Below are 115,343 nucleotides of genomic sequence, written 5' to 3'. Positions count from 1 at the left end.
ACGTCCCGCTGATCGTCGTGCTGGGGCACGACAGCTGCGGCGCGGTCGCCGCGACCATCGATGCGCTGGACGGCGGCAACGTTCCCGGCGGTTTCATCCGCGACCTGGTCGAGAAGGTCACCCCGTCCGTGCTGCTCGGCCGCCGTGAGGGCCTGACCAGCGTCGACGAACTCGAGGCACGGCACGTGGTGGAGACCGGACGGCTGCTCATGCAGCGGTCGATGACGATCTCCAACCGCGTGGCCACCGGCGAATGCGCGATCGCCTGCGTCACCTACAAGCTCGAGGACGGCCGCGCGCAGTTGCGCCGCTCGATCGGCAATATCGGCGAAACCGTCTGAATCGGCGAGCCCCGCGCCGCCACGCGCATGCCGCACCCAGGTGTGGCGAGTCCGCGCAATGTACCGCACACCATAGTTCACACATACCGACACGCCGCGGCCGTGAGCCGGGCGTACCCGATCGTGCCCTTACCGTTGTGGTGTGCTGGAACCGAATGGACCACTGCCACCGGAGATCTATTGGCGTCGCCGCGCACTCGCCATCGGGGCGATCGTCGTCGCGCTCGCCCTGGTGATCTGGCTGGCGATCATGCTGCTACACAGTGGCGGCGGTAAGGCCGCGTCCAAGGCCGCCGCCACCTTGTCGTCCGCATCCACAACCCCGAGCGCGTCCGCCACCAGCTCGGCGGCCGCCACGCCCTCCGGGACCGCGGCCGCGGGGACATCGACGCCGTCCGGTTCGGTCAACGCCACCGCGGCCGGGACGCCCGCGCCCTGCCCCGATCAGTCGCTGGCGGTGAAGGTCACGGTCGGCCAGCCCACGTACAAGGCCGGTCAGCAGCCGGTATTCGGCATCGTCATCACCAACATCTCGACCGCGGCCTGCTCCCGCGACATGGGTTCGGGCCTGCAACAGGTCTCGGTGCAGTCGCTGGACGGGCAACGACGCCTGTGGACGAGCACCGACTGTGATTCCGGCGGCGCGCCCGACGTGCGCACCCTCAACGGCGGCCAGCAGGCGGCATTCACCCTGACCTGGTCGGGCACCACCTCCCAGGCGGCCTGCGCGGGCGAGCGGGTGCCGGTGCCGGCGGGGGCCTACGCTGTCAGCGCACAGTTCGGATCGATCCACAGCGCGCCCGAGCCGTTCAATATCGGGTAGCTACGCCCCCGCCCGATTCGGCCATGCGGGACAACCCCTCCCGGATCTGGCGCGCGAGCTGCGGGTCGATACCGTCGAGGGCCGCGAGCTCCTCGGCGGTGGCCGACAGCAGGCTGGACAGCGAACCATACACCTCGACAACCGATTCCACGCGAGACAGCGACAGCCGCGGAATCTCGGCGAGCAGCCGGTACCCGCGCGGGCCGACCGCGGTGTCCAGCGCCTCGAGCGTGGCCGGAAAGCCCAGCGCGGGAGCAAGATTCACCAGGTCGAGCAGGTCCACCTCGACCAGCGCGTCCAGCTCCGCGAGGGCGGCGTCGAGTTCGGCCTCACCCACCGGATGCGCCCGCAGATAGTCGCGCAGGATGAGCCGCCGCAGCGTATCGGTCTCGCCGATCACCTCGGCCAGCTGCAGCGCCAGCTGACGGCCGTCGACACCGAGTTCGCCGACATCGGAATCGATCTCGCGACCGATGCGGCGCACCAGCTCGAGACAGTGCGCGACGGACAGCACATCGCGCAGCGTCGTGAAGTCCTCCAGTTCGACGACCGACAGCTGCCGCGTGGCCTCGTCCAGCCGCGAGCGGTAGCGCTCCAGCGTCCCCATCGCCTGGTTGGCGCGGGACAAAATCGCCGAGGAGGGCTGGACGAGATGCCGGAAGCCGTTGAGGTACACCGTGACGATCCCGGTCGAGCGGCTCACCGACACGACGGGATGACCGGTCTGGGCCGCGGTGCGCTCGGCGGCCTTGTGCCGGGTACCCGACTCCACCGTGGGCAGCGCCGGATCCGGGACCAGATGCACATTGGCCCGCCGGATGTACTTGCCGTCGGTCGAAAGCACCACGGCCCCATCCATTTTCGACAACTCCCGCAGCCGCGTCGGGGAGAATTCGACATCGAGCTCGAAGCCTCCGTCGCAGATTCGCTCGATCGCCTCGTCGTGTCCCAGCACGATCAGCGCACCGGTCCCCGCCAGCAGGATGCGATCGACGCCGTCACGCAGCTCGGTGCCCGGCACCAGCCGCGACACCACCTCGCGCAGCCTGACGCCGGCGGCCTGCGCTGCGGCCGAACTCCCCCGTGTCCCGGCGCCCGGACCGGGCTTGCCGAGCAGACTGCTGACCCAACGGCCAGGATTCATTCGGCGGCCTCCGCACGCTTGCCTCGTTGTCTCTTCAGACCGCTCAATGCAACTGCCGCATCGACATCGGTCACTTCACGCACCTTCATGGCGAGCCCGGAGCAGTCCACCCCCGGCGGTACCAGCGCCTGTGTGAAACCTAGTCGTTCGGCCTCCGCGAGGCGACGCCCGATTCCTGTGACGCGCCGCACCTCACCGGCCAGGCCGACCTCGCCCAGGATCACCATTCCGCTGGGGAGCGCCGTTTCCCGCACCGCACTCGTAATAGCAAGGGCGATGGCCAGATCCGCGCCCGGCTCGGTCAGCCGCATGCCGCCGACGGTGGCCGCGTAGACGTCGTGCTTGCCCAGCGACACCCCGCACCGGCTCTGCAACACCGCCAAAATCATCGAGACCCGGTTGTAGTCCAGGCCGCTGACCGCGCGGCGGGGCGCGGGCACCGCGGTGCCGACGGCGAGCCCCTGCACCTCGCCGAGCAGCGGGCGCTTACCGTCCATCGCCACGGTGATCGCCGTGCCCGGCACCGATTCCGAGCGGTGGTGCAGGAACAGCCCGGACGGGTCGGGCACGCCGGCGATGCCGTCCTCGTGTAGTTCGAAGCAGCCCACCTCGTCGGCGCTGCCGAAGCGATTCTTCAGCCCGCGCACCATGCGCAGCGTGGAATGCCTGTCGCCCTCGAACTGCAGCACCACGTCCACCAGATGCTCGAGGGTGCGCGGTCCGGCCACACTGCCGTCCTTGGTGACGTGCCCGACCAGCAGCACCGCGATTCCGCTCGCCTTGGCCAGCGAGGTCAGCGCGGCGGTGACCGCGCGCACCTGGGTCACGCCGCCGATCACCCCGTCCGCGTCCGCGACCAGCATGGTCTGCACCGAGTCGACCACGACCAGCGAGGGCCGCACCTGCTCGACATGCCCGAGGATGGTGGCCAGATCCGATTCGGCGGCGAGATAGACCCGCTCGTGCACCGCGCCGGTCCGGTCGGCGCGCAACCGCACCTGCCCGGCGGACTCCTCGGCGGTCACGTACAGCGCCCGTTCGTCGCGCTGCCGCGCCCAGCGGTGGGCCACCTCGAGCAGCAGCGTCGACTTACCGACCCCGGGCTCCCCGGACAGCAGCACCACCGAGCCGGGCACGACGCCGCCGCCCAGGACCCGATCCAGCTCGCTCACCCCCGTCGGGCGCGCGCGGGTGGTCTGGGAGTCGATGGTGGAGATCGGCGCCGCCGCCGTCGAGGGCAGCAGCGCGCGCCGCCCGGCCGACACGCCCGAGGGTGCGGCCGCCATCTCGCCGATCGAACCCCACTCGCCGCAGCCCGGGCAGCGGCCCACCCACTTGGCGACCTCGTGCGAGCACGCGGAGCAGCGATACAGCGATTTCACCTTGACCACGTGGGCAGCCTAAGGATCGCCTCCGACAGAATTCGCATGCTTCGCCGGAGCCTGCCGTTCAGGGGTGTTGACAGCCGCTGTTCAGCCCTGTTTGCGAGGCGTGGTGCCCGCGTCGACCGGGATGTTGACCAGCACCGTGCCGGCTTCCTTGAAGTTGAAGGTCACCGGGTAGGTCAGGCCGGGGGTGATGTCCTTGCTCAGGCCGTCGATCTCGACCACGATCGGCGTGGACGCCCCGGCGGACGGCTTCTGCGCCGAGGTGGTGGCCGCGGCCTGCGGGGTGGCGCTGCCGGTCGGCGCAGCGGTGCTGGTGGCGGCGGCAGTGCTGGTGGCGGCGGCGGAACCGCTCGTCGGGGTGGCGCTGCTGGTCGGCGCGGCGCTGGTCGAGGCGCTCTGCGGCATGGCCTTCGGCGCACCGGCGACCAGGACCCGGCCCGGGGCCAGCGCGGCATCGGCCGGGGTGATGTTCACGGTGCCCAGATCGGTGGTGATGCTGCTGAGCTCGTCGGTCTTGTCCGGTGCGGAGTTGACCGCGCTGAAGGCCAGCAGCGCCTTGCCGCCCTTGGTGTTGGTGTAATCCGCGGACTGCGGCAGCAGGATCCGCACATCGCGCAGGGCGACGGCGCCGACATTGGCGGTGTTGCCGTTCACCGCCGAAACCTGCTCGGCGGTCTGCGAGATCTGACCGGCGCCGCACCCCGACAGCACGAGCGCCGAGCCCGCGGCGAGCGCGGCAACTGCAACAGCACTGCGCCGCACGGCGCGACGGGGCGCCTTGGACGCGGTGTTGGCTTTCAGGGCAGTCACGGGTTGTCCCTCCATGTCGACCGGGCTCACTCCACGATGCAGAGTAGTAGTACGGAGCGTAATAGTTGGCCGGGCGCGCGGATCCGCAGGCCCCCTCCGGGTACCCGTGTCGCACCCGGCCCGCGATCGCCCGGCCGTAACTCCTTCTGGCACAACAGGATGCACACGAGTTTCGTTCTGTCAACCCCCACCGTGCGGCTGTTGTGGCCCTGACCTGCGTCGTTGATCGCGCCGTTACCGAGTCGCATGTTAAACTGTGAGCATCGAAAGGGGCACGGGACACATGATTTTTAAGGTCGGAGACACCGTCGTTTACCCCCACCACGGAGCGGCGCTGATCGAAGCTATCGAGACACGCACCATCAAGGGCGTGCAGAAGGAGTATCTGGTCCTGAAGGTTGCCCAGGGCGACCTGACCGTACGGGTTCCCGCCGAGAATGCCGAGTATGTCGGCGTCCGCGACGTTGTCGGTCAGGAGGGCCTCGATCGGGTCTTCCAGGTGCTGCGCGCGCCGCACACCGAGGAGCCGACGAACTGGTCCCGCCGTTACAAGGCCAACCTGGAGAAGCTCGCCTCGGGCGATGTGAACAAGGTGGCCGAGGTCGTGCGTGATCTCTGGCGGCGCGAACAGGACCGCGGCCTGTCCGCCGGCGAGAAGCGCATGCTCGCCAAGGCCCGCCAGATTCTCGTCGGTGAGCTCGCCCTCGCCGAGGGCACCGACGATGTGAAGGCCGAGACCCTGCTCGACGAGGTTCTCGCAGCAGCCTCCTGACCGTGAAGAATCGGCACGACGTCAGTCGTGTTGTGGCGCTGGTGCCTGCCGCCGGCCAAGGCGTACGCCTGGGTGAGTCCATGCCCAAGGCCTTCGTCCCGGTCGGCGGCAGCCCCATGCTCACACTCGCAATAGACGGACTGATCGCGTCCGGGGTCGTGGACCATATCGTGATCATGACGCCCGCCGAACTCGTCGGCGAGGCGCAAGGCCTGCTCGCGGGCCACCTCGGATCGGCATGCCCCGTGCCGGTCGGCGTGGTCCCCGGCGGCACCGAGCGCACCGATTCGGTGCGCGCCGGAATTGCCGCCGCACCGCAGGCCTCCCATTTCCTCGTGCACGACGCGGCGCGCGCCCTGACGCCGCCGACCCTGATCGCCCGGGTAGTGGCCGAGCTGCGCGCCGGTCACTCCGCCGTGGTGCCCGGCCTCCCGGTGACCGACACGATCAAGTCGGTCGACGCGCAGGGCGATGTCACCGGCACCCCCGACCGCGCCGGATTGCGCGCGATCCAGACCCCCCAGGGCTTCGAGGCGGATCTGCTGCGCCGGGCGTACGCCGCCGGGCTGCAGGCGACCGACGACGCCGCCCTGGTCGAGGCGTTCGGCGCCCGGGTGCGAGTGATTCCCGGCGAACCGATGGCCTTCAAGATCACCACCCCGCTGGACCTGCACCTGGCCCGCACCCTGCTGGCCGAACGGGATGAACCGGGACAGGCACTGAGCACCGGAGCGATGCGGTGACCGATCCCGCCACCATGCGGGTGGGCATCGGCAGCGACGTGCACCCCATCGAACCCGGGCGGCCCTGCTGGATGGCCGGGCTGCTGTTCGAGGGCGAGAGCGGATGCGCCGGTCACTCCGATGGCGACGTCGCCGCGCACGCGCTGTGCGACGCGCTGTTGTCCGCGGCCGGACTGGGCGACGTCGGCGCGGTCTTCGGCACCGGACGCCCCGAATGGGCGGGCGTATCCGGCGCGGCCATGCTGACCGAGGTCCGGCGTCTGCTCGACGACGCCGGCTTCGCGGTGGCCAACGCCGCGGTCCAGGTCATCGGGAATCGGCCGAAGATCGGGCCGCGGCGTAGCGAGGCGCAGCGGGTACTGGGAGAATTACTCGGTGCGCCGGTTTCGGTATCCGGCACGACCACCGACGGTCTGGGTCTCACCGGCCGCGGCGAAGGTATTGCGGCGGTCGCCACCGCGCTGCTGTGTTGTCGGTAGCCGATCCAACGCCCCGACCGATTTCTGAGCTGCCGGATACCGTTCGCTTCCCGGCACCCGCCCGTACCTTCCGCAATCGCACTGACAGTAGGATGGCTGGTCGTGACTCTGCGCCTGTTCGACACCGCGACGCGGACCCTGCGTGATTTCACGCCGCTGGTCCCCGGCCGAGCGTCGATATACCTGTGTGGCGCCACCGTGCAGGGTGAGCCCCACATCGGACACGTCCGCAGCGGAGTCGCGTTCGACGTCCTGCGCCGATGGCTGCTCGCGGGCGGATACGACGTGGCCTTCGTCCGGAACGTCACCGATATCGACGACAAGATCCTGAACAAGGCCGCCGCCGCGGGCCGCCCGTGGTGGGAATGGGCCACCACGCACGAGCGCGCCTTCGATCGCGCCTACGCCGCGCTCGGCGTGCTGCCGCCCTCGGTGGAGCCGCGCGCGACCGGGCACATCACCCAGATGGTCGAGATGATGCAGCGGCTCATCGATCGGGGCCACGCGTACGCCTCGTGCGGGAACGTCTACTTCGACGTGCGCAGCTACCCCGAATACGGCGCCCTGTCGGGACACAAGCTCGACGACGTGCACCAGGGCGAGAGCGCCGGGGAGGGCAAGCACGACCCGCGCGATTTCACGCTGTGGAAGGCCGCAAAGCCCGGCGAGCCGACCTGGCCCTCGCCGTGGGGTCCCGGCCGCCCCGGCTGGCACCTGGAGTGCTCGGCCATGGCCGGGTACTATCTCGGCCCCGAATTCGACATCCATTGCGGCGGTATGGATCTGGTGTTCCCGCACCACGAGAACGAGATCGCCCAATCCCGTGCCGCCGGTGACGGTTTCGCGCGCTACTGGCTGCACAACGGCTGGGTGACCCTGGGCGGGGAGAAGATGTCCAAGTCGCTCGGCAACACGCTGGCCGTGCCGAATGTGCTCGAACACGTTCGCGCCGTGGAACTTCGGTTCTATCTGGGCAGCGCACACTACAGCTCGATGCTGGAGTACTCCGATCAGGCCCTGCGCGACGCCGCGGCGACCTATCAGCGGCTCGAGGCGTTCGTCCGGCGGGCGACCGAGCGACTCGGCGAGATCCCGGTCGGCAAATGGACCGACGCCTTCGCCGAGGCACTGGACGACAATCTCGGAATTCCCAAGGCGCTGGCCGAAATTCACAGCGTCGTGCACGAGGGCAACAAGGCGCTGGAGTCCGGCTCGGGCGATACCGCGCGCGAGCTGGCCGGTCAGGTGCGTGCGATGCTCGGCATCCTCGGCGTGGATCCCCTCGATCCGCACTGGGCCGGCGCCCAGGACTCCTCCGCGGCCGACGGCGCGCTCGAGGTGCTGGTCGGGGCCGAGCTCGACCGCCGCCAACAGGCCCGCGCGGCGAAGAACTGGGCCGAGGCCGACGCGGTGCGCGACCGGCTGCAGGCCGCCGGCGTAGAGGTCACCGACACACCCGACGGCCCCGAATGGTCGCTGGTGTCACCACAGACACGGAGGGCCGACTAATGGCAGGAAACTCGCAGCGCCGCGGCGCGATTCGCAAGGGCAGCAGCAAGAAGGGCCAGACGGTCGGCTCCGGCGGTCAGCGCCGCCGCGGGCTCGAGGGCCGCGGCGCGACCCCCAAGGCGGAGGACCGCAGTTACCATCCCGCGCACAAGCGGGCGGTCGCGGCGGCCAAGGCCGCGGCGAAGGGCGGGGGCCGCGCGCCCGCGGGCCGGACCGCCGGACGCCGCAACGAGGACTCCCCCGAGCTGGTGCTCGGCCGCAATCCCGTGGTGGAGTGCCTGCGCGCCGGGGTCCCGGCGACCGCGCTGTACGTCGCGGTGGGCGCCGAGAACGACGAGCGCCTGACCGAGTCGGTGAAGATCGCCGCCGACACCGGCATCTCCATCCTCGAGGTGCCGCGTACGGATCTGGATCGGCTGAGCTCCAACGGATTACATCAGGGCATGGCGCTGCAGGTGCCGCCCTACCGCTATGCGCATCCCGACGATCTGCTCGTGGCCGCCCGCGGCTCGGCCGAACCCGCGCTGCTGGTGGCGCTGGACAACATCACCGATCCGCGCAACCTCGGCGCGGTGATCCGCTCGGTCGCCGCGTTCGGCGGCCACGGCGTGGTCATCCCGCAGCGCCGCAGCGCCAGCGTCACCGCGGTGGCCTGGCGCACCAGCGCCGGCGCGGCGGCCCGGCTGCCCGTGGCGCGCGCCACCAATCTGACTCGCACGCTGAAGGATTGGGCGAGTACCGGGGTGCAGGTCATCGGCCTGGACGCGGGCGGCGACACCACCCTCGACGAATTCGACGGCACCACACCGACAGTCGTGGTGGTCGGTTCGGAGGGCAAGGGACTGTCCCGGCTCGTACGCGAGAACTGCGATCAGATCCTGAGCATTCCGATGGCCGGCCCGGTCGAATCGCTGAACGCCTCGGTGGCCGCGGGCGTCGTGCTCGCCGACATCGCCCGCCAGCGCCGGGCGTAAAGGCCTGCGCGTCAACACGCTTTCCTCCGGCAACCCCCGTAGACTCATGGGGTGGCCATGTGGAACCAGGGTCCCTACTACGGGGATCTGCCCGACCAACCGATCGGGCAGCCGATCGAGCACCCGCACGCGACGACCGTGCTGCTGCTCGGTGCCCTGAGCGTGTTCTGTTGCGGCGCACTGGGTCCCGTCGCGTGGGCGATGGGTAAGCGGGCCCTGGATCAGATCGAGCGTTCCGGCGGCGCCTTCGGTGGACGCACGCAGGTACTGGTCGGATACATCCTCGGTGTCGTCGGGACCGTACTCATGTGCGTCGTCGCGGTGATCTACCTGATGATCCTCGTCGGCGGACGCGCATAGCGTCAGTCCAGGCTGGGCCGCTCCGGTTCGGCCCCTACCTCCCAGGCGGGCCATTCCTCGTTGACGCTGCCGGTCCACCGGGGCTGGCGACGGTCCTTGAACGCCGCCATGCCCTCGCCGCCGTCGATGCTCTTGGCGACAAAGGAGTTCAACTCGGTTTCCAGCTGGCCGACCGCCTCGGGGGCCATCCCCAGTCCCTCCCATAGGAGTCGCTTGGACAGCCCGGCGGGTAGCGGCGCCGAACCGCCCGCGATGTCGTGAGCGACGGCCATGGCCGTCGGTAGCACCTCACCGGCGTGCAGGCTGTCGTTGGCCAGGCCCATGGCCTTGGCCTCCTCGCCGTCGAAGGTGCGGCCGGTGAGCATGATGTCGGCCGCATTGGCCATCCCGACCAGCCGCGGCAGCGTCCAGTGCGCGTAACCGTCGGCCATCACGGCCCGGCGCACCTGGTTGAGTCCGTAGACCGCGTCGCGGGCCATATAGCGCAGGTCGCACTGCAGGGCCAGCGCCAGCCCGATGCCCACGGCGTGGCCGTTGACCGCCGCGATGACGGGCTTGCGCACCCGCCACGGCGGGGGATCGATGGTGCCGCTGACCTCTCCGACCCGATGGGACAGGTCGGCGCCGGCGCAGAATGCGGGCGGCGTGCCGGTGATGACCACCGCCCGGACGGCGTCCTCGACATCGCACCGGCGCAGCGCGGCACTCAGTTCCGCGGCCATCGCCGGGGTGAACGCGTTCTGCTGGGCGGGACGGTTGAGCGTGAGCACCGCAACACCGGCGGAGACATCGACGTGCAATTCCGAACTCATGCTGTTGTCTCCGGGCCGAGCCTACTCATGCGAGAACATCCTAGGCGATGGACAGTGGCCAGGTTTGCCGAGCCACGGCGTGGGTACCGGCGGCCGGGCCGTATGGTCGGGGCGATGGTGATCGACGAGGGTGGCGCCGGTGCGCCGATTCTGCTGTTGCACGGCCTGATGGGCAGCGCCCGGACCTGGCGCGGGCAGCTGGATTGGCTGCGTGAGTTCGGGCAGCTCTACACCTTCGACGCCGCCGGGCACGGCCGCCCCGCCCCGCCCGAGCTGACCACCGAGGCGTTCGTGGCGGATCTGGCCGCGGCCACCGCCGCGATCACCGGGCCGATGGTGGTGATCGGCCACTCCATGGGCGGGCTGCACGGCTGGATGTTCGCCGCACGCCATCCGGAGCGGGTGCGCGCGCTGGTAGTGGAGGACATGGCGCCGGACTTCCGCGGGCGGACAGCACGGGACTGGGCGGAGATGATCGCCGGGTGGCCGCAGCCCTTCCCGGACGACGACGCGGTGCTGGAGTTCTTCGGTCCCGTGGCCGGGCGCTACTTCCTCGACTCGTTCACCCGCGGCCCGGACGGTTACCGGCTGCACGGCGAGGTGTCGACCTTCCGCGATATCTCCGAGGAGTGGGGCACCCGCGATTTCTGGACCGAATGGAAGTCGCTGCGGGTGCCCGCGCTGCTGCTGGAGGGCGAGCACACGATCACGCCGCCCGGCCAGATGCGGCGGATGGCCGAGATGAATCCGAACGCCCGGCACGTGCTGGTCCCCGACGCCGGGCACCTCGTCCACGACGATCAGCCGCTGGCCTACCGCACCGAGGTGTCGGCGTTCCTGCGGTCGGTCCTCGGCTGATACCGCGACGGGCCGGATTCCGGGGCATTTGAGGTCGGGTGCCTTCAGTCTGACCCGGGGTGCATCGTATGCTCGGCTGTGCCCGCCGAGCAGGGACCGAGCCGACCCGCTCACGACTATGCCTCGCTAGCGCTCGGCTCCGTCGTGCGCGGGGGCGCGCTGTGTCCATGGTTTGCTCGCGAGCTCGCAAACGCCGTGTTTCACGAACGAAGGTGACCCCACCGATGATCGACTTCTCGATTCCCGACGACCTCGCCGCCGAACGCGATCGGGTGCGCCGGTTCGTCATCGACAAGATCGTTCCCTACGAGCGCGATCCGCGGCTGACCTCCCACGGTCCCAGCGACGAACTGCGGCAGGAACTGGTGGAGCTGGCGCGGGCGGAGCAGCTGCTGACCGTGCAGGCCCCGGTGGAGCTGGGCGGGCGCGGCCTGTCCCATCTCGAGCAGGCCGTGCTGTACGAGGCCGCGGGGTGGTCGACCCTCGGCCCGGTCGCGATGAACTGCGCCGCGCCCGACGAGGGCAACATGTTCCTGCTGTCCAAGGTGGCCGACGCCGCGCAGATCGATCGCTACCTGATGCCGGTGATCAACGGGCAGCAGCGCTCGGTCTTCGCGATGACCGAACCCGACGGGGCCGGATCCGACCCGGGCCAGCTGGCCACCACCGCGACCTTCGACGGCGAGAAATTCACCATCAACGGCCGAAAGTGGCTCATCACCGGCGCGGACGGCGCCAAGACCTGGATCATCATGGCCCGGCTCGAGGCCAACCCGCATCTCCCGGAGGGCCCGACGCTGTTCCTCACCGAGGGCGGGGATCCGGGCATCGTCATCGAGCGCACCATGAACACCATGGACCGCAACTACGTCGGCGGGCACGGCGTGGTGAGCTTCGAAAACCTCACACTGCCAAGGGAATCCGTCCTCGGCGAGACCGGTCAGGCGCTGCGGTACGCGCAACTGCGCCTGGCCCCGGCGCGCCTGACCCACTGCATGCGGTGGCTCGGCGCGGCCGAACGGGCGCAGCGCATCGCTGTCGAGCACGCCCGCACCCGCACCGCCTTCGGCAAGCCCATCGGGGAGCACGAGGGCGTCTCGTTCATGTTGGCGGACAACGAGATCGCGCTGCACCAGTGCCGGCTGACCATCTGGCATGCCTGCTGGCTGATGGACAACGGCCACAAGGCCCGGCACGAGAGCTCGATGGCCAAATCCTATGTCTCCGAAGAGCTTTTCAAGGTCGCCGATCGCTGCGTGCAGGTGCTGGGCGGCATCGGCATCAGCGACGAGACGGTCGTGGAGATGATCTTCCGGGACATGCGCGCGTTCCGCCTGTACGACGGGCCCACCGAGGTGCACAAGTGGGCGATCGGGCGGCACGTGCTGCGCGGCTGACGGCTGCGGTCCGGTCGCGGTCGCACGCGGACGACCTCACGCGCTGCCGGCGAACTCACCGACATCGTGCGCGCGATGGTCGGTGATGGCGACCGCGGACGGACCGTCGGTCAGGTGCGACCGTTCGGCCATCGTGCGACGCAGCTTGGCCGGGAGTCCGCGGGCGAACTTGGTGAGATAGGCGTACACCCAGTCCGGATCCCCGACCAGAAAGGGGTAGTCGGTGTTCATCATCTCCCGGACCACCAGCATCGGCAGCGGCGCGTCGAGCGGGCGGAAGTCGCTGTTCCACAGGCCAGGCTGGCCGCATCCGGGATAGAACTGCCCCAGCATGAGCCCGTTGCCGACGAACAGGTCCTTGTGCGCGGCGTGCACGCTGTCCACTCGCCCGACGTCGGCCAACTCCGGGAACACGGTGATCACCACCTGCGGTCCGCGGCGATCCGGGGTCGCCGCAACGAGTTCGGCGTGAATGTCGAAGGCGTCCAGGACGATCGAGCGCATGCGATCCTCGGTGAGCTCGGCCGCTCCCGGCACGAACGCCGCCACCATGCTGCGGTGGGTGATCGCGGGCCGGACGTAGGGGCAGATCGGGCCGCCGCGGCCGAGGTCCTCGTGCGGACGGGTGAGGTAGTCACCGATCCAGTCCGCGAGCACGCGCTCGTGACCGTCCGGACGGATCGGCTCGTCGAACAGGCTGTGCCAGAGGACATCCGAGCGAGTCCCGACGAAGGAACGGGCGGTCACGGGCTAGTCCTCTCGAGCGGGACGCGCACCCGCCAGGGTCTCGGTCAGCACCGCACCGATCCGTGCCAGGGCCGCGTCGGTGGTCATGTGCCAGTGGGTGACCGCGACCGGATGATTACGGATGCCGCCGAGCATCGCGCCGGTCCACGTCGATGCGCCCGCCACTCCGGTCGGATCGTCCTGCGAGGCAGTGAAATAGACCAGATCGCCCGCCACCGGGATCGGATGGTATTCGGCCTCGAGCGAACTCACCGCCGCCTCGAGCACCCGGGAGATCCGGTCGGCGCCGAAGGATGCGAACGGCTCGGGCAAACGGGACAGGTACTCGACCAGCTGCGGCAGGTCGTGGATCTCGGGGGCCGGGGCATCGTCGAACGACCGCCCGAGCAGCCCGCTGAGCAGCTCGATCGGCTCGGGACCGGCGATCGCGCCGGACTCGTGGACCAGGCGGCTGTCCATCATCGCGAGCAGCCCCACCTGCTCGCCCTCGGCCTGCAGCAGGGCCGCGATCGCATGGGCGATCACACCGCCCTGCGACCAGCCCAGCAGATGGTAGGGCCCGGACGGCTGGACCGTCCGCATTTCCCGCAGGTAGCGACGGGCCCAGTCCTCGATGGAGGCGGGCGGCGGCTCGTCCGATGCCAGCGCCGGTGACTGCAGTCCGTAGAGGGGCCGATCGGGGTCCAGGTGCGCCGCCAGGCCGGCGAACGACCAGGCGATACCGCCGATCGGATGGACGCAGAACAGCGGCGCCGACCCGCCACCCGGGCGGATCGGAAGCAGCACCTCGAACGCACCGGCCGCGTCGATCCGGCCGGCCCGCAGCCCCGCGGCCAGGGCCCCGGGTGTCGCGGCGGTGAACAGCGCCGTGACCGGTACCCGGTGTCCCAGTACGGAACTCAGCCGCGCGGCCACCCGGGTGGCAAGCAGCGAACTGCCGCCGCATTCGAAGAAGTTGTCGTCCAGCCCGATTCGATCCGCTCCGAGCACCTCGGCGAAGATCTCACACACCATCCGCTCGTCGGCGGTGACCGGCGGCCGATAGTCCCCCGTCGCGAATACCGGTGCGGGCAGGGCTTTGCGGTCCACCTTGCCCATCGGGGTGAGCGGCACCCGGTCCAGCACCATCAGCGCCGCCGGGATCAGATGCCGGGGCAGGCGGGCGGTGAGATCGGCGCGCACGGCGGCCGGGTCGAGTGGGTGGCCCGGCGCCGCCAGCACAAACGAGACCGGAACGAGCGCACCGGCGCCGTTGCGGCGGCCCACCGTGAGGGCGAAATCGATGCCGGGGAGTGCGCGCAGTGCGGCGTCGATCTCGCCGAGTTCGACGCGGATGCCGCGGATCTTGACCTGAGAGTCCGTGCGCCCCAGGTATTCCAGTTCAGGAGTGCCGGCGGGTCCGGTGGTCCACCGCACGAGATCACCGGTCCGGTACATGCGCCGCCCCGCCGGTCCCCACGGATCGGCGAGGAAGTGCTGCCCGGTGAGGCCGGGCCTGCCGTGATAGCCCCGCGCCAGTCCGACCCCGGACAGGTAGAGCTCGCCGACGACGCCGGGCGGCACGGGCCGCAACCGGGAGTCCAGCACCATCGTGGTGATGCCGTACTTCGGGGTGCCGATCGTGATCTTCCGGCCCGCCACGACGCAGACGCCGGTCGAGCCGACCGTCGCCTCGGTCGGACCGTACGCGTTGACGAACCGACGACCCGGCTGCCATCGAGACACCAGATCCTCGGTCAGCGCGTCGCCGCCGGAAACCACGACCCGCAACTCCGGGAGTCCGCCGGGGTCGACGGTCGCCAGGACCGCCGGAATGCTCATCCAGTGCGTAATCCGTTCGGCGCGAGCCAGTTCCGCGAGGTCTTCGCCGCCGATCAGGTCGGACGGCGCGATGACCAGGGTGGCGCCGGTGCTGAACGTCATCAGCCACTGCTGCACGGTGGGATCGAAACTCGGTGTGGTGTGATCCAGCACGCGATGTCCGGCGTCGACCTGGAGCGCCTCGCGGGCGTACTGGGTCAGCGCCGCGAGCCCCTCGTGCGAGACCACCACGCCCTTGGGCGCCCCCGTCGATCCGGAGGTGTAGATCACATACGCCGGATGCGAAAGCCGCAGCGGCGCAAGTCGATCCGCATCGCCGATCGGATCGCTCGACTGCCCCGCGCATGATGCCTCGGTCGCCGGATCGTCCAGGATCAGCCATGTCGCCCCCACCGGCAGCCGATCGGCGAACGCGGCGATGCTCACGCCGAGCACGGCGCCGGAATCGGCCAGCATGTACCGCACCCGATCCTCGGGATACGTCGGATCCACCGGAACGTACGCACCACCGGCCTTGGCCACCGCCCAGACCGCGGCGACCATCTCGTACGAGCGCGGCAAGGCCAGGGCGACAACATGTTCGGGTCCCACACCGCGTTCGATCAGGACCCGGGCCAGCCGGGAGGAGTACGCGTCGAGTTCGCCGTAGCCGACCGATACCCCGCGATGGCGGATCGCGGTGCGGTCGCGCCCGAGGGCAACCCCGCGCGTCAGCAGGTCGGGCATGCGACCGGACAGCGTCGGCGCGCCACCGGACGCCGTGGTCAGCCGATCCCGTTCGGCCGCGTCGACCAGGTCGATTCCGGCCAGCCGCAGGCCCGGGCGCCGGGCGAACTCGTCCAGCACGCGCAGCAGCCGATCGGCCAGACCCAGGACCGATTCCTCGCTGAAAATGTCACTGCGGTAAGGAAATTGGATTCGAATCTGCGCATCCACGGTGACCACCACGGTCAGCGGGTAGTGACCGTAGTCGGCCTCCCGGATGTCGGCGATCACGAGACCGTCGACATCGCCTGCCGCGCTGCGCAATCCAGCGGCATCGACCGGGAAAGACTCGAAGGCCACCAGGGTATCGAACAACTCGTCGGCGCCTGCGGCTCGTTGCATCTCGGGCAGTCCGAGGTGGTGGTGGTCCAGCAGCGCGGCCTGCTCGCGCTGCAGCCGGGCCAGCAGTTCGGTCACGGTCTCGTGCGGATCGATGCGCACCCGCACGGGGATGGTGTTGACGAACATGCCGACCATTTCGTCGACACCCGCCAGGGAGGCGGGCCGCCCCGAGACGACGGCGCCGAACACCACGTCGGCGTGACCGGTGGTGGCCGACAGCACCAGCCCCCAGGCCGCCTGGACCAGGGTGTTCACCGTTACCTCGGCCGCCGCGGCGGCGGCAACCAGCGCCGCCGTGTGCGGGGTGGGCACCACGACCTCGTGACAGCGAAATCCCGTGACCGGCGTGCCGGGACGCTCGAGTGCGGCGGTGAGCGCGGTGGGCGTCGCACCGGTCAGCGCCGTGGCCCACACACGGCGCGCGGCAGCGCTGTCCCGAGCGGCCAGCCATCGCAGATAGTCACGGTAGGGGCGTGGGCGGGGCAGCGCGGCCGCCGCACCGTGCGCGGCGTACAGCGCCAGCAGATCCCGTACCAGCAGCGGTATCGACCAGCCGTCGATCAGGATGTGGTGCGCGGTGATCGCGAGGTAGGTGCGTCCGGACTCCGTGCGGCACAGGGTGAATCGCGCCAGGGGCGGCCGCGCCGGATCCAGGCGCTGCGCGGCGGTCAGCAGTGCGGGCAGGTCGGCATCGCGGACGCCCTCGTGCTGCTGCCACGGCAGGTCGATGGGGTCGATGACTAGCTGTACCGGAGTCCCATCGGCGGTGCGCGCGAACGCGACCCGCAGATTGTCGTGCCGATCGAACAGGGCCCGAACCGCCAGGCGCAGCCGGTCCGCGTCGACGACGCCGGACAGTTCCAGCACGAACTGGCCGAGGTAGTCGTCGACCGTCCCGGCCGCGAGTTCCAGATGGAACAGCAGACCGGCCTGCATCGGTGCGAGCGGCAGGACCTCCGAGATGTGTTCGTATCGCTGTCGCCAGGCCGCCAGGTCCTCGTCCGGCACCTGGACCAGCGGCGTATCCGAGGAGGCGGTGTCAGCCTCGGGCTCGACACGGACCGCGATCCGTGCGAGCGCCGCCACCGTCCGGTGCTCGAACACGTCGGCGGGACCGAACGCCAGCCCCGCCGCCCGGGCTCGCGACACCAGCCGCAGCGACATGATGCTGTCGCCGCCGAGCGCGAGAAACGAGTCGTCGGCCCCGACCGTGGGTACTCCGAGCAACTCGGTGAACAGCGTTGCGAGGGTCCGCTCGTCGGTGGTCTCCGGCGCGCGGTACGGGCGAGCGAAGACGGGTTCGGGCAGCGCCGCCCGGTCGATCTTGCCGACAGGCGTCAGCGGCAACTCGTCCAGGACCGTGATCAGCACGGGCACAAGGTGATCCGGTAGCCGACTCGCGGCAAAAGTGACCAGTTCCCCTGCATCCGGGGCGGTTCCGGCAAGCCCTACGATGTAGGAAACCAATCCAGTTGCACCCGACGGTAATTCAGATCCGATCGTCAACGCGACATCCACGTCCGGGTGATCGGACAGCACCTCGTCGACCTCGCTGGGCTCGACGCGAATTCCGCGGATCTTCACCTGGAAGTCCGCGCGGCCGACGAACTCCAGTTCCCCGTGGTCACGCCGTCGTACCAGGTCACCGGTGCGGTACATCGTGGAACCCGCAGTCCCGGCGTACCCCGGCGCGGCCACGAAACGCTGCGCCGTCAGGCCTGGCCGACCGAGATAGCCTCGCGCCTGCGCCGGACCCGACAGGTACAGCTCACCGACCACCCCGAAGGGCACAGGCTCGAGCCGCGAATCCAGCACCCACGCACCGACTTCCGGAAAGGGGGCGCCGATCGTGATCGGCTCGCCGGGCCGGATCGCGGCGCTGCCGGTCGCCAGGATCGTCGCCTCGGTCGGCCCGTATCCGTTGTGGAAGGCCCGTGCACCGCTCCAGCGATTCGCGAGCTCCGGGCCGAATCGGTCTCCCGCAACCACCACGACCCGCAGGTCCGGCAGGTCGGTGGCGTCCACCGATTCCAGCGCGGCGGGCGTGATGAGCAGGTGGGAGATCCGTTCTCGCCGTAGGAGATCCGCGAGATCGGCGCCACCGACCACACCGGGCGGCGCCACCACCAGAGTCGCACCCGAAGCGAACGCCAACAGCAGCTCGAGCACCGACACATCGAAGCTGAGCGAGCAGAGCTGCAGCACCCGCGACGCGGCGTCCACCCCGTATCTCCGCTGCGCCGCGGCGACCAGCGGGCCGAGGCCGGAATGCGTGACCACGACCCCCTTGGGCCGTCCCGTGGAGCCCGAGGTGTAGATGACATACGCCGGATGCTGGTCGTGAATCCTGCGCACCCGATCCAGGTAGGTCACCGGGTCCGCCGGACGCCCGGCAATCGCCCCGGCCTGTTCCGGCTCGTCCAGCTCGATCCAGGGGATACCCGCGCCAAGTGCTCCGCGATGCCGGGTCAGCGTCACCCCGAACGCCGCTCCGGAGTCGGCGAGGATGTGGCCGATACGTTCCGCAGGGAAGGCCGGGTCCACCGGGAGGTACGCCGCGCCCGTTTTCGCGACCGCCCACACCGACACCACCGACTCGACGCCGCGGCCCAGGGCGACGGCCACCACGTCCCCCGCGCCGGCACCGCGATCGATCAGCTCCCGCGCCAGCCGCGTGGAGGCCCCGTCCAGGTCCGCGTAGGTGATGTCGCGGTGGTCGTCCGGCTCCCCGGTGGGATCGAACCGGATCGCCACCGCGTCGGGGCGATGGTCCACGGCGGCGGTCAGTAACTGCCCGAAGTGCGGGACACGCGGGCGGCGACGATCGCGCAGCGCCCGACGACCCTCGAATTGCACCGTCATGACCGCATCGCGCTCCCTGCTTCTCCGCCCGAGCGCGGAAACCTGCTCCGCGTCGGCACGATGGAGTATCGGGAGTGCGGTGGAGGATCCGCAATCGCGGGACCGTTCACTGCCGGGAACGTTAGGTGGCCCGCGGACTTATCGCACAGGCGCCGGCGATCTCGTTCACCTGGAGTTTGCTGAACGGTGCCGGGCCGCCTCGAGGGCTACTCGGTCCACCGCGTCATCCACCAGGCGGTAGGGGCGCCCGCGTCGGCCCGACGCTAGCCTGGTTCGCATGGCTGTCGTAAAGATCAATGCAATCGAGGTGCCCGAGGGCGCGGGACCCGAGCTGGAGAAGCGGTTCGCCCATCGCGCCCACGCGGTGGAGAACTCGCCGGGCTTCCTCGGGTTCCAGCTGCTTCGCCCGGTCGCCGGTGACAACCGGTATTTCGTTGTCACGCAGTGGGATTCGGAGGAGTCCTTCGCCGCGTGGCGGGACGGCCCGGCCAAGGAGGCCCATGCGGGCGACCCGAGCCGCAAGCCGGTGGCCACCGGGGCCTCGCTGCTCGAGTTCGAGGTTGTGCTCGACGTGACGAGCAAGACGAACTGACCCTCGTTGCCCGGCCGCCTGACCTCACGGTGCTCGTGGCCGGGACCGGACAAACGATCCGGCCACGAGCGCGCCGGGCAGACTGGACTCTGCGAACCGGTGAAGGCGGCCGCGGCCCCTTCATCAGGTTCGCAGAGTGCAGTGGTCCGCGTGACGCGTCAGGCCTCGAGCGCGGCGTCCAGCTCGATGGTGTCGACCCCGGCGAGCGCCTTGCTGACCGGGCACCCGGCCTTGGCCGCTGCCGCAGCGGTCTGGAATGCCGCCGCGTCGATACCGGTGACTCGGCCGCGGACGGTCAGCTTGATTCCGCTGATGCGAAACCCGCCCGCCGGATCCGGCCCCAGGGTCACATCGGCGTTGACGTCCAGGCTCTGCACGGTGCCGCCGGCATTGCCGATCTCCGCCGACAGCGCCATCGCATAGCACGAGGAGTGCGCGGCCGCGATCAGCTCCTCCGGGCTGGTCGTGCCGTCGGCGTTGTCGGCCGCGCGCTTGGGGAACGACACGTCGTACTTGCCGACGCCGGAGCTGACCAGCTCGACCTGTCCGGAACCGTCCTGCAGGCCCCCGCTCCATGCGGTGCGCGCGCTACGTGTTGGCATCACTGTCCTTTCGCAGTTGGAATAGAACGCCGTCCGACCACGAACCTACCCGTTCGCCACGACCGATCACCATGCTCGAGCCGCAAACGATCTACCAACCCCTGGTGCGCTCATCGAGCTGTTCGAGCACCATCGGCCAGGCCTGGCTGTGCCGGTCGCGGGCGGCCTCGCCGGCGAATCCGCGGTGGTTCAGCGTCAGGTGGGTGCCCTCCTCGGCCGGGGCGAGCTCGACGGTGACGACGGTCTCGGCGCCCTCGGTGCCCCCCGCACCCGTCACCCACGTCAGCTCGACCAGCCGCGCGGGCTCGAGCCGCAGGAAGCGGCCGTAGTGCGGATGCCGGGCCCCATCGCCCTCGGCCTGGAAGAAGAAGGGCGCGTTCACCGCGGCCCGCATGAGCACCGAATCCGGTGCGGCGAACCAGTCGCCGAACCGCTCGGTCCAGGCGCTGTACAGCGCCTGCGGAGATGCGGCCATCGTCCGCTCGGCGGTGAGATCGAACGGGCGCGCCGACAGATCGGGTACGCCAATCGGCTCATCACTCATGCCCGGACGATACCGCGGGGGCCCGACACATCCGGCCCACGTGAGCCGGTTTCGGCCGACGCCGTTCCGGGGCGCACTCGTCCGAAACGCTCAGGCCATGTCGCGACGACGCACCAACCACACGGTCCCCACGGCGAAAACTACGATGTAGATTCCGAGCACCACGAACGAGGCCGGGCGGGACAGAATGTCCAGCACCCCGGGCGTCGCGGCGCCCTTGACCGTGCGCATCGCGCCCGCGAGCGATCCCGCCGCCGTGCCGGGGAGATGATCGGTGATCGAGCGGATCGGCGAGAAGATGGACGCCACGCCGCGCAGCAGATTCTCCACCACCAGCACGTAGACCAGCCCCAGCCCCACGGCCAGCGCCGGACCCCGGGCCAGCACACCGATCAGCGCGCCCGCCAGCGTCCACATCGCGAGAATGACTGTGCCCGTGACGATTCCGAGCACGATCCGCCCGAATCCGGGCAGCGCCAGCGCCTGATGCTGGACCGCGCCGATCAGCGCGGCGACCCCGGTGTCGACGACGAAGGCGGTCAGCACCAGCCCCACCACGACGCCCACCAGCGCGATCACCGTCCCGCCGATCACCCGCACGCGCGACGGCCCCTGGGTGAGAACGGTTTTCCAACTGCCCCAACCATATCCGCTACCGGTCACCAGCGCGCCGAGCACCAACATCAACGCCCCGCCGAACATCGCCATGCCCTGGGTGAACACCTCCGGCACCGCCGCGGGCAGCATGAGCTGCAACAGGATCGCGCGCGGCTGGCCGTCGGACATCCGCGTGTTCGAACCTGTCGTGTAGGCAAGATAATTGAACAGATACGCGAAGACGAGATTGAGCACGATCCAGGCGCCGAGAATTGTCCAGAACGCGGGCCATTTTCGCAGCCGCGTGAATTCCGCTCGCGTGCAATCCAATAGATCTCTCATAGCGCGTTGTCCCGGTCGCACTTCCCGGACAGTCGACAATGATTCGGTCATGACGCGTCCTCCGTCTTCGTCATTTCGAAAAAGACCTCCTCCAAGGACTTTTCATCGGTGCGCAGTTCCAGCAGGTCCGCGCCCGCCTCGATCACCGCACGCGCCACCTTCGGCGCCGTTGCCGTACCCGCATCGACTCTGATGCCGGCGGCGGTCAGCAGTGCGGATCGCTCACCCACCACCGCGCGCACCGCGGGGAAGGCGAGTTCGGCGGGCTCGGCCCGCAGGAAAAGGGTTGCCGCGCCACGCAATTCACTCACCGTGGACTGCGCGAGCAGGCGCCCTCGGGAGATCACACCGACGCGGTCGCAGATCTCCTGCACCTCGCTGAGCAGGTGGGAGGACAGCACGACGGTGTGCCCGTCGGCGGCCAGATCGATGATCAGCTCCCGCATCTCGGCCATTCCGGCCGGATCCAGGCCGTTGGTGGGTTCGTCCAGAATCAGCAGGTCCGGGCGGCCCAGCAGGGCCGCGGCCACGCCGAGGCGCTGCTTCATCCCGAGGGAGTAGGCGCGGAAGCGGTCGTTGCCGCGTTCGGACAGGCCCACGCGCCGCAGCACGTCCTCCACGTCGTCGCGGGTGCTGCCCCGGTACCTGGCGAGCACGCGCAGATTGTCGCGGCCGGACAGGTACGGATAGAAGCCCGGACCCTCGATCAGCACCCCCGTGCGACGCAACACCCGCGGATCGCCCGGACGGTGGCCCAGCACGGTCGCCGTGCCCGACGTCGGGCGGATCAACCCGACCAGCATGCGCAGCGTGGTGGTCTTACCGGCGCCGTTGGGGCCCAGGAAGCCGTAGATCTCGCCGCGATGCACCGTCATGTCGACCGCGTCTACGGCGACCTGATCGCCGTAGCGCTTGGTCAGGGCCTCGGTGTGCACGACCGCGGCGGCCGAGTCGGGTCCGGTAGGCGCCTGCGCAACCACTGTCCCGCCGGTGGATTCCGAATCGTTCATGCCTTCGAGAATCCGCGCGATGCCCGCGCGATACATCCGCCGCCCGGCGCGATCGGCCGTACGTATCCGGACGTAATTCGCGGTGCGCAGGACCCAATTCCGCCGCAGCGACGCTACCGTTCGAGAGTGGACTCACGCACACCTCCGCCTCGCCGGCGCTCGGCTCCGCCGTGCGCGAGGCGTGCGGTGTCCACGATTCGCCCGCCTCGCTCCGGCACGCGCCCCGGCGGCGGAACCGTGCTGCTGGTGTTGATCGTGGCCTGCGTCCAGCTGGGCGCCGGCCATGCGGCGAACCTGCACTGGCACAACCACGGCTCGCACGCGCTGAACGCGTTCGGCTACGCGCTGCTGGTGGCCGGTCCGCTGCTGCTGCTGGCGCGACGGCGCTTCCCGTTGCCGGTGCTGCTGGGCACGCTGGCCATCACGCTGACCTACCTGCTCGCGGGCTTCGGCTTCGGTCCGGTCTTCATCGCCCTGGCCATCGCGTTCCTGTCGGCCGCCACGCGCGGCTCGCGCTGGTACACCTATCCGGTCGTGCCGCTGGGGTTCTTGTTGATGGTGTGGCCCGCGCCGGGGATTCCCGGGCGCCCGGACAACGACTGGGCGATCCTCGGTCTGCTGGCCTGGCTCTCGGTGCTGGTCGCGCTGGCCGAGGGCGCGCGGCAGCGGCGGGTGGTACATCAGGCCCGGCGCCAGCGCGCCGAATCCGCCCGCCGCAACCGGCAGGCCGAACAGGCCCGGGAGGCGGCGCAGCGCGAGCAGCGGGCGACCCAGGAGCGCCTGGCGATCGCCCGCGAACTGCACGACGTGCTCGCGCACAGCCTCTCGCTGATCAATGTGCAATCCTCGGTGGCGCTGGAACTGCTGGACCGCCGGCCCGAGCAGGCGGCGACCGCACTGGCGGCGATCAAATCGGCCAGCCGCGACGCGCTCGGCGAGGTGCACGCACTGCTGCAGTCGATTCGCGCGGGCACCGAACCCGTTGCGGCGCCGACGAGTCCGACGGTGCGGGTCAGCGAGCTGGATGCACTGCTGGAACCGGCCCGGGCCGCGGGCCTGGTGGTGCGGGCCGAGGTCAACGGCACCCCGGGACGCCTGCCCGCAGTGCTGGACGTGGCCGCGGCCCGCATCGTGCAGGAATCGCTGACCAACGTGCTGCGCCACGCCCCGGGCTCCGAAGCGATTGTCGGCGTGAACTATTCCCCCGGCGAGCTGCTGCTGTCGGTCGAAAACACCGCGCCGCCGAACGCTCCACAACCATCCACAACCCCGGGCGGCAACGGCATCACCGGAATGGTCGAGCGCGCACACGCCCTGGGTGGCGACCTGTCCGCCGTCCCGCTGCGCACCGGCGGGTTCCGCGTCACCGCCCACCTCCCGATCCCCGAGGAGAGCTGATGAACATTCGAGTCGTGGTTGCCGACGATCAGGCGCTGGTGCGGGGCGGGTTCGCGGCGCTGCTGGACGCGCAGGAGGGGATCGAGGTGGCCGGGGAGGCTGCCGACGGGGAGCAGGCGGTGCGGCTGTGCCGGGAGTTGGTGCCGGACGTGGTGCTCATGGACATCCGGATGCCGGTGCTGGATGGGCTGGCCGCCACCCGGCAGATCGCCGCGGATCCCGCGCTGGCCGAGGTCCGGGTGGTGGTGCTGACCACCTTCGAGCTCGACGAGTACGTCTTCGAGGCGATGCGTTCGGGCGCAACGGGATTCCTGGTCAAGCACACCGAGCCCGCGGACCTGGTGAAGGCGGTGCGGGTGGTGGCCGGGGGCGATGCGCTGCTGTCCCCCAGCGTCACTCGCCGCCTGGTCGCGGAATTCGCCTCGCGCGCAAAGCCCGCGCCCGCGGCCGAGCTGACCGAGCTGACCGATCGCGAGCGCGAAGTGATGACGCTCGTCGCGGAGGGCCTGACCAATGCCGAGATCGCAGAGCGGCTGTTCCTGAGCCCGGCCACCGCCCGCACCCATGTGAGCCGAATCCTGTTGAAGCTCAACGCCCGCGACCGGACGCAGCTCGTGGTAATGGCGTACGAATCAGGACTCGTTCGCCCCGGCTGGCAGTGAGTCACCACCGCTCCACGCACGCGCTCGCCAGTGAAATCCCGTGGGGCACACCCGGGTCGGCTTGCTCGCGCTCAACGCCCCGGATCGGCTTGCTCGCGTTCGGAGTCCGTGAAACCCCGAGACGCGCCGGCCGGATCGGGAACCTGCAAACGCTCGGAATAAGCGGCCGCAGCGCGGAATACCCCCGCAACGGCCTCCGGCGCGGCGGCGTACGTAATCGAATCCTGCCTGCGGAATCCCATCCGGCTACCGGTCTCGACCGCGTCCATATTCGCGCCCAGGAAGAGGAAATTCCAGCTGTACAGCTCCTGCTGCTGGGTGATCAGCGCCCGGACCGCCTCGTGCGTCCATTCCCGGCTCGAATTCTCGTGCCCGTCGGTGAGCACGACGACGATCACCGTTCCCGGCCGCTCGTTTTCCGGGCGCCCCGCCAGTTCCGCGCCGACATCGGTGATCAGCCGCCCGACCGCGTCGTACAGGGCCGTCATCCCGCGCGGCTGCAAATCCAGTGGCGGCACCTGCGCGATCGGCCGATTCGCGTAGATCGGCTCGTATTCGGTATCGAACCGGGCCAGCGTGACCTCGATTCGTTTCGGCACCCCGCGCTGCTGCTCGATATACGCGTCGAATCCGCCCTCGGTATCGGATTTGATCGATTGCATCGACCCGGAACGATCGAGTAGCGCGGCAATCAATGTCAGGTCGGCATCGGTCATGGGAATACCCCCGGTCGAATCTCGTGTACCCGTAACCCACGGTACGCGCGGCCATCCACCAGACGAGACCCCATTTTCCCCTGCACTCCCGCCCTTTTTCTCCCCCGGCCGCACCCGGCTGCGAGTTCAGCCGGTCGCCGTACCGAGTCCGAGCCGGATCGCCCGCTCCAGCGGCGAGTACGCGCCGTCCGGCCGGTCGAGCACACACGGCTCGCGCAGGGTCAGCGGCGGCTGCGCCATGAATTTCGGCCGCCCCGTCCGGTTCGGCTGCGCCGCATGGACGAGAAAGGGATGACACAGGTACACGTCCCCGGCCCGTCCGGTGGCCAGCGCCTCCGGCAGGTCGGCCGTGGCCGCGTAGGTGTCCAGCAGTTCGAGCAATGTCCGGCCCGCTTCCCCGGCCGACGCCAGCACCGACGGCAACCGCAGATGTGAACCGACCCTGATCCGGGTGGGCGCATCATCGGCGTCCACGTCGGAGAACAGAAAGAGCATCAACAGCGCGCGGCCCTGGGACCACAGGTTGACCCTCCAATTCAGGTAGTCCGTCCCCTCCCCGAAACTGGCGTCCACATGCCAGCCGTCGTCACCCGGTGCCACGGCGCTCGGAAACCGAATCGGCCAGCTTCCCAGGCTGTCTCGGGGCGCCCACCGTCCCGCCCCGACAAGTTGATCGAATGCCTCGCGCAACGCCGGGGCATTCGCGGCGGTCCGGAACGGTTCCTGCGCCATGTCCCCCAGCCGGACCACCGGCTGGGTCCACGTCGACGCGTCGTCCGGATCGCAACCCGTTGCCCGCCACAGGATTTCCCGCCCCGCAGCGGCGGTCTCGCGCGAAAACGCCTGCTCCACCTTCACGAAGCCGTCGGTGATGAAGGTATCGATCCGAGTCTCGGTCAGCATGGGGTTCCCTTCGCCGCACATCGTCAATGACCATGAACGACGGCTTACGGTTCCGCCACCGAATTTCTCCCGAATCGTTGCCCGGAGAATGCCGACGGCCCCCTCTCGCGAGTGCGAGAGGGGGCCGTGCGGTGAAACCTTCCGGACTACTCCCCGGACGCCGCGGTCTCGCCCGCGAGCGCCGCGACCGGCTTCTCCTCGGTGTCGACCGGGGCGACCGGCTTGGGCCGGCCGACGAAGGTGAACTTCGCGTCCTCGCCGGTGCCCTCGCCGTCCCAGCCCTCGACGTCGACCGCGACGATCTGACCGGGGCCGACCTCGCCGAAGAGGATCTTCTCCGACAGCTGATCCTCGATCTCGCGCTGGATGGTCCGGCGCAGCGGGCGGGCGCCCAGCACCGGATCGAAGCCGCGCTTGGCCAGCAGGCTCTTGGCCTGGTCGGACAGCTCCATCTCCATGTCCTTGTTCCGCAGCTGGTTGCCGACCCGGTTGATCATCAGGTCCACCATCTCCACGATCTGATCGGTCGTGAGCTGGTGGAAGACGATCACGTCGTCGATGCGGTTGAGGAACTCGGGGCGGAAGTGCTTCTTCAGCTCGTCGTTGACCTTGAGCTTCATCCGCTCGTAGTTCGAGCCCTCGGCGTTGCTCTGGCTGAAGCCGAGGCCGACGGCCTTCGAGATGTCCGAGGTGCCCAGGTTCGAGGTGAAGATCAGCACGGTGTTCTTGAAGTCGACCGTGCGACCCTGGCCGTCGGTGAGGCGGCCATCCTCGAGGACCTGCAACAGGGTGTTGTAGATCTCCTGGTGGGCCTTCTCGATCTCGTCGAACAGCACGACCGAGAACGGCTTGCGGCGCACCTTCTCGGTGAGCTGGCCGCCCTCCTCGTAGCCGACGTAGCCCGGAGGGGCACCGAACAGGCGCGAGGCGGTGAAGCGGTCGTGGAACTCGCCCATGTCGATCTGGATGAGCGCGTCGTCGTCGCCGAACAGGAAGTTCGCCAGCGCCTTGGACAGCTCGGTCTTACCGACACCGGACGGACCGGCGAAGATGAACGAGCCCGACGGACGCTTGGGATCCTTCAGACCGGCGCGAGTGCGGCGGATGGCCTTGGAGACGGCCTTGACCGCGTCCTCCTGGCCGATGATCCGCTTGTGCAGCTCGTCTTCCATGCGGAGCAGACGGGTGGTCTCCTCCTCGGTCAGCTTGAACACCGGGATGCCGGTCCAGTTGGCCAGCACCTCCGCGATCTGCTCGTCGTCGACCTCGGCCACGACGTCCAGATCGCCGGAGCGCCACTGCTTTTCGCGGTCGGCACGCTTGGCGACGAGCTGCTTCTCCTTGTCGCGCAGGCGCGCGGCCTTCTCGAAGTCCTGCGCGTCGATCGCGCTTTCCTTCTCCCGGCGCGCGTCGGCGATCTTGTCGTCGAACTCGCGCAGGTCCGGCGGCGCGGTCATCCGGCGAATGCGCATGCGCGCGCCCGCCTCGTCGATCAGGTCGATCGCCTTGTCCGGCAGGAACCGGTCGTTGATGTAGCGGTCGGCCAGCGTGGCCGCCGCGACCAGCGCGGAATCGGTGATCGAGACGCGGTGATGCGCCTCGTACCGGTCGCGCAGGCCCTTGAGGATGTTGATGGTGTGCTCAACGGTCGGCTCGCCGACCTGCACCGGCTGGAACCGGCGCTCGAGGGCGGCGTCCTTCTCGATGTACTTGCGGTACTCGTCGAGGGTGGTCGCGCCGATGGTCTGCAGCTCGCCGCGGGCCAGCTTGGGCTTGAGGATCGAGGCCGCGTCGATGGCGCCCTCGGCCGCGCCCGCACCGACCAGCGTGTGCAGCTCGTCAATGAACAGGATGATGTCGCCGCGGGTGTTGATCTCCTTGAGCACCTTCTTCAGGCGCTCCTCGAAATCACCGCGGTAGCGGCTGCCCGCGACCAGGGAACCCAGGTCGAGGGTGTACAGCTGCTTGTCCTTCAGCGTCTCGGGCACCTCGCCGTTGACGATGGCCTGGGCCAAGCCCTCCACGACGGCGGTCTTACCGACGCCGGGCTCGCCGATCAGCACCGGGTTGTTCTTGGTGCGGCGCGAGAGCACCTGCATGACGCGCTCGATCTCTTTCGCGCGTCCGATGACCGGGTCGAGCTTGCCCTCGAGCGCGGCCTGGGTCAGGTTTCGGCCGAACTGGTCGAGCACCAGCGAGGTGGACGGGGTGCCCGACTCGCCACGCGAGCCCGACTCCACCGGCTCCTTGCCCTGGTAGCCCGACAGCAGCTGGATGACCTGCTGACGCACGCGGTTGAGATCGGCGCCCAGCTTGACCAGCACCTGGGCGGCCACGCCCTCGCCCTCGCGGATCAGACCGAGCAGGATGTGCTCGGTACCGATGTAGTTGTGGCCGAGCTGCAGCGCCTCGCGCAGGCTCAGCTCCAGCACCTTCTTGGCGCGCGGGGTGAACGGGATGTGCCCGGACGGGGCCTGCTGGCCCTGGCCGATGATCTCCTCCACCTGGCTGCGTACGCCCTCCAGCGAGATGCCGAGTGACTCCAGCGACTTGGCCGCGACGCCCTCACCCTCGTGAATCAGCCCCAGCAGGATGTGCTCGGTGCCGATGTAGTTGTGGTTGAGCATCCGGGCCTCTTCCTGGGCCAGGACAACGACACGCCTCGCGCGGTCGGTGAACCTCTCGAACATCGCTCCCTCACTCTCCTGCTCCGACATTCCGGCATCCGGCGCTCAGTCGACTGAGAGCAAGCCTGCCATGAAGCCTTGGGGTTGCATCCCCCGCCTCCACTCTAGTTGGCGAGGGTCGCGGTCGCCCTCCATCCACCCTAGGCGAACAGATCACAACCCGACTTATTCATGCACAACGTGCCCCTGGTCGTAATCGTTTCCACCCCGACTATGCCGAGAGCGAACAATCCGCTTCCCAGCCGCGGCGGTCACCTCTACCCCCCCGCGAGCGGGGAGACGAAGTGACACGGCACCGGGACCGGGTGCGCCGGGTCCAGGGCGTTGAGGGCGTAGGCGGCCGCGCGGGAGTCCCCTGCCAGCCCCGCGTGCTCGGAGTAGTCGGCCTGGCAACCGTCCTGGACCAGGATGTTGGTGACGCCCGGGCCCGGGGTCAGGCCGACCGTATAGGGGACGATCGCCTCGTCGTAGCGGGTCTCGATAGTGGTGTAGGTGACATGCGGGTCGTAGATGCCGTCCGCGTTCAGGGCGCGCATGAACTCCGACTGCCCGGCCATCTGGCCGCACGGGATGCACATGCCGGCCGAGAGCAGCGCGTCCACGGCGGGTTCGGCGCCCAGCTGCCGGGCGAACATCCGCACCGGATCCGCCACCGGACCGAACGTGCCCACCCACGGCGCGGCCAGGCCGACGAACCGATGGACCTCGCTGTCCCCGCCGAGCCGCTTGATGAAGTAGTTGCCGACCGTATTGCCCTGGGAATGGGCGATCAGATCGACCCGCGCCGCCCCGGTCCCCGCCAGCACCCGATGCACGAACGCGGCGAGCTGCGCCGCGCTGTCCTGGATGGGCCGCATGCCGCCGATCGCCGAGACGGGCCAGGGCAGATTGTCGTAGGCCCCATAGGTCAGCGAGTAGACGCAGTACCCGGCATCGGCCAGCAACGGCACGTAGGTGCCCCAATTGGTTTGCGCCCCACCGCCGGTGCCGTGCACCAGGACCACCGGATCCGGATGCGCGGCGGTGGGCCGACAGGAGAAATCGTTGGATCCCGGCAGCGATCCGCCCGGATGCTCGAGCTCGTTCGGGATGCCCGAGAAGAAGTTGTAAACGATCGGATAATCCGCCGCGGCGGTTCCGACGGCACCGGTAAGCAGGGCCATCAGAACGGCCATGACCAGCAATGATCCGGGCAATCCGCGCCGCAAAAGCTTCCGCATGGACCCTCCCAAGTTAGTACACGTTCCGGGAAGGCTAGTTGGAACACGTTTCATTCGGAGCGGAATCGGCGAACGCCGTCGCGGAACCGGCTACAGATCGCGGTCGGCGATGATCCCGCTCTGCATCGCCAGGCCCGCCAGCCGCACCCGCTTCTGGTTCTGCGGCAGATCCTCCACCCCGAACTTCGAGAACAGCGTGCGCAGATGGGTCTTGATGGCGTCCACGCTCAGGAACAGCTCGTCGGCGATCTGCTGATTCGAGGCGGGCGTGGCGAATCCGGCATTGTTCTTGTACGGGCGGCACAGCGCGATCAGCACCGAGCGCTGGGTCTCGGTGAGCGAGCGCAGCGTGGGAAACGAACCGGAGGAGATACGGGTCGCATCGTCGGCGACGCCGCCGAAGTCGTGGAACGACACCATCGAGCTGCCCATCCGGATCCGGTCGCCCGGGGCCAGCCGCCGACGGCCCACCAGCCGCTCACCATTGACGAAGGTGCCGTTGCGCGAGAGGCCGTCGTCGATGATCGTCCATTGCGCACCCAGGTATTCCACCGCGGCGTGCAGCCGCGAGACCTCGGCGTCCCAGGACAGACTCAGATCCGCCTGCGACGACCGCCCGATGGTGATGCGCTGCACGTCCGGGGTAAGCATCAGTTCCTGCTGCCGGCCGGTGTCGTCGGCGAAGCGCAGGAACGATCCGTGAAATCCCGTCACCGCGCCGACACCCCTGTGGTCCGCTCGACCAGCGACGTATATTGCACGGTTTCTATGGTGCCGCGCCACGCAGCGCCTAGCAAGATCGGTAACCGCTATCGGCGCACAACACCCGTCACTGGTTATATCTAATACGCATGAAAACGCCGCAGCTGTCCGGGTGTCGCACGATTTCTCCGGACGGCTGCGGCAAATGGAACAACCGGTCGTTCTTCACCATCGACCGGTGACCGCGCCGGTACTAGTTGGCGCGCCCGACTTCCTTGTTGTACGCCTCGGTAATATCCGCGGAGATGCGGCCGCGGGCGGAGACCTTGTGACCCTTGCGGCGCGCCCATTCCCGAATTGCGGCGCTCTGCTCGCGATCCATCGACACGCGGCTCTTGGGCGCGCCGGCGCTCGGGCTGGTGGCCTTGCCAGTGCGGCGGCGGCCGCTCACCCGGCGCGCGCTGGCGACCCAGGTTTCCAGACCGTCCCGCAGCTTTGCCGCGTTTGTCGTGGACAAGTCGATCTCGTATGAAACACCGTCGATCGCAAACTCGATGGTCTCCTCCGCGATGGACTCACCGTCGACATCGTCGATCAGGCTAACGGTGACCTTCTTTGCCATGAGATGAACGTCCTCTCGAAATCGTGCGACCCGCATACTAGGCCGATACCCGAGTCGAGAATACCTCTATTTTCGAAATTTCCAAGCCGGAGGTTCGAGAATGAATCCGAACTGCACTCAACGAGACGCGGGACGCACAATTGGGAACAGTATCGTTTCCCGGATTCCATGCCCCGTCAGTGCCATCAGCAACCGATCGATTCCCATACCCGTACCGGTAGTCGGCGGCATGCCGTGTTCCATCGCGGCCAGGAAGTCCTCGTCCAGCCGCATCGCCTCGTCGTCACCCGCCGCGGCCAATCGAGCCTGATCGACGAACCGCTCCCGCTGAATCACCGGATCCACGAGTTCCGAATAGCCCGTTGCCAACTCGAAGCCGCGCACGTAGAGATCCCACTTCTCGGTCACGCCCGCCTTGCTGCGATGCTGCCGCGTCAGTGGCGAGGTCTCCACGGGGAAGTCGCGCACGAAAGTCGGTGCGTAGAGCTTGTCGCCGTAGACGTGCTCCCACAGTTCCTCGACCAGTTTGCCGTGTCCATAGCCCTTGTCCTGCGGAATTTCCAGACCGACGCGATCCGCGAGAGCCAGCAATTCCGGCACCGTCGTTTCCGGAGTGACCTGCACACCCAGCGAGTCCGACAGCGAGGGGTACATCTCGACGGTGTTCCACTCGCCGCTCAGGTCGTATTCTGTACCGTCGGCCAGCGTCACCACCTGGGTGCCGAAGACCTCCTGCGCGACCTCCTGGATCAATTCCCGCATCATCCGCGCGGAATCGTCGTAGGTGCCGTACGCCTCGTAGGTTTCCAGCATCGCGAACTCGGGCGAATGCGTGGAATCGGCGCCCTCGTTGCGGAAGTTGCGGTTGACCTCGAAGACCTTCTCGATGCCACCGACCACGCAGCGCTTGAGGAACAGCTCCGGCGCGATGCGCAGGTATAGGTCCATATCCAGGGCATTGGAATGGGTGATGAACGGACGCGCCGCGGCGCCGCCGTGCAGGGTCTGCAGCATCGGGGTCTCCACCTCGAGGAAACCCCTGCGCTCCAACGCATTTCGCAGCGCGAGCACCGCCTTCACCCGGGTGCGCGCCATTTCCCGCGCCTGCGGGCGCACGATCAGATCGACATACCGCTGCCGGACCCGGGCCTCCTCGCCCATCTCCTTGTGCGCGACCGGCAGCGGGCGCAGCGACTTGGCGGCCATGGACCAGGAATCGGCCATGACGCTCAATTCCCCCGTACGCGAGGAGATCACCTCACCGTGCACGAATACGAAGTCTCCGAGGTCGACATCGGACTTCCAGGCGGCCAGCGCATCGGCACCGACGCCGTTCAGGCTGATCATCGCCTGCAACTGCGTGCCGTCGCCCTCCTGCAACCGCGCAAAACACAGCTTGCCGGTATTGCGCACAAATATGACACGTCCCGCGATACCGACCGTCAGGCCGGTCGAGGTATCAGGTTCGAGCTCGGGATAGGCCTCACGAATTTCCGCGAGCGTATGTGTGCGCGGCACCACAACGGGATACGGTTCCACACCGCCGGCGAGCAGGCGCTCGCGCTTCTCCCGGCGAATCCGCATCTGCTCCGGGACGTCGACTTCCGCTGCGGCAGGACGGGTTTGCCCCGTGGGATTGCCGCCCGCGGAGCTACCGGTGGAAGGGTTGTTCGGGGTGCTCACACGCATACCCTATCGTGCGCGGAGAAATGGTTTTACTCCGCCCGAGCAGTGCCCCGCGGCGCCGAATCGGCCGCAATTAGGCGCACCCGCTCGACCGGCCTTCCACCCCACACCGAATCCCGCCCGTAAATGCCGTAAACCGGGCAGATTTGCGAAATCGGCTGTGCCGCGCGGTCATTCACGACCGTGCGGCGGCAATTACGCCGAGACGAGCGCGCCGACCTCGCGCACGAAGTGAGGTGCGCCACTGGCCACCGACAGCAACCCCGCCGCCTTGAGGGCCTGATATCCGCCGACCAGATCGGTGGCCCGAGGCAATCCGAGCTGCTGCAGGGACGCCGCGGCCAGGCTCGAGGTATATCCCTCGGAGCAGACGACGATCCATTCCACATCGGGTCCGGAGGCCAGGGCGAGGCGGGCGGAACTGGTCGGATCCAGGCGCCATTCCAGCACATTGCGCTCGATGACCAGCGCACCCGGCAGGGTGCCCTCCTTCACCCGCTGCGCCTGCGGCCGAATATCGACCAGCAGCGCGCCGCGGGCGATCGCGTCGGGCAATTCGAATGCGTAGATGCGCCGCAGCCGGGCGCGGGCCTCGTCCAGCATGCGATCGATCGTCGACTGGGTCATTTGACATCGCCTTCCGGCTGATCGGTCAGGACGGTCCGGTTGCGGCGCAGGGTGCCGTGGCCGGTGACCTCGTAATAGGACATGGCGGTGAGCGGTGGTGAATAGGCATGCACGGACAGTGTCGGATCCAGCGGGCCGGGCACCGCGTTCTCGGGTGCGCGCACCACGTCGTGCACCCAGCCGAGCGGGAACGAAGCCTGATCGCCCGCCGACAGCGTGCGTTCGCGCAATTCCCTGCCGTTCCAACGGAATTCCGACAGCGCACCACTGAGCACGGTGAGCGCGCCTAGCGATCCGGCATGATCGTGCAGTTCGGTCGAGCGGTCCGGCACCCAGCTGATCAGCCAGACGTCGACCTCTTCGTCGGCGGACAGCCTTGTGGCCCAACGCTCTTCGCGGGGCCAGGCACCACCGGGTGGCAGGAGATGGTCGTACCGGCCCGCCAGCACGTCCTCGGCGCCCTCATCGGTCAGGCGCAGCAGATCCGCCGGGCGGAGGCGAGTGGGCAGGGCCGAGGCGATCGCGCGATCAGTGACGTCGGCGGACAGGCGGGAGGTCGCGGGCACGTGCGAGGACAGCGCGCGAGGGGAAAGGGTGAGTGCAGAGGAACGCATGAGCGAGGCTCCAGGGGAAGTGTGCTGACCGGGGGGCGGATACGAAGCCCCGACATCAGCCGAGGCGAATCAGCCTCGACAACACTCCTGGATGCTCACGCGGTACGACACGTCGGCGAGTCTAGCAGGCGAACCGGCCGATGCAAGAACTCGGCCGCCGCACCGGGCCGGCTACAGGTCCGGAATCGGTAGGCGTGCGGCGTTCACCTGCGCCGCTGTTGATTCCGCTCGTACACCACACGAAGGCCCTCGTGGGTCAGATGCGGTTCGAAATGGTCGATGGTCTCGGACTCCGGCACGATCAGCGCCGCGCTCGCGCCGGTTGCGACCACCGCGACGTCGTTGCCCGCGAACGCGTCCATCTCGTCGCGGATGCGATCGATCAGGCCGTCCACCAGGCCCGCGAAGCCGAAGATAGCCCCGGACTGCATGCACTCCGCGCTGTTCTTGCCGACCACCGAGCGCGGGCGCGCCAGCTCCGCGCGGCGCAGCGCGGTCCGTGCGACCAGCGCCTCCATGGAGATCTCCACGCCGGGGGCGATGGCGCCGCCGAGGAACTCGCCCTTGGCCGACACCAGATCCACGCAGATGGCGCTGCTGCCGAAATCGACCACGATCGCCGCCGTGCCGTACCGCTGGAAGGCCGACAGGCAGTTCACGATGCGGTCCGCGCCGACCTCCTTGGGGTTGTCGACCAGCAGCGGAATGCCCGTGCGCACCCCCGGCTCGACCAGGACGTGCGGCACGTGGGCCCAATACCGGCCCAGCATGTCGCGCAGCTCCCGCAGCACCGGCGGCACGGTCGAGAGCGCGGACACCCCGACCACCTGCTCGATCCGGTCCCCGATCAGCCCGCGCACCTGCATCGCGAATTCATCGGCCGTCAGCAGCGGATTGGTGTGGGTACGCCAGGTCTGCACCAGCTTCGAATGCTCGCCGCTGCCGGAGAACAACCCGATCTCGATACTGGTGTTACGGACATCGATGGTCAGCAGCATCGGATGCGCCGATTCCTTTCACGCGTGGTTGGTGCGCCGCGACCGACGCTCACGCCGGGGTGAGCGAGCGCGGGGAGGTGAGCCCGGACCCCTCGGGCGCGTGCGCCGGATCGCTGCCGAGATCCACCTGACGGTTCTTCTCGTCGACGAACACCACCCGCGGCGCATACTCGCGCAGTTCGGTCTCGTCCATCATGCCGTAGGCGATCAGGATCACCAGATCGCCCGGGTGAACCAGATGCGCTGCGGCGCCGTTGATTCCGATCACACCCGAGCCGCGCTCGCCCGCGATGACGTAGGTCTCGAGGCGCGCGCCGTTGTCGATGTCGACGATGCAGACCTGCTCGCCCTCGAGCAGATCCGCGGCGTCCATCAGATCGGGGTCCACGGTCACCGAGCCGACGTAGTGCAGATCGGCGTGGGTCACGGTGGCGCGGTGGATCTTCGACTTCATCATGGTGCGCAACATCGGTGTACTTCCTAACTACGGCAGTGTGCCTGCGATGCCGGTGGGGTGGGTAAGTTCAACGCGCCGAAGCGCTTTCGGGGATCGCGGGGTGGCCGTCCATCGATACACCGACGGTGAGCGGCATGTTGTCGATCAGCCGGGTGCTGCCGACGCGGGCCGCGACCAGCAGGCGCGCGTTGCTGCTCCAGGGCGTCTCGCCGCCGCCCTCGGCGTCCTGCCCTGCGCCCTGCGCCCGCGCGACCAGCGCCGCGGCATCGGGCAGCACCAGCGGACCCAGATTCGCCGCACGCAATTCCAGATAGTCGACCTCGATGTCCGCGGCGGTGTCGAGCACGGCCCGCGCCGCCGACAACACCGCCTCCGGGCCCAGGCCCGCGGCGTGGCGCCCCGCGGCCAGCGCCGCGGACAGCGTCGTCGCGAGCTCGCGCTGGACCGGATCGAGGTACCGGTTGCGCGAGGACATGGCCAGGCCGTCGGCCTCGCGCACGGTCGCGACCGGGACGATCTTGACCTCGAAGTTCAGGTCCCGCACCAGCTGCCTGATCAGGGTGAGCTGCTGATAGTCCTTCTCGCCGAAGAACGCCTCGTGCGGGCGGGCGATCTGGAGCAGCTTGCTCACGACGGTCAGCACGCCCGCGAAATGCGTTGGGCGACTGGCACCCTCGAGCTCGGCGCCCAGCGGACCCGGCTGCACGCTGGTACGCGGACCGACCGGGTACATCTGCTCGGCGCTGGGCGCGAAGACCAGTTCCACACCCTCATCGCGCAGCAATTCCACGTCCGCGTCGAGGGTGCGCGGGTACGTGCTCAGGTCCTCGTTCGCCCCGAACTGCAGCGGATTGACGAAGATCGAGACGATCACGACCTGATTGGTGCGCCGCGCCTGCCGGACCAGCTCCAGATGGCCCTCGTGCAGCGCGCCCATCGTCGGCACCAGCGCTACCTTGCGGCCAACCGACCGCAGGGCGGTGGACACGGCGGTCACGGTGGCCGGATCGTGCAGGACGGTCAGCTCTCCCGGCCGGTACGCGCCGCGCAGCTTCGGATCGAACATCAGCCGTGCCTTTCTTCCGAACGACCCTGCTCGGTCGAACAGTCATTCTCCAGCAAATCAATGAGGGCGGGGTTGGTCCGCGCCCGCTGGGCCGTACGCAGCGACAGTGCGCGATATCCGGCAGCCAGGCGCGGGTCGGCGGCGGCCAGCGCAGCCAGATGCGCCGACACCGTCTCCGCGTCGCCGCGCGCCACCGGACCGGTCAGTGCGGACTGGCCGCGGCGCAGCGCGTTGTCCAGCGCCGCGGACGCGAGCGGGGCCAGCATCCGCTCGGCCAGGCCGTTGGGCTCGTCGTCGATCGCCTGCTGACCGAGCAGGCCCGGACCGGCCAGCGCGGACCGCAGCGCGGCGACCGCATCGACGATCAGCGTGACCAGGTGATTGCTGCCGTGTGCGAGGGCGGCGTGATACAGCGTGCGGTTTTCCTCGGCCACCCGGACCGGCTCGCCGCCCATCTCGATCACCAGCGACTGTGCGATCGCGTAGCCGATCTCGTCGGCCGCGGTGATGCCGAAACACGCGTTGCCGAGGCGGGCCAGGTCCTCGTCGTGGCCGGTGAAGGTCATCGCCGGATGGATGGCCAGCGGCAGCGCACCCGCGGCGGTGAGCGGCGCCAGCACGGCGATGCCATTCGCACCCGAGGTATGGGCCACGATCGTGCCCGGCCGCACCGCGTTCGCGGCCGCCAGGCCAGCGACCAGCCCCGGCAGTTCGGTATCGGGGACGGCCAGAATCAGCAGCTCACTGCGTTCGGCCACCCGCTCGGGCGGCAGGATCCGCGAATCAGGCAGCCGCGCGGCGGCGCGATGGCGGGACGCATCCGAGATCGCGGAGACGCCGAAGACGATGTGCCCGACCCGTTCCAGCGCCGCGCCCACCGCCGAGCCCACGCGTCCCGCCGAGACGATTCCCACCGTCAGGCGTGCGGGCGCAGGGTCGGCCCCTGCGACAGGCATGTCCGAGGTCACAGCTGCGCCTCGCCGGCGCTCGGCTCCGCTGTGTCCATGGTGCTGTGTCTATGGATCCCCTCGCTGCGCTCGGGCATCGGTGTCCTCTCGAAGTCGTTCCAGTCCCGCGAGTGCGCGGGTACCGGACGTTACGTCCCGAGAATAGGGCCCGGCCCGGGACGCGACCAGAACCGGGCCGGGTGACGTTGCTTACTGGACGTCGGGTCCGCGACTGCCATCCGGCGTGCATGCGGCCGGTATCCGATGGCGTGCGGCGACTCCGGCCGGATCCCGGCCGCAGCCGGGCCGGGGCGGCGGCACCACCGACGCGATCAGCGCGCGCTCTGCTCCGACTTGAGATTGGCCATGATCTCGGCGACGGACAGCTTGCGCCCCGGGTAGTCGTCGTCGGACTCCGCGCGGCGACGGCGGCGTGCGCCCGCGCTGACCGCTGCGGCCGGCTCGGGCGGGGCGTTCGTGGCCGCATTCAGGGTCGTCCCATGGGTATGCGGCCCGGACACCGCCGCATCGACCGTCAGGATCTCCGTGTCGTGCTGCGCGTCGGCGTCGGCCTCCGCGGCGGCCTCGAGATCCTCGCTCGTCACGACCTGCGTCTCGGCGGTGACCGGCTCGTCGAACGGGCTGGCGAAGGCCGGGGGCTCGGAGTGGTCGGGCTCGAAGACCGGGGTCACCGGATAGCGGGCCGCCGGTGAGCTCCAGGCATCCCAGGTGTCCGTTTCCTCCGGGTTATCGTTCGCGGGATTCTCCGGCGCGGCATCCACACTGGGCAGCTCCTGCAACCGAATCGCATCGGCGCGCAGCGCGGGACGGTCGTTGGCCAGATTTCCGTCGAACAACCGCTGCAGGCTCTCGCGTAGCACGGTGAGTTCGGCGCGCAGCGCGGCCATCTCGCCGGCGTCGGCGCCGACCTCCGCGCGGATCCGGGCCTCGGCGGCGAGCTCGAACTCGCGCCGCGCGGACATCTCGCGCTCGAGCTGCAGTTTGTGGACCGCCTGCAGCTCCCGCACCCTCGCCTGGCCGGCCGCGGAATCCCGGCGATATCGGGTGACGGCAACCGCCCCGATGACCGCGGCCCACAGCGCCGCAACCAGGCCGACCCGGACCAATTGCACACTGCTGCTGAATATCAGGAACACGCTGGCAATCAGACCGAGCAGAATCAAACCGCCGATGATCAAATTGCCCGCGTCATCCCGCCGACTGCGGGAGGTACTGCTACGGGCGGGTGACACCATGCCCGCCAGGGTAGCTTGCGCCGTGAGATCTGGCTCGCAGCAGTTTCGGTGATTCGAGCTAACTATTTTGCCACTAGATTGCTGGTTCGTCGGGCGGCTCACTGGGCGCGCGACAGCAATACTCCAGCCACAGTGCCGCCGCCACCAGCAGGGCGCCCGCGATCAGACCCACGATCGCCCCCGGCGTGTCCGAGGCCGCCGCGCGCAGCGTCGAGCGCTGTGGCATCACCCAGATCAGGAACCCGAGCCACACCCCGGCGGCGAGCGAGCCCACCTGCGCCGAGGCCTTGGCCAGCGCCGCGGCCCGCGCGGCGGTGATCGGATGCAGCTGCTTGGGGCCGTCACCGATGCGGCTGTCCCCGACCCGGGCCCGAATCACGAAGGCCAGCACCGCCTCCAGCGCGGCCACCGGATACAGCGAGGCGCCCGCGATCACCGTGATCGGCGGGAAACTCGAATACGCCCAGCGCGTGGCGACCCACGCGACCACCGCGGCGATCAGCACATTCGCGGTCAGGTCCAGGATCTTCGTCGGCTTCATGACATTCATGCCGGTGCCCTCACGATGCCGCCCGTCGCAGCGTCAGCTCGGTCAGCCGAACCCCTTCGCGCTCGGCCGGATCCAGCGCCGCCAGCAGCTCGCGCACCGGGCTCGGGCTCCCCAGCACCTCGAGCACGGCATCCGGCTCGATCTCAGCCCAGGGCAGCAGCACGAAGGCCCGGTTGTGTGCCTGCGGATGCGGCAGCGTCAGCGTCGGGTCGGTGCTGCGGCACACCCGCAGCCCCTCCGGGCGATGCTCGGCGCACCACACCACGTCGACGTCGAGAGTCCTTGCGCCCCAGCGTACCTCGCGAACCCGCCCGGCGGCCTGCTCGAGTTCCTGCCCGCGCCGCAGCCAGTCCCGCGCGTCCGCGGCCGGATCCTCCACCAGCAGTACGGCATTGAGATAGTGCTGCTGGGGCACGCCGCCCCAGGGCGCCGTCGAATACACCGAGGACACGCCGGCCAGCCACGGCGACATCGCATCCACGACGCTGCGCAGATGGGCCAGGCGGTCGCCCAGATTCGATCCGATGGACAACACCGCACGACTCATGCCTCCACCTCGCTGGCGCTCGGCTCCGGCATGCGCCGGGCACACTGGCACATCGATTCGGTCGCAAGCTCCCTCATACCTGCACCTCGCTGGCGCTCGGCTCCGGCATGCGCCGGGCACACCGGCACATCGATTCGGTCGCAAGCTCCCTCATACCTGCACCTCGCGGCTGCGGGTGGCAACCACTCGCACATCGGCGAAAGTGTGCGGAATCGGGGCCGACGGCTTGTGCACGACCACCTCGGCGGCGGCGACCTTCGGATCGGTCATCACCTCGTCGGCGATCTCGGACACCACCGTCTCGATGAGGTTGCGGGGCGGGCCCTGCACGATCGCGACCGCGCGCTCGGCCAGCTCGCCGTAGTGCACGGTGTGCGAAAGATCGTCGGTCGCAGCCGCCTCGGTGAAATCCAGCCAGAGCGTGATGTCCACGACGAACTCCTGGCCGTCGCGGCGCTCGAAATCGAAGCAGCCGTGATACCCGTAGGCCCGCAACCCGCGTAGCTCGATGCGGTGTTGACGGCCCGGCGCCGCACTCGGCGGCCGCATCGCGCCGGATCCGGAAAGGGACTGCTCCGCAACGGAATCGGTCGTCAACTCTGGTCTCCTAACGCGGGCGATTCGGCCACGTCGGTCGGGGTGTCACCTGGTTCGGTTGTGCCGGAACTGTTTTCGTGCTCGCCGGCGCTCTGATACTTCCGGTCCAGCGCCCGCGCGGCGCGACGGCAGGCGTCCACCACCGCGATCGCGTCCAGCGACGAGCGCACATCGTGCACGCGCACCCCCCAGGCGCCGTGCTCGGCGGCCAGCGCCGAGATCGTCGCGGTCGCGACCTCCCGGCCGTCCGGCGGCCGGGGCACGGGGCCGTCCGAACCCGGTTGCGCCAGCAGCGATCCGAGGAAACGCTTGCGGGACGCGCCGATCAGGACCGGGAAGCCCCCCTCGGTCAGCTCGATCAGCCCGGAGAACAACGCACCCAGCAGCTCCCAGTTGTGCCTGGCGTTCTTGGCGAAGCCCAGGCCCGGATCCAGGATCAGCCGGTCGGGTGTGACACCGCCCGCCATCGCCAGATCCACCTGAGCGCCGAGCTCCCGCCACACCTCGGTGGCCACGTCCTCGTAGTGTTCGGCCGCGCCCAGGTGGCGGTAGTCCGCCTCGGCCCGCCAGTGCATGAGAATCCACGGAATCTCCGCCGCGGCAACGACCTTCACCATGTTCGGATCCGAGCGGCCACCGGAAACGTCGTTCACCATCGACACGCCCGCATCGATCGCCGCCTCGGCGACGCTCGCACGCATGGTGTCCACGCTCGTCGGGACTCCGGCCGCGGCCAGCGCGCGAATCACCGGGACGACACGCGCCGCCTCGATCTCCGGATCGATCCGGATCGCACCCGGACGGGTGGACTCCCCGCCCACATCGATAATGTCCGCACCCAGCTCGAATAGTTCGAGCCCGTGGGCGACTGCCAGGCCGGGATCCAGATAACGGCCGCCGTCGGAGAACGAATCGCTGGTGACGTTGACCACGCCCATCACCACGCAGGAACGCCCGTCGCGCGGGCGCACGAACCCGGCGCCCGGACCGGACGCCTGGCCGCCTGCGGACATCTGCGAGCGGTTCACTTGCGCAGTATCAGATCCAAGGCCTCCGCACGCGAGGAGGCACTGGTCTGCAACAGGCCGCGCACCGCCGAGGTCGTGGTGCTGGCGCCGGGTTTGCGGATGCCGCGCATCGCCATGCACAGATGCTCGGCCTCGACCACCACGATCGCGCCACGCGGATCCAGCTTGCGCATCACCGCGTCCGCGACCTGGCTGGTCAGCCGCTCCTGCACCTGGGGCCGCTTGGCGTACAGGTCGACCAGGCGCGCCAGCTTCGACAGGCCGGTCACGCGCCCGTGCGGGCCGGGGATGTAGCCGACGTGCGCTACACCGTGGAACGACACCAGATGATGCTCGCAGGTGGAGTACAGCGGGATGTCGCGCACCAGGACCAGTTCCTGATGGCCCTCCTCGAAGGTGGTGTCCAGCACCCGGTCCGGCTCGGTGTACAGCCCGGCGAACATCTCCCGGTAGGCGCGCGCGACGCGGGAGGGGGTATCGATCAGGCCCGGGCGGTCCGGATCCTCGCCGACCGCCAGCAGCAATTCGCGCACGGCCGCTTCGGCGCGCATCTGATCGAAGCGGCGCCCGGTTTCGAGCGCGACCAGACCGGCGGATGCTCCATCGGGACCCGCTCCGTTGTTGTTGGCCGACACTCGAGAACACCTCCACACATTTGGATCACTCGCGCCCGACGGGCGCGAACGGGGCGCGGATAGATCCCTGCGCCCCGATCGTCGAGCCTAATCACCGCCGGTTAGTGGCGGCCGTTCGGTCCGTCCCACTCGTTACCGTCGCTCTCGGTGGGCGTGCCGAGCTGGCTCCCGCCCTCGGCGTCGTTCGGCTGCTGATGTCCCGATCGGCCGTAGCGCTGGCCACCCGCGGGCGCCCAGCCGCCGTGGTTCTGCGGGCCGCCGTAGCCGGGCTGCTGCGGCTGTTGCGGCTGCTGCTGGGATTCCTCCTGCGGCGGCCAGCCCGGGGCCGACCAACCGGCCGGGGCGCCGTAATCGGGCCGGGAACCATGCGTGCCGCCCTGCTGCGGGTACGCCGGAGCCGCACCGGGCACCGGGTAGCCCGGCTGCGGGGCGCCGTAGCCCGGCTGCGGCTGTGGCTGCCGGTAGGCCTCGGGCGGGTAGCCGTTGGCGACGGGGGCGGCGGCCGGTTCCAGCACCGGTGCGGCCTCCTCCTCCGGCCACGGCTCGCCGCGCTCGGCGGCCAGCTCGCGCGGGGTCTTCACCGGCGGGCGATCCGACGGGACGCGCTCGCCGAAATCATTGAAGGCGGTGATGCGCGGGCGCTTGTCGACGGTGGTGAGCACCTGCTCGAGATCCTTGCGGTGCAGGGTCTCGCGCTCGAGCAGCGCGGTGGCCAGGGAGTCCAGCTCGTCGCGGTACTCGTTGAGGATGGCCCACGCCTCGGTGTGCGCGGCCTCGATGAGGTTGCGCACCTCCTCGTCGATCTCGCGCGCGACCTCGTGCGAGTAGTCCGAGGCCATGCCCATCGACCGGCCCAGGAACGGATCGCCCTGCTCCTGGCCGTAGCGCACCGCGCCCAGCCGCGCACTCATGCCGTACTCGGTGACCATCGCGCGGGCGATCTTGGTGGCCTGGTCGATGTCCGACGACGCGCCCGTGGTCGGCTCGTGGAACACCAGCTCCTCGGCGGCGCGGCCGCCCATCGCCATCACCAGGCGGGCGATCATCTCCGAGCGGGTCATCAGGCCCTTGTCGTCCTCGGGCACAGTCATGGCGTGGCCGCCGGTGCGGCCGCGCGCCAGGATCGTCACCTTGTAGACCGGCTCGATGTCGGGCATCGCCCAGGCCGCCAGGGTGTGGCCGCCCTCGTGGTAGGCGGTGATCTTCTTCTCGTGCTCGCTGATGATGCGGCTCTTGCGCCGCGGGCCACCGATAACGCGGTCCACGGACTCCTCCAGCGAGGCGCCGGTGATCACGTTGCCGTGTTCGCGCGCGGTGAGCAGCGCGGCCTCGTTGATGACGTTGGCCAGATCCGCACCCGACATGCCGACGGTGCGCTTGGCCAGGCCGTCCAGATCGGCCTCCGCCGCGATCGGCTTGCCCGCCGAATGCACCCGCAGGATCGCGCGCCGACCGGCCAGGTCGGGATTGCTCACCGGGATCTGCCGGTCGAAGCGGCCCGGGCGCAGCAGCGCCGGATCCAGGATGTCGGGCCGGTTGGTGGCCGCGATGATGATGACGCCGGTGCGGTCGCCGAAGCCGTCCATCTCGACCAGCAGCTGGTTCAGCGTCTGCTCGCGCTCGTCGTGGCCGCCGCCCAGGCCGGCGCCGCGCTGGCGGCCGACCGCGTCGATCTCGTCGACGAAGATGATGCAGGGGCTGTTCTGCTTGGCCTGATCGAACAGGTCGCGCACGCGCGAGGCGCCGACACCGACGAACATCTCGACGAAGTCCGAGCCGGAGATGGTGAAGAAGGGGACGCCCGCCTCGCCGGCGACGGCGCGCGCGAGCAGGGTCTTACCGGTACCGGGCGGGCCGTACAGCAGCACACCCTTCGGGATCTTGGCGCCCAGGGCCTGGTAGCGAGCCGGATTCTGGAGGAAGTCCTTGATCTCGTAGAGCTCCTCGACCGCCTCGTCGGCGCCGGCCACGTCCGCGAACGTCGTCTTGGGCATGTCCTTGGACAGCTGTTTGGCCTTGGACTTGCCGAAGCCCATCATGCCGCCGCGGCCACCGCCCTGCATGCGGGCCATGACGAAGACGAAAAGCCCCAGCAGCAGCACCATCGGCAGCACGAACAGCAGCACCTGGGTGAGCCAGCTGTCCTGCTTGACGGAGGTGTTGTAGGGCGCGCCCGAGCTCTGGACGTCCTTGAGGACCTCCGCGGACACCTCGCTGCCGCCCGGATACTTCGCGATGATCTGGGTCTGGCCGCTGGTGGCGTCGTTGCCCTTGTTCAGCGTGATGCGGAGCTGCTGCTCCTTGTCATCGATCTGAACCTGCTTGATGTTGGACTTGTCGGCAAGCTGGGTGAGCGCCACCGAGGTATCGACGTTCTTCCAGCCGCGCGTGTCGTTGCTGAAATAGCTGACCAGATAGATCACGAGCAGGATGCCCGCGACTATGGCCAGGTTGCGAAACACTGTCTTGCGGTTCATAGAGCGTCGGCCGGCGGGCCAGTCCTTTCCGGTGATTCCGGGGTGTGCCTACGATGCGATCGGGCGCTGCCCACTTCGGTTCCGCACGCCCCGGTCGGAGCGAACGGATGCGGACAAGCCACGTTACCGCGTACGGTCTATCCGTTACATCGCACAGTTCGGCAGCTAATGCAGTTCAGTACCTAAACGGTCGGAGAACGCAGGTGGTTCCCGTCCCAAGCAGTCACAATCATGGCATGCACCACCTATTGTGAGCGACAACACAACACCGCGGCGTGAGCAATGGGCCCTGGAGCGGTAGCTTGCGTAACCACCCAGGGCCTGGCGAAGCACCGCACACCCGACAGAGCGCAGGGGGTATGGACATAGTCGAGCTACGGACACCCACAGCGATACTGCGCCACGGCGGCGGCCGAGTGCAGGTTCTGCGGCCGGGTGCCGACGGCGAGCGTGTGCTCGACGTTCCGGTCTCCGACCTGCTGAAGGTCAGGCTGAACCGGCGAGCCGACGACGCGGTCGTCATCGAGATATATCTTCGTTATCCCAGCCCGGTGCTGACCGGCGTGCCGGCCGACCGCACCCCACTGCCGGTGCTGATCGCCGAACACGACATGCCGACCGCGATCGTCATCGTGGAGCGGATCAACACCCAGATCCTGGCCACCCAGCGCATCGATATGTCGGTGCCCGATCTCACACCCCCGGCGCCCGCATGGGGCAAGTCCGGACCGACCCGCGCCGATGTGGACCGCGCGGTGCGGCGGATGGCGCCCCGGCGCGAGACCCGGGCGGCAATCGGCGCGTTGCACCGCATGATCGGCCCCGAGGAGTTCGCCCTCGAGACCGCGCTGGCGACCGCCCAGCCGCCCGTCGGGCGCGGGCGCGGCCTGCTCGCGGTCACCACCGAGCGATTACTGTTCTTATCGATCGGCCCGGGCGCCCGACAGGCCTTCGAGGTGCCGGTCGCGGCGCTGCTGTCGGCGCGGTCGTCCGGGGAGGAGTCCCCGCAGCCCGAGGGCGACGAGCCCGGCGCCTACGGCATCAGCGTCTTCGACGGCAGCCAGAGCATGGGTTTCACCGGCGCCGACCGCGCCGACACCGACCGTGTCATCGGCGCGCTCAACTTCGCCATCCAGCGCGAGGCGGCCGACGGCGCCGTCGCACCGCCTGATCCGGGCGTGGCCCAGCTGTATTCGGAGTGGGAGCTGCTGGTGGAGCGGCACTCGCTGGGCATGGTCGACGACTCGCAGTTCCAGCGCTACGGCCGCGGCATCCTGCGCTCGCTGCCGGACTAGCTGTATTTCCGGCCTTCGCTCCGGCGTGCACCGGCACGCCGGATCAGCCGGGCCGCAGAGAGATCGCTCGGGATCATTCGGGCTGCAGGGAGATTCGCCGCCACGGCGAGGTCTGACGCTGCCACAGCCGGATCAGTTCCAGCCGCCGGTCCACGCCGCCGGACTTGAGTTCGGCCAGGTCCTCGCAGGCCTGCCAGTAGGTCCAGCCGGTGAGGTAGGCGTCGCCGAACTGCCGCCAGTTGCGGTAGCGCCGCTGCGCCGGGGTCAGCGCCCGCATGATGTAGTCCCAGGACACGTCGGCATCGAGGTATCCGGCGGTGAACGCCATCCGCGCCACCGCGACCACGCGCGCCAGATCCCACGCCTGGATATCCGAGGGCAGCGGCTGCACCAGATGGTCGACCAGGCCCAGCTTGATCGCCTGGGACCAGATGTCGTAATCGCGCACCAGCGCCTCGGGGTTGTCCATCCCCCGAAACGCGCCGACCTGCCGCAGGAAGGCCCGGTGCCGATCGGCCCGCTCCCCGAAGCGGTCGCGTTCGGGCGAGTTGATCGAGGCCATCACCAGCGGATGCACCATCGCGTACAGCGGGCCGTGCATGCCGTCCAGCAACTGTTCCATCGACGCCATCGCCTCGGCGCCGTCGGTGATTCCCCAGGCGCCCGTCAGCGTGTCGATGGCCAGTTCGCGGCGATCCCCGAGCGGATGCTCGCGCTCGGGGCCCAGCAGCAGCGCGTCGTGGAACGCGTCCCAGCGCGCGGAATAGAACGCACCGAGCGAGAGGGCGCGCAGTTCGTCGTCGGAAACCTGCGCACCGGACCAGTGATCGTCCTCGCGGCGGTCCAGCTCCTCGTAGGGAAATGTGGTCAGCGTCGGCAGGTCGCGGGCAGCCATGCCACCGATTGTGTCCCATCGATCTTGGTCGGGTTCGCTATTCCGCGTAGACCGTGTCGGACAGTCGGTCCGGGCACACGGCGCACATGAGACACACAGTTTTCGATTCTGCCGAATTGTTGCTCTGTCGCGACGCCGCACCCAGGACTAATGTCGGCGCCATGTGTAGGAACATCACCGTCCTGCGTGGGCTCGAGCCAGCTGCCACCGAGCAGGAGATCTACGCGGCCGCACAGCAATACGTGCGGAAGGTCGGTGGACTGACGGGCCTGTCCTCGACGACGAAACCGGCGTTCGACAAGGCGGTCGAGGCCGTGGCCGCGGCGACCACCACTCTGCTGGCGGAGCTACCCGACCGCCGGGTTCCCCCATCGAACGAGCCGCCGCTGCGACGCCTGGCGAGCACCGACTGAGCTATCGGTCGTAAAGCTTGACCGATAGTGCCGACTGCCCGGCGCCGGACTGTGCCACGATCGAATCTCGGTGACTTGATTCACAGTCGCATCGCAGCGCAGGTGGGAGAGCAGATCGTGTCCGATAGTGAACCGAGCAAGTCCGCCCCGAGCATGGCCGCACCCCGTCGAGCGGCGCAGACGCCGGAGCCCGGCCCTTCGACCCCTGCGGAACCGCCGGCGCTCGAGATCGCGGTGCACAACCCCGCGACCGGCGAGGTCGTGGGCAGTGTCGGGGTCGATTCGGCGCACACGGTGGCCGACGCGGTCCGAGAACTGCGGCGGCATCAGCCCGCATGGGAGGCCATCGGCGCGCAGGGCCGCAAGGAGTGGCTGCTGAAGCTGCAGGACTGGATCCTGGACAACACCGACCGGCTCGCCGACGTATTGCAGTCCGAGACCAGCAAACCGCGGGCCGACGCCCTCATCGATCCCAGCTATGCCGCGGATCTGCTGGGCTACTACGCCCGCCGCGCCGAGAAATTTCTCGCCGACGACCATCCGTCCCCACACAGTCCGCTGGCTCGGGTCAAGCGCCTGACCACCGTCTACCGGCCCTATCCGGTGGTCGGGGTGATCACGCCGTGGAACTTCCCGCTCGCCATGCCCGCGATGGATGTGATTCCCGCGCTGGCCGCCGGGGCCGCGGTGCTGTTGAAGCCCTCCGAGGTGACACCGCTCTCGGCCGTCGAGCTCGCGCGCGGATGGGCCGAGATCGGCGCGCCACGGGTGTTCACGGTCATCACCGGGGCCGCGGAAACCGGTGCGGCCGTGGTGAACAACGTCGACTTCGTCCAGTTCACCGGCTCCACCGCGACCGGCAGGCGGATCGCGACGGCCTGTGCCGCACGACTCATTCCCTACAGCCTGGAGCTGGGCGGCAAGGATCCGGCCATCGTGCTCGCCGACGCCGATATCGACCGTGCCGCATACGGAATCGCGTTCGGCGGGCTGTTCAACGCCGGTCAGGTGTGCGTCTCGGTGGAGCGGGTCTACGTCGAGGCGCCGGTGTACGAGGAGTTCGTCGGCAAGCTCACCGCGCACGTGCGCGAGCTGCGCCAGGGCCTGGACGGGCGCAGGTTCGAGCACGATCTGGGCGCGCTGGCCAACGCCGCGCAGCAGGCCATTGTCACCCGGCACGTCGAGGAGGCGATCGCCAAGGGCGCCAAGGCATTGACCGGCGGACAGGCGACCGGGGTCGGCACGTTCTTCGAGCCCACCGTGCTGGTCGACGTCGATCACACCATGACGTGCATGACCGAGGAGACCTTCGGGCCCACGCTGCCGGTGATGAAGGTGGCCGACGAGGCCGAAGCCGTCGCGCTGGCGAACGACTCGGAATACGGACTGTCCGCGACGGTGTGGACCGGCGACAAGGCGCGCGGGGAACGCGTTGCGCGGCAATTGAATGCGGGCGCGGTCAATGTCAACGACGTCTTCTCCAATATCTTCAACTTCGCGCTGCCCATGGGCGGCTGGGGGCAGTCGGGCATCGGCACCCGTCTGGGCGGTCCCGAGGGCCTGCGCAAGTACTGCCGCAAGCAGGCGCTCACCGTCCCGATGCTCCCCACCCAGCAGAAGGAGATGTTCTGGTTCCCGTACAGCGCGGCCAAACTCGGCATCGCCCTGACCACGATGCGGGCCGCCGGAGCGCGCGGCATGCGGCGCCTGGGCATCCTGGACGTGATCAATACCGTTGGAGGTAAGGGCAAATGACCGACACCGGCACCATCCGCGGCAAGGTCGTGGTGATCACCGGCGGCGCGCGCGGCATCGGCCTGGCCACCGCCACCGCGCTGCACCGGCTGGGCGCGGTCGTCGCCATCGGGGACGTGGACGAGTCGGCGGTCAAGAATTCCGGCGCCGCAGGCGATTTCGAGCATTACGGTCGCCTCGACGTCACCGATCAGCAGTCCTTCGCGAGTTTCCTGGACGAGGTCGAGCGGCAGCTGGGGCCGATCGACGTGCTGATCAACAATGCGGGAATCATGCCCACCGGCCGGGTGGTCGACGAGCCCGACGCGATCACCCGGCGCATCCTGGACATCAACGTGTACGGCGTCGTGCTGGGCTCCAAGCTGGCGCTGGCCCGGATGCTGCCGCGGCGCAGCGGCCACATCATCAACATCGCCTCGCTCGCCGGCGAGACCCACCTGCCCGGCCTGGCCACCTACAACGCCAGTAAGCACGCCGTACTCGGCTTCACCGACACACTGCGGGAGGAGTACCGCGGCAGCGGCGTCTCGGCGTCCTCGGTGCTGCCGACGCTCACCAACACCGAACTGGGTTCGGGCGTGAACGCACCCAAGTTGCTGCGCGCGGCCGAACCGGAGGAGATCGCGGCCGCGGTGGTCAAGCTGCTCCTCGCGCCCCGGGCGAAGGTGCGCGTGACCACGACGGCCGGGGTGATCTCGCAGGTGGTCGGGATGCTCCCGCAGAGCTGGGGCGATGCCATCGGCCGCGCGCTCGGCTCCCAGCGGGCGTTCCTCGACGATGTCGACGCCGCGGCGCGCAAGGCGTACGAGGACCGGGTGCGCGAATAGCCCGCGCGGCGTCGTCCCGGGCGCGGCCGGCCCGGGCCCGGCTAAGGTCGAGCGCATGGCAACAGCGGTCTTCGTCGGGCTGTCCACACTCGATATCGCTTACACGGTGGCGAGCTATCCACAGGAGGACACGAAAACCCAGGCGCAAGACCAGTTCCTCGGCGCGGGCGGCCCCGCGGCCAACGCGGCGGTCGCCTACGCGGCCCTGTCGGGGCGCACGCCGACCCTGATCACCGCGCTCGGGGAACATCAGCTGGCGCACGTCATCCGGCACGACCTGGACGAGTACGGCGTCGCGCCGCTGGACGCGACGCCCGGCGCCCGGCATCGCCCGCCGATATCCTCGATCGTCGTGGCGACCGCGGCGGGCACGCGCACGATCGTCTCGCTCGACGGGTCCACCATCGCCGCACCCTTCGACTCGACGCATCTGGGACCGCTCAACGACGCCGAGGTGGTCCTGGTGGACGGGCACTATCCGGAGCTGGCCTTCGGCTTCGCGTCGGCCGCCCGCGCGCGCGGCGTACCCGTGGTCCTGGACGCGGGGCGCTGGCGCGATTCGCATGCGGCACTGCTGCGCCTGGTCGACATCGCCATCTGCTCCGCGGCCTTCGCGCCGCCGCATGCCGAGCCGGGGACCGAGGGGCTGTTCGACTATCTGCACGAGCGGGGCGTGACGTCGGCCGCGATCACCCACGGCGCCGGACCGATTCCGTATTCGACGACGGGCGAGCGCGGCACGATCGAGGTCATCGCGTGCCCCGTGGTCGACACGCTCGGCGCCGGGGACATCATGCACGGCGCATTCTGCCACTATCACGTTGCGGGACAAGCTTTTCCGGAGGCACTGCGCAGCGCGGCCGGGATCGCCTCGCTGGCCTGTGGCTCCCTGGGCACCCGCACCTGGATCTCGCAGCTGCCGGATACCGATCATCCGACATCGGCCTGAATCGATCGGCTCCGACAGGAATCACCCGCGCCGGACCGGACCGGCCGACCTGGCGAATCGGCTCATCCGGACCGATCAGATCACGGCGAACTTCCGGCCCTCGGCGCGCAGCACGAGGTCCGCGCTGTCACGGGTCCCAGCGACCAGTTCAGCATTGCGCAGATCGCTCTGCGCCACCTTGGTTTCGGCCGTCGCGACGCTCTTACCGCCGCGGATGTGCCTGCGCAGCAGCCGTTTATGCAGCACGGTCACCGGAACATCCAGGTACCAGGCCTCATCCAGATACTGACGCACCTGCGACCAGCCACCCGCCCCGACGTCGAGCAGTAGATAGTTCCCCTCGGTGATGACGATCCGCTGCCCGTCGAACACCACGCCCCCGGGCACCGGCTCGTGCCGTACGCGGTCGTATACCGGCCACGAAACCGGCTGTCCGAGCGGGGTTTCCCGCAGCCTGCGGAGCGCGGCGAGGTATCCCCGAACATCGAAGGTATCCGGTTCCCCCTTGCGCGCCAGCGCACCCGCGGCCCGCAGTTCGGCGTTGCTCAGGTGGAACCCGTCCATCGGCGCCACCTCCGCCACGCCCGCCTCGAGGGTGTCCCGCAAAGCCGCTGCGAGAGTGGATTTCCCGGCGCCGGGCGGCCCGGCGATCCCCAGCACGAATCGTCCGCCGTGGCCGCTCGCATGCTCCCGTACCCGCTCGGCAAGCATATCCAGCGACATCCCAGCATCATTGCGGATCATCCCGCCGACCTTACCGGCGACGGCGCCGCCGATCGGCAGGATCGGATTCATCGCCCCCTCGCGTCCGCCCGCAATTACCGCATACGCGGATCGGTCACTCGCACCAGCGCCTTCAGGTCGTCCTCGAGCGATCTGAACATCGCGTACACCCCGGCGAACCCGATGATGCAGCCCAGGCTCAGGAACCGCACCGGGACGATGACGCTGGATATCTCCGAGATCGGAATGAAGGTGACCGTCGCGATGGTCAGCAGGGGCACCGCCGCCGTGATGGCCACGGACAGGCTGGCGTGCCGATTCAACCGGCGCAGCCAGACCACGTCCTCCTCGCTCACATGCCCGCGGTGCAGGAACATCGGGTAGATGCATCGCACCCCGTAGAAGGTGATGAGGAAGAACGGGTACGCCATCGCGATCGCCCCGCACAGCACGTGGGAGGCGATCAGATGCATCACGGACCAGGCCGGAATGCCGCCGGCGGTGAGCCACAGCCCCACGACGAATGCGGTCCCCGAGAGGATCCAGAGCGAAAAGGCCATGAACACCGCCCACTCACCGACCCGCAGCAGGTCCCTGCGTGCGCGCCGGAGAGTATCGGCGTCATATGCGCGCCCGGTCTCCAATCCGCGCAGGACCGTGATCACGCGCCGGCACAGATACACGAGTATCACCGTGCCCAGCGGAAACAGGGTGGCGTTGACCAGAGTGGTGATCACCGCGAACTGATGACGCGGACGGTCCGGCAGCAGGTTGATCACCTGCATCTCGTTGTAGTAGATGTTGTAGAGCGAGGCCAGCACATTGGGAACGATGATCGCGAGCGCGACGATGACGATCCGCCACGGCCGGAGCCGGCGCCGCCAGCTGTGCTCGGGAGGATCCACCAGATCGCGGGCGATCGGATCCAGGCACAGCTCGAATTGCTTGGCCAGCACGGCCCCGTCGCTCCACCGGCGCTCGGGCTCCGATTCCAGGCACATCAGCAGGACCCGGCGCAGGGCGGCGGGGCAGTCCGGCGGCAGCCGCCGCAGCGCATCGGCGCCCACGCCCTGCTCGCGGGCGTCCAGCATCGCCTGCAGCATCTGTCCCTCGCTCCGGCCCGTTTCGGCGGCCGGGGGATCGTCGAACGGCTTCTCGCCGGTGAGCAACTCCCACAGCACCACCGCGAGCGAATAGATGTCGGAGCGGGTATCCAGATCGGCCGCGCTGCGGCCATATTCGGGATGACAGGCCGCGAGCTGTTCGGGCGACATGTACGACAGCGATCCGCCGAAGTAGCTGGTGGGGCTGGAGTCCTCCTGATCGCGGTTGTAGCTGATATTGAAGTCGGCGAACTTGGGCACCGCCTCGGCGGTCAGGAGAATATTGGCGGGTTTGACGTCGCGATGCAGCACACCGTTGGCGTTGGCGTATCCCAGCGCCTCGGCGAGCCGGCGACCCAGCCAGGCCACGGTCTCCGGCCAGCTCAGCGCCGAAATCTCGTCACGCACACTGGAATCGGTCAGCCGGATCTCGCCCTTCTCCTCCATCGCCGCGTCGACCGCGTCCAGCAGCAGCTGCCCGGAACGCTCGGCGGGCGGCGTCACCCGCACCCAGCGCAGCACATTCAGCAGGGTGCCGCCCGGTAGAAACTGCATGTACAGCAGGCGCAGGGCGCGGGAGCCGCGTTCGGCCGAGGCGTCGTGCAGCAGCCGCTGGTCGTAGACGCGCACGATGTAGTCATGGTCGAGCTGGGCCAGCGTCTGCGGCTCGCTGCCGCGGTCCGCGGAGATCTTCACCGCCACCAGCCGCCGCATCGAGCGCTGCCGGGCCAGGAACACCCGCGCGAAGGCGCCGCTGCCCAGCTCGGTCAGCAGATCGAAATCGTCTATGTGCTGGCCGATTTCGATCCGCTCCAGGCTGTCCGGGGTGTACGGCGCGGTGAGGTCGGCGGTGGTCCGGGTCGCCTCGCTCAGGGTTCCCGGCGATTCGACGGCGGCCAGGCCGGGCCTGCGGGTGCTCTGGTCCTCGTGGTCGGCATTGAGCAGCCCGCGCAGCTCGGTGGCGTGTCCGGGATACTCGCGCAGGCAGTCCCGGGGGTCCACCCGCTCGCCGCTGTGCCGCCGGATGACGAATTCCTCGTACACGAGGTCCGCGGGCAGAGATTCCGGCGTCAGCTCCGGGAATTCGGAACAGTAGTCGTACAGCCGCTTGGGCGAGGTCGCAGAAACGTTCTGGTCGGTCGCTCTTCGACCTGCGGGGTGGCGCAGCCAGCGATGACGCAGATCCACCCGGATCAGATCGATCAGGGCGCCCAGCCGGAGGGTCTGCGCGTCGGGTAGATAGTCGGCGATTTCCGGAGGATGAGCGGCCATCTCCCAGGCGGCGGCAAATTCGGCAGCGGCGCCGAATTCCGTTCCGTCCGCAGATTGCCCGAACCTGTCGCCCGGGTCGAGACTCTTGCTCATCTGTGCACCTAACACGTGTGCGAGCAGTGCGATTCCGCCACGCCTCCCACCATCATCCCCTAGCCGTTGCCGGAATGATAATTTGCGCACCAGCACCTATTCGGCCCATTTCGACCACGACGCGACGGGGGCTTGACAGTATGCAGAACGAGGGCGCCGCAATCAGTGGCGCATTTTCGACCACATCAGTGTCTCCCGCCGTTCAGGAGGTTCCGGTGAGCGCGAACGACACCCCGGCCGCGGACTCACCGGGCCCGCTCACGGCCGTGGCCATCGCGGCCGCGGTCCGCGACGGCGCCGCCCGGCCCGAAGGGATCGTCGAGGCCGCCCTCGAACGGATCGGGCTCGGGGATCCGAAGATCAATGCTTTCAGTCTCGTTCGCACCGAGCGCGCCCTCGCGGAGGCGCACGCGCTGGCCGACCGTCCCGACCTCGACGCGCTGCCGCTCGCGGGCGTGCCGATCGCGGTGAAGAACAACATCGATGTCGCGGGCGAGGTGACCCGCGGCGGCTCGCTGGCGGGCCCCGACCGTCCCGCCGCCGCGGATCATCCGGTGGTGCGCCGGCTGCGGCAGGCCGGAGCGGTGGTCGTCGGGCTCACCGAACTGACCGAACTCGGCCTGTTCGGCACGACCGACACCCCGGAGCGGATCACCCGGTCCCCCTGGAACATTCGCTACAGCGCCGGTGGCTCCTCGGGCGGGTCCGGGGCGGCGGTCGGGGCCGGACTGGTGCCGGTGGCGCACGGCAACGACGGCCTCGGTTCGATCCGCATTCCCGCCGCGGCCTGCGGGGTCGTCGGCATCAAACCGGGACGGAGCGTGGTGCCCTCGGAGGTCGGCCTCGACTCGTGGGGCGGCATGATCGAGAACGGCGTGCTGGCCACGACCGTCGCCGACGCCGCACTGGTGCTCTCGGTGCTGGCCGATCAGCCCGCACTCGCCGACCTGGAACCGGCCAGCGGATTGCGGATCGCCCTGGCCGCCGGATCGCCGTCGCCGCTGATCCGGGTCGATGGGCAGTGGGCCGGTGCGGCGGCGCTGGCGGCCGCGAGCGCCGCGGCGGCCGGACATACCGTGCGCCAGGCGCCGCTACCCTATGCGGGCGCCACCGTGGCGCTGGCGCTGCGCTGGGTCGCGAATGCCGCGCGCGAGGCGGACGCGACCGCGCATCCGGAACTACTCCAGCGCCGCACCCGCACCCATGTGGCCATCGGCCGTGCGGTACTGCGCGCGGGATTGATACGTCCGGGGCAGGTCGACCGCATCGAGGCCCGACTATTGGACTACTTCGATCAGCACGATGTGGTGATCACACCCACCCTGGCCGGCCCGCCGCCGCGCGCGGTGGCCTGGCACCGCACCGGCTGGCTACCGAATGCCCTTGTGAGCGCGGGATATTCGCCGTTCACGCCGTTGTGGAATCTGGTCGGCTGGCCCGCGATCAGCGTGCCGATGGGGATTCATCCGCGCACCGGCACGCCGTTGGCCGCGCAGCTGGCCGGTCCGCCGCGGAGCGAGTCCACGCTGTTGCGCCTGGCCGCGCAGCTCGAGTCGGCGCGGCCGTGGAGACGCACCGCGCCCTAAGGGACTCCCGCAGCGGTATCAGGCGGCCAACTCGTTGAAGCCGCCGGTGATGACGCGGTTCGCGAAGTCGAGGATGGTGGCCCGATCGTCGTCGGCGCGCCACGCCACGGCCAGCTCGCACGGCGGCAGGCCGGAGACCGCGCGCGCGGACAGGCCGGGCCAGCGATACATGGGCACGTTGCTCTCGGCCAGCAGGCACACGCCCAGGCCGAGGCTTACCGCCTCGAGGCGCTCTTCCGCGGTCGCGGCCTCGCCACCGATCCGGGGCTGACGCCCGCCGCGGGCATCGCCGCCGAGCCAGAACTCGCGCGCCGCACCGGCTTCGGCGGGCATCGCGATGAACGCTTCGTCGGCCAGGTCGGCGAAGTCGATGGTCTCGCGATCGGCCAGCGGATGGCTCTCCGGCAACAGCACCCACCGCGCCTCGGCGCGCAGCACCTGCCAGCGGTAGCGGCCCGAATCCGGGACCGGCAGCCACATCAGCGCCAGATCGGCCTGGCGGCTGGCCAGACCGCTGGAGGGATCGGTCCAGGACGCCGAATGCATCGCGAGCCGATGCCCGCTCGCGCTCTCGAGGTCGGCGATCAGGCCGCGGCCGATCGAGCTCTGAATACCGATGCGCAACACCTCGCCCGCCTCCTGGAGGGCGACGTTGGTGACCTCCCAGAGCTCGAGGATCTTGCGGGCCCCCTCGAGCAGCTCCTTACCGGCAACGGTGAGCGCCACACTGCGCTGATTGCGATCGAACAGCACCACGTCGAGCTGGCGCTCGAGCTGGCGAATCTGCCGGGACAGCGTCGGCTGCGCGATGTGCAGCCGCTGAGCGGCGTTGGTGAAGTGCAGTTCCTCAGCGACGGCGACGAAATACCGCAGGTCGCGCAAATGCGGGTCCATAGCCCCTTGCTATCAGAATCGGTGTTGGAAATCCAGCCGTATCGAGCCCTCAGGTCTTGAATCTAGGTTCGAAACAGCCATGAAGTTTGTTAACGACAGCATATTGCCTTCGCAAATCGGACGCGCACCCACCTCCGCGAACTGCCAGCCATCCCCTCCGCTTGTCAATTCAGCCGCCAAGACGACCGAGCAACCAGCGACAACCGCCACCGCACCCCCTCGGCATCACCAACTCCCCCTCCACCGACCAGCCGATCGCCACCCCCAGCAACAACGACCCCAACGGGACATGCAGCACATCTGATAAAACTGTGAATTTAGTCACATTTTCAGCCAAAGCCGGTTCGACCATCGGCATCAGCCGCAAGTAGACATCGTGGGCCGCGCTCGTTATCTCGGTGATGGCGTCCGCGAGTTGCGCCCAACATTGGACGGTGCCGCCATCCGCATCACCTATTGGCTCTGAGCTCCACCGTCGGCGGCCTGTTCATCTCCCGCCCAGGTAGCGACCAGCGCGGCCAGTAATCGACCGAATGCCCTTGCGGTGGAAGGGATACGAATCCTGTCCCCGGTGCTTACTCGCAGCGGGCAGACTCGCGGTCATGCTCTTGCCTCGTGGCGTCAGGATCAGCTGCTGTACACCTTCGGGTCCAGCGTCCCGATGTACGGCAGGTCCCGGTACCGCTCGGCGTAGTCCAGCCCGTACCCGACGACGAATTCGTCGGGAATGTCGAAGCCGACGTGCGCCACGTCGACGTGGGTGCGCAGGGCGTCGGGTTTGCGTAGGAGGGTGACCACCTCGAGGGAGGCCGGGTTGCGGCTGGAAAGGTTGCGCTTGAGCCAGGACAGGGTCAGGCCCGAGTCGATGATGTCCTCGACGATCAGGACGTTGCGGCCGGCGATGTCCTTGTCGAGGTCCTTGAGGATGCGGACCACGCCCGAGGACGAGGTGGACGAGCCGTAGGAGGAGACGGCCATGAATTCCATCTGGGTGGGTATCGGCAGGGCCTGCGCCAGGTCCGTCATGAAGAAGATCGCGCCCTTGAGCACGCCCACCAGCAGCAGGTCACCCTCCGGTGCGTCCGAGGGATATCTCTTGGCTATCAGTTCGGCGAGCTCGCCGACCTTCGCCTGGATCTGCTCCTCGGTGATCAATACCGACGCGATGTCGTCCCCATACACGTGCGCGGTTCCCTTCGGTGACGATCCGGCGATGATCCCGACCACCGGATCACTGTGGTGTAAACGCCATTGTCAGCTTCCCATGTTCACGCCGGGCAACCAACCTCGTCCCCGGTTTCGCGCCGCCGACGGCGACCCCGCCCTGGCCACGCCAGTCGGTGACGAGCGCATCGATCGCTCGTAAATGCTTGTCTGTCAGCGCTTTTGCACCACCGGCCAGCAACCAGGCCCGGATGGCCCGGCGGCGCAGGGCGGGCACGGCAGTGGCGAGCGTCTCGACAGACAGCGCACTGCCATCAGTTGCGGAGATCAGCAACTTCTCGGCAAGCTCGTCGAGGACCGCGCCGTCCTCGCGCAGCTGCTCCGCGGTGCGGGCCAGCGCCGGGGCGACCGCACCCCCCAGCACCTCCTCGAGCAGCGGCAGCACCTCGGTACGCAGCCGCACCCGGGCGAATTCCGGCGAGACGTTGTGCGGATCCTCATGCGGCCGCAATCCCAGATCCGCACACAGCTCCCGGGTAGCCGTACGCCGCACCCTCAGCAGCGGCCGCCCCCAGGGGTCGGCGAATTCGGCCATCCCACGAATGGACCGGCCGCCGGACCCCCGGGCCAGGCCCAGCAGCACCGTCTCGGCCTGGTCGTCGAGGGTGTGCCCGAGCAGCACCGGCAGCCCCCCGCGCGCGGCCGCCAGGGCCGCATACCGAGCCTCGCGGGCCGCAGCCTCGAGCCCGCCCGCACCACCGACCTCGACGGTCAGCACCCGCGCCGAGCGGCATCCCAACGACCGCGCCGCCGCGGCGGCCGCGACGGCCACCGCGTCCGACCCCGCCTGCAACCCGTGATCCACGATCAGCGCATCGACGACCTCGGCCTCCGCAACGGCCGCCGCGGTCAGCGCCAGCGAATCCGCACCCCCGGACAACCCGACCGCAACCACACCCGTCGGCGCATACCGTGCCATCCAATCCCGCACCGCATGCCGAACCTCCAGTGCCGCTGGCGTTTCGGGCAACCGTGTGGCGAACCCGGCGGCGGACCGCCACACCGGCACGCCGCTCCCTGGCGAGCCTGCCGATTCGGACTCGAGTACCGTGCCATCGTCCGGCGGATCCATCCCGCGCACCGACCCCGGCGGCGGGCCTATCGTCGCGTCGCGACCACTCCCCGGACGATCCGCCCGCGCCCCGCCCGGCGGCCGTCCCATCCTCAGCCCAGCACCCGGTCGACCCACCGCTGCGGGTCGGCGATCTCATCCGTCCGCGGCAGCGTCTCCGCATCGGTCCACACGGTGTTGAACCGCTCCATGCCGACCCGCTCGACCACTCCGTCCACGAACGCCTTGCCCCGGACGTACTGGGCCACCTTGGCATCCACGCCGAGCAGCGCGCGCAGCAACCGCTGAATCGGATTCGCCGGACGACGCCGCCGCCGATCGAATGCGCGCCGGATCTGCTCCACGGTCGGGACGACCGCCGGGCCCACCGCATCCATGACGTGGTCGGCGTGGCCCTCGAGCAGGGTGCCGAGCATCAGCAGCCGGTCCAGCGCCGCGCGCTGCGGCGGGGCCTGGGTGGCGCGCAGCAGGCCCAGTACCCCGCGATTGGCGGGATCGGAGTCGTCGGCGCCCGCGCGACGGCGCTCGCGCACCTCGTCCAGCAGGCGGTTCAGCATCTCGTTGAGCGGCTCGTCGCCCACATCGCCGAGCACCTCGACGTTCTGCTTCATGTACCCGGCCAGCCACGGCGCCGAGGAGAACTGCACCCGGTGGGTCACCTCGTGCAGGCACACCCACAACCGGAAGTCGGCGGGCGAGACGCCCAGGGCGCGCTCCACCATCACGATGTTCGGGGCCACCAGCAGCAGCGTGCCGTCCGGCCCGCTGAACGGGTCGTACTGGCCCAGGATGGCCGTGGACAGGAAGGCCAGCATCGCGCCCGCCTGCACCCCTGCGGGTTTGCCGCGCAGCCGCCCGCCCTCGCCGAGGCCGGTGAGCTGGGACATCGAATCGGCGGCCGCGTGGATCCAGCCGGGCCGGTCCACGATGCGCGCGGCGGGCACCGGCCGGTCGTCCGTGAGCAGACTGACCTCCCGCACCGGCCCCTCGGCTCGCGCGGAGGCCGAAACGAGTTCCGCGACAACCTGTTCGGCCGAATAGCGCGAGATCCGGGGCCCCGCGGGCACCAAGGCCGCGCCGGCGCGGGCGGCGAGCTGCCAGTCGACCGCGCCTGCCAGCGCCGAGCGCCTGGGCCTATCGGCCAGCCCGCCGGTCGCGGCCTCGACCAGCACCTGTTCGTGCCGGTCGGCGGTGTCTTCGGGTCCGGTCATAGGTCATCCACCCGTCAGGAGCATCCACAGTTGCGCAGCGTGGCAGTGACGGCGTCCAGTGCCGCCCGGCTCGCATCCTGCGGCTTGTCGTTCGACATCAGCGCGAAGGTCAGCACCCTGCCGTCCTTGTCCAGGACATACCCTGCCAACGCGTTCGAGACCGACAGAGTTCCGGTCTTGGCCCGCGCCCATCCGGCCGCGACATTGCTCGGGGGCGTGGTGTACCGGAAGGCCAGCGAGCCCGTGCCCGCCGCGACCGGCAGGTAGTCCAGCAGCGGACCGAGCGGATTGCCCGAACTCGGGGAACCGCCGGTGCTGACGACGGTGGCGCTCGGGGTGCCGTTGGCCGAGGCGACGCCCTGCGGCCCGGCGGCGGCCTGGGCGATGATCTTGTCCAGCAGCCGGGACGGGATGCGGTCGTCGGTGGACAGCCCGCTGGTGTCGCGCAGGACCGTCCCGGCGGTGTCGAATCCGGCGGCGTTCAGGGCGGTCAGCACGGCCTGCGCGGCGCCCGCGAAGGACGGCTGGCCGCCGGTGGCCGCCGCGATCTCGCGGCCGATCGCCTCGGCGACGACGTCGTCGGAGTCGGTCATCATCTGGGTCAGGCGCTCCCACAGCGGCGCGGACTGCACCTGCGCGACCGGCGTCGCGTCGGCCGGGGCCTTGCCCGCGTGCACCTTCGCCGGATCGATGCCCAGTGCGAGGGCCAGCCGCCGCCCGGCGTCCAGCGCGGGAGTCGGGGTGCGCGGGGAGTATTCGACCATCGGGTTCAGGCGGCCGCCCTCGAGCATGACCGGTTCGATCGGCGCCCACGACCCGCCCGCGATGTCGGCCGGGTCCCAGCCCGGCGCCTGCGACGGTCCGGCGTAGGCGGAGGTGTCGACCACGACGCTGCCGAAGGTGCGACCGGAGGACTGGATCTGGGACACCAGGTCCGAGAGCTTGGGCCCGTCGGGGTAGTAGCCCTTGCCGTTGGCCTGGGCGGTCAGGGTCGGATCACCGGCGCCGACGAGCACCAGCTCGTTCGAGTCGGGGCTCGACACCGCCTTCGTGGTGATGCGGTGATCGGCGGGCAGTACGAGCAGCGCCGCCGCGCCCGTCAGGACCTTGGTGGTCGAGGCCGGGATGATCGCCTTGTCCGAATCCTTCTTCCACAGCACCGTGCCGGTGGCGGCGTCGGTCACCGAGCCGCTGAACGCGCCCAGGTCCGGGTTCGCGACCACCTGGGCCAGCGCCGAGGCCAGGCCCGTCTGGGACGGTGCGGGTGCGGTCGACGACGCGGCGGACAGCCGCGGCGAGGGTGCCTGCGGTGCGGGTGCGGCCGCGATCTTCAGGCCGCCGTGCCGGAACTCCTCGGTCCATGGCTTGACGATGACCAGCGCCGTCGCGGCCGCGGCCACCACCACGACCAGTCCGGCGCTCACCCCGATCCAGACTTTGCGCCGCCGCCGGGTCGCGAGACCACCGATGTTCTTCCTGCTTCGACCTGCCACCTGACCGTAATCTCCCTAAGCTGCTCGCGCCGCGGCCGTCGTCGGCTGAGACGTGCGAAATCGAGTCCCTGCCGCACCCCAGCGCCCACCGACCACACTATCCTCACTTCGCCAGCGTTCTGCCGAACGAGTTGGCGAGTCGAAGCCTGCCTGCGGTAGTCGAGGGAGGCAGCCGCCAGTTGGATACGAGCATCAGACGAAGGAGATGACGTGGAGTTCGATGTCACCATCGAGATCCCCAAGGGTCAGCGCAACAAGTACGAGGTCGACCACGAGACCGGCCGGGTACGGCTGGATCGTTATCTCTACACCCCGATGGTCTACCCCGCGGATTACGGCTTCGTGGAGAACAGCCTCGGCTCCGACGGCGATCCGCTGGACTGCCTGGTGCTGCTGCCGGAGTCGGTGTTCCCGGGCGTCATCGTCGAGGCCCGCCCGGTCGGCGTGCTGCTGATGAGCGACGAGGCCGGCGGCGACGAGAAAGTCGTGGCCGTGCCCGCGGGCGACAAGCGCTGGAACCACATCCAGGATGTCTCGGACATCCCGGAGTTCGACCGCAAGGCCATCGAGCACTTCTTCGAGCACTACAAGGACCTCGAGCCCGGCAAGTGGGTCAAGGTCGACGGCTGGGGCGATCGCGCCAAGGCCGAGACGCTCGTCGAGGAGGCCTTCGCCCGCCTGAAGGAGCAGGGCGGGCACTGAGTGCCCCCATCGGGCATGCCCGAGACGACATCCGGTCCCCGGACCGGATGTCGTCAGCGTGTCTATTTCCCCTGATAGTTCGGGGGACGCTTCTCGAAGACGGCCTGCAGCGCCTCGGTCAGATCCTCCGAGGGCAGGAAGGCCGCGTTCCACGCCGAGACGTAGCGCAGCCCGTCGGCCACCCGCCCCGCGCGCGGCTGATCGAGCACGTCCTTGATGCCCTGCACCACCAGCGGCGGATTCGCCGCGATCTCGGCGGCCAGCGCGTGCGCGGCCTCGAGCACCGCGTCCTGATCCGGGTAGACGTCGTTGACCAGGCCGATCTTCTCCGCGCGGGCGGCGTCGATGTCCCTGGCGGTCAGGGCGAGCTCGCGCACGTGGCCCTCGCCGATGATGCCGGGCAGCCGGTGCAGCGAGCCGATGTCCGCGACAATGGCAACCTTCGCCTCGCGCAGGCTGAACTTCGCCTCGGCGCTGGCCAGCCGGATGTCCGCGGCGGCAATCAGATCCAGGCCGCCGCCGATGCACCAGCCGCTGACCGCGGCCACGACCGGCTTGCGGCAGTCGGCGACCGCCGTCACCGCGGCCTGCATGCGGCGGACCTCGTCGAGGAAGGCGGTGCGCGGGGCCGCGAGGGCGCGCTCGCCCAGCAGCGGCCCGAACGTCGGGGCCATCGCGGGCAGGTCCAGGCCGTAGGAGAAGTGCTTGCCCGATCCGGTGAGGACCACCGCGCGCACCTCGGGGTCGGCATCGAGCTCGGCGAAGATCAGCGGCAGCTCACGCCAGAAGTCCGGGCCCATGGCGTTGCCCTTGCCCGGGCCGGTCAGTGTGACCCGCGCAACCTGGTCCTTGCGATCGACGATGAAGGCCTTCCAATCACTCATCCGCCCAGCGTAGCGGCACTGTTCGAGGCCACCTCAGCGCGTCGCGAGAGTGTGTGAAGGGTGTGCTGAATATGCTGTGCCGCAGTGTCTTACCCCTGCCCGTCCGGCGCAGGATGAAGATCGTCAGTCCCCGGTTCTCGCCCGGAGCCGGCCGGTTGCCGAACGGAGGCAGGTCATGTTGATGTACAGGGGCATCGGCCTGGAGCGCTTCAACTCGCTCCCCCGCGCCCGAGCCGTCCACGCCCTCTTCGCATGCTGTTCCAGCGTCACCTGGGCGAACAAGCTCGCGGACGAACGGCCCTACGCCGATCGCACGGCCCTGCTCGCCGCGGCCGACCTCGAATTGTCCGCGCTATCGCCGCACGACCTGCAGCGATCCCTCGATTCGGTTGTGCGCGAGCCGGTTTCCGGACGTACCGCCGATGAGCTGGCGCGGATCACCCGGATGCGCATCGACCGGATGCTCGGGCCCACCTTCGGCTATCCGGAATACTGATCCCCCGGCAGTGCGCCGAAATCGGTTCTACCCTGGTGCCATGGCTAGGTCGTTGCCCGCCGTCGCGGCTCGGGTGTCCGATACTCTCATCGCCCGCGGTCACCACGGCGTGATCGTCACTCAGGACGAGCCCACCCACACCGCCGCGCAGGCCGCGCAGGCGCTCGGGGTCGAGGTGGGTGCGATCACCAAGTCGCTGCTGTTCCTGCTCGACGAGGATCCGGTGTTGCTGCTGGTGTCCGGCGAGCACCAGGTCGACCTGGAGCGCACCGGCGAGCGGCTGCAGGGCACGCTCACCCGCGCCCCGGCCGAGGTGGTGCGCGCGGTCACCGGGCAGCCGATCGGCGGGGTCGCGCCCGTCGGGCATCCGACCAACCTGTCGACGTATGTGGACAACGCGCTCTCGCGCCACCGCGAGCTGTGGGCGGCCGGTGGGCATCCCAATACTTTGTTCCGGACCTCGTTTTCCGAGCTCGTGCGGATCACTGCGGGCCTGGCGATCGACGTGGACTGATCGGTGAGTGGCATATGCCGGAATACCCGCCGGGCCCGCGACGTAGGTTGGGACTGTGAGTGAGCTAGATCTGAGCGGTATCACCGCGGCGGAGTTCCGCGCCGCCATGCGGCACTACCCCGCCGGGGTGACGATCGTCACGCTCGAACAGGACGGCCGGCCCATCGGATTCACGGCCACCTCGTTCGCCTCACTCTCGGCCGAGCCCCCGCTGATCTCGTTCAATATCGCCGAGACCTCGTCGAGCATCGAGGCCATGCTGTCCGCCCGGTCGCTGGTCGTGCACTTCCTGGGCGAGCACCAACTGCATCTGGCACAACGGTTTTCGCGCAGCGCGGAGGAACGGTTCAGCGACTCCGCGCTGTGGACGACGCTGGAGACCGGCGAGCCGGTGCTGCACAGCACCCCGCTCTGGGTGCGCGCGTCGGTGCACCAGCTGCTCCCGATCGGCGATCACACCCTGGTCATCGGCCTGGTCACCCGCGTGCACGACAACACCGAAGACGCGCCCATCGCGGCGCCGCTGCTGTACTACAACGGGTCCTATCACCGCCCCCGCGGACTGGAGTGATTCACCCGGCGGACGCGATGGTCCCGATACCGAGTGCCGCCAGTATCCCGGCGCTGATCTGCTCCAGCCGATCTCGTACGCGTGGGCGCCGCAGCAGGGCCACCGCGCCGGCGGCGGCCAGGGCCACGATCACCATTTCCGTTGCGGCGATGCTCGATTCGATCGCACCGAGGGTCAGCGTGCCGGTGAAGGTGACGTGGGTCAGGAACTGCGGGAGCACGGCGAGATAGAACAGGCCCACCTTCGGATTGAAGAGGCAGGAGACCAGCCCTGCGGTGAATGCAGAACGCGCAGAAGCGGTTCCGCGCGCGGAAATCGACTCGGGGGCCGACTCCAACGCCGAATCGGTAAGCAGCTGTTCTGTTTTCCCTGCCCTCGTCCGGCGATGCTCGCGCAATGTCCGAATTCCCAAGTACAGCAGGTAGATTCCTCCGATCACCTTGAGAATTCGGTAGGCCGTCGCGGACTGCTCCAACAGCGTGGCGACCCCGGCGGCGACCACAACCGCCCAGGCGATGCCGCCCAGCGCCGACCCGAGCGACGCCGCGATCGCCGGTCGTCGTCCGGCCATGGCGTAGCGCAGGACCAGGAACGTATCGGGCCCCGGAGTGATGGCCAGCAGCAGGCACAGGCCGACGAAGCCGAGTAGCAGGGAAGGACTCACCGGACTACGCAACCGCAGTTCATGGCGGATGGCAAGGGAATATGACGCGGCCGGGAGTTGACAACGACGGGCGGTGTCTGCCAGTCTCGGGACAGGTCATGAGTACCAGCGTCAAGCCCCGGCTAGCTGGTCGGCAACCCTCCTCCGCGGCGGGGTGCTCCGGGTGACGACCGGGCCGTAGCCCGACCGGGCACGGCAAGCGCGGACTCCGTTCACCTTTCCCGGGGTCCCCTTGGTCCCGAAGGGATTTGTGTGATGACTGCTGTACTCACGTCCAGCTGTGCCCCGATCGCCCGCGTTTCCGGATGCGATCTGCGAGTTCCGTTGGTACAGGGCGGAACTCGCGAATATGCCAACTTCGACTACGCCGCCAGCGCGCCGGCCCTGGCCCAGGTCGCCGACCGGGTGAGCGAGCTGCTGCCGTACTACGCCAGCGTGCACCGCGGCGCCGGATACGCCTCGCGCATCTCCACCGACTGCTACGAGAATTCCCGCACCGCGGTGGCCCGCTTTCTGCACTGCGCCGACGACCAGGTGGTCGTCTTCACCCGCAACACCACCGATTCGCTGAACCTGCTGGCCTCCTGCGTGCCCGGCGACACCGTGGTGCTCGACATCGAACATCACGCCAACTTCCTGCCCTGGACCCGGCACGGCCGCCGCGTCGTCCCGGCCGCGGACACCGTCGAGGAGACCATTCGCCGGGTCGTCGCCGAGCTGTGCACCAAACCCGCTGCGCTGCTTGCCGTTACCGGCGCCTCGAACGTGACCGGCGAGGTGCTGCCGCTGCGCCGGCTGGCCGATATCGCGCACCAGTGCGGCGCACGGATCCTGGTCGACGCCGCGCAGCTGGCGCCGCATCGCCGAATCGACCTGTGCGCCACCGGAATCGACTACCTCGCGTTTTCCGGCCACAAGCTGTACGCGCCGTTCGGCGCGGGCGTGCTGGTGGGCCGGCGCGACTGGCTCGATGCCGCCGACCCGTATCTGGCCGGGGGCGGAGCCGTGCGCGAGGTGACCACGGGCGGCGCCGAATGGGCGCCCGCGCCGCAGCGTCACGAGGCCGGATCGCCGAACGTGCTGGGCGCCGCCGCCCTGGCCGCGGCCTGCGACGCACTCGGCGCGATCGAGGAGCGCACCGCCGTCGAACACGAGCGCGCGCTGGCCGATCGGCTGCGCGCCGGCCTGAATGCCATTGCGGGAGTGAACTTCCTGCGCATCTGGTCCGACAGCGAGGACAGCGTCGGCATCGTCGCGTTCACCCTCGACGGATTCGAGCCCGGACGCGTCGCGGCGTATCTGTCGGCCGAGCACGGGATCGGCGTGCGCGACGGCCGCTTCTGCGCACACCCGCTGCTGGCCCGCCTCGGAGTCGACGGCGCGCTCCGAGCCAGCATCGGCCTGGGCACCTCCGCCGCCGACGTGGACCGCCTGATCGAGGCCGTCGCGACCCTGGTCGAGCAGGGCCCCGCCTGGAACTACGCCTGCACCGAGGGCCAGTGGAACCCGGTACCGGAGACCCGCCCGGGCCTGGCCGCTGCGGCCGCCGCAGGCGCGGCGCCCTGCACCTTCTGACCGCCTGCCAGCGGCGGAACCTGTAGCAGCCCGACGCGATGTAGTCGGCCATGGCACGGTGCGTGTGTCGTCGCCGACCAGCGGCGCGAAGGGGCGATCCGGCTGGCAAAAGCACGCCGATCCTTCCCTTCCGATCGGGCGCGGTCCGCGGGGTTCCGGTCCCGATTGCGCATGCTCGTCGCACCCGGCGGAACAGGCGCGATCCGCGGCGGGTTCCGGTCACGATTGCGATGCTCGCCGCGCCCGGCGGATCGGCGGTGAGCTCCGGTGGGCGCCTCTCCGAGGGCATGAGGTACCTGGCCGCCAGCTCCTCGACCAGTGGGTCGTCCTCGGTGACCGCGTCGAGCGCCTCGAGATCGGACTCGACCGCGAGTTCCGAAGTGCCCGAGCCTGTTACGGCACGAGATACCGGGCGGCCAGTTCCTCCACGAGCGGATCGTCCTCGGTGACCGCGTCGAGCGCCTCGAGATCGGATTCGACCGCGATCTGCCGGGGATCGTCCCACTCGGGATCCGGGGTGCCGTCCTCGGTCAGCTGGCGCAGCAGTTTCTCGCGGATTCGAGCCTTCAGGGAATCGGCCATAGTCCCAGCATGCCGGACCGTGCGGCCGGATCCCACAGCAGCAACCAACCCGTCCTCCTAGACCGGCGCCAGCCAGGCGCCCCAGGGGGTATTGCGCAGCACCGTGAACGCCGCGAGCAGCGTCAGCACGATCGCCAGCGTGGTACGGCTCATCGTGAACGAACGTCCCGGACGACCACGCCAGCGGCGCACCATCCAATCGCCCCACCACAGCGTGAATCCCAGGATCAGCGGCAGCAGAAAGACATTGCTGTGCACCGCGTTCAGGATCCGACCCTCGGTCAGATTGTGCATCGCCCGCAGCCCCCCGCACCCCGGACACCACCACCCGGTCAACGCATAGAACGGGCAGACCCCGTAGGAACCCTGCACATGCGGATCGTGGAAATGCACCAGCACCGCCGCCGCAAACGCGACACCCCCGACCAGCGCCGGCGCGCCGAGTGCCCGCCAGCCGGATGCCTTGTCTACGGCGCCGACCACAGTCGGCGGACCGCCCATCGGCTCGCCCACCCGGTCTCGCCGCGATTCATCCGCCCGAAGTTCACCGGTCTCGGCTACGCGATATGCACTCGGCCCTACCGCAGAATGTCCGCCCGTCCCGGCCGCCCGATGCCCACCCGGTGCGGCCGCGCGTCGGCCGCCCGTCCCGGCCACGCCATGCTCGCCCGCTGAGAGCCGGTTAGGCTCACCAGCCAGAGAATCGCCCGCCCCGCCAACGAACGATCCGCTCGGTCCACCGGCGCGGGGTTCACCCGGCTGCACGATCCGGTGCGCGCCCGGCTTGCCCGCCCAGGTTCCGGCCGGCCCACCGACCGAATGTCCGGCCGGCTCGCTGAACCTGCGGTCGTCCAGTTCGCCGCCGCCCGTCACGTCCGGATGCCCTCCCGAGTTATCCACATTTCTCACGGTAGCGGCCCGCCGCGGCGATTCGCCACGTCAATCCGGCCGTGCGTGAATTCAGCACAGTCGCGTCACATCGAAAATCGCCGACGGCCGCGGTGATTCGACCGCTCACTCCGGCTGGGCGAAGCGGAGCTGGTTGCCGAAGGGGTCGGTGAGGTCGAAGCCCGGGCCGCCGGGGCCGTCCTCGGGCGTGCCCGGGCGGGCGAAGGGGTAGTCCTTCGCGGCGAGTTCGGCCTGCAGGCCGTGGATGTCGCCGACGGCGATCCAGACGACAGAACCGGGGGTGCCGTCGCCGTGGTGTTCGCTGAGGTGGATCACCGTGCAGGAGCGGGACAGCTGCGCGTACAGCGGCAGTGCGGTTTCGAAGCGATGCTCCCAGTCGACGACGAATCCCAAGTAGCCGCAATAGAACTCGTACGCCTTGGCGATGTCGAAGATGCGCAGCACGGGAATCGGGGCGGCGAGGTGGATCGAGTCGGCGGGCATGGGCTCGATGCTGGCACAGTCCGGGGTCGGGATCCGTTATTCAGCGGATAGGGGCGCGTTCGACGGCGGGGGCGGTGAGCAGCCCGGCGAGCATGTCGATGGTCTCCGCCCATGCGGTCACGTCCCCGGCGTCGACGATTCCGTCCTCCACGGCCCGCTCGTGGTCGGCGAGCAGCGCGAACAACGCGGTGGGCAGTCGCCGCAGCCTGCGCACCCGCAACTGCGCGGCGAGTTCGGGCAGGCCACGCTCGAGCCGGTGCATGATCACCCGCACCGACGTGCGGCGTTCACCGTTCAGATTGGCCTCGTCGGTGACCGCCGGATGGGTGCGGATCTGTTCGAGAAACCGCGCGTAGTGGCCGATTCCGTGCCGGGCGACCAGCTCGAACATCGGCACCACCAGCACCTCCAGCAGGGCGTGCACATCCTCGGTCGCGTCCCGGCCCGCGCGCTCGGCGAGCAGCTCCAGCCGCCGCACCTCGAGGGTGGCCATGCGCCGTTCGACCACGGCCTCGATGAGCCCGTCCCGGGAACCGAAGTGGTATTGGACCGCGGAGTTGTTCCGCTGCCCCGCGGCCGCGGCGATATCGCGCAGGGGGACCTGCGGCCCGCGTTCGGCGATCAGCCGCTCCGCCGCGAGCAGGATCCGATCACGTGCCGTTGTCTCTGCCACGGAGTGCACAGTACCAGGCATTAAAGAACAAGCCCTTGACAGTTAAGCACTAATTCTTAAGACTGCTGTGACCCGAACCACTGCATTCACCTACCCGCCGGCGCCGCAATCTCCGCCGGCTCACCATCTGCCGAAAGAGCACCTGATGATCCTGGACATGTTTCGACTCGACGGCCGCGCCGCCGTCGTCACGGGCGCGGGGCGCGGCATCGGCGCGGCCACCGCGCTGGCACTCGCCGAGGCCGGGGCCGACGTCGCGATCGCGGCCCGCACCACCGAGCAGTTGGACGAGGTCGCGGGCAAGATCCGCGCCCTGGGCCGCAAGGCCGTCACCGTTCCCTGCGATCTGTCGGACCTGGCCGCCGTCACCGCCTTCGCCGAGACGGCCGCCTCCGAACTGGGCCGCCTCGACATCGTCGTCAACAATGTCGGCGGCACCATGCCGAACACCTTCATGACCACCACTCCGGACTTCCTGGAGGAGGCCTTCCGCTTCAACGTGTCCACCGCGCACGCGCTCACCCAGGCCGCGGTACCGCACATGCTGCGCAACGACGGCGGCTCGGTGGTCAACATCTCCTCGATGATGGGCCGCACCGCCGGGCGCGGCTTCCTGGCCTACGGCACCGCCAAGGCCGCGCTCGCACACTGGACCCGCCTGGCCGCCACCGACCTGTCGCCGCGGATCCGGGTCAACGGCATCGCGGTCGGCTCGGTGCTCACTTCGGCCCTGGATGTCGTTGCGCAGCAACCGGAAATCAAGAAGAAGATGGAGGACGCGACGCCGCTGCACCGGCTCGGCGAGCCGTGGGAGATCGCCGCGGCCATCGTCTACCTGAGCTCGCGCGCGGGCTCGTACGTCACCGGCAAGGTGCTCGAGGTCGACGGTGGCATCGAACACCCGAATCTCGAACTGGGACTTCCGGATCTGTGAGGAGAAGCCGATGACCTATCGCGTAGTGCAGTGGAGCACAGGCAATGTCGGGCGCTGGTCGCTGCGATCCATCATCGCGCGTCCCGAACTCGAGCTCGTCGGGGTCTGGGTGTCCGGCTCGGCCAAGGCCGGTAAGGACGCGGCCGAACTGGCCGGGCTGGACACCCCGACCGGCGTCCTGGCCAGTACCGACGCCCAGGCGCTGATCGCGCTGCAACCGGACTGCATCGTGCACACGGCCATGGCCGACGACCGGCTGATGGAGGCGGTCGAGGATCTGAAGATGTTCCTGCGCGCCGGCATCAACGTGGTGTCCAGCAGCCCGGTCTTCCTGCAGTTCCCGTACGGCACACTGCCTTCCGAGGCGATCGATCCCATCGTCGAGGCGGCCGAGGCCGGCGGCGCCTCGCTGTGGGTCAACGGCATCGACCCCGGCTGGGCCAACGACTGGCTGCCGCTGCTGCTGACCAGCGGCAGCGAGCGGATCGACCGGGTCGTCTGCTCGGAGCTCATGGACTACTCCACCTACGACAATCCGAAGGTGCTGTTCGAAATCATGGGCTTCGGCAGCGAGCTGGACGAGCTGCCGCTGCTGCTGCAGCCCGGCGTGCTGACCCTGGCCTGGGGCAGCGTCGTCCGTCAGCTGGCGGCCGCGCTCGATGTCGAACTCGACAGCGTGACACAGGATTTCGAGCGGCTCCCGGCCATCGAGCCGCTGGAGGTGGCGGGCCGGAAGATCGCCCCGGGTACCGCCGCGGCGCTGCGCTTCCGGGTCAGCGGAATCCGCTCGGGGCGGGAGGTATTCGCGCTGGAGCACATCACCCGCCTGCACCCGGACCTCGCCCCCGACTGGCCCCAACCGGCCGGAAAGGGTTGCTACCGGGTCGAAGTCGAGGGCGAGCCCGATTACCAGCTGGACCTGCAGCTGTACAGCGGCGGCGACCACGCCCGCGCCGGGCTGGTCGGCACCGCGGCCCGGCTCGTCAGCGCCGTGCCCGCGGTGGTCCGAGCGCGACCGGGGCTGCTCACCGCGGTCGACCTCCCGCTCACGACCGGGCGTGGACTGGTGTCCTGAGCGCCATCAAGCAAATCGCCAGCGACCGAACGATCTTGGTCTGGGCCGCGGCCGGGCGGTGTCGCCGCGTCGGGCGCGGCGTACCGACCGACCGGACGGTCCGTCGATGTTGCTCGTATATCAACGCATTTCGTTAACGTGACTGACACGTCATCAACACCGGGTGGAACCGGTCTTCGTCGGCGACCGGTTTCACCCGGCATTTCTTCCTGAACCGCACGCTGTTTCATTCCGCGCACCAGCAGCCCCGGAGTTCACTTCTCGAGATCCCCGGCGTTCCTGTGAAATTGCGGTACCGTTTACCCGAGGGCCTTTACGGGTTTAGGGCCGGGCAGGAGTGCGCATCGTGAACAACGCCGGAGCGGAGGCGAACCCAGCAGATTTGCCGGCTTCGGCAAGCGCGCGTGTTGGTTCGATCGCCGCGCCCCAGCCGCAGTCGGCCGCGCCCGCTCCGACGGCCGCCGCCCGGAGCGCCCGGACTCGAAGTCCGTTCGCGTCCGCACGCTGACATCATCGGCAGCGCAAGAGGTTTGCTGAACGATGAGTCTCGAGATCCCCCCAGGGTTGCAGTGGTTGTCCTACCTGGCGGGTTCGTCGTGGCCGAAGGGTGATGAGGACAAGCTCTTTGCGCTGAGCAAGGTGTGGGGTGCCTCGGCCACGGATCTGGAGAACATCCTTCCGGCGCTGCACAGCGCGTGTGATACGGCGCTGGCCAATTACACCGGTGGCGGCGCGGATCAGATGAAGTCGCAGTTCGATCAGTTCTTCTCCGGGGACAACTCGATCGAGAACATGGTCAAGGGGTTGCAGCAGATCGAGGGGTCGGTCTACGACTGCGGTACCCAGACCGAGTACGCGAAGCTGCAGATCATCATCACCCTGGCGATCATGGCCGCGGAGATCGCGTATGCGCTGGCCACGTTGTGGGGGGCGTGGGCGGTCGGGGTGATCGAGGCCGAGGGCGCGGGCATCATGCGGATCATCGCTCGCACCCTGGCCGAGAAACTCGCCGCCCAGGCGGCGAAGGTCGCGGAGAAGCCGCTGTGGAAGCTGGCCGCGATCGAGGCGCTCAAGCAGGGCGGCATCGGCATGGCCTCGGACGCGCTGGCCCAGGGCATCCAGCTGAGTAAGGGCCACCGCCACGGCTTCGATCTCAAGCAGATGGCGATCTCCGGCGCGGTCGGCGCGGTCTCCGGTGGCGTGGCCACCCCGATCGGACATATGGGTGGTCAGTACCTGGGCAAGTGGCTGGGCGGGGAAAAGGGGCTGAACTGGTGGAAATCGGGTCTGGTCGCGGTCGGGTCGGGTATCCCCGCCGGCATGGTCGGGGCCGGCGCCGGGAGCCTGACCTACGGAATCCTCACCGGGCAATGGGAATTCGATCCCACCTCGCTGCTCGGCGGTGTGGGTGGCGGCCTGGTCGGCGGTGTCCACGGGGTACTCGGGCACATGACGGGCCACTACAACGCGCAGAACTTCGGCGGGCACGAGGAACCACTACCGGCCTACAGCAACGACCGGCCACCGGCGTACGGCGACGGCACCTCCAAGACCGACCTGAAAAACAACGCCTCGACGTTTCCCGCGTCCTCGAAGGGGCAGGACACCGGCACCGAGAGCCAGACCAACGGCAACGGTCGTAATGGCAACTCGGGCAATGGAAACGAGCGCAGCAGCAGCCCCGTCGAGGGCAACGGCAACTCGGACAACAACGGCAACTCGGGCAACAACGGCAGCGGGCGCAACGGCAGCACGGCGAACGACAACGGCCGCAGCGGAACTCCTGCCAACAACAACGAGCGCAATGCCGGCCAGTCGAACGGCAACGGGTCCAGCAACGCGAATCGCAACTCGACCCCGATGCGAGATCCGGCGAATCGGCAGACCCCCGAAGGCTCGAACCAGACCGGCCCGCGGGCCTCCTCCTCCCCCTCCTCGATCGGCGAACACAACCAGCCCAACCAGATCGCGCAGCACACCGGACAGACGGTCACTCCCGAGCACTCGCCGCTCAGCACCTCCCACAACGACCAGACCACCGCCCCGGAGGCGCACAACCAGGTCGGCGGCAACGGCGAGCACCAATTCGGCGGTAATGGCGAGCACAACCAGACCCGGCCCGAGAACCAGAGTCAGAATCAGCCTGAGACACAGTCGCAATCGAGCACCAACTCGAATCGACCGCCGCAGACGCCCCGCACCCCCGGATCGAACGTCCCGGACGGATCGAGCAACCCGTTCCAGAGCAACACCCCGGAGCAATCCCACACCACACCGGAGGGAAATCTCGGCTCCAACAACCCGTACCGCAACCTCGTCACCGCGGGATCCGACCAGAACCCCGTCACACCGGAATTCAAGTCCAACAACCCCTACCAGGACCTCGTCTCCCATCAGGAGTCGAACGCACCCACCTCGTTCTCCTCGTCCGAGAACCCGTTCGGCCTCGGCTCGAACGACCGAATCAACCAGGACCAGAACGACTTCAATCCCCTCGCACCGCGCGGCGACACCAACCCGTTCCGCCGCGACTCCACCCTGGACAGCGAATTCGGCGACCAGCAGAGCTCCCCGATCACCCCCGGCAGTCCGCGCCCCCCGAGCCGCGATTCCGGTTACAGCAGCGACAACGAGCAGAGCTCGCCGCTCGGACCGAACAGCAAGGACAACAACCCGTTCCGCACCGGGAGTGCCGGACTCGATTCCCGGACAACCAAATCCGAGAACGATCCGTTCTCCAAGCTCACCGCCGAGCGGCAGACCCCGATCGATCGCCCCCAGGCCGGGAACGCGAAGTCGGAGCACACGCAGCTCACCGGGAAATCCGCCCAGAACGATCAATCCCGTACCACGACACCAGAATCCAGCGAGCACCTCACCGGCGGACCGCGAGCGGGCACCCCGCCCAAAGGCATGGAGAAGCTCTTCGAGCACCTGCCGCACAACACCCACCTGAGCACCGAGGAAAACACCGGCAGGACGCTGCTCAACGACTGCGGCCGCCAGTCACTGCAACACCTCGCCGAGGAATTCCCCCACGCCGGAATCCTGCCCCCCAGCGAACCCGTCGGCCTGCACGGCATGGGCGCGGCGGACTTCCAGGCCCGCGCGGGCGGACCACTCCAAAGCTTCAAGGACCCAAGGGAAGTCGGCGCGCACCTGCTGAGGCTCGGCGACGGCGCCGCGGCCACCGTCGTGGTCGCTTACAAGGGCCCCACCGACCACAACAACATCGGCGCCCACGCCTACGTCCTGCACAACCACGACGACCGGATCCACGTCTGGGACCCCACCACCGGCACCGAAGTCCCCTTCGAACAACACAAGATTCCCGACATCGCCAGCACCAGCGCGGTGGTCTACAACCCCGCCACCGGCCACTCCGAGCACATCGAGGACCGCCCGAATACCGGTGTCGCGATCATCGGCGATACTCGCATCGGCCGAATCGCGCCCACCCGTATGCCGGACCTGACCGAGTTCCACACGATGGCGGACGACACGACGCACAACGCGACGAAGCCGCCCGTGCATACGGACACGCCGCAGTCACGTCAACGCGACGACGTACCCGCCGCCGCGGGCGATCAGCGGTTCGGCGGCGCGGCGGGCAAGGCCTGGGAGGACGTCACCGAGCTCGGCAACGATCCGCGTCAGATGTCCAAGGTCGAGTTCGGCAGGGGCTCGCCGGACGCGCACGATGTGGTGGCGCTCGGCGACGAGTCCGGCGCCCGGTACATCTGGTCGAAGTCCGACGGGCTGACCCGCACCGACGGACGACCGCTACGGGACTCGGAGACCCTGGACTCGGTGATGGCCGACCCGAAGACCACCCGGGTCGGGGTTCCCGGCGCGTCCGACCGGCCGCCGGTGCGGCAATCGGGACCGGACGATGTGCGGCCGCACGACGACTCCACCGGCTCGGGTACCGGAACGCGACCGCACGACGACAGCGCCGCGTCCACCAAGTCCGATACCCCCGCCGAGGTCAAGGCTCCGGCGCACGATCCCGAGATCTACCAGCGTCACCTCGAGGCGCAGGAACGCGCCGAGCAGGAGCAGCGGCAGACGAAGGAGACGATCGAGAACTCCAGAAACCACGTCGAGGAGACCAAGCGCGCGCTCGACGAGGCCGAGGCCGCACACGACGACAAGCGAATCGCCGAGGCGCAGGCCGCGCACGACGAGGCGACCGCGCAGCATCGGCAGACCGTCGAGGAGTCCGTCGACAGGCTCATGGACAAGGCCAAGGAGGCGGGCACGGCGACCTGGAAGTCCTTCCAGGACGGGCACATCGGCAAGGACGAGGCCTTCGATCTGGTCCGCAAGGAGCGGGTGACCGCGGCGAGGGCGGCGGCGGATTCGCTGCTGGAGTTCTACGACCTGGAAGCCGGGAAGGATAAGACGGGTCCGCTGGCGAAGCTGAGCAACGAGGATCTGGAGCATCGGATCCTGAACGGTTCGGACAAGGAGTCCCGCACCGCGCAGATCGAGCTGATGCGCCGGGGCACCATGAGCGACGGACTGCCGGGCGGCAAGGTGTTGCGGCACACGCAGGTGACCGCGGAGATCCTGATGCATCACGGACCGGTCGAGATGGACACCGGCGAGGGCAAGGAGCTGACCGCCATCGCGCGCGCGACCCGCGCGGTCATCGAGAAGGGCATCGCGCACGTGATGACCTCCAGCGACCCGCTGGTGGTGCACATGCAGCACGAGTTCGAGAGTCTCGTCGCCGGGGATCACGGCCTGGGCATCGACGTGTACCACCTGGACTCGGACAAGCCGTTCCCGCCGCGGGATCCCAACCGCAAACTGATCGTGGTGGGCACCGCCCAGGACTACGGCTTCCGCGCGGTCAAGGAGGCCCAGGCCGTCGTGGACAAGCTGAAGGAAAACGGCATGCCCGCCGACGAGCTGACACAGCTGCGGGCCTCGCTGGAGAACGCACCCTCCCTGCAGGAATACAAGAAACTCCTCGACGCCGCCGCCGAGAAGCGGGGCATGCCCGATCGATTCGAACCGTTCCCGGGCGGGGACCTGATCATCGACGAGATCGACGCGCAGCTGATCGACGAGCAGACCCACTACGTGCTCTCGCCCGGTTCCGCGGGCAAGGCCGACGAGGGGTTCGCGCAGAACATTCACGACGTCTGGCGAAACCTGCAGGACGCCAAGGAGTCCGGCGTGCTGGGTCCGCATGATTTCGGCAAGGACCCGGACCGGCGCGGGGTGTTCAACTCCCAGCTCACCGGTCCCGGCCGGGCCAAGCTGGAGGACCACCTCGGCAGGACGATCGACGACAAGGAGGCCGAGGAGTTCGCGCACGCGGCCCAGGCCGAATGGGGGCCCGAGCAGAATTCGGACTACCACGTCAGCGACGACGGCAAGATCAAGATCATCGCCTCCCAGACGAACGATCAGGTCATGGACGACCCGGAGAAGCAGAGCTCGTCCCGGTGGAACGGCTTCGCCAAATACCTCGAGGCCAAGCACGGCCTGGACATCACCGCGGATTCGGAACACTCCCTGTCCATCACCGGCAAACAGATCTTCTCCGGCGGGCACTTCGACCACATCACCGGCATGTCGGGCACCCTGCTCACCAGGCCGAAGGCCGACCCCGCGGGTGTCAACCCGGGCGAGAGCGTCAAGAGCGTCGAGAACGTCATGCACGACGAGTTCGGCACCGGACCGATCTCCAAGGTCGACAGGTTCTTCAAATCCCAGCTCGAACGCCCCGACGACCTGCATTTCGAGAACCGCGAGCAGAAGTTCTCGGCCATGGCCAAGGACATCCTGGACACCGCGTTCGTCAAGGACCCCAAGACCGGGGAGTGGGAGCAGAAGGGCTCGCCGCAGCTGGCCATCGCCATGGACAACGCCGACGTCGCCCGCATCGCCGACGCCCTGCACACCGAGGCCGCGGCCCGGAACCTGAAGGTCAAGTTCGACAAGCTCGATGTCGCCTGGGTCGACTCCCACGGCAGCAAGGACAAGGCCAACGACGAACTGCAGAAGGTCATCGCCGACGGCGGCGAGATGGGCCGAATCATCCTGGGCAACAAGATGATGGGCCGCGGCGTCGACATCACCCCGTCCAAGGAGGCCATCAAGGCCGGGGGCCTGAAGGTCAAAATCAGTGGCGGCCCGGCCTATTCGGACCGGGTCAACCACCAGGCCGAGACCCGCGCGGCGCGCAGCGGCGACCCGAAGGGAGACTGGGCGACCGGCGGCACCCCCGGCGAGGCCAAGCACTACATCTCGCCCGAGGACTACCGCAGCAACTCCCCCGACGCCCGCGTCAAGACGTTCATCACCAGATACCAGAAGGCCGCGACCGAGCACCGCGAGGCCACGGAGGCGCTCGCAAACGATCACAGCAAGGACAACGAGACCGCGCTCGAGCAGGCCAAGAACGATCTGGCCGCGGCCGAGAAGGACATGCGCGACCAGGCCACGCCGATGCAGAAGGCCACCATCGAACAGCAGATCCTGAACTCCCGCAGCGCGGGCGAGGACGCCTTCGACGCGCACGCACCCCCGCTGGAGCAGGAGGCCGAGCGACCCGCAGCGCCGCCGCCCAGATCGACCGAGGGTCACGAGATCCCGACCCGCGACGGCCAGGAGACCCCCACTCCCGAAGCATCCACACGCGAGACCCAGGAAACCCCCGAGAGCCGCGCGACGCCGACTCCGGCACAGCGCAATCCCTGGACCGCGCAGGCGGTCACGCCCACGACGACGGCGCCGTCGCACGAGTCGACGACCTCTCGGCCGACCCCCGTCACGGACGGCACCGGCCGCGCCGACGTACAGGAGCCACCGCCGCAGCGGCCCCGCCCACTGCCCGTGTTCGCACCGACCGGCGAGACCCCCGGATCGCACCCGTCCGCATACCAGCCGCAACGCGACATCCCCTCCATAGCAACGGTTCTCGGCACCCAGCGCGCGGCCCCCACCCCCTTGCCCGCGCAGAGCTTCGGCACCCGCCCCGACGCGACCAACCAACCCGCCACCGACGACGGAAGCCACCGGAACACCAGCGGAGATTCGGCGCCCACCGTTCCGACCCGGTCGAACGATCCCGCGACGACCCCGAGCCTCACGCGGCCGACCTCGTCCACGGACACCCCCTCGACTTCGGACACCCGGGGCAACGCACCGCAGGTGCCGGTGCGGCCGGGACAGAACGAGGCCGAACCCTCGACCGCGCCGACCAGTTCCGCGAATCCGTCCGATATCGGGGCCGCTAGGCCGCAGGACGATTCGACCCCGACCGCGCCGCAGGACCGACCGCAGCAGAACCGGCCCGAGCAGAACCGGCCACAGCAGAACCGGCCGCAGACCGAATCGCAGGACCGTCCGCAGACTCAACGGCAGAACCAGCAACAGCCGCTCAGCGACCGTCCGACGGCGGCGTCCCCGACCCAGCGTCGGCAGGGGTCCTGGCTGGGCAGGCTGTTCCAGGGAATCACGCGCGCGACACCCCAGCAGCAGACGCCCGGGCACCAAACTCCCGAACAGCAGACGCCCGGGCACCAAACTCCCGAACAGCAGACGCCCGGACACCAAACCTCCGAACAGCAGACGCCCGGACACCAAACCCCCGAACAGCAGACGCCCGGACACCAAACCCCCGAACAGCAGACATCCGGACACCAAACCCCCGAACAGCAGACGCTCCCGGCCGAGAACTCCCCCGACTACAGCACCGCCCAGCGCGCCGCCGACCTGCTCGCCAACTGCGCCGTCGCATCGCTGAATCTGTTGTCCGCGTTCACCGGTAGGCCCCGCGCACACGTCCCCGAGAACCAGTCCGGCACGGCCGGAATGTCGCCGGCCGTACTCCAGGCCAACGCGGGCGCGCCGCTGCGGAAGTTCCTGAACCACGACGACATCGCGGAGCAGCTCAAGACGATCGGCCCGGGCGCGGTGGCCCTGGTGGTGGACGACTACCGGGACTACACGAACGCCAAGGGCGTTGGCGCGCATGCGTATCTGCTGCGCGTCGGCCCGGACGGCACTTCCGTTCAGGTGCACGACTCGTCCAACCCCAAGAATCATGCCTTCCCGCCCGCCGTCCCGCGCGAGCTGGCGGGCACGCACGCGGTGCTCTACAACGCCGAGGGCGCACCGGCGCACATCGTTCCCGCCCATTCGGACGAGCTGCCCGCGACGACCCTGATCGGCGAGCTTCCGCTGAGCGATCCGGTCAAGAATTTCGGCGCGCACCGGCGCGGCGCCGAGGACCTGATCAACATCAGGCCGATTCCGCAGCGCACCATCGAGTGGCTGCGCCGGCAGGTCGTGCACGCGGTGGAGACCAAGGGCGGCAAATCCGAAGCCGCACAGTGGGTTCAGCAGATACGCGCCGCCGATCCGAAGGTGACCGACGACCAGATCAACACGACGCTGGACGAATTGGGGGTCGACCAGAAATTCAAGGACGACGTCAACCGGATCCTGACCACCGGACCGGTCGCCGCCAAGGTCAACGACCTGGTGGGCAAGAAGCCCGAGGGCGCACCGGATTCCGCGTTCCGCGCCGCGGTCGAGAAGACGCTGACCTCACGCCTCACCACCGCGGAGATGTACCGCCTGCTGAGCGAGTCGGGCATGCCGCTGGGCGTGGAATACCAGGGCAGATCGTATCCGATATTCCTGCGCCTGAAGTTGCGGGCGCGCGACAAGTCGCGTCCGTACACGGGCCCGGCGGTGAGCACCCAGAAGTGGACCTATGGGTCCTCCGAGACCAGCGACTCGGCGGGCAGCCACGATCTGCGCTCGACCGGGCTCAACGGCAGCCACCTGCGGGATGCGTTCAGCACCAAGCTCCTCAACTGGGGCTTCAACTGGCAGCTCAACCTCAACCACAATCAGCTGGCCTCGAACACCTCGATCTTCTCGACGATCCAATCCGTCATCAAGAAGCGCAGCACCGAAGCCGCCGCCGTACCGCACGACTTCGAGATGCAGTGGGAGTACCGTCTCAACGACGACGGCGTGGCTGGTCTGCTGAAGCCGGATCTGCCGACGGCGACCGACTGGACGCCCATCGAGGAGCCGACCCCCGACGATCTGACGGCCTTCTTCCCGAAATACCTGCACGAGAGCCTGGGCCTCCCGACGCCCACGGACGACGCCAGCACCCCCGCGCCCTGGCAACGCCCCCTCAAGCAGGTGCAGCCCGCCGCCGCGACGCCCTCGAGTTCGACGGACCCGAACGCCCCCGCCCCGGCGCCGCAGTACGTCGAGGATGACCAGACCATCTCCCAACAGCAGTTCCCGTTCTACGGGCCGCTGGATTTCCCGCATCACGACCGGCTCTTCGCCGATGTGATGGCCTCGTTCCCCAACCAGACCAGGGGCATCTCGAAGAGCTCCGCGGTCGCACTGCGGGAGTTCTTCGGCGAAAACTTCCGCGGCAACATCCCGATGATGCACGGCGGCGCGGTGCAGTCACCGACCCTGTACACCGCCTCGGGTAAACCGCTCGGGTTCTTCGAGGTGGAGATTCCCGGCTTCCACGGCGGTGACACGCTCACCGGCCCCACCACCACCCCCAACGCCTCCCGGCTGGAATACAACGTGGTGCGGGCGCTGCGCACGCAGGCCAGTTCCACGATCTCCAACATGCTGGGCGGGTCCCTGGCGCTGACCTTCGGACTGGGTAAGGGCAAGTCCGACAAGAAGACCGGCTATTCGCCGATCGGGGCGACCCTCACCCCCCTCAAGGTCGGGGCCTCGCACCAGAACAGTCATTCGCTGAGCTACGGCACCCGGGCCTACACCTCGCGCGCGCTGCGCCTGGTGTCCCATCTGCTGCACACGACACCCGAGATGGAGGTCCGGGTCAGGTTCGTCCGGCCCGACGGCCCGGCGATCGAGCCGCAGAAGGGCACCCCGCTGGCCGCGAAGACCGACGGCGGAACGCCCGGCAAGCGCTATCCGATCAACATGCTGGTGCCGTCGAAGAAGTCGCTCGGCGTTCCGGCCACGAAGGACAACCGCCGGTATCCACGCGCGGACATCCTGCATCTGCAGCAGTTCGGACTCATGACCACCCCGGTCAAGATCGACATCCCCGACGACGTCTTCGATCGGATCGAGACCTTCGTCTCCGATCACGGATTCCTGCCGCCCACGGCGGAGCAGTCGAACTTCCTCGACCAGGATTCGACCAGGAATCAGCGGCTGGAGAACTCCCGCAGGCTCGCGCAGATGAAGGCGCGCATGGGGCTGCTCGGGACCGCGGACGAGATGATCCAGAACGGCTCCCGCACCGTATTCGAGAAGTCCAACGGGCTCGATACCGAGCGCATCACCGTCACCATCAAGGCCGCGCGGGACTACGGCACCGAGGACGGCAAGTACGACCCGAAGGCAGACCCGAACCAGAACGTCACCCACGAATGGGTGATCCCCGACGTCCAGACGATGAACTACACCGGCATCATCCTGTCCTCCGGTGAGCAGTCCCAAAGCACGCCGTTCGCATGGGATGTCGGCGCCAGTGCCGCGCTGACCAACCCGTTCGACGTCGAGGGCAGCGAGGGGGTCTCGAGCATCGGCGGATCGTACGACCGGACCGGCGGCACCGCGACGACCACCCAGAGCGACCACAACCTCGCCGAGGAGAACTACACGTTCAGCCCCGGGCCCAAGGCGGACAAGCCCGGCCTGCAGCTGTTCGGCGTGCCCACCCGCTACTACGTGGAGATCGCCTACAGCCACGGCCGCGGGCCCGACCCGATCGAGGCCAAGGGCAACTTCCACCTGGCCGTCCCCACGTACCTGACCGGCGACAAGGCCGACACCACCCCCCTCGTCGAGCCGACGATCCGCGACGATCTCAAGTCCACCGACGGGCCGCCCGCCGAGTTCACCGAACGTCTCGGCCTCGCGGCGAATACCTCGATCGAGAAGGGCGTCGGCAGGCTGCCCCTGGCCGCCGTCATCGCCGGTCACCCGGTCGGTGCGGTCCTGCACAAGGCCACGATGGGTCTCATCGGCGACATCGAGCGCGACGCCGCCGCCGAGGCGAGCGAGCTCTTGGACAAGGGCAAGCCCCTGCCCGTGCCGGGCTCGTTCCCGCAACTCGCCGAGACCGGGCTGCCGGTCACCCAGCCGCGTACAGAACCGGAAGCCCAGCAGACCCGCAGCTCACTGCGCAGTCGGCTCGGGGCGTTCGTGCCGGACCTCAGCTCGTACACCGGTTCGTGGTTCAAGTCGGCTCCCAAGACCGAGAGTCACGAACTCACCGAACGCGCCAAGAAATCCGGCTCCACCGAACCCACGACCTCGGTTCCGGCGCACACCGTCATTCAGATCGACACCCCCGAGGCGCCCACCGAGGCCGACATCACCGACCAGGGCATTCCGAAGGTCCAGGAGCCGACCGAGGACGAGAACCTCCCGAAGGTGCCCGGCGCCTGGCCGGACCCCAAGGCCGCCCCGGCCGACAGCGGCCGGAAACTGACCTGGTCGGACGTCGGCAACTGGGCGTGGGACACGGTATCGGGCGCCGGAAAGTGGGTCTGGCGCAACGCATTCGGTGATCCCGCGCTGGACCCCACCTCCACGGTGAGTTCCGTCGTGCACACCTCGTACTCACCGCAGCACATGACCTCCGTCGCGCCGCAGATCTTCCGCGACTCGTACAAGTTCGAGACCGAGATCCCCGGCGGCGTCGCCGGCACGGATTACAGCGTCGACGTGCGCGGCTACTTCGACAACATCACCGCGCTCGAACCGACGCCGATCGACACCGAGCACTGGCTGGAGGCAACCAACAACGCCGCACGGACCGTCGCGGTCAACCGCGGCAACCAGGGCGGGGTCACCGTACAGGGCATCTACGGCGATCACTCGGACCCCAGCTTCCGCCCGAGCGGCGGCTGGCAGGGCAGCGACAGCACCAGCAAACACGTCACCTCCGGCGATGCCACCGACACCATGCGCGTCACCTCCGACTACGGCGGCAAGGTGTACCGATTCTCCGCGGACGCCCACTACGCCGTCACCGTCAAGGTCGGCCTGCGCAACTACCTCACCGGATGGCTGCGCGGCAAGCCGTACGGCACCCGCACCCGCATCGTCGACGCGCCCCAGCGGCTCGAGTTCTTCCTGACCGACAACGACCTGCACGACAACCCCGAATACCTCGCGCTCGTCGAGCAGGCGGCCAAGGCTCGCGGCGAGGAACCGAACGTCATCCCCGAGGGGATGGAGATGAAGGACGGGAAGTGGACGCCCACCGAGCGCCGTCTGCTCTCCGACGCGTACACCGAAAAACGCCCCGACGATCCGGATACGGCCAAGGGCCTGCTCTCCTTCGGCGCCGTCACCGAGGTCATCTTCGACGACGGGCGCGGCGCCCTGGAGGACGCCGCCACGAAACTGGTGGAGAAGTTCTCGCCCGGCGCGACCGTCGTCGGCTCGAACAACTACCACCCCGGTGTCGCACCGCTGATCAACGAGCACACCACTAGCTTCGGCGTGCGGAACCTCGCCAACGTCGGCTCCGAGGGCAATCACTCGTTCCACTTCGTCGACCGGACCGGACTCGTGCCGCGCCTGGTGGGCGTCACGTTCACCTCCCGCCCCCGGCCGAACAAGGACCTGCCCGACGGGCAGACCCTGGAAACCCTGGAGGGCAAGCAGGTCCCGCGCACCGCGGCCCTGGACAACGTCCACCGCCACATCGGCGCCGACGGCAACGCCCTGCTCGAACCCGGCGCGACGAACGTCGGCACCAGCCGCTCCAAGACCAACCAGTTGAACGTGACCCTGGGGGGCCAGGAAAACAAGCACCGTCCCGCGGGCACGCTCGCCGTCTCGCGCACGGGTACGCACAGCGACAACCAGAACTCCACCCGGGACCTCAGCGCGTGGCAGCGCAGCAGCGACGCCCAGTACGAGTTCAAGGTTCCCACCGAGTACACCGTCACGGTCGACTCGCGGCCGATGGACGAGACGTTGTCGGCGTATCTGGCCGACAAGCTCGGCGACGCGCTCATCATGGGCGGGCAGTGGATGGGAGTCGCGCAGGGGCTGCCCATCAGCGAGCTCCCGCCCCCGGGCAAGTCCGAGTCCGACTCCCTGAACGCCATTTCCCATGTGCGGGCGCATATTTCGGATACCAAGCCGATTCCGAAGGCCGGGGAGACAACCGCGGACCAGGTCCCCCACACCAGGCCGCGGATCTACGCCTTCGATCCGTCCGCGCCGACGCTCCGTCCCGCGCGGATCAGCGCCAACGCCCCCAGCACGGGCGATATCGACCTGGAGGCGAACACCCACGTCGATCCCGCGGACGACGTGTCCCCGGACGTGCGCAAACTGCTGTCCGTGCCGCCCTGGCAGCCCGAGCACTCGTTCGGCATCAACGAATTCGACGCGTCACAACAGCTCGCCGAGGCGCTGCTGGCCGTCGATCCGTCGCTGAACACGAACGACCACACCCGCTCGCCCGAGGCCATGTACAACCGACTGGTCACGCTCGTGCGAAAGGGCGACCTGACGTTCCTCGGACCCCAGTCCACCGCACCGTTCCTCAATGTCGAGAAGTCCGGCAACGCACCCACCCCGCAGCAGCACGCCGCGGAGGTCACCGTCGACGGCACCCACATCAAGCTGAGCCTGTACTCGCCGCGTTCCGAGCACGCCACCAAGTCCTTCGCCGTCGACGAATTCGTCTTCTCCAACGACAGCGTGAGTTCCGCGGAGAGCAAGAGCACGACCGTCGCACCGTCCTTCGGCTACAACGGCCCGGTCAGCGAGGACGGCAACCACCGCCTGGGCTTCAGCGGCTTCCCCCTCGGCGGCCAGACCGCCACCAAGGGCGGCAGCAGCGCCAACGCGAGCACCCGACGCGACCTCCACCGCACCAACGCGCCGACCGACGGACACCGCCTGCGGGCGGTCGCGCTCCTCGAGGTCCGCGGCCCCAAGGGGACCGTCTGGGTCACCGGCGATATGGTCCTGCGCACCATCGAGACACCGCCGGAGAGCGCGAACGTCAAGGATCCTACGGTCCCGTCGGAGGGCCAGGACAAGACCGATTCCGAGGCGGCGGCCAAGGCGGCCGCGGAGAAGGCCAAGAAGGAAGCCGAGGACAAGGCGGCCGCCGAGAAGGCCAAGAAGGAAGCCGCCGACAAGAAGGCCGCCGAAGACAAAGCCAAGAAGGAAGCCGAAGACAAGGCGGCCGCCGAGAAGGCCAAAAAGGAAGCCGCCGACAAGAAGGCCGCCGAAGACAAAGCCAAGAAGGAAGCCGAAGAGCGCAAGGCCGCCGAGGAAAAGGCGAAACGCGAAGCCGAGCAACGCAGGGCCGACGAGGAGAAAGCCAAGCGCGAGGCCGAGGAACGCAAGGCCGCCGAAGAAAAGGCTGAACGCGAAGCCGCACAACGCAAGGCCGACGAGGAGAAAGCCAAGCGCGAGGCCGAGGAACGCAAGGCCGCCGAAGAAAAGGCTGAACGCGAAGCCGCACAACGCAAGGCCGAGGAAGAGGCCGCGGAGAAGGCTCAGCAAGAGGCCGCCGGGGAAAGTGCCCGGCAGGAGGCCAACGAACGCAAGGCCGCGGAGGAGCAGGCCAAGCGCGAAGCCGACGAGCGCAGGGCCGCCGAAGAGCAGGCGAAACGCGAAGCCGAGCAACGCAAAGCCGCCGAAACAAAGGCCCAACAGGAAGCCGACGAACGCAAGGCCGCCGAAGAGCAGGCGAAACGCGAAGCCGAGCAACGCAAAGCCGCCGAAACAAAGGCCCAACAGGAAGCCGACGAACGCAAGGCCGCCGAAGAGCAGGCGAAACGCGAAGCCGAGCAACGCAAAGCCGCCGAAGAAAAGGCTGAACGCGAAGCCGCACAACGCAAGGCCGATGAAGAGGCCGCGGAGAAGGCGAAGCTGGAGGCCGCAGCGAAGATCGAGGCCGACGCGAAGGCGGCCAAGGACAAGGCCGAAGCGGAGGCAAAAGCCAAGGCCGACAAGGAAGCTCAAGACAAGGCGGCTCAGGAGAAAGCGGCTCAGGACAAGGAGGCCCAGGCAAAGGAGGCCGCAAAGTCCAAAGGCAAGAGCAAATCCTGGTTCTCGAGCCTGTTCGGCGCCCTGTCCCCGAAGGTCGAGCGGACAAAGGGCCCGCAGTGGCCCGTGGTGGGCGGGGTCCGCGCGCCCGAGGGCCACATGTGGGAGTCGATGCCCCCCGATGGCGACTGCTTCTTCCACGCCCTCGAACGCATCGTCCACCCCGATCCGTACGGCTCGGCGGACGAACTCGACCAGCGGATCCACGACCTGCGTAATGCGACCGCCGACGAGCTGTCGGGACCGCGGCGGAACGATTACTTCGAGGCCTTCCAGAACATCCGGGTCGCCGCCGAGAACCGCGGCAGACAGCTCACCGCGGCGCAGCGGCGGGCACCGATATCGCCGGCGGATACAGCCCGCCACCGCGCGGAGTACGACCGCCAGGTCGAACAGATCAGGCAACGGGGAGTCTGGCGCACCGACGCCTTCCATCTGGTTCCCCGCGCCGCCGCGGCCGCGCTCGCCGGCAGGGGCATCCTGGTGCGCGTCCACAACAACCAGATCCCGCAGGGTATGACCTTCGGCGAGGACACCCAGGCGCAGCCCCACGGCTCGACCCTCGTCGCCAACGAACACTATTACCTCGCCGTACCCTCCGGGGATCAGACGTCCTCCAGCACGCTCGTCACGCCTCAGGGGTCGCGGCCCACCAGGCCCTGGCACGAATTCGCCGCCCTGCTGGGCGACGATGCCGAGCAGTACGCCCCGCTCGACCCGGCACAGCCCGTCCCCGGCCCCTCCCGGATCACGGTGTTCGGCGATGAACAGGGCGCCCATTACATCTGGTACCCGCCCGCCAGCACCTGGTCCGGCGAGATGCGCGACGCCAACGGCCAAGCGGTGCAGGTCACCTTCGATCAGGCCCTCGCCGACCCCGCCGTCACCGTCGTCCACACGTCCGCCGCGTCAACGGACACTATCGACCCGGGACTGTATTCGGCCGACCCGGAACTGGCCACCGCCATCGCCAATTCCCTGGCCACGTTCAAGAACGAGACCGACCCGGAACTGGCCACCGCCATCGCCGCGTCCCTGGCCACGAAGACGCCCGGCGACGAGACGCCGACCATCACCACACCGACGATCCAGAAACCCGACCTGGGCCCCCTCGACACGAACTTCCCGGGCCTCGCCGGAGACTTCAGCCTCTCGCCCGAATCCCCCACGGGCACAATCATTCACGACCCACTGACCGACGAAAGCGCGGTCCAGAGCAACGAGGACCACCAGCAGCCCACACCGATCGTCCCACCGCCGCCGACCGAATCCCTCGCCCCCGCCGACACCGAACCCACCAAACTCCCGTCGACCGGGAACCTCGGGCAGACCGACGCCCCTTTCACCACATCTACTCCGTCCGAGCATGTCTCGGCGATCACCCCCTCGGACGACGAACACCAGCCCCTGGCAACCACACCGGCCCAAGCCGTCGGACAGAACGACACCCCATTCACCACACTCGCGTCCCCCGAACACATCACGCTGGGCGACGACACGTCGCTCGCCCAGCTCCCGCCGCCCGAACACTTCGAACTGTCCGACTCCTCGGATGACGAAAACCTGCCCCTCGGAACCACACCGGCCCACGCGATCTCCTCGCACTCGGACGAGCAGCAACCGGCCCAGGCAATCGCTTCCCACTCGCACGAGCAGCAACCGGCACACCCGGCCGCCGTGCATTGGGACGACCTGTCATTCATGCTCGGCCCGAATCCCCAGCGGCACACCAGGGACTCCCTCACGCAGCCCTCCGTCGACGACGCCAGGGTCATCCTGCTGGGCGACGAGTCCGGCGCGCGGTACGTCTGGATGTCGTTCCCCGGCACGTCGAACGGCATCCTGCACGATGTCGAGTTCAATCCGGTGCAGGCGACCCTGGAGCAGGTTCTCGCCGACCCCGCGATCACGGGCATTCGCATCCCCGCAGCCGAGTCCAGCGACATCGTGTTCACCGACGATGAGCTGCCGCCGCTGTCCGACGACGAATCGGATCCCGGCGGCGACCACGGGCCCCTGACTGCCCCGCCGCAGCACTCCGCCGAGCCGACGACCCGCACACCCTCAGCGACTGCCACCACACCCGCGACGAGTTCCGAAGCGCCGCAACAACAGCCCCACGACACGCTGTCGGCCCAACCGAACCCCACGCACGTGCAGCCACTCCGGCTGAGCACCATCCGCGCCGCACTCCACGTCGACGACGAATCGGTCTACAGCACCGATTCCGCATCGGTCTACAGCACCGAATCCGAGAGCCCGGCCACCACCTCGAACCCGTATGCGCCGACCCGGCAACCGAATTCGCCCGGGCAGCCCCGGAGCATCCGGTGGTGGGACGAGGAGCCCTCCGGCGTCCGGAAGGGACAGCGGTCCTTCCCGCTGCTTCCCACCGGCTTCCCCCGCGCCGGCACGGATCCCCGTATCACGGCCGGATCCACCATCCGGCCGCCGCGCGCGGAATCCGTCACATCGGTCTATTCCGAGGATGCGGAAATTCCCCACGACAGCACCGCTTCCGCGGTGGCGGCTCCCCACTCATCCGATGTCACCGCACCTCACGAAACCGAGCGTGAGGACACCGCGGTCGCGGCATCCGACGGCAGCGTCGGCGTGCACGGCGGCACCCACGAACCCGCCCAGGGCAAACGCACACCGGCACAACGCCTGCGGCGGCTCGCCTCCCGGCTGCGGAACCGCACCGCGTCCGGCGAATCGAGCGACGCGACACCGACCGCCGCCGCGCCGCGCCGGCGCACCCGCGATATCTTCCAGCGACCCCTTCGGCGATTGCTCAGCAGCACAAAGACTTCCACCGCACGCCCGGAATCGGACACCGTGCGCGACGGGGGCACCGCCCAGCACACGACCGTCACGAACCCGGTACGAGCCGCCAAGACTCCGCTCGACTGCGTCGTGGACGCGCTCACCGACATCGCCCGGGACCTCCCCAAGGCCCCGATCCGCCTGCCGCGGCTGCCCGCGGTCCTCGCGGGCCGCACCCGGCCCGAGCTCGAGAAGGCCGCGGGCGGCAAGCTGCGCGGCTACCCCGACGTCCACCGGATCGCCCGGCAGCTCGACCTCCTCGGCGACGGTGCGCAGGCCCTCGTCGTCGCCGTGCACGAGACCCCCAACGCGAACGGCGTCGGCGCACACGCCTACCGGATGGTCAACCAGAACGGCACAATCCTCGTACACGACACCGCCGACCCCGGCCACACGCTCCCGGGGCAGCGCCCCTCCGCCAGCGTCCACGCCGTCCTGTACGCCCCCACCGGCAAGATCGGCCGCCCCGTCCGTCTCCGCGACGAGAACATCCCCGAATTCCCGGCCGGCACCCTCGTCGGCGCCACCAAGCAGCCGGACCTCACCGAGCTCACGGCGGAGCCCACGATCTCCATCGTCGACGAGTCGCACCACGACGACCCCGCGGCCGTCGAAGCACTCCTGAACAGCCTCCCGACGGTACCGACCAACGACCCCTCGGCCGCCCCGAAGTCAACCGAAAAGGTTCCGGGGGAAGAGGTTCCGAAGGAGAAGATTCCACAGGACAAGACCGCGCAGGTCAAGGCTCCCGAGCTGGGCGACAAGGTCCGCGAGAAGAGACGGGTTCGCTTCGACACCGGCGACGACGAGGTTCGCCTCTACGACCCCGCGGCGGCGCCCATCGAGACTGCCACGCCGCTGGAGTCCGCGCCCGTCCGCGACATCGTCTTCCCGGAGGTCCCCACCCACGACCCCTCCAAACCGCTACCCGCCCAACAGAAACCTGCCCAACAGAAATCTGCCGAGCAGAAACCGGCCGAACAAAAGCCCACTGAGCAGAAGCCCGCCGAACAAAAGCCCGAAGCCAAGCAGCCCGGCGACGAGGGCGACCCGAGCATCCCGCTGCCGAGCGATCATTCGACCTCGTCCACGCCGGCCCCGGGCGTCCCGGGCCATGTCGTCCGCACTTTCGGCACCCAGCGGGACGGCCACCAGGACCTGGCCCATATCATGCCGCTCTCCGAAAGCACGGTGCGGGAGCTGCGCAAGCACGTCATCGACGAGGTGGAAACCCGCGGCGGCCGGCGCACCAGGGTCAACGAGAACGACTTCCGGGACAACGACTTCCGCGCTGCGGTCGAGCAGAAGCTGACCTCCCGCCTGGGCGTCGCCGAATGGGACCGCCTGCTGAGCGAATCGGGTATGCCCCTGGGCGTGAAGTACCAGGGCAGCCCGTATCCGGCGTTCCTGCGCCTGACAATGCATGCCCGCACCCCGGAGAAGTCGCTGGAGCACAAGGGCCCGGCGGTCAGCACCCAGCGGTGGACGTATGGATTCGCCGAGTCCGGCGACAGCATGGCCAGCCGCGACCTGCGGTCCGGCTCGATCCCGTTCTCCGATCTGTTCGATCTGTTCGACAAGGGGCTGCTCGATTGGGGCCTGACACCGCAGCTCAGCGCCACCCACAACCAGCTGTCCACCGCCATGTCCACGTTCGCGACGGTGCAGTCGATCATCAAGAAGCGCAGCACCGACGCCCACGCCAAACCCTTCGACTTCGAGCCGCGGTTCGAGATACGCCTCAACACCGACGGTCAGAACGGTGTGCTGTCACCCGACGCGCCGAACAACCCCGACTGGAAACCCCTGCCCGCCATGCCGGACGATCTGGTGGTCTTCTTCCCCCGGCACCTGGCCGACAGCACCGAGATGCCGACGGTCGACGAGAGCAAGCCCGAAACCGTCCCCGTACCGTTCGAGCCCGCGCAGCCCCCGGCAGACGCCACCGTCCCTGTGGCGGCGCACAGCGACCCGAAGCAAAAAGACATCACCCTGACGCAGTTCCCCTTCTACGGTCCGCAGGACTTTCCGCATCACGACCATCTCCTTGCCGATATCGCGGCGGGATTCCCCAACGAGATCCGGGGCATCACCGAGGGGTCGACCGGAGCGCTGCTGGAATTCTTCGGCCGCAATTTCCTGGCCAATACCCCGGGCGCGCACGGCGGTTCGATGCAATCCCCGACGCTGAAGACGTCGTCCGGTAAACCGCTCGGGTTCTTCAAGGTGAAGCTCCGGAGGTTCGAGGGCGGAGAGACACTCACCGCCCCGACCATGAAGGACGGCTCGCGCCTGGAATATAACGTGCTGCGGGCGTTGCGTACGCAGGGAAATTCCACGGTCAGCCATTCCCTCGGCGCCTCCCTGGCACTGTCCCTCGGCTTCGGTAAGGGCAAGTCCGACAAGGCGACCGGCTATTCGCCCATCGGCGCGACGATCACCCCGCTGAAGGTCGGGGCCAGCTATCAGAACAGTCATTCGCTGACCTACGGCGGCCGGGCCTACACCTCGCGCGCGCTGCGCCTGGTCGCGGATCTGCTGCACACGACCCCGAGCATGGCCCTCGAGGTCACCTTCGTCCGGCCCGACGGCACCGAGGTCCAGCCGCTCGCGGGCACGCCCCTGGACGGCGGGAAGAGCTACCCGGTCAACATGCTGGTGCCGTCGAAGCAGAGCATCGGCAAGGCGCCCGAGGAGGCCAGGTACCTGCAGCAGGACCTGCTGCATCTGCATCAATTCGGCCTGATGGTCACCCCGCTCGAGGTCAAGATGCCCGACGAGGTGTTCACCGATATCAAGAAGGTCCTGTCCGATCACGGATTCCTCCCGCCCAATCGCGAACCGACCTGGAAGGACTGGTTCGAATCGAATTCCAGCAAGAATCAGCGGCTGGAGAACGTCCGCAAGTTCGAGCAGCTGAGCGGTCGGCTGGGTCTGCTCGCGGAGGCGGACGAAATGATCCAGGGCGGCACCCGCATGGTGTTCGAGAAGTCCAATCTGACCGATACCGAACGCCTGACCGTCAAGATCATCGCCGAGCGCGATTACGAGGACGAGGCGGCGCCGCATCAGGGCGTGACGCACGATTGGTCGGCGCCCGACATTCAGACGATGAACTACACCGGCGTCGTCATGTCCGGCGGGGAGCAATCGGCGAAGGCGCCGTTCGCGTGGGATGTCGGCGCCAGCGCCTCGCTCACCAATCCGTTCAACGCGAAGCGCAGCGAGATCGTCTCGAGCCTCGGCGGATCCTTCGACCGCACGGGCAACGAGACGACGACCCAGCAGTTCGATACCAACTTCGGCGAGGAAAACTACACCTTCAGCCCCAAGAACAAGACCTCCGAATCCGGCGTCCAGCTCTTCGGACTGCCGACCCGCTACCGCGTCGAGTTCAGCTACAGCCACGGCCCTAACCCGGACACGATCGACGACGTCAAGGGCAGCATGCACCTGGCCGTCCCGACGTATCTCACCACCAAGGAGCCGGTCCACAGCGACCCCCGGCCCGCACCCACCACGCGCGAGCACCCCACCGACAAGAGCCGGATTCCCGACAGGGACGCCCAGCTCCTCGACCTGCCCACCGCGGCCTACCGGACCGAGAAGACGCTCCCCGAGGGCGTCGGGCTCCTGCCCCACTCCGCGGTCATCTCGGGCAACCCCATCGCAAAGATCCTGCAGGACAACGCGTTCGACATGATCGGCGAGATCGACCGGAGCGGCGCCGAAGAACCCGACCCGAAGCTGCCGGGTAGCTTCCCGGCCGAGACCGAAACACCGGCCATCGACACCTCCCGCCGGTCGAGCCGGTTCCCGAACATGGGTTCGCTGTTCCGGTCCTTCCGGCCGCGCCGGACCGGGGACGAGGAGTACGACCTGCCGCGCTGGAACCCGGCGTCGAGCTCGACGTCCCGGCCACAGGACGCCACCACAACCCCGACAACCAATCCCAACGACGTCGTCATCCAGATCGACCCCGCCACCACCGAGACCGCAACCCCGGCAATCGATCCCAACGACCTCGTCGCACGGTTCAACGCCCTTCGAAACCCGCCCGCGACCACCGAGACCACGGATTCGCCCGAGACGACGCCGGGCGACACCACCGAGGGCGCCAAGCAGGGCTGGGGCTCGTGGGCCGCAAACAAGGCCGTCAACGCCGGTAAGTGGGTCTGGCGCAACGCATTCGGCGACGCGGCCACGAATCCGGCGTCGACGGCCCACTCGATCATCCACAGCTCGCTGTCCCCCAACCACGCGAGTTCCTATGCGCCGCTGATCTTCCGCGACTCCTACGAGTTCGAGGTGCCGATCCCGGGCGGCGTGGCCGGCACGGACTACAAGGTCAAGATCAAGGGCTACTTCGACAACGTCCGGGTCAAGAAGCCCGTGGGGGTCGATACCGAGCACTGGCTCGAGACCGTCAACGCCTCTTCCCGGACCACGTCCCGCAACCGCGGCAACCAGGGCGCGGTCACCGTGCAGGGCACCTACGGCGACAAGTCCGACCCGAGCTACCGGCCGTCCGGCGGCTGGCAGCGCAGCGACGCCACCTCGACGCACTCCACCGGCACCGACGGGATCGACAGCCTGCGAGTCACCTCCGACTACGGCGGCAACGGCGTCCACGAGTTCACCGGCGACGCGCACATCGTCATGACCATCGAGGCCGGCACCCGCAACTTCATCAACGGCCTGCTGCGCCGCGGCCCGCACACCACGCGCACGCGCGTCATCGACATTCCCCAGAGTCTCGACTTCTTCCTGGTCGACAACGACCTGCACAACAACCCGGCCCTGCTGGCCATCGTCGAACAGGCCGCCGAGGACCGCGGCGAGGAACCCCCGGTCGCCCCGAAACAGGCACCGACTCGCAAGCTGGGCTCCACCTACACCGAGAAGATCAAGGGCACCGACCGGCCGAAGGCCAAGATTCCCTTCGGCGGCGCCACGGAGGTCATCTTCGACAACCGCAGCGCCTTCGAGAACGCGGCCAAGGATCTCGTCAACGAAATATCGCCCGGCGCAACCGAAGTGGGCTCGGCCAACTACCACCCCGGCGTCGGGCCGCTCATCAACCAGCACACCACCAGCTTCGGCGTGCGGACCCTCGCCAACGCCGGGGCCGAGGGCAGCCACTCGTTCCACTTCGTCGACCGCTCCGACATGTTCGGCCCGCGCGTGGTCGGTGTCACGTTCACCCAACGCCCCAAGACCGGAGTCGACCTCGACGCGCTGCGCGGCAGACTGGTGCCCAGGAGCGCGGCGCTGGACAACGTCCACCGTCACGACCGCGCCGACGGCAACGCGCTGATCGAGCCCGGCGCCACCAGCGTCGGCACCTCCAACACCAGCAGCCAGCAGCTGACCGCCACCCCGCTCGGCGGCTCGTTCACCAAGCAGCGCCCCACGCTCGGCGTCGGCATCGCGCGCGGGGGCAGCCACAGCGATACCCAGAACTCCAGCCGCGCCCTGAGCGCCTGGGAGCGCAGCGGCGACGAGGAGTACCAATTCGACGTCCCGACCGAGTACGTCGTCACGGTGGACTGGCGCCCCATGACCGAGACCGCATCGAAATACCTGGCCAACATGGTCGGCGACGGCCTCATCCAGCTCGGGCAGGGCGCCCTCGGCGTCGGGCAGCTCATCCACGCCGGGCAGTGGGACGGGACGTTCACCGACGTCGACCCCGAACAGCTCGCGGACCCGCAGCATCCCGTGACGGACATCCATGCCAAGTCCACACCCGTGAACGCCCTGACGCACCTGCGTCTGCACAAGGCCGATACCGAACCCGCCCCGGAGGACGTCACCGCGGAGAACCCGGCCTCGAAGGCCGTCCCGCACACCACGCCCCGACTCTACGGATTCGACCCCGCCGTCCCGCCCGAGCTGCGCCGGACCCTGGACGGCATCGCCGACCCGACCGCGGCCGGGCATTCCGACACCACCGATCCGGAGGCGAACCGCGCCGGCGCCGAGGCGGTGCCCGACGACGTGCAGGAGCTGCTGTCGGTCGACAACTGGGTGCCCGACCTTCCGTTCGTGACCTACGACTTCGACGGCGCGAAGGAACTCGGCCAGGCGCTCCTGGCCGTCGACCCCTCTTTGAAGCCCAACAGCTACACCACCTCGGCCGAGGGCCTGAACTCCCGCCTGACCACGCTGATCGCCAACAACACTCACACCCCCATGCGGCCCGAAACCGCCGCCCCGTTCCTCAATGTCACGCCGGCGAGCACCGACGAGATGCCGCGGCCGCAACCGCACACCCGCGGCACCACCGTCACCGGCACCACGGTCCGGGTGAGCCTGTACTCACCGCGCTCCGAGCGGGACGTCGATTCGATCGTCGCCGACCGTTTCGAATTCTCGAACGACAGCTTCCAATCCCAGGAGAGCAAATCCACCACGGTCGCCCCGACCTTCGGCCACACCGGCCCCGTCTCCGAGGACGGCAACCACCGCGGCGGCATCTCGGGCTTCCCCCTCGGCGGCGAGAACGCCAGCAAGGGCCAGGCCGCCGCGACCGGCAGCGTCCGGCGCCTGCTCAAGCGCCAGAACGCACCGGCCGACGGGCACCGCCTGCGGTCCGTGGCGCTCATCGAGGTCCGCGGCCCCAAGGGCACGGTCTGGCTCACCAGCGACATCGTCGGCCAGTACCAGGAGACGCCGCCGCTGCGGACCAGGCCGCTGACCGACGAGGACTTCCCCGAGGTACCGACGCACGACCCCGGGGCGATCACCGAGAGCGACTTCCCCGAGGTACCGACACACGACCCCGGGGCGATCACCGAGAGCGACTTCCCCGAGGTACCGACACACGACCCCGCGGCGATCACCGAGAGCGACTTCCCGGCGGTGCCCACCCACGAGCCGAAGGCCGTCAAGGAACGCCGGCTCGAAGAGCCCCTGCTGGCCGAGCCCGCGAAGAAGCCCGCGGAGACCACACCCAAACCTGCCGAAACCACGCCCAAACCTGCCGAGACGAAGAAGTCCGAACCCACCGAAACCAAGAAGGCCGAGCAGCCGGGCGACACCAAGAAGACCCAACCGGCCGAGATCACGGAGTCCCAGCCGGCCGAGACGAAGAAGACCCAACCCGCCGAAACCAAGAAGACCCAGCCGGAGGACACCAAGAAGACCCCGGCCACCGACGCCGAGAAGCCGTCGAGCACCAGTAAGCCCGCCACCGATGCGGAAGCCGCAGCCAAGGCCGAGGCCGAGGCGAAAGCCAAGGCCGCCAAGGACAAGGCCGACGCCCAGGCGAAAACCGCGGCAAAGGGCAAGGCCAAGAGCCAATCCTGGCTCTCCAGCCTGATGGGCGCCGTCTCGCCGAAGGTCGAGCGCACGAGGGGCCCGCAGTGGTCCGTGGTGGACGGGGTCCGCGCGCCCGACGGCCACGTATGGGAGTCGATGCCACCCGACGGCGACTGCTTCTTCCACGCCCTCGAACGCATCGTCCACCCCGACTCGTACGGCTCGGCGGACGAACTCGACCAGCGGATCCACGACCTGCGTAATGCGACCGCCGACGAACTGTCGGGGCCGAGACGGAACGAATACTTCGAGGCCTTCCAGAACATCAGGGTTGCCGCCGAGAACCGCGGCAGAAGACTCACCCGGGCGCAACTGCGGGCCCCGATTTCACCGGCGGATTCGGCCCGCCACCTCGCGGAGTACAACCGGCAGGTCGAACAGATCAGGCGGCGGGGAGTCTGGCGCACCGACGCCTTCCACCTGGTCCCCCGCGCCGCCGCGGCCGCGCTCGCCGGCCGGGGCACCGTCGTACGCGTCCACAACGACCAGATCCCGCGTGGACTGACCTTCGGCGAGGACACCCAGGCGCCGTCCGACGGTTCTGTCCTCGTCGCCTACGACCACTACTATCTCGCCGTACCCACCGGGGAACACGTGCCTTCCGGTGCCGTCGGCACTCCCCAGGGTTCACGACCCACCAAGCCCTGGCACGAATTCCTCCCCCTGCTCGGCGGCGATGCCGAGCGATACGACCCACGCGGCCCGGAACAGCCCCTCCCCTCCCAGTTCACGGTATTCGGCGACGAACAGGGCGCCCACTACATCTGGTACCCGCCCACCAACACCTGGTCCGGCGAAATGCGCGACGCCGACAGTCAACCGGTGCACGTCACCTTCGAACGGGCCCTCGCCGACCCCGCCGTCACCGTCGTGCACGCGTCCCCCGAGACCGTGGAAGCGGGCGCCCCGGACCTGTATGCGACCGACTCGGAGCTGGCCGCCGCGATCGCCGCATCGCTGGCCGAGTTCAAGGCACATTCCGCCGCGACCGACGACGCCCTGGCCGCCGCGATCGCCGCATCCCTGGCCGAGTCCAACGAGCATTCCGCCTCGACCGCGCTCGATACCCCGCACGACTCGACGACCACCGAAACGCCGCAGCAGCAACTCCAGCCGCCCAGCGAAACCGACACGCCCGAAACCGATTCGGACGACGAGATCGCCGAGTTCGCCGCGCGGCTTCGCGCCCTGCGCGACAGCGTCCACAACCTGCGCGAGGCCACGGTCCCCGCCACCTCGCCGCGGCAGACCACCGAAAGTACCACTCCGGCAACCGATCTGGTCGAACGGTTCCGCGCGCTACGCAACAGCGTCCGCGCGCTGACCGAGAACAGCACCGGAACGACCGACACCACTACACCGCAGCAACGGCCGCAGGCGTCGACCGAAGACACAACCGCCACAACCGATCCCGTCGTCCACAACACCGCCGACTCCGAGACCGATCCGGTCGCCCGGCCCGACGCCGTCCACAACAGTTCTCCGACCATCACAGACGAATCGACCCGCAACGCACTCTCCGACGAGATCGACCTGGGCGACCCTCAGTTCCACCCGGGCGGCGGGATCTCCTCCACGAACACCATTCGGTCCGCGCCCTTCCGCAGCTACGAGTCGACCGACGACGAACTGTCGGACAACGGCGACCTCGGGACCCTCCGCCTTCCCCCGCGACCCGGGACGCCCTTCCCCACCAGCCTCCGCCGCGACGACGAACCGGAGTACCACGACGACCGGTTCCCCGGCGACGACGAATCCTTCTACGGCGACAACGAGTCCTTCCACGGCGAGGACGACCAGTTCTCCGAGAGCTCGTACACCGCTCCCAGGAACTTCCCCGGCGACAATCCGACCTACCGCGACGACGAATCGGCCTACACCGAATCGATCTACAGCAACGACGGTCAGGAACTGCCGACCATCGGGACCTCCACGAGCACAGGCCGTTTCGCCCCCCTGCGCTACTACGAACCGGCCGTCGACAACAACCGGTCGGACTACAGCGAATCGGTGTACAGCTCGGACGGCCAGGAACAGCCCCGCCCGGTCCGGCCGCAATCGCTCACGGACGACGAGATCGACCTGACGGACCTGGCCCACACCCCGCAGCTCACCGAAACCGATACCGCGAACCGACCTTTCAGCATGCTGGATGCGATGGCCGAACTCCGCCGTGACGACAGCGAGGGATCGGTCGACAGCCAGGGCGAGCAGCCGCCGCTATCGAGCGGCGGCAGCCGCGCGACACCGTCGCACCGGACGACCCGGAATGTAGTCTTCTCGGACGAGCTGACCTCGCAATATCAGGCGACCCAGCGATCCTTCCCGCTGGTCAACAGGCCCTCGCGGACAACGGATTCCACCCCGTCCACCGGCCCCCGCGACGAGCTCCGGCGCACCGAGCCGGCGATCTCCGACGGCACCGGTGACCTCGGCACCCACCGGATCGACCAGGCCGCGCAGGCATCACATTCCCGGCCCACCGACACCACAACGTCCGCCACCACCGGACGCCGCAGCGTCGCACCGATATCCGACGGCAGCACCGATACCCGCGGTGGGCGGGGATCCTCCAGCGGCGTGCGCGGATCGCTTCGGCGCCTGCGCAACGTCGTCTCCCGCCTGCGCAACCGGGACGACACGACACCGCACACCACCGAGCAGGCACCGACGCCGCCGACCGAGCGCACCCGGCGTCGAGACATCCTGCGGCGGTTGGTGACCCGGCGCAGCAGCGCCACCGCGACCCCCGCAACCCACGGCGACGGCACCACCTCGCATTCGGCCGTCGAGAACCCGTCGCCCGTCCTGGGCCGGCGCTACTCCGACGTCGGAACCGACTGCGTCGTCGACGCGCTCACCGGCATCGCCCACGCCCTGCCCGATGCCCCGATCCGGGTACCACAGGACCCCTCGCCCCTGGCCGGCCGCTCACAACGCGAACTCGAGCGGGCCGCCGGCGGCAGACTCCGCGGCTACCCCGACGTCCACCGCATCGCCAGGCAGCTTGAACTGCTCGGCGCCGGCGCGCGTGCACTCGTCGTCGCCGTGCACGAGACCCCCAACGCGAACGGCGTTGGCGCACATGCTTACCAAATGGTCAACCGCAACGGCACCATATTCGTCGAGGACGCCGCCGACCCCACCCACATCCTCCCCGGACAGCGCACCGCGGCCAGCGTCCACGCGGTCCTCTACAACCCCGACGGCCGGATAAGCCGTCCCGTCCGCCTCCGCGGGGAAAACATCCCCGAATTCCCGCCCGGCACCACCATCGGCGCGCTCGTCGATCCGACGCGGGTGAGCGAAACCGTTCCCGCCGACGACGATTCGGACTGGGAGACGATCTCCGACGAGGAGTCCGCGCATTCGAACAGCCCCGAGGTCGTGCCCGCCGATTTCCGGCTGCCCGATCCCGCGGAGTTCGAGGTCCCGTTCGAAGACGCCGAGGGCAACGAAATCCCGGTCACCCCCCTTTCTCCGCTCGATATCAACGCACTGCTGCCCGACCCCTCGCAGTTCGAGCTGTCCTCCGACAGCGCGAGCCACCACACCTCCGAGGCGGGCTCGGACGTGTTCGTCGACATCCCGCTCGACTCCCCCGTATCACCTTCTGCCGCAACCTCTCTGGGCCATGTCGTCGAGCGCTTCGGCAACCGGAGAGAGGGCGGCAAGCCCCTGATCCACGTCGAGCAGTTCTCGGAAGAGAACATGAAGTACCTGCGCCGCCACATCATCGACGCGGTGCAGGGCGCCCACGGCCGGAGCGCGGCATTCCGGAAGGCCGTCGACAACAAGCTGACCTCCCGCCTGACCAAGGCCGAGGAGAATCTGCTGCTGAGCGAATCGGGCATGCCGCTGGGCGTGAAATACAAGGGCAGGCCGTATCCGGTGTACCTGCGGATGTCCCTGTACGCCCGAGATCCGAAGACGGGGCACGTCGCCCGGGTGAACGACGGTCCGGGGATCAGCACCCAGCAGTGGTTGTACGGATTCGTCGAGGCCGCCGATACCAGCGGCAGCCGCAATCAGCGATCCGGATCGCTGCTGTTCTCCCATGTGACGGATCTGTTCAAGACCAAGCTGCTCAACTGGGGTATTTCGCCGCAGTTCAACGCCACGCACAATCAGCGGTCCAGCGCCATGTCGGTGTTCTCGACGGTGCAGTCGATCATCAAGATGCGCAGCACGGATCCCAACGCCATACCCTTCGATCTCGAGCCGCGGTTCGAAGTACGCCTCAACAACGACGGATTGGCGGGCGTGCTGTCGCCCAAGGCGCCGGAAGCGGGGGACTGGAAACCCATCTCCGAGCCCGCCCCGGACGACGTGGTGGCCTGGTTCCCGAAATATATGGCCGACAGCCGCGAAATGCCGCGGGTCGATCCGAACGACGACGCCACCATTCCCGGACAGTGGCATCGCGATCCGAACAACCCGAACCCCCAGATCACCATGCAGGAGCTGCGCTTCTACGGACCGCAGGGCCTGAAGTATCCCGACCAGCTCCTCAATCACGTGCTGCAGGGGTTCACCGATCATTTGAACGACCTGTCCGAGACCTCCGCGGCACAGCTGCGGGAGTTCTTCGTCTCCACCTTCCAGCGCAACGTCCCGCTGATGGACGGCGGCGCGGCGACCTCCCCGGTCATGTACACGCAGTCCGGTAAACCGCTCGGGATGTTCCTGGTGAAGATCCCGGACATCCACGGCGGCACCGAACTCACCGGCCCCTCCACCACGGGCGGCAACGCCTCCCGGCTCGAGTACAACGTGGTGCGGGCGCTGCGCACGCAGGCCAGTTCCGGGGTAGCCAACGGTCTAGGCGCCTCGGTGTCGGTTTCCGCCGGCCTGGGCAGGAGCGGGGCCGATCCCGACACCGGCTACTCGCCCATCGGCGGCCAGATCACCCCCCTGAAGATCGGCGCGGCGCAGCAGAACAGCCTCACCCTGAGCCACGGCGACCGGGCCTACACTTCGCGCGCGCTGCGCCTGGTGGCGGATCTGCTGCACACGACGCCGCAGGCGACCGTCGAGGTCACCTTCGTCCGGCCCAACGGTGAGGCCGTCGAGCCGGACTCGAAGACGCCCCTGTACGGCGGGAACGACTATCCGATCAACATGATGGTGCCGTCGAAGAAATCGCTCGGCCACGCGCCGAGCGTGCAGGAACTGCGATTCCTGCATCCGGACATCCTTCATCTGACCGATATCGGGCTGACCACCACGCCGCTCCAGATCAAAATCCCCAAGAAGATGTTCGACGACATCAAGACCGTCCTGACCGATCGCGGATTCCTGCCGTCGGGCAAGGACACGTCGAGCCTGTGGGACTGGTTCGAGCCGAATGCCACCAAGACTCAGCGGCTGGACAACGTCAGCAACTTCGAGCAGATGAGTGGCCGTCTGGGGAAGCTCTCGAGCTTCATCGAGATGACCCACGGCGGCGCTCGGATGGTATTCCTCAAGTCGACCGCGACCGGGACCGAGCCCGAGCGCATCACCGTCACCCTCGAGCAGAAGCGCCGGTATCACTCGCCGGAGAATCCGCACGAGGGCATCTCGCACGACTGGATACTCCCCGACATCCAGACGATGAACTACACCGGTCTCGTTCTCACCGGCTCGGAGGAGCACTCGAATACGCCGTTCGCCATCGATATCGGCACCAGCGTCACGCTGACCGACCCGGCCAGCAGCGAGCACAGCGAATGGATCGCGAGTCTCATCGGGTCGTACGACTTCACGTACAGCAGCAGCGAGAGCATGGCGTCCGGCCTCGGCTTCGGCGAGGAGAACTACACCTTCAGCCCCAAGGGGCTGCACATCTTCACCGTGCCCACCCACGTCGTCGCGGAGATCTCCTACAGCCACGGCGACAACCCCGACCCGATCCGCGCCGAGGGCACCGCCCATCTGGCCGTTCCCACCTATCGCACCACCGAGGAACCGGACAACACGCGCCTGCCCGAACCGACGGTCCGCGAGAATCCGACCGATAAGACCCGGCCCCCCGCGCGGGATGCCCGGGCCCTGGACCTGCCGACGCAGAAACAGCTCAAGAAGGGCAAGGGAACCCTGTTCCCAGCCACCGCCGTCGTGGCGAGCCACCCCGTCGCCGAGCTACTTCAGGATGTCTCGGTCGGTCTCATCCGCGATATCGAACGGGGCGCCCGTCTCGGCCCGCACGTATCGAACTCCCTCACCTCCGGCGAGGACCACCGAACCGATACGCCCGCAACCGATTCGGCGGTCATTCCGCATGGCGAGAACGAATACGAGCTCTCGACGCTCGGGCCGCAGGTACCCCGCATCGTCATCACCGATCCGGACGGAGCACAGCACTTCGGCGCGCAGCAGACGGATCCGACTGTGCCCCAGCAGGATCGAACCGAACGCACCGCACCGCCGGACATCCCCAGAATCGTCATCACCGATCCGGACGGGGCGCAGCACTTCGGCGCGCAGCAGACGGATGCGACTACACCGCAACGGGATCCGATCGAGCACACCGCAACGCCGAACGTCCCCAGCATCGTCGTCACCGATCCGGAAGGGGCGCGGACAGAGCCGGCGATGGAACCGGAACACGCCGGGGACACCGAGCACACCGGGTCCGACGACGAGCCGGGACTGAGCTGGTCGGACATGACCGACGCCCTGAAGAGCTGGGCGAACGGGGCGGGCCAGGCAGCCTCCGGCGCCGGTGAGTGGTTCGCGCGCAACGCATTCGGTGATTCGGCGGAGAATCCGGAGTCGATCGCGCGCTCGATCCTCAATACCGAGCTGTCGACGCATCATGCGACGTCCCTCGCACCGCTGATCTACCTCGACTCCCACAAGTTCGAGGTCGAGATCCCCGGCGCGGTGGCGGGCACGACCTATCAGTTCAAGATCGAGGGCTACTACGACGACGTCGAGGTGCTGAAACCGTCGGCCATCGATACCGAGCACTGGCTCGAGGCCATCAACACCTCGGCGCGCTCCAAGCTCGATCAGTACGGCCACCAGGGCAGCGGCGGCTGGACCGGCCGGTTCGGCGAGAAGGCCGACAGCAGCTTTACCGCCGGGCTGAGCCAGCAGCGCAATACCTCACACACCAAGCACGTCACCGCGACCGATCTGACCGACACCCTGCGCGTGACCTCCGACTACGGCGGCAACGGCGTGCACCGGATCCGCGCGACCCCGCACCTGGTCGTCACCGCCACGGCCGGATATCGCAACGCGGTCACCGGTTTCTTCCACGGCAAGCCGCACACCACCCTCACCCGCGTGGTCGACGCCCCCAAACGGCTCGAATACTTCGTGGTCGACAACGACCTGCACGACAACCCGCCGCTGAAGGCCCTGGTGCAACAGGCCGCCCGCGACCGCGGCGAGAAGCCCAAGATCGCGCCGAAGCGCCGCAACGATCGCGCGCTGTCCGACGCGTTCACCGGCAAGCGGAAGGAGGGCGACACCAACGCGAAGGGCCTGCTCAACTTCGGTCACGTCACCTCCGTCATCCTCAACGACGGCCGCAGCGCCTTCGAGGACACCGCGCGCAACCTGGTGGAGGAGGTGTCGCCCGGTGCCACCACGGCGGGCTCGAACAACGAGCACCCTCAGGTCCTGCCCCTGATCAACAAGTTCGCCACCACCTTCGGGCTGCGTACCCTCGCCAACGCCGGATCCGAGGGCAATCACTCGTTCCACTTCGTCGACACCCACGATCTCCTGGGGCCGCGCGTCGTCGGCGTCACGTTCACCGCGCGCCCGCATCCCAAGGCGAAGCTCGATCAGCTTCGCGGCCGGACGGTGCCCTCGACCGCCGCCCTGGACAACGTCCACCGCCACGATCACGCCGACGGCAACTCCCTCCTCGAACCCGGCGCCACCAGTGTCGGCAGCACCCACGCCAGCACCGACCGGACGAGCCTGACGCTGGGCGGCCAGCACAACAAGATTCGCCCCGCGTTCGGCATGGCCGTCGGGAAGGTGCGCAGCCTCGACTCCACGATGACCGACAGCCGCGCCCTGAGCGCCTGGGAGCGCACCAACGCGCCCCAGGACCAGTTCGACGTCCCCACCGAGTGGACGGTCACGGTCGACTGGCGGCCCATGACCGAGGCCGCGTCGCGGTACCTGGTCGAGAAGATCGGCGACCTGCTCAGCAACTCCGGGCTCCACATCGCCTCCGGGCACTGGATGGGAGTCGTCGAGGGGGTGGACCCCACCCGGTTCCACAGCAGGCCCCGCTTCTCCAAGCCCGCCTCGGTGAACGGCGTCTCCCGGCTCCGTCTGCACGGCACGGACACCCAGCTCGCCCCGAAGTACCGCACCGCGGACACCCCCGCCAAGATCGTCGTCCCCCGCACCGAGCCCGGTATCTACAGCTACGACCCCACGATTCCGCTGCCGCCCGCATCCCCGGACCACCGCGCCATCGAGATCGACGTCCCTGCCGATGTGCGGCACCTGATGTCGGTCCCGAACTGGGTGCCCGAGCGGCCGATCGTGATGTACGACTTCGACGCCCTGGAGGAGTTCGGCCGGGCGCTGCTGGCCGTCGATCCCTCCCTGCACACCAACGACAACAGTCGCTCGGTCGAGCACATGTCCACCCGGCTGGTCTCGCTGGCCTCGAGCAACGTGCCCACGCCGCTGCGGCCCGAGAATACGGCTCCGTTCCTCAACATCACGCCGCACAGCGACGAGGTGCCCACCCCGCAGCGCCATCGCCGGGGTACCACCGTCAACGGCGTCACCGTCACGATGAGCCTGTACTCACCCCGCGCGGCGGAGACCAGCGCGCAGATCGCCATCGACCGCTTCGTATTCGGCAACTCCAGCTCCCAGGACCGCGAGAGCCACAACCTCAATCTCGCCCCCACCTTCGGCATCAGCGGCCCCGCCTTCACCGACGACGGCAATACCCGGGGCGGCCTGAACAGCTTCCCGCTCGGCGGCCAGAACGCCGGCCACGGCGAATCCGACGCCCTCGGCGGCGTCACGCGGGATCTGAAGCGCACCAACGCACCGTTCGAGGGGAACACGCTGCGTGCCGTGGCCCTGCTCGAGGTCAAGGGCCCCAAGGGCACGGTCTGGGTCTCCGGCGATGTGCTGTTCCGCGCCACGGAGACACCGTCGAGTGCGCACATCGCACCGCCCCTGGACGAGACGGAGACCCTGCCCACCGAGACCTCGGACGCCACCGAGTCGCACACCGATGCCGACCCCACGAAGACCGATGCCGACCCCACGAAGCCGTCCGGATCCGAGACGAAGGCATCCGGATCGGAAAGCAAGACAACCGAACCCGAGGCCAAGAAGTCCCCCGAGACCGAAGCGAAGAAGACGCCCGGGCCCGAAAACAAGAAGACAGACGGATCCGAGACTGAGAACGCGGCCGGATCCGGAAGCAAGACAACCCAACCCAAGGCCAAGAAGACATCCGAACCTGTAACCAAGACAACCGAACCCGAGGCGGCGAAGAAACCCGCCGCATCCGAGACGAAGAAGTCGTCCGAGCCGGACGCGAAGAAGCCGTCCACACCGACGGCCATGGCCGAAGCGCAGGCGGCCAAGGATAAAGCCGATGCCCAGGCGAAAGCGGACGCCCAGGCGAAAGCGGACGCCCAGGCGAAAGCTGAGGCAGCGGCGAAGACCGAGGGCAAGAGCAAGCTCGAGTCCTTCTTCTCCTCGCTGCTGGGCGCACCCAAGATCGGGCGCAGCAGCGGCGAACGGCGGGCCGTCGTGGACGGGGTCCGCGCGCCGCGGGGATACGTCTGGGAGTCGATGCCGGCGGATAACGACTGCTTCTTCCACGCCCTCGAACGCATCATCTACCGCGAGCCCTACGGCTCGGAAACAGAACTCGACCAACGCATTCGGCGCCTGCGCGGCCTGGCCGCCGCCGAACTGTCGGGGCCCAGATGGAGAGAATATTTCGAGGTCTTCCAGAACATCAGGGTCGCCGCCGAGAACCGCGGCAGAAGACTCACCGCGGCGCAGCTGCGTGCCCCGATATCGCCGGTGGATTCGGCCCGCCACCTCGCGGAGTACCGCCGGCAGGTCGAACAGATCAGGGAGCGGGGAGTCTGGCGCACCGACGCCTTCCACCTGGTCCCCCGCGCCGCCGCGGCCGCACTCGCCGGCAGGGGCGCCGTCGTGCGCGTCTACAGCAGGCAACTCCCCAACGGGGCCACCTTCGGCGAGAACACCCGGGCACGGGCCCACGGCGCGACCCTCATCGCCCACAACCACTACCACCTCGCGGTACCCGCCACCGGGCACACTCCCGCGGGTACCCCCGGGGGCACCCGCGCGACCAAGCCCTGGGACGAATTCGCCAACCTGCTCGGCCTCGACGCCGAGCGATACACCCCCGGCCAGTCCGCCCCGGACCGCACCCGGATCACCGTATTCGGCGACGAGAACGGCGCGCACTACATCTGGTACCCGCCTACCGGCACCTGGCCCGGCGAAATGCGCGACGCCAACAGCCGCCCGGCGCCCATCACCTTCGACCAGGCCCTCACCGACCCCGCCATCACCGTCGTGCACGCGTCCGCCTCGGCCGTCGACAACACCACTGCGGACCTGCCGTCGGCGGACCCCGACCTGGACGCGGCCATCGCCGCGTCCCTGGCCGACCTCAAAACGCCCGCCGCGCCGGTCCAGGACGACGACCCCGAGCTGGCCGCGGCCATAGCCGCATCCCTGGCCGAGCTCGAGCCCCCGACCACCTCGTCCCACGACCCCGAGGCCGCCGTCGCCGTCACCGCATCCTCCGCCGCGGCGCACACCGCCCCGGCGGAGGGCGAACAGGTCATCGACGAACTACCGACTCTCACCGATCCGGTAGTCCAGCACGACCGAACCCGAACCACCGGTCTCCCCACCGAATCGTCCGCGAGCACACCCATCGACAACCCGCTGTCCGACGGGCAATCGGTCCACAGCACCGAGGAGGGCGAGCAGACCACACCGGCCGCCGAACTCGTATCGCCGCAGATCCGGCCGCCCGAGCACATCGAACAGTTCGACGACACGTCGGACGACGAGCCCGTCTCGCCGACGACCGGGCACGTCGACCAGTTCGACATGGGCGACGAAGCCCTGTCCCCGCCGTTCGAACCGCGGCCGCTGGGCGATGCCCCCTCGCCCATCGGCACGTCCCGGCGCAACCGCCCACCGGCCTTCCACGACGACGAGTCGCCCTACGGCGAGCCGGTCTACGACACCGACGACGATCGGGAACTTCCCCCGCCGACAACCGGACGTCCGCAACAGCTCGCGCAGCACGATGACGGGTTCGAGGTCCAGGAGGTCTTCGGTACCCAACCCCCGCGTCGTGGCACCGGAACCTCCTCGCCGACCGGCACCCCCCGGTTGGCGCCCCTCCGGTACCACGAGACGTCCTTCTACGACGACGCATCCGCCGACAGCGAATCGGTCTACAGCACCGACGGCATGAAACCGGCCGCATCGAGCGAACCGGCCGTCGCCGCCCCGCATGGGACCGACGTCCCGCACTCCGACCTGACCGATGTCCAAGCCCCGCACATCACCGAAACCGGCACGGAGAACCAACCTCTCACTCTGAACGCGATCCTGGCCGAACTGCGCCGCGACGACAGCGACGAATCGATCTACAGCCAGGAGGACCACGAACCGGCTCACACCGCCGAATCGCAGAACCAGCCCCAGCTGCCGCTCGTACCGAGCGGCAGCCACACAGAATCGACGCGCGGACCGGGCCCGAGAGTGCGCTGGGCGGACAATCTGCCGACGCGGCGCCAGGCGACACAGCGATCCTTCCCCCTGGTTACCGATACCTCGCGCATCGCCGACCCCACCGCGCCGCTCGGCCCCCGCGATCAAATCCGGCCGACCGAACCGGCGACATCCGAGGACTCGAGCAGCACCGACGCCGCCTCCACATCGCAAACCCGGCCGAGCGACGGCACCGCACCCCGCACGTTCGAGGACATCCCGCGCCTAGCGCCGCGGACCTGGGATGGCGGGGTCACCCACACCCGTGGCACCTCCGGTGGCGTGCGCGCACGCCTGCGGCGCCTGGTCGACCGCCTGCGAGGCCGTGAGACAACCCCCGATTCGACTGCCGGAACTCCCCGGACGACCCCGCGGCCCACAGCAACCGGCCGCAGCCGCAACATCTTCCGGCTATCAGTTCTCCGACCACACAGCAGCACAACAACTTCCACCCCGCGACGCGACCCGAGCACCGCCCACGACGGCGCCACCGCGCACGCGACCGTCACAAACTCAACGCGCGCAACGGAACTGCCTCACACCGACGCCGGAACCGACTGCGTCGTCGACGCGCTCACCGGCATCAAGAGTGACACCAAGAGCTCCGCGATCCGGCTGCCGAAACGTTCCTCGGCCCTGCCGGGCCGCACGAGGCGGGAACTCGAGAAGGCCGCCGGCGGGAAGCTCCGCGGCTACCCCGACATCCACCGCATCGCCCGGCAACTCGACCTCCTCGGCCCCGGGGCACAGGCGCTGGTCGTCGCCGTACACAACACCCCCAACGCGAACGGCGTCGGCGCGCACGCGTACCGCATGTTCGTCGACGAGGACGGCCTCGTCGTCGTCCACGACGCCGCCGACCCCACCCACACCCTCCCCGGACAACGCACCGCCGCCAGCGTCCACGCCATCCTCTACACCCCCACCGGCAAGATCGCGCGCCCCGTCCGTCTCCGCGGCGAAGACGTCCCCGAATTCCCGTCGGGCACCCGCATCGGCGCGCTCTCGAATTCGGCGCAAGCAGCCGAAACCACGCCTACCCGAGACGAATCGGACGAGAGCGACGACCACGACAGCGACGAGGACGCCGACGACGAGGACTACAGCGACGAATCGGACGACGACGCACGCACCGTCATCCCGGCCACCGAATCCGCATCCACCCGCGGCGAATCGGCTCCCGCCGCCCCCGCGCAGCCCACCGCCGGTCCCGAGTTCAGCGATCGGTTCCGGTACTTCATCGACGAGGACGGCCGCCCCCACTACTGGGAGCCCGCCACCGATCTCTACTACGCCCCCTCCCCCGAGGGACCCACCGATCCGATCCGGATCAGCGACCGCGCGGCCTTCCGGGCCACCTACGACAACACACAACCGATCCCCCGAAGCGAACTGCACGAGGATACGGACACCGAGTCCGAGTCCGTCTACCACGACGCCGACGATCCGTACACGCTCCTGGCCGAGGCGGCCGAGAGATTCGGCGCCGGTAGGGAATACACCGACGACCCCGAATCACAGGACCTGCTGAACCGGCTGCACCGGGCCTTCGATTCGGTCGATTTCGCCGGGATCGAGGACGCCGGGCTGGAGGCGCTGACCCACATCCCGAGGGCCGAGATCGAGCGGCTGCTCTCCCTGGAGCGCCACGGCGACAACGAAACAACGGACCGCACCGCGAATCCGGAGACATCGGACGCGGTGCGGGCCGAGGCGGCCCGGCTGCAACGCGAGCTGAACGAGGCCTACCTCCGCGACCACAGCGACTCGGACGATGAGGAGTACAGCTTCGACGGGGACCAGCAACGGACCTTCCCCGCCACCGGCGAACTCACCCTGGATCCGGCCATCGAGCGCGGGGACCGGCCCGAGGATCGGCACGCGGACATCCTGTCCTCCGACGATGAAAGCCTGTACCTCGACGCGCTGTACGGAGACAGCGATATCGACTCGCCGACGATCTCCGTGGAGGATCCCGAGGGCCGTCGCAGGACGATCGAGGACGACGCTTCCCGCCCGACGATACCGACGGATTCGACTGCGGGCCAGTCCGATTCGTCCACACCGAAATCCGGCTCGCCCGATCTGGAACCCGAATCACCCAGGCGCCCGACCGATCCGTCCGCGCTGAGTCCCGAATCACCCAGGCGCAGCACCGAGTCACCGACGCGCGGATCCGACCCGAAGACGCCGGGCAGGCCCCGGGCAAGCTCCAGGGCGTCCAGGCTGTCCGTGGACTCCAGGCTCTCCAGGGACTCCCGGCAGACCGAGGTGTCCAGGGCCAGCACGCCGCCGGTCCTGGAGACCCAGAAGGACGATCATCCCTCGGACGTCGAGCCGGAATTCTCCGACAGCGTCGAGGATTCGGACGATCCCACCGCGGATCCGCAATCGAGCAAACGGCGGGGCAAGCGCAAGGCCGACCCGTCGGGCCATGCCCGCACCGACAGCAGGTCGTCCCGGTCCACCGCCTCCTCGGCGAAGGATTCGGCGAAGCCGAAGTCGCCTGTCGACAGCGACTCCGGGCATCGCCGGTCGGGCAGCAAGTCCACCGTATCCTCAGGTGCAACAAGCGATTTCATCCCCCCGGTCCGGGAATTCGGCACCCAGCGCGACGGCACCAAGGACCTGCTGCACATCGAGCCGATTCCGGAGTCGACGATCCGGTGGCTGCGCAATCAGGTCATCACCAGGCTGGAACGCACCCGGGGCCCGGACCCGAAGTTCCGCGCCGAGGTCGAGAAGAAGCTGACCTCGCGCATGACCTCCGGGGAATGGGCCAGCCTGCTGAGCGAATCGGGCCTGCCCCTGAACGTGAAATACCGTGGGCGGCAGTATCCGATCTCGGTGCGCCTGAACCTGAACCTGCGCGGACCGTCCGCCGAGCCCATCGAGCGGGTGGGCGACGATCTGCCGGTGAGCCTGCAGCGGTGGTCGTACGGCGTGTCCGAGGTCGGCGATACCGCCAGCGCCCGCAACCAGCGGTCCCTGTCGTATGCGTACGCCTACCAGCGGAGTGTGGACAAGGGCAAGTTCCTCACGGCGGGCGTGGGGCTGCAGGGCAACCTGACCCACCAGCAGTTGTCGACCGCCTCGAGCGTCTTCTCGACGGTGCAGTCGATCGTCAAGAAGCGCAGCACCGGCCCCTCGCTGCCCTTCGACTACGAGATGGAGTGGGAGCTACGGGTCAACGACCCGGACGATGTGCTGTCGCCGCGCGTACTGAACGATCGCTGGCTCTACATCGGCGGGCACACGCCGCGCCCCGCGCCCGGCGCCGCGGCCGTGCCGGACCATGTACGGGCCTGGTTCCCGAAGTACATGGCCGAGGCCACCGAGCTGCCGACGGTCGACGAGGACGATCCGGCCACCGTTCCCCCCGGGTTCCACCGCGACCCGGCCGACCCGGAACCGCATATCTCCCTCGAGGAGGTACCACTCCAGGGTGTGCTCGACATCCCGCACCACGACCGGATTTTCGCCGATCTGATGGCCGGGTTCCGCAGGCGCATCCGGGGCGCCTCCGGGGCCTCGGTGGAGGCGCTGCGCGAATTCATGAGCGAGGGCAATTTCCGCAGCAACATCCCGATGATGCACGGCGGTTCGGTGGCCTCGCCGACCCTGTACACGAATTCCGGTAAGGCGCTGGGGCACTTCCAGTTCGAGATCGTCGACTTCAACGGCGGGGACACCCTCACCGGGCCGACCATGAAGGGTGGTTCCCGGCTCGAGTCGAATGTGCTGCGGTCGTTGCGCACCCAGAACAGCAGCACGGTCACCAGCTCGCTCGGCGGCTCCCTCGGGCCCACCTTCGGTTTTGGAAAGGGTAAGGCCGACAAGGAGACCGGCTACGCACCGGTCGGCGGGACGATCAACCCCTTCCGCTTCGGGATGTCCCATCAGAACTCCCATTCACTGAACTACGGCGGCCGGGCCTACACCTCGCGCGCCCTGCGCCTGGTCCACGATCTGCTGCACACCACACCCACCATGAGGCTGCGGGTGACGTTCGTGCGCCCGGACGGGCGGGCCGTCGGACCACGGGCCAGGACGCCGCTGTCCGGTGGGAACGACTATCCAGTCAACATGCTGGTGCCGCCGAAAAGCGCCATGGGCCACGCGCCCACCGAGCGGCGGTACCTGCCCTCCGAGCTCCTGCACCTGAAGGATCTCGGGTTGATGACCACCCCGCTGCAGGTCAAGGTCCCGCCGAGAATGTTCGCCCGGCTCGAGCACGTCCTGCACACCGAGGGGTTCCTCCCGCCCCGGGTCGACACGCCGGGCCTGCTGGATTCCGCGACGCAGAACGCCACCGACACGCAGCGGCTGAACAATGTCCGCAAGCTCGAGCAGCTCCGCAGCCGGATGGGCCTGCTGTCGACCGCGGACGAGATGGTCCAGGGCGAGATCGACGACGACGGGAAGATCACCGGCGGCACCGAGATCACCTTCGTCAAGCCCACCCCGACCGGTAATCAGCGCATCACCGTCAGCCTCCTGGCCCTGCGCCGCTACGCCTCGGAGAAGGATCCGCACCAGGGCGTCTCCCACGATTGGACGCTCCCGCAGATCCAGACGATGAACTACACGGGCGCGGTCATGCCCGGCGGCGAGTCGGACTCGAAGACGCCGCGCGCGTGGAACCTCGGCGCCAGCGGCTCGGTGACCAATCCGTTCAGCGAGCCGCACAGCGAGGGCCTGTCGAGTTTCGCTCCGTCCTATACCTATTCGAGCAGCCACACGTCGAGCAGCGAGTACGACACGGGCTTCGGCGAGGAGAACTACACCTTCAGCCCCGGCCCGAAGAGCACCCAGCCCGGCAATCAGATCTTCACCGTGCCGACCGATCTGTGGATGAACATCGACCACAGCCACGGCGACAACCCCGCCCCGATACACGATGCGGGCACCCTGCACCTGGCCGTCCCGACGTATCTCACCACCACCGAGAAGCGCAATACGCCGCCACCGCCGCCACCCACCGTCCGCGATATCGACCCGAACGACGCCACCGACCGGGACATCCAGCGCCTCGCGGTACCCGGCCTCGGCAGCTCGCTCGAGGACGGGGTGCTGAAACTCCCGCTGTCCGCCGTGGTGGCCCGCCACAACCCGAGCAAGACGCTCATCAAGGTCGTGAACGACCTCATCCGGCACAGCGAACTGGAGGCCGCGGCCGCCAGGACCGACTCGGCGAGCGACGATTCCGACCAGGACGACGCCGACCTGACCGAGAACGAGGATCCCGCGGGCTCCTTCGCCATGCGGCCGCCCCGGAACCGGCCGCGCCCCACCACTACCACCGGTACCGAGGATCCGGCCGGCCCCAGAATCGTCCTCACCAGCCCTGGGGGCGAGGAGCACGACATCGCCCCGCCGGAGTTCCCCGCGGTCACCCGCAGCAATTCCCCGGACAGCGGCACCGACTCGTCGTCGTCGGGCCCCTCCCTGCACAGCGACCGCGCCAGCGACGGCGCTTCCGACGCGGGCTGGGCCGACATCGGCAAGGCCCTCGCGAAGGGCGCGGCACACTGGGTGGTCGATCAGGGCACCGGTGCCGGTAAGTGGGTGTGGCGCACCAACTTCGGCGAGCCAACCGCGAATCCGGAGTCGATGGGCCACTCCATCGTGCAGACCTCCCTGTCGACGCATCACATGAGTTCCTATGCGCCGCTGATCTTCCGCGACTCCTACAAGTTCGAGGTCGAAACCCCCGGCTCGCTCGCCGGTACCGATTACACCGTCGAGATCAAGGGCTATCTCGACGACGTGGAGGTGCTGGATCCGGCGGCGATCGACACCGAGCACTGGCTGGAATCGAGCAACGCCTCGTCGCAGACCGAGACCGATCAGCACGGACACCAGACCAGCGGCAGCCTCGGCGGCCGCTACGGCGAGAAGGCCGATCACAGCTTCAATCCGATCGGCTCGTACCAGCACAACCGGTCCACCGCGACGCACATCACCAACTCAGATACGACCGATACCCTCAGGGTCACCTCGGATTACGGCGGCAATGTCCACCGGCTCCGCGCGCGGGGGCACTACCTGGTCACGGTGAAGTCGGGCACCCGCAACGTCGCCACCGCCCTGGTCCCCGGGAAGCTCGCCCGCGGCATGCACCTGCGCGACAGTCGCTCCCGCATGGTCGACGCGCCGGAGGCCATGGAGATCTTCCTGACCGACAACGACCTGCACGCCAATCCCGATCTGCTGGAACAGGTTCAGCGGGCCTACACCGCGCGCGGCATCACTGCCAAGATCGCCGAGGAGCAGCCCGCGAACCGCAAGCTGTCCACGGCGTTCTTCGACAAGAAGAACCCCGACAAGGAGAACCTGATCGATTTCGGCGCCGCCACCGAGGTCGAATTCGAGGACGGCCGCGATGCCTACGAGAACACCGTCCGAGAACTGGTGGAGCGGTTGGCCCCCGGCGCCACCCAGGTCGAATCGGCCAACT

The 115,343-nt window shown here is 68.8% G+C and carries 71 protein-coding genes and 1 riboswitch (2 of these 72 cut by a window edge); of the genes, 27 read left to right on the top strand and 44 right to left on the bottom strand.

The genetic code is table 11. The annotated features are described in order from the left end of the window. Nucleotides 1–341, top strand: partial view of a carbonic anhydrase gene (locus tag KO481_RS03870; protein WP_215915484.1) — the 3' portion only. 283 nt of this gene lie to the left of the window's left edge; only the last 341 of its 624 coding nucleotides appear in the window; its start codon lies beyond the left edge, outside the window; its stop codon occupies nucleotides 339–341. Nucleotides 342–483: 142 nt separating this feature from the next. Continuing rightward, on the top strand, nucleotides 484–1,164 hold the full coding sequence (locus tag KO481_RS03865) for a hypothetical protein (protein ID WP_215915483.1): 681 nt from the start codon (nucleotides 484–486) through the stop codon (nucleotides 1,162–1,164). On the opposite strand, the gene disA is transcribed toward KO481_RS03865, so the two are convergent. From disA to KO481_RS03850, 3 genes are all read right to left on the bottom strand, one after another. Beyond that, nucleotides 1,151–2,308 carry a DNA integrity scanning diadenylate cyclase DisA gene (disA, locus tag KO481_RS03860; RefSeq protein ID WP_215915482.1) on the bottom strand — a complete coding sequence of 386 codons (1,158 nt, stop codon included), beginning with the start codon at nucleotides 2,306–2,308 and terminating at the stop codon, nucleotides 1,151–1,153. The genes KO481_RS03865 and disA overlap by 14 nt on opposite strands. Further along, nucleotides 2,305–3,699, bottom strand: coding sequence for a DNA repair protein RadA (gene radA / locus KO481_RS03855; protein ID WP_215915481.1), 1,395 nt, complete (start codon nucleotides 3,697–3,699; stop codon nucleotides 2,305–2,307). Before radA ends, disA begins: the two co-directional genes overlap by 4 nt. Before the next feature lie 81 nt (nucleotides 3,700–3,780). Then, nucleotides 3,781–4,506 (bottom strand): copper chaperone PCu(A)C domain-containing protein, encoded by a 726-nt coding sequence (locus tag KO481_RS03850; protein WP_308166289.1) that lies wholly within the window; start codon nucleotides 4,504–4,506, stop codon nucleotides 3,781–3,783. A gap of 283 nt (nucleotides 4,507–4,789) precedes the next feature. Here KO481_RS03850 and carD point away from each other — a divergent pair, with 283 nt between their 5' ends. The 6 genes from carD (at nucleotide 4,790) to KO481_RS03820 (ending at nucleotide 9,343) form a co-directional block, all read left to right on the top strand. Beyond that, nucleotides 4,790–5,278, top strand: coding sequence for an RNA polymerase-binding transcription factor CarD (carD, locus tag KO481_RS03845; RefSeq protein ID WP_019931623.1), 489 nt, complete (start codon nucleotides 4,790–4,792; stop codon nucleotides 5,276–5,278). Nucleotides 5,279–5,280: 2 nt separating this feature from the next. Next, a complete protein-coding gene (gene ispD / locus KO481_RS03840; protein WP_215915479.1) occupies nucleotides 5,281–6,021 on the top strand; it encodes a 2-C-methyl-D-erythritol 4-phosphate cytidylyltransferase in 741 nt (246 codons plus the stop codon). A 14-nt stretch (nucleotides 6,022–6,035) separates the two neighbouring features. Continuing rightward, nucleotides 6,036–6,500 carry a 2-C-methyl-D-erythritol 2,4-cyclodiphosphate synthase gene (ispF, locus tag KO481_RS03835; protein ID WP_215915934.1) on the top strand — a complete coding sequence of 155 codons (465 nt, stop codon included), beginning with the start codon at nucleotides 6,036–6,038 and terminating at the stop codon, nucleotides 6,498–6,500. A 102-nt stretch (nucleotides 6,501–6,602) separates the two neighbouring features. Next, nucleotides 6,603–8,009, top strand: a complete 1,407-nt coding sequence (cysS, locus tag KO481_RS03830) for a cysteine--tRNA ligase (protein WP_215915478.1) — start codon at nucleotides 6,603–6,605, stop codon at nucleotides 8,007–8,009. Further along, nucleotides 8,009–8,983, top strand: a complete 975-nt coding sequence (gene rlmB / locus KO481_RS03825) for a 23S rRNA (guanosine(2251)-2'-O)-methyltransferase RlmB (RefSeq protein ID WP_215915477.1) — start codon at nucleotides 8,009–8,011, stop codon at nucleotides 8,981–8,983. The genes cysS and rlmB overlap by 1 nt, the downstream gene beginning before the upstream one ends. Nucleotides 8,984–9,040: 57 nt before the next feature. Further along, nucleotides 9,041–9,343, top strand: a complete 303-nt coding sequence (locus tag KO481_RS03820) for a DUF4190 domain-containing protein (RefSeq protein WP_215915933.1) — start codon at nucleotides 9,041–9,043, stop codon at nucleotides 9,341–9,343. A gap of 2 nt (nucleotides 9,344–9,345) precedes the next feature. Here KO481_RS03820 and KO481_RS03815 read toward each other — a convergent pair whose 3' ends face one another. Then, nucleotides 9,346–10,155, bottom strand: coding sequence for an enoyl-CoA hydratase/isomerase family protein (locus KO481_RS03815; RefSeq protein WP_215915476.1), 810 nt, complete (start codon nucleotides 10,153–10,155; stop codon nucleotides 9,346–9,348). A gap of 114 nt (nucleotides 10,156–10,269) precedes the next feature. Here KO481_RS03815 and KO481_RS03810 point away from each other — a divergent pair, with 114 nt between their 5' ends. After that, complete coding sequence (locus KO481_RS03810; RefSeq protein ID WP_215915475.1) at nucleotides 10,270–11,013, top strand: alpha/beta fold hydrolase; 744 nt, start codon at nucleotides 10,270–10,272, stop codon at nucleotides 11,011–11,013. A 224-nt stretch (nucleotides 11,014–11,237) separates the two neighbouring features. Then, nucleotides 11,238–12,410, top strand: coding sequence for an acyl-CoA dehydrogenase family protein (locus KO481_RS03805; protein WP_215915474.1), 1,173 nt, complete (start codon nucleotides 11,238–11,240; stop codon nucleotides 12,408–12,410). 36 nt (nucleotides 12,411–12,446) lie between these two features. Here KO481_RS03805 and KO481_RS03800 read toward each other — a convergent pair whose 3' ends face one another. Beyond that, entirely contained in the window at nucleotides 12,447–13,157 is a 711-nt protein-coding gene (locus tag KO481_RS03800; protein WP_215915473.1) for a DUF6875 domain-containing protein, read from the bottom strand. 3 nt (nucleotides 13,158–13,160) lie between these two features. Beyond that, nucleotides 13,161–18,947 (bottom strand): non-ribosomal peptide synthetase, encoded by a 5,787-nt coding sequence (locus KO481_RS03795; RefSeq protein ID WP_215915472.1) that lies wholly within the window; start codon nucleotides 18,945–18,947, stop codon nucleotides 13,161–13,163. Nucleotides 18,948–19,224: 277 nt separating this feature from the next. Between KO481_RS03795 and KO481_RS03790 the strand changes: the two genes are divergently transcribed. Next, nucleotides 19,225–19,539, top strand: a complete 315-nt coding sequence (locus KO481_RS03790; RefSeq protein ID WP_215915471.1) for an antibiotic biosynthesis monooxygenase family protein — start codon at nucleotides 19,225–19,227, stop codon at nucleotides 19,537–19,539. 158 nt (nucleotides 19,540–19,697) lie between these two features. Here the strand turns inward: KO481_RS03790 and KO481_RS03785 are convergent, their stop codons facing one another. The 4 genes from KO481_RS03785 to KO481_RS03770 form a co-directional block, all read right to left on the bottom strand. Next, nucleotides 19,698–20,141, bottom strand: coding sequence for an OsmC family peroxiredoxin (locus KO481_RS03785; RefSeq protein ID WP_215915470.1), 444 nt, complete (start codon nucleotides 20,139–20,141; stop codon nucleotides 19,698–19,700). A 91-nt stretch (nucleotides 20,142–20,232) separates the two neighbouring features. Next, on the bottom strand, nucleotides 20,233–20,685 hold the full coding sequence (locus KO481_RS03780; protein WP_215915469.1) for an SRPBCC family protein: 453 nt from the start codon (nucleotides 20,683–20,685) through the stop codon (nucleotides 20,233–20,235). Nucleotides 20,686–20,775: 90 nt separating this feature from the next. Continuing rightward, a complete protein-coding gene (locus KO481_RS03775; protein WP_215915468.1) occupies nucleotides 20,776–21,624 on the bottom strand; it encodes an ABC-2 transporter permease in 849 nt (282 codons plus the stop codon). Nucleotides 21,625–21,671: 47 nt separating this feature from the next. Then, a complete protein-coding gene (locus KO481_RS03770) occupies nucleotides 21,672–22,499 on the bottom strand; it encodes an ABC transporter ATP-binding protein (protein WP_372451918.1) in 828 nt (275 codons plus the stop codon). Nucleotides 22,500–22,820: 321 nt separating this feature from the next. Between KO481_RS03770 and KO481_RS43835 the strand changes: the two genes are divergently transcribed. Together KO481_RS43835 and KO481_RS03760 are read left to right on the top strand one after the other, a co-directional pair. Beyond that, nucleotides 22,821–24,032 carry a sensor histidine kinase gene (locus KO481_RS43835; RefSeq protein ID WP_215915992.1) on the top strand — a complete coding sequence of 404 codons (1,212 nt, stop codon included), beginning with the start codon at nucleotides 22,821–22,823 and terminating at the stop codon, nucleotides 24,030–24,032. After that, nucleotides 24,032–24,694: a response regulator transcription factor gene (locus KO481_RS03760; RefSeq protein ID WP_215915466.1), complete on the top strand. Its 663-nt coding sequence runs from the start codon at nucleotides 24,032–24,034 to the stop codon at nucleotides 24,692–24,694. Before KO481_RS43835 ends, KO481_RS03760 begins: the two co-directional genes overlap by 1 nt. 71 nt (nucleotides 24,695–24,765) lie before the next feature. Here KO481_RS03760 and KO481_RS03755 read toward each other — a convergent pair whose 3' ends face one another. From KO481_RS03755 to ftsH, 20 genes are all read right to left on the bottom strand, one after another. After that, nucleotides 24,766–25,410, bottom strand: coding sequence for a vWA domain-containing protein (locus KO481_RS03755; protein WP_215915465.1), 645 nt, complete (start codon nucleotides 25,408–25,410; stop codon nucleotides 24,766–24,768). Between the two features lie 126 nt (nucleotides 25,411–25,536). Beyond that, nucleotides 25,537–26,313 (bottom strand): phytanoyl-CoA dioxygenase family protein, encoded by a 777-nt coding sequence (locus tag KO481_RS03750; protein ID WP_215915464.1) that lies wholly within the window; start codon nucleotides 26,311–26,313, stop codon nucleotides 25,537–25,539. Between the two features lie 146 nt (nucleotides 26,314–26,459). Continuing rightward, the gene (locus KO481_RS03745; RefSeq protein ID WP_215915463.1) at nucleotides 26,460–29,003 is read right to left on the bottom strand and encodes an ATP-dependent Clp protease ATP-binding subunit; all 2,544 of its coding nucleotides are present in this window, start codon (nucleotides 29,001–29,003) and stop codon (nucleotides 26,460–26,462) included. A 254-nt stretch (nucleotides 29,004–29,257) separates the two neighbouring features. Then, on the bottom strand, nucleotides 29,258–30,220 hold the full coding sequence (locus KO481_RS03740; RefSeq protein ID WP_215915462.1) for an esterase/lipase family protein: 963 nt from the start codon (nucleotides 30,218–30,220) through the stop codon (nucleotides 29,258–29,260). A 90-nt stretch (nucleotides 30,221–30,310) separates the two neighbouring features. After that, nucleotides 30,311–30,871: an FHA domain-containing protein gene (locus KO481_RS03735; RefSeq protein WP_215915932.1), complete on the bottom strand. Its 561-nt coding sequence runs from the start codon at nucleotides 30,869–30,871 to the stop codon at nucleotides 30,311–30,313. 304 nt (nucleotides 30,872–31,175) lie between these two features. After that, nucleotides 31,176–31,544, bottom strand: coding sequence for a histone-like nucleoid-structuring protein Lsr2 (locus tag KO481_RS03730; RefSeq protein ID WP_215915461.1), 369 nt, complete (start codon nucleotides 31,542–31,544; stop codon nucleotides 31,176–31,178). 117 nt (nucleotides 31,545–31,661) lie between these two features. Next, nucleotides 31,662–33,128: a lysine--tRNA ligase gene (gene lysS / locus KO481_RS03725; protein WP_215915931.1), complete on the bottom strand. Its 1,467-nt coding sequence runs from the start codon at nucleotides 33,126–33,128 to the stop codon at nucleotides 31,662–31,664. A gap of 297 nt (nucleotides 33,129–33,425) precedes the next feature. Further along, the gene (locus KO481_RS03720) at nucleotides 33,426–33,857 is read right to left on the bottom strand and encodes a rhodanese-like domain-containing protein (RefSeq protein WP_215915460.1); all 432 of its coding nucleotides are present in this window, start codon (nucleotides 33,855–33,857) and stop codon (nucleotides 33,426–33,428) included. Beyond that, complete coding sequence (locus KO481_RS03715) at nucleotides 33,854–34,471, bottom strand: cysteine dioxygenase (protein ID WP_215915459.1); 618 nt, start codon at nucleotides 34,469–34,471, stop codon at nucleotides 33,854–33,856. Before KO481_RS03715 ends, KO481_RS03720 begins: the two co-directional genes overlap by 4 nt. A gap of 203 nt (nucleotides 34,472–34,674) precedes the next feature. Continuing rightward, a complete protein-coding gene (locus tag KO481_RS03710) occupies nucleotides 34,675–35,469 on the bottom strand; it encodes a type III pantothenate kinase (RefSeq protein WP_215915458.1) in 795 nt (264 codons plus the stop codon). Between the two features lie 49 nt (nucleotides 35,470–35,518). Further along, a complete protein-coding gene (gene panD, locus KO481_RS03705; protein ID WP_215915457.1) occupies nucleotides 35,519–35,938 on the bottom strand; it encodes an aspartate 1-decarboxylase in 420 nt (139 codons plus the stop codon). A 55-nt stretch (nucleotides 35,939–35,993) separates the two neighbouring features. Then, on the bottom strand, nucleotides 35,994–36,992 hold the full coding sequence (gene panC, locus KO481_RS03700) for a pantoate--beta-alanine ligase (protein ID WP_215915456.1): 999 nt from the start codon (nucleotides 36,990–36,992) through the stop codon (nucleotides 35,994–35,996). Then, nucleotides 36,992–37,948, bottom strand: a complete 957-nt coding sequence (locus KO481_RS03695; protein ID WP_215915930.1) for a Rossmann-like and DUF2520 domain-containing protein — start codon at nucleotides 37,946–37,948, stop codon at nucleotides 36,992–36,994. The genes panC and KO481_RS03695 overlap by 1 nt, the downstream gene beginning before the upstream one ends. Before the next feature lie 323 nt (nucleotides 37,949–38,271). Further along, nucleotides 38,272–39,195 (bottom strand): DUF6779 domain-containing protein, encoded by a 924-nt coding sequence (locus KO481_RS03690; protein WP_215915455.1) that lies wholly within the window; start codon nucleotides 39,193–39,195, stop codon nucleotides 38,272–38,274. Between the two features lie 73 nt (nucleotides 39,196–39,268). Then, on the bottom strand, nucleotides 39,269–39,736 hold the full coding sequence (locus tag KO481_RS03685; RefSeq protein ID WP_215915929.1) for a DUF3180 domain-containing protein: 468 nt from the start codon (nucleotides 39,734–39,736) through the stop codon (nucleotides 39,269–39,271). A 19-nt stretch (nucleotides 39,737–39,755) separates the two neighbouring features. After that, the gene (gene folK, locus KO481_RS03680) at nucleotides 39,756–40,292 is read right to left on the bottom strand and encodes a 2-amino-4-hydroxy-6-hydroxymethyldihydropteridine diphosphokinase (RefSeq protein ID WP_215915454.1); all 537 of its coding nucleotides are present in this window, start codon (nucleotides 40,290–40,292) and stop codon (nucleotides 39,756–39,758) included. A gap of 150 nt (nucleotides 40,293–40,442) precedes the next feature. Further along, a complete protein-coding gene (gene folB / locus KO481_RS03675; protein ID WP_215915928.1) occupies nucleotides 40,443–40,841 on the bottom strand; it encodes a dihydroneopterin aldolase in 399 nt (132 codons plus the stop codon). Between the two features lie 44 nt (nucleotides 40,842–40,885). Further along, nucleotides 40,886–41,827: a dihydropteroate synthase gene (gene folP, locus KO481_RS03670; RefSeq protein WP_215915927.1), complete on the bottom strand. Its 942-nt coding sequence runs from the start codon at nucleotides 41,825–41,827 to the stop codon at nucleotides 40,886–40,888. Between the two features lie 86 nt (nucleotides 41,828–41,913). Continuing rightward, complete coding sequence (gene folE, locus KO481_RS03665; RefSeq protein WP_245400434.1) at nucleotides 41,914–42,468, bottom strand: GTP cyclohydrolase I FolE; 555 nt, start codon at nucleotides 42,466–42,468, stop codon at nucleotides 41,914–41,916. A 185-nt stretch (nucleotides 42,469–42,653) separates the two neighbouring features. Further along, nucleotides 42,654–45,029: an ATP-dependent zinc metalloprotease FtsH gene (gene ftsH, locus KO481_RS03660; protein ID WP_215915452.1), complete on the bottom strand. Its 2,376-nt coding sequence runs from the start codon at nucleotides 45,027–45,029 to the stop codon at nucleotides 42,654–42,656. 359 nt (nucleotides 45,030–45,388) lie between these two features. Here ftsH and KO481_RS03655 point away from each other — a divergent pair, with 359 nt between their 5' ends. Beyond that, nucleotides 45,389–46,324: a hypothetical protein gene (locus KO481_RS03655; RefSeq protein ID WP_215915451.1), complete on the top strand. Its 936-nt coding sequence runs from the start codon at nucleotides 45,389–45,391 to the stop codon at nucleotides 46,322–46,324. Between the two features lie 73 nt (nucleotides 46,325–46,397). Here KO481_RS03655 and KO481_RS03650 read toward each other — a convergent pair whose 3' ends face one another. Further along, nucleotides 46,398–47,219 (bottom strand): DUF1266 domain-containing protein, encoded by an 822-nt coding sequence (locus tag KO481_RS03650; RefSeq protein ID WP_215915450.1) that lies wholly within the window; start codon nucleotides 47,217–47,219, stop codon nucleotides 46,398–46,400. A gap of 161 nt (nucleotides 47,220–47,380) precedes the next feature. Between KO481_RS03650 and KO481_RS03645 the strand changes: the two genes are divergently transcribed. The 4 genes from KO481_RS03645 (at nucleotide 47,381) to KO481_RS03630 (ending at nucleotide 51,163) form a co-directional block, all read left to right on the top strand. After that, a complete protein-coding gene (locus KO481_RS03645) occupies nucleotides 47,381–47,632 on the top strand; it encodes a DUF2277 domain-containing protein (RefSeq protein ID WP_215915449.1) in 252 nt (83 codons plus the stop codon). A 153-nt stretch (nucleotides 47,633–47,785) separates the two neighbouring features. Further along, nucleotides 47,786–49,387 (top strand): aldehyde dehydrogenase family protein, encoded by a 1,602-nt coding sequence (locus KO481_RS03640; RefSeq protein ID WP_215915926.1) that lies wholly within the window; start codon nucleotides 47,786–47,788, stop codon nucleotides 49,385–49,387. Beyond that, the gene (locus KO481_RS03635; RefSeq protein WP_215915448.1) at nucleotides 49,384–50,214 is read left to right on the top strand and encodes an SDR family oxidoreductase; all 831 of its coding nucleotides are present in this window, start codon (nucleotides 49,384–49,386) and stop codon (nucleotides 50,212–50,214) included. The genes KO481_RS03640 and KO481_RS03635 overlap by 4 nt, the downstream gene beginning before the upstream one ends. A 55-nt stretch (nucleotides 50,215–50,269) precedes the next feature. After that, the gene (locus KO481_RS03630; RefSeq protein ID WP_215915447.1) at nucleotides 50,270–51,163 is read left to right on the top strand and encodes a PfkB family carbohydrate kinase; all 894 of its coding nucleotides are present in this window, start codon (nucleotides 50,270–50,272) and stop codon (nucleotides 51,161–51,163) included. A 75-nt stretch (nucleotides 51,164–51,238) separates the two neighbouring features. Here KO481_RS03630 and KO481_RS03625 read toward each other — a convergent pair whose 3' ends face one another. Further along, the gene (locus KO481_RS03625; RefSeq protein ID WP_245400252.1) at nucleotides 51,239–51,958 is read right to left on the bottom strand and encodes a nucleoside/nucleotide kinase family protein; all 720 of its coding nucleotides are present in this window, start codon (nucleotides 51,956–51,958) and stop codon (nucleotides 51,239–51,241) included. Between the two features lie 23 nt (nucleotides 51,959–51,981). Beyond that, nucleotides 51,982–54,354: a serine/threonine-protein kinase gene (locus tag KO481_RS03620; protein ID WP_215915446.1), complete on the bottom strand. Its 2,373-nt coding sequence runs from the start codon at nucleotides 54,352–54,354 to the stop codon at nucleotides 51,982–51,984. A gap of 215 nt (nucleotides 54,355–54,569) precedes the next feature. Between KO481_RS03620 and KO481_RS03615 the strand changes: the two genes are divergently transcribed. Continuing rightward, the gene (locus KO481_RS03615; RefSeq protein WP_308166287.1) at nucleotides 54,570–55,940 is read left to right on the top strand and encodes an amidase; all 1,371 of its coding nucleotides are present in this window, start codon (nucleotides 54,570–54,572) and stop codon (nucleotides 55,938–55,940) included. Between the two features lie 18 nt (nucleotides 55,941–55,958). Here the strand turns inward: KO481_RS03615 and KO481_RS03610 are convergent, their stop codons facing one another. The 5 genes from KO481_RS03610 to KO481_RS03590 all read right to left on the bottom strand — a co-directional run bounded on the left by KO481_RS03610 (nucleotide 55,959) and on the right by KO481_RS03590 (nucleotide 61,834). Next, nucleotides 55,959–56,834 (bottom strand): LysR family transcriptional regulator, encoded by an 876-nt coding sequence (locus KO481_RS03610; protein WP_215915444.1) that lies wholly within the window; start codon nucleotides 56,832–56,834, stop codon nucleotides 55,959–55,961. A gap of 627 nt (nucleotides 56,835–57,461) precedes the next feature. Further along, nucleotides 57,462–58,016 carry a hypoxanthine phosphoribosyltransferase gene (gene hpt / locus KO481_RS03605; protein WP_215915924.1) on the bottom strand — a complete coding sequence of 185 codons (555 nt, stop codon included), beginning with the start codon at nucleotides 58,014–58,016 and terminating at the stop codon, nucleotides 57,462–57,464. Between the two features lie 49 nt (nucleotides 58,017–58,065). Further along, entirely contained in the window at nucleotides 58,066–58,977 is a 912-nt protein-coding gene (gene tilS / locus KO481_RS03600) for a tRNA lysidine(34) synthetase TilS (protein WP_245400251.1), read from the bottom strand. 245 nt (nucleotides 58,978–59,222) lie between these two features. Then, nucleotides 59,223–60,341, bottom strand: coding sequence for an Rv3626c family coenzyme F420 biosynthesis-associated protein (locus KO481_RS03595; RefSeq protein ID WP_215915442.1), 1,119 nt, complete (start codon nucleotides 60,339–60,341; stop codon nucleotides 59,223–59,225). A gap of 14 nt (nucleotides 60,342–60,355) precedes the next feature. Continuing rightward, nucleotides 60,356–61,834, bottom strand: coding sequence for a D-alanyl-D-alanine carboxypeptidase/D-alanyl-D-alanine-endopeptidase (locus tag KO481_RS03590; RefSeq protein ID WP_215915441.1), 1,479 nt, complete (start codon nucleotides 61,832–61,834; stop codon nucleotides 60,356–60,358). 210 nt (nucleotides 61,835–62,044) lie between these two features. Here KO481_RS03590 and ppa point away from each other — a divergent pair, with 210 nt between their 5' ends. After that, on the top strand, nucleotides 62,045–62,536 hold the full coding sequence (gene ppa / locus KO481_RS03585; protein ID WP_215915440.1) for an inorganic diphosphatase: 492 nt from the start codon (nucleotides 62,045–62,047) through the stop codon (nucleotides 62,534–62,536). 62 nt (nucleotides 62,537–62,598) lie between these two features. Here ppa and KO481_RS03580 read toward each other — a convergent pair whose 3' ends face one another. Continuing rightward, complete coding sequence (locus tag KO481_RS03580; protein ID WP_215915439.1) at nucleotides 62,599–63,420, bottom strand: crotonase/enoyl-CoA hydratase family protein; 822 nt, start codon at nucleotides 63,418–63,420, stop codon at nucleotides 62,599–62,601. A gap of 175 nt (nucleotides 63,421–63,595) precedes the next feature. Here KO481_RS03580 and KO481_RS03575 point away from each other — a divergent pair, with 175 nt between their 5' ends. From KO481_RS03575 to KO481_RS03565, 3 genes are all read left to right on the top strand, one after another. Beyond that, nucleotides 63,596–63,916, top strand: coding sequence for a 2-oxo-4-hydroxy-4-carboxy-5-ureidoimidazoline decarboxylase (locus tag KO481_RS03575; RefSeq protein ID WP_215915438.1), 321 nt, complete (start codon nucleotides 63,596–63,598; stop codon nucleotides 63,914–63,916). A 40-nt stretch (nucleotides 63,917–63,956) separates the two neighbouring features. Continuing rightward, on the top strand, nucleotides 63,957–64,430 hold the full coding sequence (locus KO481_RS03570) for a YbaK/EbsC family protein (protein WP_215915437.1): 474 nt from the start codon (nucleotides 63,957–63,959) through the stop codon (nucleotides 64,428–64,430). Between the two features lie 106 nt (nucleotides 64,431–64,536). After that, nucleotides 64,537–65,001 (top strand): flavin reductase family protein, encoded by a 465-nt coding sequence (locus KO481_RS03565; protein ID WP_215915923.1) that lies wholly within the window; start codon nucleotides 64,537–64,539, stop codon nucleotides 64,999–65,001. Between the two features lies 1 nt (nucleotide 65,002). On the opposite strand, the gene KO481_RS03560 is transcribed toward KO481_RS03565, so the two are convergent. Then, nucleotides 65,003–65,665 carry a LysE family translocator gene (locus KO481_RS03560; RefSeq protein ID WP_215915436.1) on the bottom strand — a complete coding sequence of 221 codons (663 nt, stop codon included), beginning with the start codon at nucleotides 65,663–65,665 and terminating at the stop codon, nucleotides 65,003–65,005. Between the two features lie 94 nt (nucleotides 65,666–65,759). Continuing rightward, nucleotides 65,760–65,873: riboswitch (SAM riboswitch) on the top strand. 47 nt (nucleotides 65,874–65,920) lie between these two features. Between KO481_RS03560 and KO481_RS03555 the strand changes: the two genes are divergently transcribed. Then, the gene (locus KO481_RS03555) at nucleotides 65,921–67,240 is read left to right on the top strand and encodes an aminotransferase class V-fold PLP-dependent enzyme (RefSeq protein ID WP_215915435.1); all 1,320 of its coding nucleotides are present in this window, start codon (nucleotides 65,921–65,923) and stop codon (nucleotides 67,238–67,240) included. 393 nt (nucleotides 67,241–67,633) lie between these two features. On the opposite strand, the gene KO481_RS03550 is transcribed toward KO481_RS03555, so the two are convergent. The 4 genes from KO481_RS03550 to KO481_RS03535 form a co-directional block, all read right to left on the bottom strand. Continuing rightward, nucleotides 67,634–67,822: a hypothetical protein gene (locus KO481_RS03550; RefSeq protein ID WP_215915434.1), complete on the bottom strand. Its 189-nt coding sequence runs from the start codon at nucleotides 67,820–67,822 to the stop codon at nucleotides 67,634–67,636. A 57-nt stretch (nucleotides 67,823–67,879) separates the two neighbouring features. Next, nucleotides 67,880–68,722 carry a DUF2752 domain-containing protein gene (locus tag KO481_RS44260; RefSeq protein ID WP_308166285.1) on the bottom strand — a complete coding sequence of 281 codons (843 nt, stop codon included), beginning with the start codon at nucleotides 68,720–68,722 and terminating at the stop codon, nucleotides 67,880–67,882. 114 nt (nucleotides 68,723–68,836) lie between these two features. Further along, nucleotides 68,837–69,214 carry a glyoxalase superfamily protein gene (locus KO481_RS03540; RefSeq protein ID WP_215915433.1) on the bottom strand — a complete coding sequence of 126 codons (378 nt, stop codon included), beginning with the start codon at nucleotides 69,212–69,214 and terminating at the stop codon, nucleotides 68,837–68,839. A gap of 40 nt (nucleotides 69,215–69,254) precedes the next feature. Beyond that, the gene (locus tag KO481_RS03535; protein ID WP_308166284.1) at nucleotides 69,255–69,887 is read right to left on the bottom strand and encodes a TetR family transcriptional regulator; all 633 of its coding nucleotides are present in this window, start codon (nucleotides 69,885–69,887) and stop codon (nucleotides 69,255–69,257) included. A gap of 145 nt (nucleotides 69,888–70,032) precedes the next feature. Here KO481_RS03535 and KO481_RS03530 point away from each other — a divergent pair, with 145 nt between their 5' ends. The 3 genes from KO481_RS03530 to KO481_RS03520 form a co-directional block, all read left to right on the top strand. Continuing rightward, on the top strand, nucleotides 70,033–70,821 hold the full coding sequence (locus KO481_RS03530) for an SDR family oxidoreductase (protein WP_215915431.1): 789 nt from the start codon (nucleotides 70,033–70,035) through the stop codon (nucleotides 70,819–70,821). Between the two features lie 10 nt (nucleotides 70,822–70,831). After that, nucleotides 70,832–71,896: an NAD(P)H-dependent amine dehydrogenase family protein gene (locus KO481_RS03525; RefSeq protein WP_215915430.1), complete on the top strand. Its 1,065-nt coding sequence runs from the start codon at nucleotides 70,832–70,834 to the stop codon at nucleotides 71,894–71,896. Nucleotides 71,897–72,436: 540 nt separating this feature from the next. After that, nucleotides 72,437–115,343: the 5' portion of a scabin-related ADP-ribosyltransferase gene (locus tag KO481_RS03520; protein ID WP_215915429.1), read on the top strand. 15,770 nt of this gene lie beyond the right edge of the window; the window shows 42,907 of its 58,677 coding nt (coding positions 1–42,907); the start codon lies at nucleotides 72,437–72,439; its stop codon lies off the right edge, out of view.

It is taken from the genome of Nocardia albiluteola (assembly GCF_018860155.1).
Taxonomy (GTDB): domain Bacteria; phylum Actinomycetota; class Actinomycetes; order Mycobacteriales; family Mycobacteriaceae; genus Nocardia; species Nocardia albiluteola.
Note: the sequence above shows the minus strand (reverse complement) of the source record. Positions and strands in the feature narration are given on the sequence as shown.

What these genes read in the sequence shown, in the direction of transcription:
- disA (WP_215915482.1), bottom strand. Translation starts at nt 2,308, where the DNA reads ATGAATCCTGGCCGTTGGGTCAGCAGTCTGCTCGGCAAGCCCGGTCCG.
- carD (WP_019931623.1), top strand. Translation starts at nt 4,790, where the DNA reads ATGATTTTTAAGGTCGGAGACACCGTCGTTTACCCCCACCACGGAGCG.
- ispF (WP_215915934.1), top strand. Translation starts at nt 6,036, where the DNA reads ATGCGGGTGGGCATCGGCAGCGACGTGCACCCCATCGAACCCGGGCGG.
- rlmB (WP_215915477.1), top strand. Translation starts at nt 8,009, where the DNA reads ATGGCAGGAAACTCGCAGCGCCGCGGCGCGATTCGCAAGGGCAGCAGC.
- KO481_RS03820 (WP_215915933.1), top strand. Translation starts at nt 9,041, where the DNA reads ATGTGGAACCAGGGTCCCTACTACGGGGATCTGCCCGACCAACCGATC.
- KO481_RS03815 (WP_215915476.1), bottom strand. Translation starts at nt 10,155, where the DNA reads ATGAGTTCGGAATTGCACGTCGATGTCTCCGCCGGTGTTGCGGTGCTC.
- KO481_RS03810 (WP_215915475.1), top strand. Translation starts at nt 10,270, where the DNA reads ATGGTGATCGACGAGGGTGGCGCCGGTGCGCCGATTCTGCTGTTGCAC.
- KO481_RS03805 (WP_215915474.1), top strand. Translation starts at nt 11,238, where the DNA reads ATGATCGACTTCTCGATTCCCGACGACCTCGCCGCCGAACGCGATCGG.
- KO481_RS03795 (WP_215915472.1), bottom strand. Translation starts at nt 18,947, where the DNA reads ATGACGGTGCAATTCGAGGGTCGTCGGGCGCTGCGCGATCGTCGCCGC.
- KO481_RS03790 (WP_215915471.1), top strand. Translation starts at nt 19,225, where the DNA reads ATGGCTGTCGTAAAGATCAATGCAATCGAGGTGCCCGAGGGCGCGGGA.
- KO481_RS03785 (WP_215915470.1), bottom strand. Translation starts at nt 20,141, where the DNA reads ATGCCAACACGTAGCGCGCGCACCGCATGGAGCGGGGGCCTGCAGGAC.
- KO481_RS03780 (WP_215915469.1), bottom strand. Translation starts at nt 20,685, where the DNA reads ATGAGTGATGAGCCGATTGGCGTACCCGATCTGTCGGCGCGCCCGTTC.
- KO481_RS03775 (WP_215915468.1), bottom strand. Translation starts at nt 21,624, where the DNA reads ATGAGAGATCTATTGGATTGCACGCGAGCGGAATTCACGCGGCTGCGA.
- KO481_RS03770 (WP_372451918.1), bottom strand. Translation starts at nt 22,499, where the DNA reads ATGACGGTGCATCGCGGCGAGATCTACGGCTTCCTGGGCCCCAACGGC.
- KO481_RS03760 (WP_215915466.1), top strand. Translation starts at nt 24,032, where the DNA reads ATGAACATTCGAGTCGTGGTTGCCGACGATCAGGCGCTGGTGCGGGGC.
- KO481_RS03755 (WP_215915465.1), bottom strand. Translation starts at nt 25,410, where the DNA reads ATGACCGATGCCGACCTGACATTGATTGCCGCGCTACTCGATCGTTCC.
- KO481_RS03750 (WP_215915464.1), bottom strand. Translation starts at nt 26,313, where the DNA reads ATGCTGACCGAGACTCGGATCGATACCTTCATCACCGACGGCTTCGTG.
- KO481_RS03745 (WP_215915463.1), bottom strand. Translation starts at nt 29,003, where the DNA reads ATGTTCGAGAGGTTCACCGACCGCGCGAGGCGTGTCGTTGTCCTGGCC.
- KO481_RS03740 (WP_215915462.1), bottom strand. Translation starts at nt 30,220, where the DNA reads ATGCGGAAGCTTTTGCGGCGCGGATTGCCCGGATCATTGCTGGTCATG.
- KO481_RS03735 (WP_215915932.1), bottom strand. Translation starts at nt 30,871, where the DNA reads ATGCTTACCCCGGACGTGCAGCGCATCACCATCGGGCGGTCGTCGCAG.
- KO481_RS03730 (WP_215915461.1), bottom strand. Translation starts at nt 31,544, where the DNA reads ATGGCAAAGAAGGTCACCGTTAGCCTGATCGACGATGTCGACGGTGAG.
- lysS (WP_215915931.1), bottom strand. Translation starts at nt 33,128, where the DNA reads ATGCGGATTCGCCGGGAGAAGCGCGAGCGCCTGCTCGCCGGCGGTGTG.
- KO481_RS03720 (WP_215915460.1), bottom strand. Translation starts at nt 33,857, where the DNA reads ATGACCCAGTCGACGATCGATCGCATGCTGGACGAGGCCCGCGCCCGG.
- KO481_RS03715 (WP_215915459.1), bottom strand. Translation starts at nt 34,471, where the DNA reads ATGCGTTCCTCTGCACTCACCCTTTCCCCTCGCGCGCTGTCCTCGCAC.
- KO481_RS03710 (WP_215915458.1), bottom strand. Translation starts at nt 35,469, where the DNA reads ATGCTGCTGACCATCGATGTCCGTAACACCAGTATCGAGATCGGGTTG.
- panD (WP_215915457.1), bottom strand. Translation starts at nt 35,938, where the DNA reads ATGTTGCGCACCATGATGAAGTCGAAGATCCACCGCGCCACCGTGACC.
- panC (WP_215915456.1), bottom strand. Translation starts at nt 36,992, where the DNA reads ATGTTCGATCCGAAGCTGCGCGGCGCGTACCGGCCGGGAGAGCTGACC.
- KO481_RS03695 (WP_215915930.1), bottom strand. Translation starts at nt 37,948, where the DNA reads ATGCCTGTCGCAGGGGCCGACCCTGCGCCCGCACGCCTGACGGTGGGA.
- KO481_RS03690 (WP_215915455.1), bottom strand. Translation starts at nt 39,195, where the DNA reads ATGGTGTCACCCGCCCGTAGCAGTACCTCCCGCAGTCGGCGGGATGAC.
- KO481_RS03685 (WP_215915929.1), bottom strand. Translation starts at nt 39,736, where the DNA reads ATGAAGCCGACGAAGATCCTGGACCTGACCGCGAATGTGCTGATCGCC.
- folK (WP_215915454.1), bottom strand. Translation starts at nt 40,292, where the DNA reads ATGAGTCGTGCGGTGTTGTCCATCGGATCGAATCTGGGCGACCGCCTG.
- folB (WP_215915928.1), bottom strand. Translation starts at nt 40,841, where the DNA reads ATGCGGCCGCCGAGTGCGGCGCCGGGCCGTCAACACCGCATCGAGCTA.
- folP (WP_215915927.1), bottom strand. Translation starts at nt 41,827, where the DNA reads ATGGGCGTGGTCAACGTCACCAGCGATTCGTTCTCCGACGGCGGCCGT.
- folE (WP_245400434.1), bottom strand. Translation starts at nt 42,468, where the DNA reads ATGCGCGCCGAAGCGGCCGTGCGCGAATTGCTGCTGGCGGTCGGCGAG.
- ftsH (WP_215915452.1), bottom strand. Translation starts at nt 45,029, where the DNA reads ATGAACCGCAAGACAGTGTTTCGCAACCTGGCCATAGTCGCGGGCATC.
- KO481_RS03655 (WP_215915451.1), top strand. Translation starts at nt 45,389, where the DNA reads ATGGACATAGTCGAGCTACGGACACCCACAGCGATACTGCGCCACGGC.
- KO481_RS03650 (WP_215915450.1), bottom strand. Translation starts at nt 47,219, where the DNA reads ATGGCTGCCCGCGACCTGCCGACGCTGACCACATTTCCCTACGAGGAG.
- KO481_RS03645 (WP_215915449.1), top strand. Translation starts at nt 47,381, where the DNA reads ATGTGTAGGAACATCACCGTCCTGCGTGGGCTCGAGCCAGCTGCCACC.
- KO481_RS03640 (WP_215915926.1), top strand. Translation starts at nt 47,786, where the DNA reads ATGGCCGCACCCCGTCGAGCGGCGCAGACGCCGGAGCCCGGCCCTTCG.
- KO481_RS03635 (WP_215915448.1), top strand. Translation starts at nt 49,384, where the DNA reads ATGACCGACACCGGCACCATCCGCGGCAAGGTCGTGGTGATCACCGGC.
- KO481_RS03630 (WP_215915447.1), top strand. Translation starts at nt 50,270, where the DNA reads ATGGCAACAGCGGTCTTCGTCGGGCTGTCCACACTCGATATCGCTTAC.
- KO481_RS03625 (WP_245400252.1), bottom strand. Translation starts at nt 51,958, where the DNA reads ATGAATCCGATCCTGCCGATCGGCGGCGCCGTCGCCGGTAAGGTCGGC.
- KO481_RS03620 (WP_215915446.1), bottom strand. Translation starts at nt 54,354, where the DNA reads ATGAGCAAGAGTCTCGACCCGGGCGACAGGTTCGGGCAATCTGCGGAC.
- KO481_RS03610 (WP_215915444.1), bottom strand. Translation starts at nt 56,834, where the DNA reads ATGGACCCGCATTTGCGCGACCTGCGGTATTTCGTCGCCGTCGCTGAG.
- tilS (WP_245400251.1), bottom strand. Translation starts at nt 58,977, where the DNA reads ATGGCACGGTATGCGCCGACGGGTGTGGTTGCGGTCGGGTTGTCCGGG.
- KO481_RS03595 (WP_215915442.1), bottom strand. Translation starts at nt 60,341, where the DNA reads ATGACCGGACCCGAAGACACCGCCGACCGGCACGAACAGGTGCTGGTC.
- KO481_RS03580 (WP_215915439.1), bottom strand. Translation starts at nt 63,420, where the DNA reads ATGAGTGATTGGAAGGCCTTCATCGTCGATCGCAAGGACCAGGTTGCG.
- KO481_RS03575 (WP_215915438.1), top strand. Translation starts at nt 63,596, where the DNA reads ATGTTGATGTACAGGGGCATCGGCCTGGAGCGCTTCAACTCGCTCCCC.
- KO481_RS03570 (WP_215915437.1), top strand. Translation starts at nt 63,957, where the DNA reads ATGGCTAGGTCGTTGCCCGCCGTCGCGGCTCGGGTGTCCGATACTCTC.
- KO481_RS03565 (WP_215915923.1), top strand. Translation starts at nt 64,537, where the DNA reads ATGCGGCACTACCCCGCCGGGGTGACGATCGTCACGCTCGAACAGGAC.
- KO481_RS03555 (WP_215915435.1), top strand. Translation starts at nt 65,921, where the DNA reads ATGACTGCTGTACTCACGTCCAGCTGTGCCCCGATCGCCCGCGTTTCC.
- KO481_RS03550 (WP_215915434.1), bottom strand. Translation starts at nt 67,822, where the DNA reads ATGGCCGATTCCCTGAAGGCTCGAATCCGCGAGAAACTGCTGCGCCAG.
- KO481_RS03540 (WP_215915433.1), bottom strand. Translation starts at nt 69,214, where the DNA reads ATGCCCGCCGACTCGATCCACCTCGCCGCCCCGATTCCCGTGCTGCGC.
- KO481_RS03530 (WP_215915431.1), top strand. Translation starts at nt 70,033, where the DNA reads ATGATCCTGGACATGTTTCGACTCGACGGCCGCGCCGCCGTCGTCACG.
- KO481_RS03525 (WP_215915430.1), top strand. Translation starts at nt 70,832, where the DNA reads ATGACCTATCGCGTAGTGCAGTGGAGCACAGGCAATGTCGGGCGCTGG.